At 55.4% G+C, this 115,343-nt stretch carries 97 protein-coding genes, 1 pseudogene and 1 riboswitch (1 of these 99 running past the window's edge); of the genes and pseudogenes, 41 read left to right on the top strand and 57 right to left on the bottom strand.

The window, feature by feature from the left end:
• Together ACJTMZ_RS12755 and ACJTMZ_RS12750 are read left to right on the top strand one after the other, a co-directional pair.
• A protein-coding gene (locus tag ACJTMZ_RS12755) for a DUF3300 domain-containing protein (RefSeq protein WP_252010807.1) crosses the window boundary here: on the top strand, positions 1-43 show its 3' end. It extends 1,412 nt beyond the left edge of the window; only the last 43 of its 1,455 coding nucleotides appear in the window; its start codon lies off the left edge, out of view; it ends in the stop codon at positions 41-43.
• Positions 44-53: 10 nt separating this feature from the next.
• Entirely contained in the window at positions 54-845 is a 792-nt protein-coding gene (locus tag ACJTMZ_RS12750; RefSeq protein ID WP_015572690.1) for a DUF2950 family protein, read from the top strand.
• Between the two features lie 207 nt (positions 846-1,052).
• On the opposite strand, the gene ACJTMZ_RS12745 is transcribed toward ACJTMZ_RS12750, so the two are convergent.
• From ACJTMZ_RS12745 to pdhR, 5 genes are all read right to left on the bottom strand, one after another.
• Positions 1,053-2,444, bottom strand: coding sequence for a hypothetical protein (locus ACJTMZ_RS12745; protein ID WP_108720795.1), 1,392 nt, complete (start codon positions 2,442-2,444; stop codon positions 1,053-1,055).
• 278 nt (positions 2,445-2,722) lie between these two features.
• The gene (gene lpdA, locus ACJTMZ_RS12740) at positions 2,723-4,147 is read right to left on the bottom strand and encodes a dihydrolipoyl dehydrogenase (RefSeq protein WP_003856313.1); all 1,425 of its coding nucleotides are present in this window, start codon (positions 4,145-4,147) and stop codon (positions 2,723-2,725) included.
• A gap of 175 nt (positions 4,148-4,322) precedes the next feature.
• Positions 4,323-6,221, bottom strand: coding sequence for a pyruvate dehydrogenase complex dihydrolipoyllysine-residue acetyltransferase (gene aceF / locus ACJTMZ_RS12735; protein ID WP_015572687.1), 1,899 nt, complete (start codon positions 6,219-6,221; stop codon positions 4,323-4,325).
• A gap of 14 nt (positions 6,222-6,235) precedes the next feature.
• Positions 6,236-8,899 carry a pyruvate dehydrogenase (acetyl-transferring), homodimeric type gene (gene aceE / locus ACJTMZ_RS12730; RefSeq protein WP_003856315.1) on the bottom strand — a complete coding sequence of 888 codons (2,664 nt, stop codon included), beginning with the start codon at positions 8,897-8,899 and terminating at the stop codon, positions 6,236-6,238.
• Between the two features lie 123 nt (positions 8,900-9,022).
• Positions 9,023-9,787 (bottom strand): pyruvate dehydrogenase complex transcriptional repressor PdhR, encoded by a 765-nt coding sequence (gene pdhR / locus ACJTMZ_RS12725; protein WP_015572686.1) that lies wholly within the window; start codon positions 9,785-9,787, stop codon positions 9,023-9,025.
• Positions 9,788-10,324: 537 nt separating this feature from the next.
• On the opposite strand from pdhR, the gene aroP reads away from it, so the two are divergent.
• The 3 genes from aroP (at position 10,325) to ACJTMZ_RS12710 (ending at position 14,218) form a co-directional block, all read left to right on the top strand.
• Positions 10,325-11,695, top strand: a complete 1,371-nt coding sequence (gene aroP / locus ACJTMZ_RS12720) for an aromatic amino acid transporter AroP (RefSeq protein WP_015572685.1) — start codon at positions 10,325-10,327, stop codon at positions 11,693-11,695.
• Positions 11,696-11,859: 164 nt separating this feature from the next.
• On the top strand, positions 11,860-13,257 hold the full coding sequence (locus ACJTMZ_RS12715) for a glycoside-pentoside-hexuronide (GPH):cation symporter (protein WP_045616138.1): 1,398 nt from the start codon (positions 11,860-11,862) through the stop codon (positions 13,255-13,257).
• A gap of 10 nt (positions 13,258-13,267) precedes the next feature.
• Positions 13,268-14,218, top strand: a complete 951-nt coding sequence (locus ACJTMZ_RS12710) for a family 43 glycosylhydrolase (protein ID WP_045330130.1) — start codon at positions 13,268-13,270, stop codon at positions 14,216-14,218.
• A gap of 18 nt (positions 14,219-14,236) precedes the next feature.
• On the opposite strand, the gene ampE is transcribed toward ACJTMZ_RS12710, so the two are convergent.
• Together ampE and ampD are read right to left on the bottom strand one after the other, a co-directional pair.
• Positions 14,237-15,091: a beta-lactamase regulator AmpE gene (gene ampE / locus ACJTMZ_RS12705; protein WP_003856320.1), complete on the bottom strand. Its 855-nt coding sequence runs from the start codon at positions 15,089-15,091 to the stop codon at positions 14,237-14,239.
• Positions 15,088-15,651, bottom strand: coding sequence for a 1,6-anhydro-N-acetylmuramyl-L-alanine amidase AmpD (gene ampD / locus ACJTMZ_RS12700; protein WP_252010806.1), 564 nt, complete (start codon positions 15,649-15,651; stop codon positions 15,088-15,090). The genes ampE and ampD overlap by 4 nt, the downstream gene beginning before the upstream one ends.
• Positions 15,652-15,738: 87 nt before the next feature.
• On the opposite strand from ampD, the gene nadC reads away from it, so the two are divergent.
• From nadC to hofC, 4 genes are all read left to right on the top strand, one after another.
• A complete protein-coding gene (gene nadC, locus ACJTMZ_RS12695; protein ID WP_015572681.1) occupies positions 15,739-16,632 on the top strand; it encodes a carboxylating nicotinate-nucleotide diphosphorylase in 894 nt (297 codons plus the stop codon).
• A 174-nt stretch (positions 16,633-16,806) separates the two neighbouring features.
• Positions 16,807-17,244: a prepilin peptidase-dependent pilin gene (ppdD, locus tag ACJTMZ_RS12690; protein ID WP_252010805.1), complete on the top strand. Its 438-nt coding sequence runs from the start codon at positions 16,807-16,809 to the stop codon at positions 17,242-17,244.
• A gap of 12 nt (positions 17,245-17,256) precedes the next feature.
• Positions 17,257-18,636, top strand: a complete 1,380-nt coding sequence (gene gspE / locus ACJTMZ_RS12685; protein ID WP_149604232.1) for a type II secretion system protein GspE — start codon at positions 17,257-17,259, stop codon at positions 18,634-18,636.
• Positions 18,626-19,810: a protein transport protein HofC gene (hofC, locus tag ACJTMZ_RS12680; protein ID WP_252010804.1), complete on the top strand. Its 1,185-nt coding sequence runs from the start codon at positions 18,626-18,628 to the stop codon at positions 19,808-19,810. The genes gspE and hofC overlap by 11 nt, the downstream gene beginning before the upstream one ends.
• A gap of 33 nt (positions 19,811-19,843) precedes the next feature.
• On the opposite strand, the gene ACJTMZ_RS12675 is transcribed toward hofC, so the two are convergent.
• Positions 19,844-20,887 (bottom strand): GMP reductase, encoded by a 1,044-nt coding sequence (locus ACJTMZ_RS12675; RefSeq protein ID WP_017383777.1) that lies wholly within the window; start codon positions 20,885-20,887, stop codon positions 19,844-19,846.
• A gap of 228 nt (positions 20,888-21,115) precedes the next feature.
• Here ACJTMZ_RS12675 and coaE point away from each other — a divergent pair, with 228 nt between their 5' ends.
• From coaE to yacG, 3 genes are read left to right on the top strand one after another with little or no spacing between them, the layout of a single operon-like run.
• Positions 21,116-21,736, top strand: a complete 621-nt coding sequence (gene coaE, locus ACJTMZ_RS12670) for a dephospho-CoA kinase (protein ID WP_017383778.1) — start codon at positions 21,116-21,118, stop codon at positions 21,734-21,736.
• Entirely contained in the window at positions 21,736-22,479 is a 744-nt protein-coding gene (zapD, locus tag ACJTMZ_RS12665; protein WP_017383779.1) for a cell division protein ZapD, read from the top strand. The genes coaE and zapD overlap by 1 nt, the downstream gene beginning before the upstream one ends.
• 9 nt (positions 22,480-22,488) lie before the next feature.
• The gene (gene yacG, locus ACJTMZ_RS12660; RefSeq protein ID WP_015572675.1) at positions 22,489-22,683 is read left to right on the top strand and encodes a DNA gyrase inhibitor YacG; all 195 of its coding nucleotides are present in this window, start codon (positions 22,489-22,491) and stop codon (positions 22,681-22,683) included.
• Between the two features lie 34 nt (positions 22,684-22,717).
• Here the strand turns inward: yacG and mutT are convergent, their stop codons facing one another.
• From mutT to leuO, 23 genes are all read right to left on the bottom strand, one after another.
• Positions 22,718-23,110, bottom strand: coding sequence for an 8-oxo-dGTP diphosphatase MutT (gene mutT, locus ACJTMZ_RS12655; protein ID WP_026080649.1), 393 nt, complete (start codon positions 23,108-23,110; stop codon positions 22,718-22,720).
• 57 nt (positions 23,111-23,167) lie between these two features.
• Positions 23,168-25,873: a preprotein translocase subunit SecA gene (gene secA, locus ACJTMZ_RS12650; RefSeq protein WP_015572673.1), complete on the bottom strand. Its 2,706-nt coding sequence runs from the start codon at positions 25,871-25,873 to the stop codon at positions 23,168-23,170.
• A gap of 58 nt (positions 25,874-25,931) precedes the next feature.
• The gene (gene secM / locus ACJTMZ_RS12645; RefSeq protein ID WP_032103219.1) at positions 25,932-26,435 is read right to left on the bottom strand and encodes a secA translation cis-regulator SecM; all 504 of its coding nucleotides are present in this window, start codon (positions 26,433-26,435) and stop codon (positions 25,932-25,934) included.
• 280 nt (positions 26,436-26,715) lie between these two features.
• Positions 26,716-27,633 carry a UDP-3-O-acyl-N-acetylglucosamine deacetylase gene (gene lpxC / locus ACJTMZ_RS12640; protein ID WP_003856337.1) on the bottom strand — a complete coding sequence of 306 codons (918 nt, stop codon included), beginning with the start codon at positions 27,631-27,633 and terminating at the stop codon, positions 26,716-26,718.
• Between the two features lie 101 nt (positions 27,634-27,734).
• Complete coding sequence (ftsZ, locus tag ACJTMZ_RS12635; RefSeq protein ID WP_003856338.1) at positions 27,735-28,886, bottom strand: cell division protein FtsZ; 1,152 nt, start codon at positions 28,884-28,886, stop codon at positions 27,735-27,737.
• A gap of 63 nt (positions 28,887-28,949) precedes the next feature.
• Positions 28,950-30,206, bottom strand: coding sequence for a cell division protein FtsA (ftsA, locus tag ACJTMZ_RS12630; protein ID WP_003856340.1), 1,257 nt, complete (start codon positions 30,204-30,206; stop codon positions 28,950-28,952).
• Complete coding sequence (gene ftsQ, locus ACJTMZ_RS12625; RefSeq protein ID WP_003856342.1) at positions 30,203-31,045, bottom strand: cell division protein FtsQ; 843 nt, start codon at positions 31,043-31,045, stop codon at positions 30,203-30,205. The genes ftsA and ftsQ overlap by 4 nt, the downstream gene beginning before the upstream one ends.
• 1 nt (position 31,046) lies before the next feature.
• Positions 31,047-31,967 (bottom strand): D-alanine--D-alanine ligase, encoded by a 921-nt coding sequence (locus ACJTMZ_RS12620; RefSeq protein ID WP_017694515.1) that lies wholly within the window; start codon positions 31,965-31,967, stop codon positions 31,047-31,049.
• Positions 31,960-33,435 carry a UDP-N-acetylmuramate--L-alanine ligase gene (gene murC / locus ACJTMZ_RS12615; protein ID WP_003856345.1) on the bottom strand — a complete coding sequence of 492 codons (1,476 nt, stop codon included), beginning with the start codon at positions 33,433-33,435 and terminating at the stop codon, positions 31,960-31,962. The genes ACJTMZ_RS12620 and murC overlap by 8 nt, the downstream gene beginning before the upstream one ends.
• A 59-nt stretch (positions 33,436-33,494) precedes the next feature.
• Positions 33,495-34,559 (bottom strand): undecaprenyldiphospho-muramoylpentapeptide beta-N-acetylglucosaminyltransferase, encoded by a 1,065-nt coding sequence (murG, locus tag ACJTMZ_RS12610; RefSeq protein WP_033486445.1) that lies wholly within the window; start codon positions 34,557-34,559, stop codon positions 33,495-33,497.
• On the bottom strand, positions 34,556-35,800 hold the full coding sequence (gene ftsW / locus ACJTMZ_RS12605; RefSeq protein ID WP_006810115.1) for a cell division protein FtsW: 1,245 nt from the start codon (positions 35,798-35,800) through the stop codon (positions 34,556-34,558). The genes murG and ftsW overlap by 4 nt, the downstream gene beginning before the upstream one ends.
• On the bottom strand, positions 35,800-37,116 hold the full coding sequence (gene murD / locus ACJTMZ_RS12600; protein ID WP_015572669.1) for a UDP-N-acetylmuramoyl-L-alanine--D-glutamate ligase: 1,317 nt from the start codon (positions 37,114-37,116) through the stop codon (positions 35,800-35,802). Before murD ends, ftsW begins: the two co-directional genes overlap by 1 nt.
• 2 nt (positions 37,117-37,118) lie before the next feature.
• Positions 37,119-38,201 carry a phospho-N-acetylmuramoyl-pentapeptide-transferase gene (gene mraY / locus ACJTMZ_RS12595; RefSeq protein WP_003856353.1) on the bottom strand — a complete coding sequence of 361 codons (1,083 nt, stop codon included), beginning with the start codon at positions 38,199-38,201 and terminating at the stop codon, positions 37,119-37,121.
• Complete coding sequence (gene murF / locus ACJTMZ_RS12590; protein WP_015572668.1) at positions 38,195-39,553, bottom strand: UDP-N-acetylmuramoyl-tripeptide--D-alanyl-D-alanine ligase; 1,359 nt, start codon at positions 39,551-39,553, stop codon at positions 38,195-38,197. Before murF ends, mraY begins: the two co-directional genes overlap by 7 nt.
• Positions 39,550-41,037, bottom strand: coding sequence for a UDP-N-acetylmuramoyl-L-alanyl-D-glutamate--2,6-diaminopimelate ligase (gene murE / locus ACJTMZ_RS12585; RefSeq protein WP_040117211.1), 1,488 nt, complete (start codon positions 41,035-41,037; stop codon positions 39,550-39,552). Before murE ends, murF begins: the two co-directional genes overlap by 4 nt.
• Positions 41,024-42,790, bottom strand: coding sequence for a peptidoglycan glycosyltransferase FtsI (ftsI, locus tag ACJTMZ_RS12580; protein ID WP_003856361.1), 1,767 nt, complete (start codon positions 42,788-42,790; stop codon positions 41,024-41,026). Before ftsI ends, murE begins: the two co-directional genes overlap by 14 nt.
• A 15-nt stretch (positions 42,791-42,805) precedes the next feature.
• On the bottom strand, positions 42,806-43,171 hold the full coding sequence (gene ftsL, locus ACJTMZ_RS12575; protein WP_003856363.1) for a cell division protein FtsL: 366 nt from the start codon (positions 43,169-43,171) through the stop codon (positions 42,806-42,808).
• Positions 43,168-44,109: a 16S rRNA (cytosine(1402)-N(4))-methyltransferase RsmH gene (gene rsmH / locus ACJTMZ_RS12570; protein WP_003856366.1), complete on the bottom strand. Its 942-nt coding sequence runs from the start codon at positions 44,107-44,109 to the stop codon at positions 43,168-43,170. The genes ftsL and rsmH overlap by 4 nt, the downstream gene beginning before the upstream one ends.
• Before the next feature lie 2 nt (positions 44,110-44,111).
• Entirely contained in the window at positions 44,112-44,570 is a 459-nt protein-coding gene (gene mraZ / locus ACJTMZ_RS12565; RefSeq protein WP_006810119.1) for a division/cell wall cluster transcriptional repressor MraZ, read from the bottom strand.
• Between the two features lie 591 nt (positions 44,571-45,161).
• Positions 45,162-46,166, bottom strand: a complete 1,005-nt coding sequence (gene cra, locus ACJTMZ_RS12560; protein WP_003856369.1) for a catabolite repressor/activator — start codon at positions 46,164-46,166, stop codon at positions 45,162-45,164.
• 179 nt (positions 46,167-46,345) lie between these two features.
• Entirely contained in the window at positions 46,346-46,837 is a 492-nt protein-coding gene (gene ilvN / locus ACJTMZ_RS12555; RefSeq protein ID WP_003856371.1) for an acetolactate synthase small subunit, read from the bottom strand.
• 1 nt (position 46,838) lies between these two features.
• Positions 46,839-48,563, bottom strand: coding sequence for an acetolactate synthase 3 large subunit (gene ilvI, locus ACJTMZ_RS12550; RefSeq protein ID WP_015572665.1), 1,725 nt, complete (start codon positions 48,561-48,563; stop codon positions 46,839-46,841).
• Between the two features lie 376 nt (positions 48,564-48,939).
• Positions 48,940-49,884: a transcriptional regulator LeuO gene (leuO, locus tag ACJTMZ_RS12545; RefSeq protein ID WP_017383788.1), complete on the bottom strand. Its 945-nt coding sequence runs from the start codon at positions 49,882-49,884 to the stop codon at positions 48,940-48,942.
• Between the two features lie 628 nt (positions 49,885-50,512).
• Between leuO and leuL the strand changes: the two genes are divergently transcribed.
• The 5 genes from leuL to leuD all read left to right on the top strand — a co-directional run bounded on the left by leuL (position 50,513) and on the right by leuD (position 55,372).
• Entirely contained in the window at positions 50,513-50,599 is an 87-nt protein-coding gene (gene leuL / locus ACJTMZ_RS12540; RefSeq protein WP_057979999.1) for a leu operon leader peptide, read from the top strand.
• A 91-nt stretch (positions 50,600-50,690) separates the two neighbouring features.
• A complete protein-coding gene (leuA, locus tag ACJTMZ_RS12535) occupies positions 50,691-52,262 on the top strand; it encodes a 2-isopropylmalate synthase (RefSeq protein ID WP_017383789.1) in 1,572 nt (523 codons plus the stop codon).
• Positions 52,262-53,353 carry a 3-isopropylmalate dehydrogenase gene (gene leuB / locus ACJTMZ_RS12530; RefSeq protein ID WP_047055979.1) on the top strand — a complete coding sequence of 364 codons (1,092 nt, stop codon included), beginning with the start codon at positions 52,262-52,264 and terminating at the stop codon, positions 53,351-53,353. Before leuA ends, leuB begins: the two co-directional genes overlap by 1 nt.
• Positions 53,354-53,355: 2 nt before the next feature.
• Positions 53,356-54,756, top strand: a complete 1,401-nt coding sequence (gene leuC, locus ACJTMZ_RS12525; protein ID WP_015572663.1) for a 3-isopropylmalate dehydratase large subunit — start codon at positions 53,356-53,358, stop codon at positions 54,754-54,756.
• A gap of 10 nt (positions 54,757-54,766) precedes the next feature.
• A complete protein-coding gene (leuD, locus tag ACJTMZ_RS12520; RefSeq protein WP_015572662.1) occupies positions 54,767-55,372 on the top strand; it encodes a 3-isopropylmalate dehydratase small subunit in 606 nt (201 codons plus the stop codon).
• Positions 55,373-55,463: 91 nt separating this feature from the next.
• Here the strand turns inward: leuD and ACJTMZ_RS12515 are convergent, their stop codons facing one another.
• The 3 genes from ACJTMZ_RS12515 to sgrT all read right to left on the bottom strand — a co-directional run bounded on the left by ACJTMZ_RS12515 (position 55,464) and on the right by sgrT (position 57,285).
• On the bottom strand, positions 55,464-55,616 hold the full coding sequence (locus ACJTMZ_RS12515; RefSeq protein ID WP_010427008.1) for a Hok/Gef family protein: 153 nt from the start codon (positions 55,614-55,616) through the stop codon (positions 55,464-55,466).
• 216 nt (positions 55,617-55,832) lie between these two features.
• Entirely contained in the window at positions 55,833-57,011 is a 1,179-nt protein-coding gene (locus tag ACJTMZ_RS12510; RefSeq protein ID WP_015572661.1) for a sugar efflux transporter, read from the bottom strand.
• Positions 57,012-57,132: 121 nt separating this feature from the next.
• On the bottom strand, positions 57,133-57,285 hold the full coding sequence (gene sgrT, locus ACJTMZ_RS12505; protein WP_047055975.1) for a glucose uptake inhibitor SgrT: 153 nt from the start codon (positions 57,283-57,285) through the stop codon (positions 57,133-57,135).
• A gap of 88 nt (positions 57,286-57,373) precedes the next feature.
• Here sgrT and sgrR point away from each other — a divergent pair, with 88 nt between their 5' ends.
• From sgrR to thiQ, 4 genes are all read left to right on the top strand, one after another.
• Positions 57,374-59,029 carry an HTH-type transcriptional regulator SgrR gene (sgrR, locus tag ACJTMZ_RS12500; RefSeq protein WP_023303075.1) on the top strand — a complete coding sequence of 552 codons (1,656 nt, stop codon included), beginning with the start codon at positions 57,374-57,376 and terminating at the stop codon, positions 59,027-59,029.
• 36 nt (positions 59,030-59,065) lie between these two features.
• Positions 59,066-59,166: riboswitch (TPP riboswitch) on the top strand.
• 31 nt (positions 59,167-59,197) lie between these two features.
• Positions 59,198-60,181, top strand: coding sequence for a thiamine ABC transporter substrate binding subunit (thiB, locus tag ACJTMZ_RS12495; protein WP_032620909.1), 984 nt, complete (start codon positions 59,198-59,200; stop codon positions 60,179-60,181).
• The gene (gene thiP, locus ACJTMZ_RS12490) at positions 60,157-61,767 is read left to right on the top strand and encodes a thiamine/thiamine pyrophosphate ABC transporter permease ThiP (RefSeq protein WP_017694524.1); all 1,611 of its coding nucleotides are present in this window, start codon (positions 60,157-60,159) and stop codon (positions 61,765-61,767) included. The genes thiB and thiP overlap by 25 nt, the downstream gene beginning before the upstream one ends.
• Positions 61,751-62,452, top strand: a complete 702-nt coding sequence (thiQ, locus tag ACJTMZ_RS12485; RefSeq protein ID WP_252010803.1) for a thiamine ABC transporter ATP-binding protein ThiQ — start codon at positions 61,751-61,753, stop codon at positions 62,450-62,452. The genes thiP and thiQ overlap by 17 nt, the downstream gene beginning before the upstream one ends.
• Before the next feature lie 477 nt (positions 62,453-62,929).
• Here thiQ and ACJTMZ_RS12480 read toward each other — a convergent pair whose 3' ends face one another.
• Together ACJTMZ_RS12480 and araC are read right to left on the bottom strand one after the other, a co-directional pair.
• Positions 62,930-63,697, bottom strand: a complete 768-nt coding sequence (locus ACJTMZ_RS12480) for a DedA family protein (RefSeq protein ID WP_015572658.1) — start codon at positions 63,695-63,697, stop codon at positions 62,930-62,932.
• Positions 63,698-63,815: 118 nt separating this feature from the next.
• The gene (gene araC / locus ACJTMZ_RS12475) at positions 63,816-64,661 is read right to left on the bottom strand and encodes an arabinose operon transcriptional regulator AraC (RefSeq protein ID WP_003856402.1); all 846 of its coding nucleotides are present in this window, start codon (positions 64,659-64,661) and stop codon (positions 63,816-63,818) included.
• Positions 64,662-64,998: 337 nt separating this feature from the next.
• On the opposite strand from araC, the gene araB reads away from it, so the two are divergent.
• The 6 genes from araB to rluA all read left to right on the top strand — a co-directional run bounded on the left by araB (position 64,999) and on the right by rluA (position 75,223).
• Positions 64,999-66,708, top strand: a complete 1,710-nt coding sequence (araB, locus tag ACJTMZ_RS12470) for a ribulokinase (protein WP_252010802.1) — start codon at positions 64,999-65,001, stop codon at positions 66,706-66,708.
• Between the two features lie 10 nt (positions 66,709-66,718).
• Entirely contained in the window at positions 66,719-68,221 is a 1,503-nt protein-coding gene (gene araA, locus ACJTMZ_RS12465; protein ID WP_015572656.1) for an L-arabinose isomerase, read from the top strand.
• 86 nt (positions 68,222-68,307) lie between these two features.
• Positions 68,308-69,003 (top strand): L-ribulose-5-phosphate 4-epimerase, encoded by a 696-nt coding sequence (gene araD / locus ACJTMZ_RS12460; RefSeq protein WP_015572655.1) that lies wholly within the window; start codon positions 68,308-68,310, stop codon positions 69,001-69,003.
• Between the two features lie 156 nt (positions 69,004-69,159).
• Positions 69,160-71,517, top strand: a complete 2,358-nt coding sequence (gene polB / locus ACJTMZ_RS12455; RefSeq protein ID WP_023303069.1) for a DNA polymerase II — start codon at positions 69,160-69,162, stop codon at positions 71,515-71,517.
• 127 nt (positions 71,518-71,644) lie between these two features.
• Positions 71,645-74,551, top strand: a complete 2,907-nt coding sequence (rapA, locus tag ACJTMZ_RS12450) for an RNA polymerase-associated protein RapA (protein ID WP_015572654.1) — start codon at positions 71,645-71,647, stop codon at positions 74,549-74,551.
• Between the two features lie 12 nt (positions 74,552-74,563).
• Positions 74,564-75,223, top strand: coding sequence for a bifunctional tRNA pseudouridine(32) synthase/23S rRNA pseudouridine(746) synthase RluA (gene rluA / locus ACJTMZ_RS12445; RefSeq protein ID WP_003856412.1), 660 nt, complete (start codon positions 74,564-74,566; stop codon positions 75,221-75,223).
• Positions 75,224-75,254: 31 nt separating this feature from the next.
• Here the strand turns inward: rluA and djlA are convergent, their stop codons facing one another.
• A complete protein-coding gene (djlA, locus tag ACJTMZ_RS12440) occupies positions 75,255-76,070 on the bottom strand; it encodes a co-chaperone DjlA (protein WP_015572652.1) in 816 nt (271 codons plus the stop codon).
• A gap of 239 nt (positions 76,071-76,309) precedes the next feature.
• Here djlA and lptD point away from each other — a divergent pair, with 239 nt between their 5' ends.
• The 6 genes from lptD to apaH are packed head-to-tail and all read left to right on the top strand — an operon-like array spanning position 76,310 to position 83,039.
• Positions 76,310-78,661 carry an LPS assembly protein LptD gene (gene lptD / locus ACJTMZ_RS12435; RefSeq protein WP_017383802.1) on the top strand — a complete coding sequence of 784 codons (2,352 nt, stop codon included), beginning with the start codon at positions 76,310-76,312 and terminating at the stop codon, positions 78,659-78,661.
• A gap of 53 nt (positions 78,662-78,714) precedes the next feature.
• Positions 78,715-80,001: a peptidylprolyl isomerase SurA gene (gene surA, locus ACJTMZ_RS12430; protein ID WP_017383803.1), complete on the top strand. Its 1,287-nt coding sequence runs from the start codon at positions 78,715-78,717 to the stop codon at positions 79,999-80,001.
• Entirely contained in the window at positions 80,001-80,987 is a 987-nt protein-coding gene (gene pdxA, locus ACJTMZ_RS12425; RefSeq protein ID WP_032620901.1) for a 4-hydroxythreonine-4-phosphate dehydrogenase PdxA, read from the top strand. Before surA ends, pdxA begins: the two co-directional genes overlap by 1 nt.
• Positions 80,984-81,805, top strand: a complete 822-nt coding sequence (gene rsmA / locus ACJTMZ_RS12420) for a 16S rRNA (adenine(1518)-N(6)/adenine(1519)-N(6))-dimethyltransferase RsmA (RefSeq protein WP_003856423.1) — start codon at positions 80,984-80,986, stop codon at positions 81,803-81,805. The genes pdxA and rsmA overlap by 4 nt, the downstream gene beginning before the upstream one ends.
• A 3-nt stretch (positions 81,806-81,808) precedes the next feature.
• Positions 81,809-82,186 carry a Co2+/Mg2+ efflux protein ApaG gene (apaG, locus tag ACJTMZ_RS12415; RefSeq protein WP_003856425.1) on the top strand — a complete coding sequence of 126 codons (378 nt, stop codon included), beginning with the start codon at positions 81,809-81,811 and terminating at the stop codon, positions 82,184-82,186.
• A 4-nt stretch (positions 82,187-82,190) separates the two neighbouring features.
• Entirely contained in the window at positions 82,191-83,039 is an 849-nt protein-coding gene (gene apaH, locus ACJTMZ_RS12410; protein WP_015572649.1) for a bis(5'-nucleosyl)-tetraphosphatase (symmetrical) ApaH, read from the top strand.
• 39 nt (positions 83,040-83,078) lie between these two features.
• Here the strand turns inward: apaH and folA are convergent, their stop codons facing one another.
• The 3 genes from folA to kefF form a co-directional block, all read right to left on the bottom strand.
• Positions 83,079-83,558: a type 3 dihydrofolate reductase gene (gene folA / locus ACJTMZ_RS12405; RefSeq protein ID WP_003856431.1), complete on the bottom strand. Its 480-nt coding sequence runs from the start codon at positions 83,556-83,558 to the stop codon at positions 83,079-83,081.
• 114 nt (positions 83,559-83,672) lie between these two features.
• Positions 83,673-85,538 carry a glutathione-regulated potassium-efflux system protein KefC gene (gene kefC, locus ACJTMZ_RS12400; RefSeq protein ID WP_015572648.1) on the bottom strand — a complete coding sequence of 622 codons (1,866 nt, stop codon included), beginning with the start codon at positions 85,536-85,538 and terminating at the stop codon, positions 83,673-83,675.
• On the bottom strand, positions 85,531-86,061 hold the full coding sequence (gene kefF / locus ACJTMZ_RS12395; protein WP_015572647.1) for a glutathione-regulated potassium-efflux system oxidoreductase KefF: 531 nt from the start codon (positions 86,059-86,061) through the stop codon (positions 85,531-85,533). Before kefF ends, kefC begins: the two co-directional genes overlap by 8 nt.
• Positions 86,062-86,431: 370 nt before the next feature.
• On the opposite strand from kefF, the gene ACJTMZ_RS12390 reads away from it, so the two are divergent.
• A complete protein-coding gene (locus ACJTMZ_RS12390) occupies positions 86,432-89,335 on the top strand; it encodes an autotransporter outer membrane beta-barrel domain-containing protein (protein WP_252010801.1) in 2,904 nt (967 codons plus the stop codon).
• Positions 89,336-89,383: 48 nt separating this feature from the next.
• On the opposite strand, the gene ACJTMZ_RS12385 is transcribed toward ACJTMZ_RS12390, so the two are convergent.
• The 5 genes from ACJTMZ_RS12385 to ACJTMZ_RS12365 form a co-directional block, all read right to left on the bottom strand.
• Positions 89,384-89,617, bottom strand: coding sequence for a YgdI/YgdR family lipoprotein (locus ACJTMZ_RS12385; protein ID WP_015572646.1), 234 nt, complete (start codon positions 89,615-89,617; stop codon positions 89,384-89,386).
• A gap of 140 nt (positions 89,618-89,757) precedes the next feature.
• The gene (carB, locus tag ACJTMZ_RS12380) at positions 89,758-92,982 is read right to left on the bottom strand and encodes a carbamoyl-phosphate synthase large subunit (RefSeq protein ID WP_045333725.1); all 3,225 of its coding nucleotides are present in this window, start codon (positions 92,980-92,982) and stop codon (positions 89,758-89,760) included.
• Between the two features lie 18 nt (positions 92,983-93,000).
• Entirely contained in the window at positions 93,001-94,149 is a 1,149-nt protein-coding gene (gene carA, locus ACJTMZ_RS12375) for a glutamine-hydrolyzing carbamoyl-phosphate synthase small subunit (protein WP_023295905.1), read from the bottom strand.
• 454 nt (positions 94,150-94,603) lie between these two features.
• Positions 94,604-95,425 (bottom strand): 4-hydroxy-tetrahydrodipicolinate reductase, encoded by an 822-nt coding sequence (gene dapB, locus ACJTMZ_RS12370; protein WP_058688971.1) that lies wholly within the window; start codon positions 95,423-95,425, stop codon positions 94,604-94,606.
• A gap of 132 nt (positions 95,426-95,557) precedes the next feature.
• Positions 95,558-96,565 (bottom strand): LacI family DNA-binding transcriptional regulator, encoded by a 1,008-nt coding sequence (locus ACJTMZ_RS12365; protein ID WP_015572642.1) that lies wholly within the window; start codon positions 96,563-96,565, stop codon positions 95,558-95,560.
• 187 nt (positions 96,566-96,752) lie between these two features.
• Here ACJTMZ_RS12365 and ACJTMZ_RS12360 point away from each other — a divergent pair, with 187 nt between their 5' ends.
• Genes ACJTMZ_RS12360 through ACJTMZ_RS12340 form a run of 5 tightly spaced genes read left to right on the top strand, consistent with a single transcriptional unit; the run spans position 96,753 to position 101,057 of the window.
• Complete coding sequence (locus ACJTMZ_RS12360; RefSeq protein ID WP_150325921.1) at positions 96,753-98,495, top strand: class I mannose-6-phosphate isomerase; 1,743 nt, start codon at positions 96,753-96,755, stop codon at positions 98,493-98,495.
• Between the two features lie 2 nt (positions 98,496-98,497).
• The gene (locus ACJTMZ_RS12355) at positions 98,498-98,926 is read left to right on the top strand and encodes a PTS sugar transporter subunit IIA (RefSeq protein WP_048973370.1); all 429 of its coding nucleotides are present in this window, start codon (positions 98,498-98,500) and stop codon (positions 98,924-98,926) included.
• Positions 98,927-98,936: 10 nt separating this feature from the next.
• Positions 98,937-99,431 carry a PTS sugar transporter subunit IIB gene (locus tag ACJTMZ_RS12350; protein WP_015572639.1) on the top strand — a complete coding sequence of 165 codons (495 nt, stop codon included), beginning with the start codon at positions 98,937-98,939 and terminating at the stop codon, positions 99,429-99,431.
• A 10-nt stretch (positions 99,432-99,441) separates the two neighbouring features.
• Positions 99,442-100,239 (top strand): PTS sugar transporter subunit IIC, encoded by a 798-nt coding sequence (locus tag ACJTMZ_RS12345; protein ID WP_015572638.1) that lies wholly within the window; start codon positions 99,442-99,444, stop codon positions 100,237-100,239.
• A complete protein-coding gene (locus ACJTMZ_RS12340; RefSeq protein WP_015572637.1) occupies positions 100,239-101,057 on the top strand; it encodes a PTS system mannose/fructose/sorbose family transporter subunit IID in 819 nt (272 codons plus the stop codon). The genes ACJTMZ_RS12345 and ACJTMZ_RS12340 overlap by 1 nt, the downstream gene beginning before the upstream one ends.
• A 27-nt stretch (positions 101,058-101,084) precedes the next feature.
• On the opposite strand, the gene ACJTMZ_RS12335 is transcribed toward ACJTMZ_RS12340, so the two are convergent.
• The 8 genes and pseudogenes from ACJTMZ_RS12335 to ACJTMZ_RS12300 all read right to left on the bottom strand — a co-directional run.
• Complete coding sequence (locus ACJTMZ_RS12335; protein ID WP_015572636.1) at positions 101,085-101,855, bottom strand: glucose-6-phosphate isomerase family protein; 771 nt, start codon at positions 101,853-101,855, stop codon at positions 101,085-101,087.
• Positions 101,848-102,402 (bottom strand): glucose-6-phosphate isomerase family protein, encoded by a 555-nt coding sequence (locus ACJTMZ_RS12330; RefSeq protein WP_252010800.1) that lies wholly within the window; start codon positions 102,400-102,402, stop codon positions 101,848-101,850. Before ACJTMZ_RS12330 ends, ACJTMZ_RS12335 begins: the two co-directional genes overlap by 8 nt.
• Positions 102,403-102,558: 156 nt before the next feature.
• Complete coding sequence (gene ispH, locus ACJTMZ_RS12325) at positions 102,559-103,509, bottom strand: 4-hydroxy-3-methylbut-2-enyl diphosphate reductase (RefSeq protein WP_017383814.1); 951 nt, start codon at positions 103,507-103,509, stop codon at positions 102,559-102,561.
• 1 nt (position 103,510) lies between these two features.
• Positions 103,511-103,960 (bottom strand): FKBP-type peptidyl-prolyl cis-trans isomerase, encoded by a 450-nt coding sequence (gene fkpB / locus ACJTMZ_RS12320; protein WP_015572634.1) that lies wholly within the window; start codon positions 103,958-103,960, stop codon positions 103,511-103,513.
• 116 nt (positions 103,961-104,076) lie between these two features.
• The gene (gene lspA, locus ACJTMZ_RS12315) at positions 104,077-104,577 is read right to left on the bottom strand and encodes a signal peptidase II (protein WP_003856452.1); all 501 of its coding nucleotides are present in this window, start codon (positions 104,575-104,577) and stop codon (positions 104,077-104,079) included.
• A complete protein-coding gene (gene ileS, locus ACJTMZ_RS12310; RefSeq protein WP_039271751.1) occupies positions 104,577-107,393 on the bottom strand; it encodes an isoleucine--tRNA ligase in 2,817 nt (938 codons plus the stop codon). Before ileS ends, lspA begins: the two co-directional genes overlap by 1 nt.
• A gap of 45 nt (positions 107,394-107,438) precedes the next feature.
• On the bottom strand, positions 107,439-108,365 hold the full coding sequence (gene ribF / locus ACJTMZ_RS12305) for a bifunctional riboflavin kinase/FAD synthetase (RefSeq protein WP_003856456.1): 927 nt from the start codon (positions 108,363-108,365) through the stop codon (positions 107,439-107,441).
• A 7-nt stretch (positions 108,366-108,372) separates the two neighbouring features.
• A pseudogene (locus ACJTMZ_RS12300) lies at positions 108,373-108,578 on the bottom strand (DUF2575 domain-containing protein); the annotation flags it as partial.
• A 115-nt stretch (positions 108,579-108,693) separates the two neighbouring features.
• On the opposite strand from ACJTMZ_RS12300, the gene rpsT reads away from it, so the two are divergent.
• The gene (rpsT, locus tag ACJTMZ_RS12295; RefSeq protein WP_003856458.1) at positions 108,694-108,957 is read left to right on the top strand and encodes a 30S ribosomal protein S20; all 264 of its coding nucleotides are present in this window, start codon (positions 108,694-108,696) and stop codon (positions 108,955-108,957) included.
• 58 nt (positions 108,958-109,015) lie between these two features.
• Here rpsT and nhaR read toward each other — a convergent pair whose 3' ends face one another.
• The 4 genes from nhaR to dnaK form a co-directional block, all read right to left on the bottom strand.
• Positions 109,016-109,915 (bottom strand): transcriptional activator NhaR, encoded by a 900-nt coding sequence (nhaR, locus tag ACJTMZ_RS12290; protein ID WP_003856462.1) that lies wholly within the window; start codon positions 109,913-109,915, stop codon positions 109,016-109,018.
• Between the two features lie 59 nt (positions 109,916-109,974).
• Positions 109,975-111,150 carry a Na+/H+ antiporter NhaA gene (gene nhaA / locus ACJTMZ_RS12285; RefSeq protein WP_017383817.1) on the bottom strand — a complete coding sequence of 392 codons (1,176 nt, stop codon included), beginning with the start codon at positions 111,148-111,150 and terminating at the stop codon, positions 109,975-109,977.
• Positions 111,151-111,322: 172 nt separating this feature from the next.
• A complete protein-coding gene (gene dnaJ, locus ACJTMZ_RS12280) occupies positions 111,323-112,468 on the bottom strand; it encodes a molecular chaperone DnaJ (RefSeq protein WP_014830600.1) in 1,146 nt (381 codons plus the stop codon).
• Positions 112,469-112,555: 87 nt separating this feature from the next.
• Positions 112,556-114,469 carry a molecular chaperone DnaK gene (dnaK, locus tag ACJTMZ_RS12275; RefSeq protein WP_006810169.1) on the bottom strand — a complete coding sequence of 638 codons (1,914 nt, stop codon included), beginning with the start codon at positions 114,467-114,469 and terminating at the stop codon, positions 112,556-112,558.
• Positions 114,470-114,765: 296 nt separating this feature from the next.
• Between dnaK and satP the strand changes: the two genes are divergently transcribed.
• Complete coding sequence (gene satP / locus ACJTMZ_RS12270) at positions 114,766-115,332, top strand: acetate uptake transporter (RefSeq protein ID WP_003856474.1); 567 nt, start codon at positions 114,766-114,768, stop codon at positions 115,330-115,332.
• Positions 115,333-115,343: the final 11 nt, after the last annotated feature.

The raw sequence follows: 115,343 nt of genomic DNA, 5'->3' as shown, positions 1-115,343 counted from the left end.
GTCCGAACATCATACCGAACACCGTGAATTCCATCGTCGTTAAGGAAGCCGCTATGAACATGAAACCGATCGGTGGAATGCTGTTGTTGATGGTATCCACCTTCGCCTGCGCCCAGCAATCTTTCTCCACGCCTGAGCAGGCGGCCAATGCCCTGACGAAGGCCATCAGCGAGCAGAATGAGAGCGCGATGGCCGACCTGCTGGGGGATAACTGGCGCGACTATCTGCCACCTGAAGGGGTTGATCCGGAGGCGGTGGCTCGATTCCTGCGTGACTGGAAGATAAACCATCGTACCGAAATCAGCGGCGATATTGCCCATCTGTCAGTTGGCGATAACGGCTGGCAACTCCCCATACCGGTAGTGAAGAAAAAAGAGGGCTGGCAATTTGATATGCAGAAAGCGGCGGATGAGATCCTGACCCGCGAAATCGGCCGCAACGAACTCGCGGCTATTGAAGCGCTGCACGCCTACGTCGACGCACAGCAGAGCTACTACGCCATGAACCACCACTATGCGCAGAAGATTGTCAGCACGCCAGGGCTAAAAGACGGCCTGTACTGGCCCATCTCGCCGGGCGAAGCGCCAAGCCCGCTGGGTCCCGCCTTCAGCCCGCCGGAGCCTGGTATGGGCTATCACGGTTATCGGTTCCGCATTCTGCCGGATAAAAATGGCTTTGCGATGGTTGCCTGGCCCGTGAGCTATGGTCAGACGGGGGTAATGAGCTTTGTCGTTAACCAGGATGACAAGGTTTATCAGGCAGACCTCGGCAGTGAAACCGCCAGAAAAGTCCAGGCATTGACCGTGTATAAACCTGATACATCCTGGCAGCCCGTGGCACCGTAAACGTCCGGTAGCACCTCGCCTGCCCGGTCTACGATTTTTGTAGGCCGGGTAAGCGCAGTGGCACTCGGCTATGTTTTTACAAAATATTCACCAACTGAGCTTCCAGTATAGGTTTCGCTTCATCTAATTCAGATCACCATTGTTCGCAATGGAGACCACTCAAGAGAGAAACTTATTTCTGTTTCGCTTTCGGGGTTGGCAGCACGATCATTTAACAAAGCTATAGGTAACATTTCCCTGCAAATCTGCTGGCATCTTTGTTATATCCGTTCTGGACTCTTCGCCCCATTCTAAGAGACGATCATCGTTGCGCAAGGCGCAAAAACGATATCCACAAGAATAGATTGCGCGAATATCATAAAGTTCGTTTGTGACGGGGGTTGTGTCTCCGCCCTCATCTTCATATCCCCAGGCAACAACGCTACCGTCACGACGAAGCGCCGCAAAAGCATTCCAGGCAGATGTCAGGGAGACGACATCTGACAAATCCTCGGGCATTTTTTGAGCAACATGCCCCCAACAGTACACCTTACCCTCTGAAGTTAAAAAAGCATAACTGCCATTAACAGCTGCTTGCACATCAATGATATTTCTTAGACTTGCAATTTCTGCTGGCAGTTCGGTCAAATTTCTGTTTTTCCCCCAAAAAACCACACTGCCATTTTGTCTTAAGGCAATAAAAGTTGAACTTGTACGGTATACGGAAACAATATCCGTCAGGCTAGCAATGTTATCCGGAATGTCAGCACCATATTCCATACTGCCCCAAGCAAAAATACTGCCTGACGACCTGAGCGCTACAAATGCACCCACGTTACTGTAAAGAGTGCTTACATCATGCATTTCTTTCAAATGTACAGGAATCTCTCCCCCATATGATGTGTCCCCCCAAGTGATAACATGGCCATTTTTGGTAATTCCCGCGAAGGCATATTCTGTGGTCTGGATAGCGATGAAATCCTTCCTCTCAGCAATATCTTCTGGAAAATCGTTATGTGATATTCCATCCGTCCACTGCATGACCTGGTTATTAGCTCGCAACGCCAGATAGGTATAATTTCCGTTGTCATCCCAGTATTGGGCCACGTTAATATCCACTATATCATTCAGGGCCGCAACGTCAGCTGGCAGAGGATTAATATCATCAACAGACCAGGTAAACACCTGACCATTGGCGTTTACGGCAGCGGAAGAATCCATACCACCAAAAATTGACCTGACATCATGATTACGATCACTGACGGGTGATGTACCACCATTTTCTAGCATCCCCCACGCTACAACAGTACCGTCATTTTTGATGGCAGCTAACGCAGAACCTGAACCACCAAAATTGCTGATATTAATAACATCACCCAGCCGATAAACATCAGAATTTGCCAGCAAGCGTACATTTGGGCGGGTATCGGTGAAAACAGGTCCAGTAAAGCGCGGTGCGGATTCATCTTCATACCACCAGTCAACGCTGACTGGCTGTAGGGTCTCTTTATCAAGGGCTACAAGCTTATGGGTCGCACTCGCCCAACCACTCCCTAATTGTGTTCTGGCCCCCATGACTTTTAAATCACGAATACCAGAGGTCGATTCATAACTATTCATAATAACTGGTTCCTTTTAATAGAGTAATCCCAGCGATAGTTATATTACCTTTCTATTTTAAGTCAAATTAACCAAGCCACTCCTAAAAAAAACATAAACACAGCGACTTATACAAACCCATTAAAAATTAAATGAATCATTTGATTCGCGAATACATTTAATTAACCATGTACAAATATTTTATCTATTCTGCATTTAAATTGATAATTAACACTAAGATATGGACTTTAAACCAAAAAAAACGCCTCCGAAGAGGCGCTTATCAGGCACAAAGCAACTTATTTCTTCTTCGCTTTCGCGTTTGGCAGGTCCGTAATGCTACCTTCAAACACTTCTGCCGCCAGGCCCACGGACTCGTGCAGAGTCGGGTGAGCGTGGATGGTCAGCGCGATGTCTTCCGCGTCACAGCCCATTTCGATAGCCAGACCGATTTCACCCAGCAGCTCGCCGCCGTTGGTACCGACAATCGCACCACCGATCACGCGGTGAGTCTCTTTGTCGAAGATCAGTTTGGTCATACCGTCTGCGCAGTCGGATGCGATAGCACGGCCAGAAGCAGCCCACGGGAAGGTGGCGGTTTCGTAGCTGATGCCTTTCTCTTTCGCTTCTTTCTCAGTCAGACCGACCCATGCCACTTCTGGCTCGGTGTACGCGATAGATGGGATCACTTTCGGATCGAAGTAGTGCTTCATGCCGGCGATAACTTCAGCGGCAACGTGACCTTCGTGAACACCTTTGTGCGCCAGCATTGGCTGACCGACGATATCGCCGATAGCAAAGATGTGCGGCACGTTGGTGCGCAGCTGTTTGTCAACGCGGATGAAGCCACGGTCGTCCACTTCCACGCCAGCTTTGCCCGCGTCGAGGTTTTTACCGTTCGGCACACGACCGATAGCCACCAGCACGGCGTCGTAACGCTGTGGTTCGGATGGGGCTTTTTTGCCTTCCATGGAAACGTAAATACCGTCTTCTTTCGCTTCAACGGCAGTCACTTTGGTTTCCAGCATCAGGTTGAATTTCTTGCTGATGCGTTTGGTGAAGACTTTAACGATGTCTTTGTCGGCAGCCGGGATAACCTGGTCGAACATTTCAACCACGTCGATCTCTGAACCCAGCGCATGGTACACGGTACCCATTTCCAGACCGATGATACCGCCGCCCATAACCAGCAGGCGCTTAGGAACGGTTTTCAGCTCCAGCGCATCGGTGGAATCCCACACGCGTGGATCTTCATGTGGAATGAATGGCAGTTCGATTGGGCGAGAGCCTGCCGCGATGATCGCGTTGTCGAAGTTAATCACGGTTTTGCCGTTTTCGCCTTCCACTTCCAGGGTGTTCGCACCGGTGAATTTACCCAGACCGTTTACCACTTTCACTTTACGGCCTTTGGCCATACCCGCCAGACCGCCGGTCAGCTGAGTGATAACTTTCTCTTTCCAGGTACGAATTTTGTCGATGTCGGTTTTCGGCTCGCCGAAGACGATACCGTGTTCAGCCAGCGCTTTGGCTTCTTCGATAACTTTCGCTACGTGCAGCAGCGCTTTAGAAGGGATACAGCCGACGTTCAGACAAACACCGCCGAGGGTGCTGTAACGTTCTACGATGACGGTTTCCAGACCTAAATCCGCGGCGCGGAATGCTGCGGAGTAACCTGCCGGGCCTGCCCCAAGTACTACGACCTGAGTTTTGATTTCTGTGCTCATCATGACCTCTTAATGTATACCCGTCGTCCACCGGGTCGTTCTATCCGCCCGTATTTTACAAAATTGTTAACAATTTTGAAACAACAAACGGCTCACGAATTATCGCTTTCACCAATAACCTCAAAAACCCCATGAGATTATCAGAAAAAAGCCGGCCGACTGGCCGGCTTTTCGATTACATCACCAGGCGGCGAATGTCGCTCAGCATGTTGTTGATGATGGTGATGAAACGCGCACCATCAGCCCCGTCGATCACGCGGTGGTCGAAGGACAGAGAGATTGGCATCATCAGACGCGGCACGAACTCTTTGCCATTCCACACCGGCTCCATCGCGGACTTGGACACACCGAGGATAGCCACTTCCGGCGCGTTCACAATCGGTGCGAAGTGGGTGGTACCCAGGCCGCCGATGCTGGAGATAGTGAAGCAGCCGCCCTGCATTTCGCCGGCAGTCAGCTTACCATCACGCGCTTTTTTGGAGATGGTGGTCAGTTCACGGGACAGCTCAGTGACGCTCTTCTTGTTCACGTCTTTGAAGACCGGAACAACCAGACCATTTGGCGTATCAACCGCAACACCGATGTTGATGTACTTCTTCAGCGTCAGCTTCTGACCGTCTTCGGACAGGGAGCTGTTGAAGCGAGGCATCTGCTCAAGGGCAGCGGCAACCGCTTTCATGATGAAGACCACTGGAGTGAACTTCACGTCCAGCTTACGCTTCTCAGCTTCGGCGTTCTGCTGTTTACGGAACGCTTCCAGATCGGTGATATCGGTCTTATCGAAGTGGGTAACGTGCGGGATCATTACCCAGTTACGGCTCAGGTTAGCACCCGAGATTTTCTGGATACGGCCCAGTTCCACTTCTTCGATTTCACCGAACTTGCTGAAGTCCACTTTCGGCCATGGCAGCATGCCCGGGATACCGCCACCGGCAGCAGCAGCAGGTGCAGCTTCGGCGCGTTTCACCGCATCTTTCACGTAAGCCTGAACGTCTTCGCGCAGGATACGGCCTTTACGGCCAGTGCCCTTCACTTTCGCCAGGTTCACACCGAATTCGCGCGCCAGGCGACGAATCAGCGGAGTCGCGTGGACGTAAGCGTCGTTTTCAGCGAACTCAGATTTTTCTGCTTTAGCAGCAGGGGCAGCAGCCGGTTTAGCAGCCTGAGCCGGTGCAGCAGCCGGTGCCGGAGCAGCCGCGGCAGCTGGAGCGGCGGCAGGTGCTGCGCCTTCCACTTCGAAGACCATGATCAGAGAGCCGGTAGATACTTTGTCGCCGGTGTTGATTTTGATCTCTTTAACGGTACCGGCGAACGGCGCAGGCACTTCCATAGAAGCTTTGTCGCCTTCAACGGTGATCAGTGACTGTTCAGCGGCAACTTTGTCGCCCACTTTTACCATCACTTCGGTCACTTCAACTTCGTCACCGCCGATGTCCGGTACGTTAACGTCTTTCACGCCGCCAGCAGCCGCTGGTGCAGCAGCCGGAGCCGGAGCAGCTTCCGCTTTCGCTGGAGCCGCAGCGCCTTCAGCGCCCGCCACTTCGAAAATCATGATCAGGGAACCCGTAGACACTTTGTCGCCGGTGTTGATCTTGATCTCTTTAACGGTACCCGCGAACGGTGCCGGCACTTCCATAGAGGCTTTGTCGCCTTCTACGGTGATCAGTGACTGCTCGGCCGCAACGGTATCGCCCACTTTCACCAGGATTTCAGTGACTTCAACTTCGTCACCGCCGATGTCAGGCACGTTCACTTCTTTCGCTGCCGCGGCCGCTGCTGGAGCAGCAGCAGGAGCGGCTTCTTTCTTCTCTTCCTGCGCAGGTGCAGCAGCTGCTGCACCGTCGGCGGAATCGAAAATCATGATCAGTTTACCGGTCTCGGTTTTATCGCCAACAGAGACTTTGATCTCTTTAACGATGCCAGCCTGAGGAGACGGGACTTCCATAGAAGCTTTGTCGCCTTCTACGGTGATCAGCGACTGTTCAGCTTCAACTTTGTCGCCCACTTTGACCAGGATCTCGGTGATTTCAACTTCATCAGCCCCGATGTCCGGTACATTGATTTCGATAGCCATTATTCTTTTACCTCTTACGCCAGACGCGGGTTAACTTTATCTGCATCGATGTTGAATTTGGTAATTGCGTCTGCAACCACTTTCTTATCGATTTCGCCACGTTTAGCCAGTTCGCCCAGTGCTGCTACTACCACGTAGGAAGCATCAACTTCGAAGTGGTGACGCAGGTTTTCGCGGCTGTCAGAACGACCGAAGCCGTCAGTACCCAGTACGCGATAATCATCAGCTGGAACGTAAGTACGAACCTGCTCAGCGAACAGTTTCATATAGTCAGTAGACGCCACCGCTGGCGCGTCGTTCATCACCTGAGCGATGTACGGAACGCGTGGGGTTTCCATTGGGTGCAGCATGTTCCAGCGCTCACAATCCTGGCCATCACGCGCCAGTTCAGTGAAGGAGGTAACAGAGTACACATCGGAACCCACACCGTAGTCTTTCGCCAGGATCTGCGCTGCTTCACGAACGTGACGCAGGATAGAACCGGAGCCCAGCAGCTGAACTTTACCTTTGCTACCTTCGATGGTTTCGAGTTTGTAGATACCTTTACGGATACCTTCCTCGGCACCTGCTGGCATTGCCGGCATGTGGTAGTTTTCGTTCAGGGTGGTGATGTAGTAGTAAATATTCTCTTGCGCTTCACCGTACATGCGCTGCAAGCCGTCATGCATGATGACTGCCACTTCGTACGCGTAAGACGGGTCGTAAGAGATACAGTTAGGGATAGTCAGAGACTGAATGTGGCTGTGACCATCTTCGTGCTGTAGACCTTCACCGTTCAGGGTCGTACGACCAGAAGTACCACCGATCAGGAAGCCGCGAGCCTGCTGGTCGCCTGCCTGCCAGCACAGGTCACCGATACGCTGGAACCCGAACATGGAGTAGTAGATGTAGAACGGGATCATCGGCAGGTTGTTGGTGCTGTAAGAAGTCGCAGCAGCCAGCCAGGATGCGCCTGCACCCAGTTCGTTGATACCTTCCTGAAGGATCTGACCTTTCTCGTCTTCTTTGTAGTATGCAACCTGCTCACGGTCCTGCGGGGTGTACTGCTGACCGTTCGGGCTGTAGATACCGATCTGACGGAACAGACCTTCCATACCGAAAGTACGCGCTTCGTCGGCGATGATTGGAACCAGACGATCTTTGATCGACTTGTTCTTCAGCATCACGTTCAGGGCACGAACGAAAGCGATAGTGGTAGAGATCTCTTTGTTCTGCTCTTCCAGCAGCTGAGAGAAATCTTCCAGCGCTGGCAGTTCCAGCTTCTCGGTGAAGTTAGGCTGACGAGCAGGCAGGTAGCCTTTCAGCGCCTGACGACGTTCGTGCAGGTACTTGTGCTCTTCAGAACCTTCCGGGAAGGTGATGTAAGACAGTTTTTCTACCTGCTCATCGGTCACTGGAACGTTGAAACGGTCGCGGATATAACGCACGCCGTCCATGTTCATTTTCTTAACCTGGTGAGCGATGTTTTTACCTTCTGCGGTATCACCCATGCCGTAACCTTTGATGGTGTGGGCCAGGATCACAGTCGCTTTACCTTTGGTTTCACGCGCTTTTTTCAGTGCAGCGTAAACTTTCTTCGGATCGTGACCACCGCGGTTCAGCGCCCAGATCTGCTCGTCAGTCCAGTCTGCAACCAGGGCTGCGGTTTCAGGATATTTGCCGAAGAAGTGCTCACGAACGTAGGCACCGTCTTTGGATTTGAAGGTCTGGTAGTCGCCGTCAACGGTTTCGTTCATCAGCTGGATCAGTTTACCGCTGGTGTCTTTACGCAGCAGCTCATCCCAACGACCGCCCCACATCACTTTGATCACGTTCCAGCCAGCACCTGCGAAGATGCCTTCCAGTTCGTTGATGATCTTGCCGTTACCGGTTACCGGACCATCCAGACGTTGCAGGTTACAGTTGATGATGAAGCACAGGTTGTCCAGCTTCTCACGGGTCGCGATGGTGATCGCGCCTTTAGATTCTGGCTCATCCATTTCACCGTCGCCCAGGAAGGCGTAAACGGTCTGCTCAGAGGTGTCTTTCAGACCACGGTGTTCCAGGTACTTCAGGAATTTAGCCTGATAGATCGCACCGATTGGACCCAGACCCATAGATACGGTCGGGAACTGCCAGAACTCAGGCATCAGTTTAGGGTGCGGGTAAGAAGACAGACCCTTACCGTGAACTTCCTGACGGAAGTTGTTCATCTGCTCTTCAGTCAGACGACCTTCCAGGAAGGCACGTGCATAGATGCCCGGAGAGATGTGGCCCTGGAAGTACACCAGATCGCCGCCATCTTTCTCGTTAGCTGCACGGAAGAAGTGGTTGAAGCACACTTCGTAAATGGTCGCAGAAGACTGGAAGGACGCCATGTGGCCACCCAGTTCCAGGTCTTTCTTGGATGCGCGCAGAACGGTCATGATGGCGTTCCAGCGGATAGCAGAACGGATACGGCGTTCCAGATCCAGATTGCCCGGGTATTCCGGTTCGTCTTCGACGGCAATCGTGTTTACGTAGTTGCTAGCCCCTGCACCTGAAGCCACTTTCACGCCGCCTTTGCGTGCTTCTGAAAGCAGCTGATCAATCAGATACTGAGCGCGCTCAACACCTTCTTCACGGATGACCGATTCGATCGCCTGTAGCCAGTCGCGAGTTTCGATCGGATCCACGTCATTTTGGAGACGTTCTGACATGGGGGTATTCCTTATCTATCTAATACGTTGATTTGTCTGGAACCTGTCCCATTGTATTTTCGCCAGAAAACACAATAAGACAGGTTCTGCGTTTAGTTGCCGCGCTCTAAAAGTACCTGGCGCTTAATCCTTTCGTTGCTGTATGCGGCGTAATGAACGTTCGCGACGCGATTGTTCACGGCTGCGGTCCAGCAAGATTTCCTCAATGAAAGCCAGATGGCGGTGCGACGCTTCGCGCGCCTGCTCCGGTTCCCCGGCCATTATCGCCTCGAATACTCGGGTGCGATGGTTGCTTACCAGCGGGAGCATCTCCCGACGGGCATACAACAATTCAAAATTCTGACGAACGTTCTGGGCCAGCATCGGCTCCATGCAGCGTAGCAGATGGAGGAGCACCACGTTGTGCGCCGCTTCGGTGACGGCAATTTGATACTGGACGACGGCATTGGACTCGGCGTCTAAATCGCCGGACTGCTGTGCCCGTTCAATGGCCTGATGCAGCTCGCGAATACGTACGCGGTCTTCATCAGTGCTGCGAAGGGCGGCGTAATAGGCCGCGATACCTTCCAGCGCGTGACGGGTCTCAAGCAGATCAAACTGGGATTCTGGGTGGTCAGAGAGAAGTTCTACCAGCGGGTCGCTGAAGCTCTGCCACAGGCTGTTTTGCACAAAGGTTCCGCCACCCTGGCGACGGAGCAACAGGCCCTTTGCTTCGAGACGTTGAATCGCCTCACGCAGAGAGGGGCGTGAAACGTCGAACTGTTTTGCCAGCTCGCGTTCTGGCGGGAGCTTCTCGCCCGGGCGCAGTGTCCCTTCGAGAATTAAAAACTCCAGCTGCTGCTCAATCACATCAGAAAGTTTTGGTTGGCGAATTTTGCTGTAGGCCATATTCCCTGTCTTACGCCTTTTTGCCCGGAGTCAATTGGTCTTACCAATTTCATGTTCGTATCGCTAAAGTAACAAAGTATTCACCTTCTGTCCATATTGGTTTTGATTGAAATCAGTAAACCCTGCACATTTTAACAACCTTACAGAACTAACGTTTCAGGAATGTAACTTTGCACAAATGAAATGGTTACTACCAAAGAGGCAGTTTTAACCATAATGAAACGAGGGTTTTTGCAATCTGAAGCGATTCAACAAGGCAAAAAATGAAAATTCGCCCTCTTCTGACGCATTTCTATTCTATAGGTTGGGGTATGAGGGGTTAACGTACCGATTTACAATTGGTTTCTTTTTATTCAAGTCGTCATCATCCCTTCATAAAGCAGGTGCATTCGCTGGCGCTTACCACTATTCTTGCGCTAACGGAAGCCATCTCCGCTTTTTTCGGTATTGTTAACCGTAAAGAAATAAATACATAATATGGACTTTCATAATTACACACGCACAGCGTGAACATAACAACCACACACGAGGTTTCAAATGGAAGCTCAACAGCATGGCGATCAGCTAAAGCGCGGCCTTAAAAACCGCCATATACAGCTCATCGCCCTGGGCGGTGCTATTGGTACTGGCCTGTTTCTGGGCAGTGCATCGGTTATCCAGTCGGCCGGTCCGGGCATTATTCTGGGGTACGCGATTGCGGGTTTTATTGCATTTCTGATTATGCGCCAGTTAGGTGAAATGGTTGTTGAGGAGCCGGTCGCAGGCTCATTCAGCCACTTCGCCTATAAATACTGGGGCAGCTTCGCAGGTTTCGCCTCGGGGTGGAACTACTGGGTTCTGTACGTTCTGGTTGCCATGGCCGAGCTGACCGCCGTTGGGAAATACATTCAGTTCTGGTACCCGGAGATCCCCACCTGGGCGTCTGCGGCGGCCTTCTTCGTCATTATCAATGCCATTAACCTGACCAACGTAAAAGTGTTTGGTGAGATGGAGTTCTGGTTTGCCATCATCAAAGTGATTGCCGTTGTAGCGATGATCATCTTCGGCGGCTGGCTGCTGTTCAGCGGCAACGGCGGTCCGCAGGCCACCGTGCGCAACCTTTGGGAGCAAGGCGGGTTCCTGCCGCACGGCATGACCGGTCTTGTGATGATGATGGCGATCATTATGTTCTCCTTCGGCGGGCTGGAGCTGGTGGGCATCACCGCCGCGGAAGCCGACAACCCGGAGCAGAGCATCCCGAAAGCCACTAACCAGGTTATCTACCGTATTCTGATCTTCTATGTGGGCTCCCTGGCGGTCCTGCTCTCCCTGCTGCCATGGACGCGCGTGACGGCGGATACCAGCCCGTTTGTGCTCATCTTCCACGAGCTGGGCGACACCTTCGTGGCGAACGCGCTCAACGTCGTGGTGCTGACCGCCGCGCTCTCCGTTTATAACAGCTGCGTTTACTGCAACAGCCGTATGCTGTTCGGCCTGGCGCAACAGGGCAACGCACCGAAAGCGCTGCTTACCGTTGATAAGCGTGGCGTACCGGTTAATACCATCATCGTGTCGGCGGTCGTGACGGCGCTGTGCGTCCTGATTAACTACCTGGCACCGGAATCTGCCTTCGGTCTGCTGATGGCGCTGGTGGTTTCCGCGCTGGTGATTAACTGGGCGATGATTAGCCTCGCGCACATCAAGTTCCGCCGCGCCAAGCACCAGCAGGGCGTAACCACGCGCTTCCCTGCCCTGCTCTATCCGCTGGGGAACTGGGTTTGCCTGCTGTTCATGGCAGCTGTGCTGGTCATCATGCTCATCACCCCAGGCATGGCGATTTCCGTCTACCTGATCCCGGTCTGGATTGCGATCCTCGGCGTGGGTTATATGGTGAAACAGAAAAATGCCAAAACGGTGAAAGCGCACTAAGTGTTTTCTCGCTGTACTCGCGGTTGCGGGTACAGCGTCTTGTTACCTTCCTCACAAATTCGCGCCCACAGCAAAATCCTCCATATCACCGCCTTTATATTGCAACGCATATATTCGTTTGCCAGCGAATAATTCTCTCCATACCGAAACCCGGAGAGCTGTCGATGAATAACAACAAACTGTCAGTAAAAGAAAAGATCGGCTATGGCATGGGTGACGCCGGATGCAACATTATCTTTGGCGCCATCATGTTATTTGTTAACTACTTTTATACGGATATTTTTGGTCTGGCTCCTGCACTGGTTGGCGTTTTACTCCTGTCCGTACGCGTCATTGATGCCGTCACGGACCCAATTATGGGCGCGATTGCCGACCGTACCCGCAGCAAATATGGCCGGTTTCGTCCATGGCTGCTGTGGATTGCCTTCCCCTACGCGCTGTTCAGCATCCTGATGTTTACCACGCCTGACTGGAGCTATAACAGCAAAGTTATCTATGCGTTTGTCACCTATTTCCTGCTGTCGCTGACCTACACGGCTATCAACATTCCCTACTGCTCGCTGGGCGGAGTGATCACCAACGACCCGAAAGAGCGCGTTGCCTGCCAGTCCTACCGTTTTGTTATGGTTGGTATCGCCACGCTGCTGCTGTCGCTAACGCTCCTGCCGATGGCCGACTGGTTCGGGGGAGATGACAAAGCCAAAGGCTACCAGATGGCAATGACCGTGCTGGCGCTGATTGGAACCTGTATGTTCCTGTTCTGCTTCGCCACCGTGCGGGAGCGCGTGCGTCCGGCAGTGCAAACCCATGACGAACTGAAAAACGACCTGAAAGACGTGTGGAAGAATGACCAGTGGGTGCGGATCCTGCTGTTAACCCTGTGCAACGTCTGCCCTGGCTTTATCCGCATGGCGGCCACCATGTATTACGTCACCTGGGTCATGGGGCAAAGCACCCATTTCGCCACGCTGTTTATCAGCCTGGGCGTGGTCGGCATGATGTTCGGCAGTATGCTGGCGAAAGTGCTGACCGACCGCTGGTGTAAGCTGAAGGTCTTCTTCTGGACCAACATCGTGCTGGCGATTTTCTCCTGCGCCTTTTACTTCTTCGACCCGAAAGCGACGACAACCATTGTCGTGCTCTACGTCCTGCTGAACATCCTGCACCAGATCCCGTCACCGCTGCACTGGTCGCTGATGGCCGACGTGGACGACTACGGTGAATGGAAAACCGGGAAACGCATCACCGGGATCAGCTTCTCCGGCAACATCTTCTTCCTGAAGCTGGGTCTGGCGATTGCCGGGGCAATGGTCGGCTTCCTGCTCTCCTGGTACGGCTACGACGCGGGCGCAAAAGCGCAGAGCGCGGATGCCATCAACGGGATCGTGCTGCTGTTTACCATCATTCCCGGCATTGGATACTTAATTACCGCGGGCGTAGTACGTCTGCTGAAAGTGGACCGTGAGACCATGAAGCAGATCCAGTCCGATCTGGAAAAGCGTCGCACCAACTATCGCGAGCTGAACGATTATCAGGAACTCAAAGCCGCTGAGACTAAATAAGGAAAGCCGAATGCAAACCTGGCCAAACCCGTTTATTGAACAACGCGCCGACCCGTATATCCTGCGTCACGATGGGCAATATTACTTTATCGCCTCCGTACCAGAGTACGATCGGCTGGCGATCCGCCGCGCGGACTCGCTGGAAGGTTTACGCGATGCCGAAGAGGTGGTTGTCTGGCGCAAGCCCGACACCGGCCCGATGAGCCAGCTGATCTGGGCGCCGGAGCTGCATCATATCGACGGCAGGTGGTACATCTATTTTGCCGCCACGCATACCCAGGCGCTCGATCAGCTCGGGATGTTCCAGCATCGCATGTTCGCCATTGAATGTGCAGATCGCGATCCGCTCACCGGTACGTGGGTGGAAAAAGGGCAAATCAAAACCCCGTTTGACACCTTCGCGCTGGATGCCACCACCTTTGTTCATCAGGGTAAACGCTGGTATCTGTGGGCGCAAAAAGCCCCGGACATTTCCGGTAACTCCAATCTTTACCTGTGTGAAATGGAAAATCCGTGGACGCTGAAAGGCGAGCCGGTGATGCTCAGTAAACCGGAATATGACTGGGAGTGCCGTGGGTTCTGGGTCAACGAAGGCCCGGCGGTGCTGTTCCATGGCGATAAGCTGTTTATCAGCTATTCCGCCAGCGCCACCGACGAGAACTACTGCATGGGATTACTGTGGGCAGACCTGAATGCCGATCCGCAAAACCCGGCTAACTGGCATAAATCCCCGCGCCCGGTGTTCGTCACCAGCTACGAAAACCGTCAGTATGGGCCAGGCCATAACAGCTTTACGCAGACGCCGGAAGGCGAAGATGTGCTGGTCTACCACGCGCGAAACTACACTGAAATTGAAGGCGATCCGCTTTACGATCCCAATCGCCATACTCGCCTGAAACTCGTCCGCTGGAACGAAAACGGGATGCCTGACTTCGGCATCCCGCCCGCGGATACGCCGTAACGGCTTCGGCGCGCTGGCTCAGACCAGCGTGCCGTAAATCGTTAGCAGCGCCACAATCACCACCACCACAAAGGATGTTTTCTTCGCCATCGAGACGGCAGCTTTTGGCGTTGCGACTTTATCCGTGTGCGGCTCACGCGCCAGCGAGAACTGTGCCAGTCGGGTTAAAACCTGATACTGCGAGGTATGGCGGTCTGCAAGGGAGACAAACCACGCGGGCAGCGCCTTTTCACCGTGACCGATGAGGGCATAGACCACGCCTACCAGACGCACCGGAAGCCAGTCGAGCACGTGCAGGATGGCATCAATGCCGGACTGTAGACGTTCATGCGGCGTAAGATAGCGGGCAAGCCAGGTCTGCCAGGCGCGCAGGAACGCATAACCCATCAGCAGTACCGGCCCCCAGGGTCCGCCCACCACGAACCAGAACAGCGGCGCCAGGTAGTAACGGAAGTTGATCCACAGCAGCGCGTTTTGCAGCTCCCGCAGAAACTCGCGTTCATCGCAATCCGGCGGTACGCCGTGGATCATCGTCAACTCGCTCGCCATCGCGCCGCGCGCGTGGGCATCATCCCGGGAAGCGGCTTTCAGATACGCGTGATAGTGCAAACGCACCTTGCCCGCGCCAATACACAGCACGCCGAGCAGGATCCACACCACCAGCAGCGGCACGTTGAAAAAGAGGCCGTAAAGCGAGCGCAGCAACAGGAACGTAATCGCCATCACGCCTGCCGCCATTAGCAGCGTGCGCAGCATGGAAAAATGCCTGATGCGGCGGAATAACACCTCCAGCCGATGATCCAGATGCCAGTGCTCGCCGAGCTTAAACAGGCGTTCAGCGATCATAACCAGCAGCATGGTAAACAACGTCATGTTATCTCCTTATCTGACGACGTGGTAAGCATGGCGTGAAACCGGGACCAGTCAAACGCCGGGCCGGGGTCGGTTTTTCTTTCGGGGGCGATGTCGCTGTGCCCTGTAATATTGTCTGCAATGGCGGGATAGCACCCGATTAACGTTTGCGTTACAGCAACCAGTTTCTCATATTGCGCATCGGTGTAAGGCGTGGTGTCCGTTCCTTCCAGTTCAATTCCAATGGAGAAATCATTGCACCGCTCGCGCCCCTGATACATCGACACGCCAGCATGCCAGGCTCGCTTATCAAAAGGAACATACTGAACCACTTCGCCATCACGACGGATCAGACAGTGCGCCGATACGCGCAGATGCGCAATCTCAGCAAAGAAGGGGTGGGCATCGGGATCTATCGTTCCAGTGAATAACGCATCGATCCACGGACCGCCAAACTCACCCGGCGGGAGACTAATATTGTGAACCACCAGCAGTGTGGGCTTTTCATCCTCCGGGCGGCAGTCGTGGTGCGGCGACGGTACATGCCGCGCGTCCACCAGCCATCCGTTTTCTAACAACATGCTGGAACTCCTTATCTATGGTGCTGTTACTCGGTTCAGAGTAGCATGTTTCAATATTATGATTCGTTACCAATTTGGAGTTTTATCATGCCGCCTCGCCGCTATAACCCCGACCACCGACGTGACGCGCTTCTGGAACGTATTAATAGTGATATCCCGGCAAGCGTTGCCCATGCCCTGAAAGAAGATCTCGGCGGCGACGTCAGCGCCGATAACGATATTACCGCCCAATTGTTGCCAAAAGAGACGCGCTCGCATGCGGTGATCATCACCCGCGAAGCGGGAGTCTTCTGCGGAAAACGCTGGGTTGAGGAGGTCTTTACCCAGCTGGCAGGCGACGAGGTGCAGGTAACATGGCACGTTGAAGACGGTGATGCGGTCACGGCGAATCAGCCACTGTTCGAGCTGGACGGCCCGTCCCGCGTCTTGCTGACCGGCGAACGCACCGCGCTCAATTTTGTGCAAACGCTCTCTGGCGTTGCCAGTGAAGTACGCCGCTACGTTGACCTGCTGGCAGGCACCCGCACGCAGCTGCTGGATACCCGTAAAACCCTGCCGGGCCTGCGGACCGCGCTGAAATACGCGGTACTCTGCGGTGGCGGCGCCAACCATCGTCTGGGGCTATCCGATGCCTTCCTGATCAAAGAGAACCACATTATTGCCTCTGGCTCGGTGCGTCAGGCCGTGGAAAAAGCCTTCTGGCTGCATCCGGATGTGCCGGTCGAAGTGGAAGTGGAAACGCTGGAGGAGCTGGACGAGGCCATTAAAGCGGGGGCTGACATCATCATGCTCGATAACTTCGACACGGAGCAGATGCGTGAAGCGGTCAAACGCACAAACGGCCAGGCGCAGCTTGAAGTGTCCGGCAACGTGACGTTCGACACCATCCGCGAATTTGCTGAAACCGGCGTCGATTACATCTCCGTTGGCGCCCTGACCAAGCACGTCCGTGCCCTCGACCTCTCGATGCGCTTCAAATAAATTAGCCTCCCCTCTCCGCCCGGAGAGGGGAAATACGAAACCGCTCGCAATTACGCTGTCCTTCTCTGCAACACTGAATCATTTCCCTGAAAGCCCCTTCACGTTCACGCTTTTGTCCCTCGTTTCTGCATGCTGGCACTGCCACAGTAGCGCCACTTAACGTAAGGAGCAGACATGAACAGACAACAAGGATTTACCCTGATTGAGCTAATGGTGGTCATTGGCATTATTGCCATCCTGAGCGCGATTGGCGTTCCGGCTTATCAGAACTACCTGCGAAAAGCCGCGCTCACCGATATGCTGCAAACGTTCCTCCCCTACCGCACCGCCATTGAGCTTTGCGCCCTGGATCGTGGTGGTGTGGATAGCTGCGACGCAGGCACCAATGGCATCCCCTCCCCGACAACCACACGTTACGTTTCAGCGATGAGCGTGGCAAAGGGGGCCGTATCGTTAACAGGGCAGGAAAGCCTTAACGGACTTGAAGTGCTCATGACACCGATCTGGAGCGACGGTAACGGTATGACGGGCTGGACGCGTGACTGCAAAATTGCGTCCGACACGGCGCTCAGACAAGCCTGTGAAGATGTTTTCCGCTTCGACAACAACTGACAGGAGTGGACAATGAATACCGAACAGCTAATGACGCTCTGTCAGCGCCATCACGCACTACTACTCGCAAGCGACACCGATATGATCAGCATTGCGGTGGTGGGTAATCCTGCCTCTGAGCTGATGGAAGCGTTACGCTTCGCCACGCAGAAGCGTATTGATATTGAGTGCTGGACGGCAGAACGGATGGAAAAACGGCTTCAGTCCGTCTCATCATCACACCTGCCGGGCATAGCGCCAAACTCAGCCGCTGACGTGCTCAGTACAACCTTGCTGCAGGCAGTAAACCAGCGGGCTTCTGACATCCATATTGAACCGACGGAGCACGGCTACCAGATCCGTTTGCGAATCGACGGTGTTCTCTACCCGCAACTGCCGATCTCTGCCGCCCTCGGGACGACGCTTGCCGCACGCCTGAAGGTGCTGGGTCAACTGGATATTGCGGAGCGCCGCCTACCGCAGGACGGCCAGTTTACGGTGGAGCTGGCAAGCGTCCCCGTCTCTTTTCGTATCGCAACCCTTCCCTGTAGTGGTGGAGAAAAAATCGTGCTTCGTCTGCTTCACCAGGTACAGCAGGCACTGGAGCTTGAACAGCTGGGGATGAGCGCAGACCAGCAGGCCCGTTTTGCCGGGGCGCTTAACAGCCCTCAGGGGTTGATTCTGGTCACCGGCCCGACCGGTAGCGGGAAAACGGTGACGCTGTACAGCGCGTTACAGGCGCGAAATACCCCTGACGTCAATATTTGCAGCGTGGAAGATCCCGTTGAAATCCCGCTTGCAGGCTTAAACCAGACGCAGATTAATCCGCGCGCGGGGCTGACCTTTCAGAGCGTGCTGCGTGCCCTGCTCAGGCAGGATCCTGACATCATTATGGTGGGTGAAATTCGTGACGGCGAAACTGCAGAAATTGCCATTAAGGCGGCGCAAACCGGGCATCTGGTGCTGTCCACCCTCCATACTAATTCGACGACTGAAACGCTGGTACGGCTGCAACAGATGGGCGTCGCGCGCTGGATGATCTCTTCGGCGCTCTCGATGGTGATTGCCCAGCGACTGGTGCGCCGTTTATGTCCGTACTGCCGACAGGAAGCCAGCCGCCACACCGAATTACCCCGCACGCTGTGGCCCCGGCCGCTTCCTCGCTGGCAACCCACCGGCTGCGATCGCTGCTACCACGGTTTTTATGGTCGCGTAGCCATTTTTGAAGTGCTCGTCATCGACGACACGCTGCGGCAGGCCATCGCCAGCGGAGCAAGCACGGAGGTGATTGGGTCCAGCGCTCGTCAGGCGGGAATGACCTCTTTGTTTGAGCATGGCTGCATGGCCGTAGAGCAAGGGCTGACCACGCTCGAAGAGCTGTTGCGCGTCCTGGGAATGCCCGATGGCTGCTAATTCGCTCTGGCGCTGGCGTGCCCTGAACACCGAGGGGGAGGTGCAAACCGGCACCCTCTGGGCCATCGACCGTGACGCAGCTTACACGGCTCTGGTGCTTAAACAACTGCACCCGCTGGCGCTAAAACGCTGTCAGCAGCGCCAGCGATGGCAAGTGCAGCACTGCTACGATATTTTTCGCCAGCTCGCCACGCTGCTACAGGCCGGGCTCACGCTGTCCCAAAGCCTGCACATGCTGGCGGAACAGCACCCTTTGCAGCACTGGCAGGCCTTGCTGCACAGTCTTGCTGATGACCTGAGCGAAGGTTGCGCCCTGTCAGAGGCCATGAAGAAATGGCCAGAGGTCTTTAGCCCTCTTTATGTCTCAATGGTGAAGACGGGTGAGCTGACGGGTAAGCTCGAAGCCTGCTGCCGTCAGCTTGCGCAGCAACAAAAATCCCAGCAGCAGCTCAGTGCGAAGGTGAAGAAAGCGCTGCGCTATCCGCTGATCATCCTGACGCTGGCCGTTTTCGTGGTGCTGGCGATGGTCACGCTGGTTTTGCCTGAGTTTGCTGCAATCTACAAAACGTTCAACACCCCGCTCCCTTTGCTCACGCAGGCAGTCATGGGGCTGGCGGCCTTGGTTCAGGCGCATATCCTCACCCTTTTGACCCTGCTCGTGGCAATGGTTGTCATCGCCTGTAAGCTGCGGCGGCATCCACGCTGGCAGTATGTCTTGTTACACGTACCGGTGATGGGCACGCTGACGCGCGGGCAAAAACTGGGGCAGATTTTTACCGTGCTGTCATTAACCCAGCAGGCCGGAATTGCCTTTTTACAAGGACTGGAGAGTGTGGAGGAGACCGTTGAGAGGGGCTACTGGCAGGAGAAACTCCGTGAGATACGCAGCGATATCGAACAGGGGATGCCCGTGTGGTCCTCCTTCCAGAAGGCCTCTGTTTTTACGCCACTGTGTATTCAGCTCATTCGCACCGGAGAAGTGTCGGGTTCACTGGATGTGATGCTGATGAGTCTGGCCCGCCACCATACGGAACAGACATTTCAGCAGGCAGACAATCTGGCGGCGCTTCTTGAGCCTTTGCTACTGGTCGTGACGGGTCTGATTATTGGCACGCTGGTGGTGGCAATGTATTTGCCGATTTTCCATCTGGGGGATGCAATGAGCGCGGGGTAACGCTGGCGCACGGACGCGCGCCAGCCGTAGCCGTCAGAGGCTATTGAATACGCGGTTTTCCTGCTCCTGAACGCGGATAAACGTCGTGCGTTTCGTCAGCTCTTTCAGGCGGGAAGCACCAACGTAGGTGCAGGCAGAACGCAGACCGCCGAGGATATCGCGCGCCGTGTTTTCGACCGGACCACGCAGTGGCAGCTTAACGGTTTTGCCTTCCGCCGCACGGTATTTCGCGACACCGCCCACGTGACGGGTCATCGCGGATTCAGAGCTCATTCCGTAGAACAGCATGAATTTCTCGCCGTTCTCTTCTACCACGGTACCGCCGCTCTCTTCGTGGCCAGCCAGCATGCCGCCGAGCATCACGAAATCCGCGCCGCCGCCGAAGGCTTTCGCGACATCGCCTGGCATGGTGCAGCCACCGTCGCTGATGATCTGGCCGCCCAGACCGTGCGCAGCGTCAGCGCATTCAATTACCGCAGACAGCTGCGGATAACCCACACCGGTTTTCACGCGCGTGGTGCAAACGGACCCCGGGCCAATGCCAACTTTTACAATGTCGGCCCCGGAGAGGATCAGCTCTTCACACATTTCACCGGTCACCACGTTGCCCGCGATGATGGTTTTGGTTGGCCAGGCCTCACGTGCCTTGCTGACGAACTGAACGAAATGCTCGGAATAACCATTTGCCACGTCAATGCAGACAAAATTCAGCGCTGGATTGGCGTTCAGGATCTGTTTGGTTTTCTCGAAATCTGCATCAGAGGTACCGGTCGAGACCATCACATGCTTCACCACGTCAGCCGAGGCGGAGGCGACAAACGCATCCCACTCTTCAGCGCTGTAGTGTTTGTGTACCGCAGTAAGGATGTCGAATTGCGCCAGTGCGGTCGCCATCTCGAAGGTTCCGACGGTGTCCATGTTGGCCGCGATAATCGGCACGCCAGACCACGTCTGACCGGAATGCTTAAAGGTGAATTGACGTTCGAGTTCAACGTCTGAGCGACTTTTCAGTGTAGAGCGTTTAGGGCGGATAAGAACGTCTTTGAAACCTAACTTCAGATCTTCTTCGATACGCATGTGCGGATTCCTGGGGTTAGAGGCAAATATATTAAAAGCACAACTCCAGTGACGCTATCATACGCACTAATACCTGCTCCGCAAGACTGCGAAATTCTCTTTTTTTACGCTACAATCCTATAAATTTACCTGGTAAAAAGCGGGTAAAGAGAGCTAAACATTGGCTGTTGTAAGTTTGAATTTTAAGCAACTGATTTTAAAACTGAATAATTCCCAGGATCTGATTTAATGGGGTATATCGTCGCATTAACCGGCGGCATCGGTAGTGGTAAAAGCACCGTTGCGCACGCGTTTGCTCGTCTCGGCATCACGATTATCGACGCCGATATCATTGCCCGTCAGGTGGTAGAACCCAATACACCCGCCTTAAACGCCATCGAAGCGCATTTTGGTCGCCGTGTGATACAGGCTGACGGCACCCTGAATCGTCGGCAGCTGCGTGAGTGCATATTTTCCGATCCAGCGGAAAAAGCCTGGCTTAATGCCCTGCTCCACCCCATTATCCACCAGGAAACTCAGCGTCAGATTGCCGCAGCCCTTTCGCCCTATGTGTTGTGGGTGGTCCCGTTACTGGTGGAAAATCAGCTTCAAAATAAAGCAGACAGAACGCTGGTGATTGACGTTTCCCGCGAAACGCAAATCCAGAGAACCATGGCGCGTGACAATGTTTCTCGCGAGCATGCTGAACAAATTCTTGCCGCACAGGCCACGCGCGAAGCGCGCCTCGCCATTGCGGATGATGTTATTGATAATAACGGCGCACCAGATGCCATTGCATCGGATGTTGCTCGTCTGCACGCGCAGTATCTGACCTTCGCCGCGCAGGCCGTTGCACAGGAAAAACCATAATGTCGACTCATATCCTTTTTGAGCACCCGCTTAACGAAAAAATGCGTACCTGGCTACGCATAGAATTTCTTATTCAACAGCTTTCACAACATCTGCCTGTCAACGATCACGCCACGGCGCTGCATTTTTTCCGCAACGTGGGCGATCTGCTGGATGTGATTGAACGCGGCGACGTCCGCACTGAGCTGTTGAAAGAGCTGGAGCGCCAGCAGCGTAAATTACAGGCCTGGGCCGAAGTACCGGGCGTGGATCAAAGTCGAATTGACGCTTTACGCAAGCAGCTGAAAAACAGCAGCACGACCCTGATGGCCGCGCCGCGCGTTGGCCAGTTTTTACGAGAGGATCGTCTGATTGCGCTGGTGCGCCAGCGCCTGAGCATACCGGGCGGATGCTGTAGCTTTGACCTGCCAACGCTGCATATGTGGCTGCACATGCCGCAGGAACAGCGCGATCGCCAGGTGAACAGCTGGCTGGGCAGCCTGGAGCCGATGAATCAGACGTTATCCCTGATCCTCGATCTTGTGCGTAACTCTGCCCCGTTCCGCAAACAAACCAGTCTCAACGGTTTCTATCAGGATAACGGCGACGACGCCGATCTTCTGCGCCTGAACCTGTCTCTTGGCGAGCAGCTTTACCCGCAAATTTCCGGACATAAAAGCCGTTTCGCGATCCGCTTTATGCCGCTGGACAGTGAACATGGCACCGTGCCGGAACGCCTCGATTTTGAACTGGCCTGTTGTTAAGGAGTGCCAATGTCTGACGTAACCACCGTAAACTGCCCAACCTGTGGGAAAACTGTCGTCTGGGGAGACGTAAGTCCATTTCGCCCATTCTGCTGTAAGCGCTGTCAGCTTATAGACCTGGGCGAATGGGCGGCGGAAGAGAAACGCATTCCGAGCGAAGGCGATCTCTCGGATAGCGATGACTGGAGCGAAAACCAGCAGTAACGTTCAAAGCCTGCTGGCGCGTCGCTTAGCAGGCCTACGGTTGTGCGGCCAGCCGGAGGATCACAGGCTCATTGGCAGGCGGGAATTTTTCCGCATCGCTGGCCTGAAGCTCAATCCAGTTACCCGGCTGCCCCTCTTTTCCCCACGGCTCACCTTCCCAGTTTTCAACCAGCCAGAACCACAGCGTGATGTGACGATCCGGAAACTGGTACTCCAGCTTATCGAACAGCGTTGCGCCAAGCGGGGTGATCCCCACCTCTTCCTGAAGCTCACGCACCAGCGCCTGCTCCGGCGTTTCACCTGATTCGATTTTTCCGCCGGGGAATTCCCATTTGTTGGCCATGTGCGCATCGGCGGCACGTTGGGTAATGAAGATCTGATTTTGCGGGTTGCGAATGATCCCGACAGCAATTTGCAGTGTTTTCATCATGTCACTTCCATAAAAAAGGCGCAGATATCTGCGCCTTTTCAGTTTGTTATGTTCTTAACTCAGACGGCCGTGGCACGCCTTGTATTTTTTGCCGGAACCGCATGGGCACGGATCGTTACGACCGACTTTACGATCGCCCGTCTGCGCTGCGATTGCCGCTGCGGCTTCGCTCTCATCGGTCTGATGGCTCAGCTGCTGCATCTGTGCCAGACGCTCAGCTTCTTCACGACGCTGCTGCTCCATCGCTTCCACTTCTTCCGGCATACGCACCTGAACTTTGCTCAGGGTGCTGATGACTTCATACTTCAGCGACTCCAGCATGGCAGCAAACATGGAGAAGGATTCACGCTTGTACTCCTGCTTCGGATCTTTCTGCGCATAACCACGCAGGTGGATACCCTGACGCAGGTAGTCCATTGCCGCCAGATGCTCTTTCCACAGGGAGTCCAGGGTCTGCAACATTACGCCTTTCTCGAAGTGACGCATCATCTCTGCGCCAACCACTTCTTCCTTACGCTTGTAGACGTCCAGCGCGGTTTCGTAGATACGCTCGCGCAGGGTCTCTTCGTGCAGCTCAGGCTCTTTGTCCAGCCACTCTTTGATTGGCAGTTCGAGATCGAAGTCGTTTTTCAGACGTTCCTGCAAACCTTCGATATCCCACATCTCTTCCAGAGACTGCGGCGGAATGTGCGCGTCGATAGTGGCTTTGAACACATCTTCGCGAATGCTGTTGATGGTTTCGCTCACGTCGGACACGTCCAGCAGTTCGTTACGCTGGGTGTAGATCGCACGACGCTGGTCGTTGGCAACGTCATCATATTCCAGCAGCTGCTTACGAATATCGAAGTTGCGGCTTTCTACTTTACGCTGGGCGTTGGCAATCGCTTTGGTAACCCACGGGTGCTCGATCGCTTCGCCAGGTTTCATGCCCAGTTTACGCATCATGCCGGACACACGGTCAGAGGCGAAAATACGCATCAGCGCATCTTCCATAGACAGATAGAAGCGGGAAGAACCGGCATCACCCTGACGACCTGCACGACCGCGCAGCTGGTTATCGATACGACGAGATTCATGACGCTCGGTACCAATGATGTGCAGACCACCGGATGCCAGCACCGCGTCATGACGCACCTGCCAGTCGGCTTTGATCTGCGCGATTTGCTCTGGGGTTGGGTTTTCCAGCTCCGCCACTTCGGCCTGCCAGCTACCGCCGAGCATAATATCGGTACCACGACCCGCCATGTTGGTGGCGATGGTTACGGCAGCCGGGTAACCCGCCTGCGCAACGATATCTGCTTCTTTAGCGTGGAACTTGGCGTTCAGAACGTTGTGTTTGATGCCCGCTTTAGTCAGCTCGTTAGATACCACTTCGGATTTCTCGATGGAGATGGTCCCCACCAGTACCGGCTGGCCCTTCGCGGTACGTTCGCGAATATCTTCGATGATCGCCTGAATTTTTTCCGCTTCAGTCATGTATACCAGGTCCGGCATATCCTTACGGATCATCGGACGGTTGGTAGGTACTACCACGGTATCCAGCTTATAGATGGAGCTGAACTCAAACGCTTCGGTATCTGCGGTACCGGTCATCCCCGCCAGCTTCTCGTACAGACGGAAGTAGTTCTGAAAGGTGATGGATGCCAGCGTCTGGTTTTCGTTTTGAATATCCACGCCTTCTTTCGCTTCCACGGCCTGGTGCAGGCCATCGGACCAGCGACGTCCCTGCATGGTACGGCCGGTGTGTTCATCGACGATGATGACTTCGCCGTCTTTAACGATGTAGTCAACGTCGCGGGTGAACAGGGCGTGCGCGCGCAGTGCGGCCGTTACGTGGTGCATCAGCATGATGTTGCTCGGGGAGTACAGAGACTCGCCCTCTTCCATAATGCCTTCAGCCACCAGCAGCTCTTCGATTTTCACCAGGCCGCGTTCGGTCAGGTTGACCTGACGCGCTTTTTCATCCACGGAGAAGTGACCTTCACCCTGGAAGGTATCGGAGTCTTCTTTCTCCTGACGCAGCAGGTGAGGAATGATTTTGTCGACTTTACGGTACATCTCGGAGCTGTCTTCGGCCGGGCCGGAGATGATCAGCGGGGTACGCGCTTCATCGATCAGAATGGAGTCAACCTCATCCACCAGCGCATAGTGCAGTTTACGCTGGACGCGCTCTTCCGGGCTGAACGCCATGTTGTCGCGCAGGTAGTCGAAGCCGTATTCGTTGTTGGTGCCGTAGGTGATATCTGCGTTATAGGCTTCACGCTTGGCAGGTGCCGGCAGGCCGGACATGTTAATGCCTACGGTCATGCCGAGGAATTCGAACAGCGGACGGTTGTTTTCGGCGTCGCGCTGCGCCAGATAGTCGTTGACGGTAACAACGTGAACGCCCTTACCCGTCAGCGCATTCAGGTAAGCCGGCAGCGTTGCCGTCAGGGTTTTACCTTCACCGGTACGCATTTCCGCGATGCAGCGCTCGTTGAGCACCATCCCGCCCAGCAGCTGCACGTCGAAGTGACGCATGCCGAACACGCGTTTACTGGCCTCACGTACAACGGCGAAGGCTTCCGGGATCAGGCTTTCTAAGGTTTCACCTTTCTCCAGACGCGCACGGAACTCCGCGGTTTTCGCTTTCAGCTCATCATCAGTGAGCTTCTCCATCGCCGGTTCCATACCGTTGATGACGTTCACAGCTTTGCGCATGCGGCGCAGGGTACGATCGTTACGACTACCAAAAACTTTGGTTAACAATTTGATTAGCATAATAAATTCTCAAACGCCCCAGTCGGGCAGATAAATTAAGGTATTGAAAAAGGTTAATTTAGCTGAGGCGTTGAGGCCCGGCACGGATGCCGTGAACCTGGCTAATCCATGTCGAAACAGAGAAGGATGCAGGGGAAACAAAATCCGTTTGCGCCGTCTGATTTACGGTCACTGGCGGCTGGTTGTCCTGCGTCAGAAGCGCATTAAGCGTATCGAGCAGGGCAAGATGCTGAGCCTGAACCGGCAGCGTTTCTTCCGCAACAGGCATCGTCTGCGGCGCCATCGCGAACGACAGATGGCGGATAACCGTGCGAATCGCGTGCTGCTGCCAGTAATCAACGGAGAAATTGGGACGGCGGCTGGCTTCAAGCCATGCGAGATTAGTGAAGTTAACCCGTGTGGTGAGATCGTGTTTGGTCGTCGTGGAACGTGCTGGCGTGGCCGCGTCTGCGCTGTTGCTGAGCACAGGCAAGCCGAAACTCGCCGCGACCATCCCCAATAAGAGATGCGGCCAGAAGTAACGTCTGCCAAATTGTCGCCAGCGCGTCAGTATTCCGCTCACTTGCTCCACCACGTTCGCCCGCCAGTGCAGGCTGAGTTCAGTTATTCTTTTTTAGCGCCCAGATATTACCACTAAAGCCAATACACGGCAGCAGGAATGACACCTTGCAGCAGGTAAAAACGGTCAATAATGCAGCGAACACACCGTTATTCGGCACCCGACACAGGCCAGGGGTGAGGGGGACAAATTAAAGAAGGGCAGAAATAAAAACGACTGGCTTCCCTGGTCGGAGAGAGTACCAGGTGAACCAGTCGCTTTTCTTACGAAACGGCTTTAACCGTTACGCCAGGACCATAGTCGGGGCTTTGAACGCCAGCGGCAGTTCAGCTTCGTCTTCGAAGGTCACATATTCCCAGGCTTCCTGTTTTGCCAGGACGGCCTGCAACAGTTTGTTGTTCAGTGCATGACCGGATTTAAACGCGGTAAATGCACCAATGATGTTGTGACCACACATGAAGAGGTCGCCGATCGCGTCCAGCATTTTGTGACGAACAAATTCATCTTCAAAACGCAGGCCGTCTTCGTTCAGTACGCGATAATCGTCAACAACGATGGCACAATCGAAGCTGCCGCCCAGGCACAGGCCGCGGGATTGCAGATATTCGATATCACGCATAAAGCCGAAGGTACGTGCTCGGCTGATCTGACGCATGAACGCATCCGCAGAGAAGTTCATCGCATAGCGCTGGGTGCTGGAGTCAATCGCCGGATGGTTAAAATCGATGGTGAAGTCCAACGAGAAACCATTGTACGGTTTGAATTCAGCCCATTTGTCGCCATCTTCGACGCGAACGGTCTCTTTAATGCGAACAAATTTCTTCGCGCAGTTCAGTTCTTCGATGCCGGCATCCAGCAACAAATAAACGAACGGAGCAGCACTCCCGTCCATGATCGGGATTTCTGGCGCATCGACTTCAACCATAATGTTGTCGATACCCAGACCCGCCAGGGCGGCGTTCAGGTGCTCTACGGTAGAAATCCGCACGTCATGCTCGTTCACCAGACAAGTACAGAGCATAGTATCACGCACAGATTTGGCATCGGCCGGAAAATCTACCGGTGGATTCAAGTCGGTGCGACGATAGATGACCCCGGTATTGGCCGGCGCAGGGCGTAACGTCAGTGTGACTTTCTTGCCGGTATGTAAACCGACGCCCGTCGCCTGAACGATACGTTTAAGTGTCCTTTGTTTGATCATCGTATAATCTCGCCAAATTAACTATCCAACCGAGAGTGTATATCACTAACGGTGGGCCAGTTTAGCACAAAGAGCGCAAATCCCCAAATTCCAGCCAATTCTTAGTCAGCTTGCTTACGCAGGAACGCCGGGATATCCAGATAATCTGGCTCTTTTGCCGTTTGTGGAGTCGGGTCGTTCACCACTTTCGCAGCGGGTTTTTGCTCCTGAGTCAGAGGCGCCATACCGTGCTGCTGGTAACGATCCATAACCGGCTGCTGAGTCTGTTTGTTGGTCACCAGGGTGATCTCAGGACGCTTGTCCATCCCGATACCGGTGGCCACAACGGTCACACGCAGTTCGTCGTTCATTTCCGGATCAAGGGACGTACCGATAACGACGGTCGCGTTGTCAGAGGCGAACGCACGGATGGTGTTACCCACAGTTTCGAACTCATCCAGACGCAGGTCAAAGCCAGCGGTAATGTTGACCAGCACGCCGCGCGCACCAGACAGATCGATATCTTCCAGCAGTGGAGAAGAGATCGCCATTTCAGCGGCTTCTTCCGCACGGTCTTCGCCGCTCGCCACGCCAGAGCCCATCATCGCGTAGCCCATCTCGGACATCACGGTGCGAACGTCTGCAAAGTCAACGTTCATCAGACCTGGACGGGTAATCAGTTCAGCAATACCCTGAACCGCGCCTTTCAGCACGTCGTTTGCCGCGCCAAAGGCGTCCAGCAGAGAGATACCGCGACCCAGCACTTTCAGCAGCTTGTCGTTCGGGATGGTAATCAGAGAGTCCACGTGCTTGGACAGCTCGGTGATACCCTGCTCCGCGAAAGCCATACGCTTCTTACCTTCAAAGTTGAAAGGCTTGGTCACGACAGCAACGGTCAGAATACCTAAATCTTTAGCGACTTCCGCCACAACGGGTGCTGCACCGGTACCTGTACCGCCGCCCATACCCGCTGCGATGAAGACCATGTCTGCACCGTCCAGTGCAGCGCGCAGCGCTTCACGATCTTCTTCTGCCGCGTTGCGGCCCACTTCCGGGTTAGCCCCTGCTCCCAGACCTTTGGTGATGCCACCACCGATCTGAATCGTCTGGCCAACAGCCGTTTTACGCAGCGCCTGCGCATCGGTGTTCACCGCGAAGAATTCAACACCTTCGATGCGCTCGCGCACCATGTGCTCTACGGCATTACCGCCGCCGCCACCGACGCCGATGACTTTAATCACCGCGTCGTTGGTTAATTCCATAGGTTCAAACATAATCTCTCTCTCCGTTGTGCCTGTCGCCCGAGACCGCTAATTCTCTCCGGTCTCTTAAAAAAATTAAAACTCTTTTCGCAACCAGGTGTTAAGTCGTTTGACCCAAGACCCCACCGAGACGCGTTTTTCCACTTCTGCTTCACCACTCAAATGGGATTCTTTCCCGTAGTGCAGCAGGCCCACGGCCGTTGAGTAATACGGCTCCTGAGCGTAATCCGTTAAACCGGTAATATTCAGCGGCGCACCAATACGCACCTGCGTATGGAAAACGCGCTGAGCGCAGGCCGCAAGACCTTCAATTTGCGCTGCCCCGCCGGTTAATACAATCCCCGCCGCGAGATGATGTTTCACACCCTGCTGGCGAAGCTGTTCCTGTAACTGCAAAATCTCTTCGTTGACCAGGTTGAGCAGCTCGGTATAACGCGGCTCAATCACCTCTGCCAGCGTCTGGCGTTGCAGGCTGCGCGGCGGTCGCCCGCCTACGCTCGGCACTTCAACGCTCTCGTCTTTGCCGACGATAGAGCCCAGCGCGCAACCATGGCGCACTTTAATCGCCTCTGCATCGCTCGGTGGCGTACCAAAGGCGTAAGCGATATCGCTGGTCACCACATTCCCGGCGTACGGGATCACTTTGGTGTGGCGTAACGCACCGCCGGTATAGACGGCCATGTCCATTGTACCACCACCAATATCGACCACACAGACGCCCAGTTCACGTTCGTCTTCGGTCAGCACGGAATAGCTCGCGGCAAGACCGGCGAAAATGAGTTGGTCAACTTTCAGGCCACAACGTTCAACGGCTTTTACAATGTTCTTCGCCATATCGTTGTGACATGTGATCAGGTGCACTTTTGCCTGCATACGCACGCCCGACAGACCGACCGGATTCTTGATGCCTTCCTGGTAGTCGATCGCGTATTCCTGCGGGATCACATGCAGCACACGGTGCTCGTCGCGAACACGCACGGATTTCGCCGTGTGGACAACGTTCTCAACGTCTTCCTGCGTCACCTCTTCTTCAGAAATCGGCACCATACCGATTTCATTCTGGCAGCTGATGTGCTTACCAGACAGGGCCAGATAGACAGAGGAAATCTGGCAATCTGCCATCAATTCAGCCTGGTCGATGGCGCGCTGAACGCATTTCACCACCGACTCAAGGTCGTTTACCCCACCTTTATCCATACCACGGGAGGGGCAGCTGCCCACGCCAATGATATTGACCATACCGTCGGGCAGAACTTCCCCTACCAAAGCGGCAACCTTCGCGGTGCCAATCTCCAGTCCTACTACCAATTTTCTGTCCGTCGACTTGATCATTGTTGTTCTGCCTGTACCTGTGCCTGATTTTGTTGCTGATTAGGTTCCTCGACCGGAGCCGGCTCCCAACCGACTGCTGCGCCTGAGTCATAGCGCAAATCAACGTAGCTTATCCGTTTGCCATCCGTCTGCGCCTGCTGCTGTAAAACCGGGTAAAGTTCTACAAAACGCGCCAGACGTTTCATTGTGTCGCCGCGGCCAAGATTGAGCTTAATGCCATTCGTTAGGGTCAACTGCCAGGAACGGCGCGCCGTCATCGCAGCATCTTTTAACGTAAAGCGATCCTTAGCCAGCACCTGCCCCATCTCACGAAAACCCTGCAATACTTCGTTTTCGCTGCCTTCCGGGCCATACAACATCGGTAAATTCTGCTTGTTGACACGATCGCTCGGGACGCTGAACGAATTTCCGTCTACGTCAACCATATGCTGATCATTCCAACGCGCAATCGGCACATATTCAACCAGATGAATCTTCAATTCATCAGGCCATTGTTTTCTGACACTCGCCTGTTTTATCCACGGCAGACGTTCAATCTGACTCTGGATAATGTTGACGTCCTGCGTCATAAAGGTGCCAGGCGACCCAAGCGCCAGAATCGACTGGCGAATGTCATCGTTACGCGTGTAGTGTCGCTCCCCGGTCACCACCAGCTTCGACAGCGGCAACCGCTGCGCGTCTTCCATCCAGCCCAGCACCATCCAGCCGCTGATAAACACGGTGCACAGCACCCCGAGCAGGAAGATGATCCCTGCAAGACGCGTTCCATTACTCCGCCGCGAAGAGGAGTATTCTTCTTCGTCATCGCGGTTGCGCGTGTTCAATGCAGCCTGAGACATATCAGCCCGCCTGGTCCAGAATACGTACGACTAACTGCGAGAAGCTCATTCCCGCCTGACGCGCCGCCATCGGCACAAGGCTATGGCTGGTCATACCCGGAGACGTGTTTGCTTCCAGCAGATAAAATTGCCCGTCACCGTCAAGCATCACGTCAATGCGTCCCCAGCCACGACATCCCAGCACATTCCAGGCTTTAAGCACCAGAGACTGTAATTCGGCCTCACGCTCTGCTTCAAGACCCGCTGGGCAGAAATATTGCGTCTCATCAGAGAGATACTTCGCCTCATAATCATAGAAGACTCCGGCGGGTTGGATGCGAATTGACGGTAAAATTTCTTCGCCAAGCATCGCGACGGTAAATTCCGGCCCGCTAAGCCATTTTTCAATCAGAACTTCTTCATCATGTTGAAATGCCAGTGCTAAAGCGTCAGCCAAATCTACAGCTTTATCGACTTTGGACATTCCCACGCTCGACCCTTCACGGCTCGGCTTCACAATAACCGGTAAGCCCAGTGCCGCAATGCGTGTATTAACGCTGTCCGACAGACCCAATTCATATTCACGACGCGTCAGTGCAACCCATGGCGCAACGGGCAGGTCCGCCCCCTGCCACAGCAGTTTGCTGCGCAGTTTATCCATGGAGATGGCGGATGCCATCACGCCGCTGCCGGTGTACGGCATGCCGATCAGCTCCAGCAGCCCCTGCAACGTGCCGTCTTCACCGCCGCGACCGTGCAACGCGATAAAGGCTTTATCGAAGCCCATCGCTTTCAGCTGCGTGACGTCCACCTCTTTCGGATCAACCGGATGCGCGTCCACACCACCTTCACGCAGGCCCGCCAGCACGGCAGCGCCCGAATTCAGAGAAACCTCGCGTTCGGCGGAAGTGCCGCCAAACAGGACAGCAATCTTATCAGCCATGACGCTCGTCCTCCTGAGTTTGCGGCTTCAGTTTGATTTCAGCTAAGGTACGGGCGATTTTGCCGATATTTCCCGCGCCCTGAATCAGGATCAGATCGTTACCCGTCAGGACCGGGGCAAGCATTTCAGCCACCTGCGCCGGGTCGGGAACCAGAATAGGATCCACTTTACCGCGTCCACGGATGGTACGACATAAAGAACGACTGTCCGCACCCGGAATCGGAGTTTCACCCGCTGCATAAACATCCAGCATCAGCAGGGTATCGACCTGCGAAAGGACGTTGGCAAAATCGTCATACAGATCGCGAGTACGCGTGTAACGGTGCGGCTGGAAGATCATGACCAGATTCTTTTCCGGCCAACCCGCGCGTGCCGCTTTGATGGTTGCGTCCACTTCCGTCGGATGGTGACCGTAGTCGTCTACCAGCATCGCAGAACCTGGCTTACCGTTTACCGGCTCCAGCGGGAATTCACCGAGGAAGTCGAAGCGACGGCCCGTCCCCTGGAAGCTCTCCAGTGCGCGCAGGATCGCTTCATCGTCAATGCCTTCTTCTGTCGCAACAGCCACCGCCGCTGCCGCATTCAGGGCGTTGTGACGTCCCGGAGCGTTCAGGGTGACATGCAGCAGGTCTTTATCCTGACGCGCGAGGGTGAAATGCCCCTGCGCACCGATCTGCTTGTAATCTTCTACGCGTACATCCGCGTCTTCGCTGAAGCCGTAGGTCGTAATTTGACGCCCGACGCGCGGCAGCAGCTCGCGAATAACCGGATCGTCCACGCACATCACCGCACGGCCATAGAACGGCAGGTTGTGCAGGAAGTTAATAAAGGTCTGCTTTAAGTTCTCGAAGTCGCCCTGGTAAGTGTCCATATGGTCAGCTTCGATGTTGGTGACGATCGCCACCATCGGCTGTAGATGCAGGAACGACGCATCGCTCTCATCCGCTTCCGCAATCAGATAACGGCTGTGGCCCAGACGCGCATGCACGCCAGCGGCTTTCACCAGACCACCGTTAACGAACGTCGGGTCGAGACCCGCTTCCGCATAAATGCTGGAGACCATCGCTGTTGTGGTGGTTTTACCGTGCGTACCGGCCACCGCAATGCCGTGACGGAAACGCATCAGTTCCGCCAGCATTTCCGCGCGACGGATCACCGGGATGCGCGCCTCATGCGCCGCAACGATTTCCGGGTTATCCGCGGAGATAGCGCTGGACACCACAACCACGCTCGCATCGCTCACGTTTTCCGGGCGATGATTGAAATAGATAGTCGCCCCCAGCGACGCCAGCTGCTGCGTAACAGGGTTTGGCGCCAGGTCAGACCCGCTGATCTGATAGCCTTCGTTAGCTAACACTTCGGCAATACCGCCCATGCCAGCACCACCGATGCCGACAAAGTGAATGTGCCGGACGCGACGCATCTCGGGCACGATAGAACGCAGTTTTGCCAGTTGTTGTGTATTCATTCTCTAAACGCCATCGACTACTTCAAAAAAATCGTGCAGCGCAACACGCACTGCGAGAATTATGCCTGGGCTGCCAGGCTCACTTCTTTTGCCACCCGTTCCGTTGCATCCGGGATAGCGGTCGCGCGTGCGCGTTGCGCCATCTCCAGTAATACATCCCGGTTCCAGCCCGCCAGGGTAGTGGCGACCGCATCAGCGGTAAATTGTGGCTGCTCAAAAATCTTCGCTGCGCCCGCTTTCTCAAGCGGCAGCGCATTCCAGTACTGCTGTCGGTCTTTGTGCTGGAACGGCACAAACAGCGCCGGTAAACCGGCGGCGGCGATTTCGCTCACCGTCAGCGCGCCCGAGCGACAGACCACAACATCGGCCCAGGCATAGGCTGCGGCCATATCATCAATAAATTCAGTCACTTTATGCTGCGGCTGACCTTCCTGCGCGTAGGCCTGCTCAACGGTCTGCTGAGCGCCCTTCCCGCTCTGGTGCCAGATGGTCACCGCATCACCCAGTTTTGCCGCAACCTGCGGCATCGTCTGGTTTAAAATACGTGCGCCCTGGGAACCGCCGACGACCAGCACGCGCACCGGCCCTTCGCGACCCGCCAGACGCGTATCTGGCAGCGGCAGCGCCAGCACGTCCACACGTACCGGATTCCCTACGACATCCGCTTTCGGGAATGCCCCGGGGAAGGCCTGCATAACTTTGGTGGCGATTTTTGCCAGCCATTTGTTGGTCAACCCGGCAATACCGTTCTGCTCATGCAGAACAACGGGGATGCCCAGTGACCACGCCGCCAGTCCGCCCGGACCGGAAACGTAACCGCCCATGCCCAGAACGACGTCAGGCTTAAAACGCTTCATAATGGCGCGCGCCTGACGCCAGGCATTGAAAATGCGCACCGGCGCCAGCAGCTGCGCCTTGATCCCTTTGCCACGAAGGCCAGAAATACGAATAAAGTCGATCTCGATACCGTGTTTAGGTACCAGATCGGCTTCCATGCGGTCTGCGGTTCCCAGCCAGCGTACCTGCCAGCCCTGTTCCATTAAATGGTGCGCAACCGCCAGTCCCGGGAACACGTGTCCACCGGTACCGCCTGCCATCACCATTAACCGCTTCGGTTGATTCATCGTGAACCTCGTGTAAACGCCTGAGCTTTCTCCAGACGCGTTTCATAATCTATGCGTAACAAAAACATGATGGCCGTCGACATGATCAGCAGACTCGAACCACCATAACTGATCAACGGCAACGTCAGACCTTTGGTCGGCAGCATACCCGCTGCCGCCCCAACGTTTACCAGCGCCTGGAAGCTAAACCAGATACCAATTGAGCAGGCCAGGAAACCGGAGAAGCGGTGATCGATCTCCAGCGCTTTCCGGCCAATCGACATGGCGCGGAAAGCGACGAAGAATACCATTAATAGCGCCAATACCACACCGATATAACCCAGTTCTTCCCCAATAATGGAGAAGATGAAGTCGGTGTGCGCCTCCGGTAAATACTCCAGTTTTTGTACCGAGTTGCCCAGGCCTTGACCCCAGACTTCGCCGCGGCCAAACGCCATCAGCGACTGCGTCAGCTGGTAACCGCTGCCGAACGGATCTTCCCATGGGTTCCAGAACGAGGTCACACGGCGGATACGGTAGGGCTCGGCGAGGATCAGCAGCACCACCGCCGAAATCCCCATCCCGATGATGGCAATGAACTGCCACAGTTTTGCGCCCGCCAGGAACAGCATCGCCAGCGTAGTGACAAACAGTACGACTACCGTACCGAGGTCGGGCTGCGCCAGCAGCAGGATCGCGAGGACCAGAATCACGCCCATCGGTTTTAAGAAGCCACGAAGGTTGTTACGAACTTCGTCAACTTTACGCACCAGGTAGTTAGCCAGGTAGCAGAACAACGACAGTTTGGTGAACTCCGCGGGCTGGATACGCAGTGGCCCAAAGGCAATCCAGCGTGATGCCCCGTTAACGGAGCTCCCGACAACCAGAACGATCAACAGCATGATGATTGAGGCGATGAGCATGGCTGTACTGTGCCGCTGCCAGAACGACATCGGCAGGCGTAAGGTGATCATTGCCAGGCAGAACGCGAGAATGATGTACAGCCCGTCACGCTTGGCAAACAGGAACGGGTCGTTTGCCAGACGCTGTCCGACAGGCATTGACGCCGAGGTGACCATAATAAAGCCGATCGCTGCCAGCCCCAGCGTGAGCCAGAACAGCGTGCGGTCGTACATGATCAGGCTATCGGAATCTTTATCCCGGGAAGCCATCACCCAGCCTTTCAGCGCCGTAAACAGCCATACCAGGATACCAAATCCTGGCAGGCGCGGCATTTTCAGGCGAGGGAGAGATAAACGCATCAGCCTAACTCCTTCGCCAGGCGGGTAAAGACATCACCCCGCTGTTCGAAACTCTTGAATTGATCGAGGCTGGCACAGGCTGGCGAGAGCAGTACCATATCGCCGGGCTTCACGCGTGGGGCGATGAGGCGCATCGCCTGCTCCATGGTCTCGGTTTGCTCGGCGACTTCAGGACGCAACGCCGCCAGCTCGCTGCCATCGCGGCCAAAGCAATACAGGCGCACGTTATCACCGTTGAGGTACTGCTTCAGCGAGGAGAAGTCAGCCGATTTACCGTCGCCGCCCAGCAGCAGGTATAGCGTGCCATCAACGTGCAAACCGTTCAGTGCCGCCTCGGTGCTACCCACGTTGGTCGCTTTGGAATCATTAATCCAGCGTACGCCGTTGTGCTCCAGCGCCAGCTGGAAGCGGTGCGCCAGGCCGGTAAAGGTGGTGAGCGCCTTCAGGCTTGAAGATCGCGGCAGGCCAACAGCATCCGCCAGCGCCAGCGCCGCCAGGGCATTAGTGTAGTTATGCTGGCCGGAGAGCATCATTTCTTTCACGTTCAGCACTTTCTCACCTTTCACACGTAGCCAGGTTTCGCCCTGCTGACGATTAAGGTGATAGTCACCCATGTTAATACCGAAGCTAATGCAGCGTTCGTCTGCGCCGCGCACCGGCATGGTGAGTGCATCATCGGCATTCACTACGCAAACTTTGGCATTTTCATAAACGCGCAGTTTGGCCGCACGGTACTGCTGCAAGCCGAACGGGTATCTGTCCATATGATCTTCGGTGACGTTTAGGATCGTCGCCGCCGCCGCATGCAGGCTTGAAGTGGTTTCCAGCTGGAAGCTGGAAAGCTCAAGGACGAACAGCTCACACCCTTTATCAAGCAGCATCAGAGCGGGCAGACCAATGTTACCGCCCACGCCGACATTTTTGCCCGCCGCCTTCGCCATTTCCCCCACCAGCGTGGTGACGGTGCTTTTACCGTTTGAACCGGTAATGGCGACGATCGGGGCCTGCGCCTCCCGGCAGAACAGTTCGATATCGCCGACAATCTCAACGCCCGCATCCGCGGCGGCGTTCAGGGAAGGATGCGCCAGCGCCATACCGGGGCTGGCAACAATCAGATCGGCGGCCAGCAGCCACTCATCATTCAGACCACCCAGGTGGCGTTCAACCTGCTCCGGCAGCTTGTCCAGACCCGATGGAGAGACGCGCGTATCCATCACGCGCGGCGTCACGCCACGCGCAAGGAAAAAGTCCACGCAGGAGAGGCCGGTGAGGCCCAACCCGATGATTACGACTTTTTTGCCCTGGTAATCTGCCATGATTAACGTACCTTCAGCGTTGCCAGGCCAATCAGCACCAGCATCAGCGAAATAATCCAGAAGCGCACAATGACGCGCGGCTCCGGCCAGCCTTTCAGTTCATAGTGGTGGTGAATCGGTGCCATACGGAAAATGCGCTGACCGCGCAGCTTGAAGGAACCGACCTGCAAAATCACCGATAGCGTCTCAACCACAAACACACCGCCCATGATCACCAGCAGGAACTCCTGACGCAGCAGCACGGCGATAATGCCCAGCGCACCGCCCAGCGCCAGTGAACCGACGTCGCCCATAAAGACCTGCGCCGGATAGGTGTTAAACCACAGGAAGCCCAGCCCCGCCCCGACAATCGCCGTACAGACGATCACCAGCTCACCCGCATGTCGCAGGTACGGGATGTGCAGGTAGTTTGCAAAGTTCATGTTACCGGTCGCCCACGCCACCAGCGCGAAACCGCCCGCGACAAACACGGTTGGCATGATGGCCAGGCCGTCCAGACCATCGGTCAGGTTGACGGCATTGCCGGTGCCGACGATCACAAAGTAAGCCAGCAGAATGTAGAACAGCCCCAGCTGCGGCATCACGTCTTTGAAGAACGGCACCACCAGCTCGGTGGCCGGGGTGTCTTTTCCTGCCAGATAAAGCGCGAAGGCCACGCCCAGCGCAATCACCGACATCCAGAAATACTTCCAGCGGGCGATCAAACCTTTGGTGTCTTTGCGCACGACTTTACGATAGTCGTCAACAAAACCGATGATCCCGTAGCCAACCAGGACGGTCAGCACGCACCAGACGTAGGGGTTAGACGGATAGGCCCACAGCAGAACGGACACCACAATCGCGGTCAGGATCATGATCCCGCCCATGGTCGGCGTACCGCGCTTGCTGAAGTGCGATTCCGGACCATCGTTGCGTACAACCTGGCCGAAAGAGAGTTTTTGCAGACGGGCAATCATGCGCGGGCCCATCCACAGCGAGATGAACAGCGCAGTCAGCAGGCTGACGATGGCGCGAAACGTCAGATAGGAAAAGACGTTAAAGCCTGAGTAATATTTGACCAAATGTTCGGCCAGCCAAACTAACATGTCCCGTTCTCCTGTAATGCGTGCACAACCTCTTCCATGGCGGCACTACGTGAACCTTTAACTAAAACAGTCACAATCTGTTTTTCTGTAATCAATGCCTTCAGGCGTTCGATCAGTGCAGATTTATCGGCAAAATGTTCGCCAACTTCACTGGCATCGGAAATGGCCTTGCTCAGCGTGCCTGCGCTCAATACGCGGTCAAGCCCGGCGGCTTTCGCCGCTTCACCCACCTGAACATGGCAGGCTTCGCTTTCATCACCCAGCTCGGCCATATCGCCCACAACCATCACGCGATAGCCCGGCATCTCAGACAAGACCTGCACGGCCGCCGTCATGGAGCCGACGTTAGCGTTGTAGGAGTCATCCAGCAGAAGTTTGTTTTCAGCCAGCTGGATCGGGAAAAGACGCCCCGGCACGGCTTTTAAATTTGCCAGACCTGCTTTGATCGCCGCGTGTGAGGCACCTACCGCCATTGAGAGCGCTGCCGCAGCAAGCGCATTGGCGATGTTATGACGACCGGGCAGGGGCAGCAGCACCTCGATGTCGCCCGTTGGGGTCGTGAGGGTGAACTCGGTGCCGTGTGACGTCACATGAATGTTGGTCGCCGAAAAATCACTGTTTGCCGCATTCGGTGAGAAGCGCCAGGTTTTGCGTGAACCAATGATGCTCTGCCAGTTCAGCCAGTCGTTGTTATCGGCGTTCATAATGGCGATGCCGTCATCCGGCAGGCCGGTATAAATTTCACCTTTCGCTTTCGCCACACCGGCCAGCGAACCAAAACCTTCAAGATGTGCCGCCGCCAGGTTATTCACCAGCGCCGCTTCCGGACGCGTCAGGCTCACGGTCCAGGCGATTTCGCCCTGATGGTTAGCCCCTAACTCAATCACCGCATATTCATGCTCGTGGGTCAGGCGCAGCAGCGTCATCGGTACACCGATGTCATTATTAAGGTTGCCCGCCGTATAAAGCGTGTTACCGCACTGGCTAAGGATCGCCGCCGTCATCTCTTTAACGGAGGTTTTACCCGACGAGCCCGTCAGCGCCACGACGCGTGTTCGCACCTGCTGGCGAACCCATGCCGCCAGCTCGCCAAACGCCAGGCGCGTATCTTTCACCACAATCTGCGGCAAATCGATATCGAGCTTACGGCTGACCAGCAGCGCGCCCGCGCCGTTATCTTTAGCCTGTTGCGCAAAATCGTGGGCGTCAAAACGCTCGCCCTTCAGCGCCACAAACAGGCAGCCCGCCGTCACCTTACGGGTGTCGGTGGTCACAGCCTCAATGGTTAGATCCTGACCATGCAGCATCCCCTGCAATACCGCAGCGGCCTGGCTTAACGTAATGCTAATCATGCCACCACTCCCAGCAGACGCGCTGCCGTCACGCGGTCGGAGTAATCCAGACGACGATTGCCGACGATCTGATAATCTTCATGACCTTTACCGGCCAGCAGAACCACATCGTTCTCCTGCGCCTGCATAATGGCGTTGGTCACGGCCTCCGCACGGCCTTCCACCACGCGCGCACGACCCGCATCCAGCATGCCCGCCAGAATGTCATTGATAATGACCCGCGGCTCTTCGGTACGCGGGTTGTCATCGGTTACCACGGGAATATCCGCGAACTGCTCAGCTATGGCGCCCATCAGCGGACGTTTGCCCTTGTCGCGATCGCCACCGCAGCCAAACACGCACCAGAGCTTGCCTGCGCAGTGCAGACGCGCCGCTTCCAGCGCTTTTTCCAGCGCATCCGGCGTGTGTGCGTAATCCACGACCACCGTCGGCTTGCCCGGCGCGCTGAACACTTCCATGCGGCCACAGACCGGTTGCAAACGCTCAGACGTTTTCAGCAGATCCGCCATCGGGTAGCCCAGCGCCAGCAACGTCGCCAGCGCCAGCAGCAGGTTACTGACGTTAAAGGCCCCCATCAGGCGGCTTTCAATTTCACCTTCGCCCCAGGTGGAAGCGAAGCGGATCGTCGCCCCACTATCGTGGTAGTTCACCTCGACCGCCTTCAGCCAGCGGCCGCGGCAGTTCGGATTAATGCGATCTTCCATCGACACCGCCACCGCATCCGGCAGTTTTTCCAGCCAGCGGCGACCGACTTCGTCGTCGGCGTTAATGATCGCCTGCCCGTGGTGGTGAGTGGAATAAAGCAGCCATTTCGCCGCTTCGTAGTGCTCCATATCACCATGATAATCAAGGTGATCGCGGCTCAGGTTAGTAAAGACAGAGGCAGCAAATTTCAGGGCCGCCACGCGATGTTGTACCAGACCATGGGAAGAGACTTCCATCGCAGCGAAGGTCGCCCCCTGCTCAGCGAGGCCCGCCAGCACACGCTGCACGTCAACCGCCGAGCCTGTAGTGTTTTCCGTCGGGCTTACTTTGCCCAGAAGACCGTTCCCCACCGTGCCCATGACGGCACCGGTTTCGCCCAGCAGCTGCGCCCACTGCGCCATCAGCTGAGTGGTGGTGGTTTTTCCGTTGGTTCCTGTCACGCCAACCAGCTTTAACTGGTCGGAAGGTTCGTTGTAAAAACGTCCTGCCAGCGCGGAGAGACGCTCATTCAGCTGGCTGAGATAGATGACCGGCACGCCGTGCATTTCACGGATCTCACCGTCTGTTGCCTCATCTTTGGCCTCAGCAATAATGGCAGCAACACCTTGCGCAATCGCCTGCGGGATATAACGACGCCCGTCCGCCTGATGACCCACTACTGCCACAAAAAGATCGCCAGAAGCCGCTACGCGGCTGTCCAGTACCATCTCTCGCAGTGCTCGCGCAGGTAGCATAGGCACCCACGGAGCAAGAAGGTCGCGCAAATTACGATCTGCCACCTGTTCCCTCGCCTTGATTAATTACAAATTCACTTTTTTCGCCCGTCGCCAGCGCATCCGGTTCAATGTTCATGGTGCGCAACACGCCGCCCATAATAGCCCCGAACACAGGCGCGGAGACGGCGCCGCCGTAGTATTTACCCGCCTGCGGATCGTTGATGACGACCACCAGCGCAAAACGCGGATTGCTTGCAGGCGCTACGCCTGCGGTATAGGCAATGTATTTGTTGATATAGCGGCCGTCCGGCCCCACTTTTTTCGCTGTACCGGTTTTAATGGCGATACGATAGCCCTTAATTGCGGCCTTCACGCCGCCACCGCCAGGTAACGCGACGCTTTCCATCATATGCACGACGGTACGAACGATAGATTCCGGGAAAACACGTTCCCCCGGAACCGGTGGATCAACTTTGGTGATCGACAGCGGACGATAAATGCCATAGCTGCCAATCGTTGCGTAGACTCGCGCTAACTGTAAGGGAGTTACCATTAGCCCGTAGCCGAAAGAGAAGGTGGCCCTCTCTATGTCAGACCACCGTTGTTTTTGAGGATATAAGCCACTGCGTTCTCCGACCAACCCCAAATTGGTCGCCTTTCCCAGCCCAAAACGTGAGTAAGTATCTACTAACGCTGAGGACGGCATCGCTAACGCCAGTTTTGACACACCGACGTTACTCGACTTCTGTAAGACCCCGGTCAGGGTCAGTTCGCTGTAACGTGCCACGTCTTTGATTTCGTGACCGTTAATTCGATAAGGAATCGTATTCAGAACGGTATTTTCGTTGACGATGCCTCGCTGTAGAGCCGTCATCACCACCATAGGTTTTACGGTTGAGCCGGGTTCAAACACATCGGTGATGGAGCGGTTACGCATTGCATCTTTTGCTGTACCGGCAAAATTATTCGGGTTGTATGAGGGGCTACTGGCCATCGCCAGCACTTCACCTGTCGCCACATCCACCAGCACGGCGCTGCCCGATTCCGCCTTGTTAAACGCGACGGCGTTGTTCAGCTCACGATAGACCAGCGCCTGCAAGCGTTCATCAATACTCAGGGCCAGGTTGTGCGCGGCCTGGCTGTCTGTCGAGGAAATGTCTTCAATGACGCGACCATAGCGGTCTTTACGCACGATTCGCTCGCCAGGCTGGCCGGTAAGCCACTTGTCGAAGCTTTTTTCAACGCCCTCAATCCCCTGGCTATCCACGTTGGTAAAGCCAATCAGGTGCGCGGTGACTTCGCCCGAAGGATAGTAACGGCGGGATTCTTCCCGCAGATGAATGCCGGGCAGCTTCAGTTTCTTAATGTAGTCAGCCATGTCAGGGTTCACCTGACGGGCAAGATAGATAAAGCGCCCTTTCGGGTTGGCGTTAACGCGCGACGCCAGCTGATCCAGCGGCATTTTCAACGCGTCTGACAGCGCCTTCCAGCGGTTATCAAGGGTGATCCCGCCTGCATCGTGTAACTCTTTCGGATCGGCCCAGATCGCCTTCACCGGCACGCTCACCGCCAGCGGACGGCCGGAACGATCGGTGATCATCCCACGAGAGGTAGAAACTTCCTGCACGCGCAGAGAACGCATATCACCCTGACGTACCAGCATGTCAGGCGCGATGATTTGTAGCCACGCCACGCGTCCCAGCAGGAAACCCAGCGCCAGTAAAATGCAGCCGCAAAGCAACGCAAAACGCCAACTGACAAAGTTGGCCTGTTCTTCCTGGCGTTTTGGTTTTAGCGTTTTTGCCGCTGCTTTCATGCGTCGCGTTTTCCCTTATTTTTGTACTACGATATTTTCCTGCGAAGGATCAACATGCTGTAATTGCAGTTTTTCCGTTGCGATCCGTTCAACCCGGCTGTGATCGCCGAGCGCGTTTTCTTCAAGGATCAGATTTCGCCATTCAATATCCAGCGCATCGCGTTCCAGTACCATCTGTTCGCGCTGCGCAGTTAATAAACGGGTATGGTGAGCGGTGGTAACCACCATGACTGCCGTCACAATGATGCAAATGAACAAGCAGAGTGGCAGCTTCCCAAACCGCAAAAGATCGTCGCCGATCACGCCAGGCAAGGCATGGCGCTCGTTGCTTCCTAACGATCCCTTAACTTTGCTTAGGGTCTCTGTCACTCTGCTGATCATGCGTTCGTCCTCTCTGCAATACGCAGCACTGAACTACGGGCACGTGGATTCTCTGCCACCTCTTCTTCGCCCGGCATCAACTTGCCTAATGCTCGCAACTGACGGCCTCCCAGCTTTCTGAGTTGTTCTTCCGTCATCGGCAACCCAGCTGGAACCTGCGGACCGCGGCTCTGTTCACGCATAAAGCGTTTTACGATGCGATCTTCCAGCGAATGGAAGCTGATGATGGATAACCGCCCACCCGGGGCCAGCACGTCGAGCGAGCTTTTTAGCGCCAGCTCTATTTCCTCCAGTTCACTGTTTACCCAGATACGAACCGCCTGGAAGGTACGGGTCGCAGGATGTTTGTGCTTGTCCTTCACCGGCGTTGCCGCCGCGATGACTTCTGCCAGCTCTTTGGTACGGGTCATTGGCTCAACGCGGTTGCGCTCCACGATGGCGCGCGCAATACGTTTGCCAAAGCGTTCTTCACCGAAGGTTTTGATTACCCAGGCAATATCCGCTTCGTCAGCAGTTTGTAACCATTCAGCGGCAGACTGGCCGCGAGTGGGGTCCATACGCATATCTAGCGGCCCATCACGCATAAAGGAGAAGCCGCGTTCTGCATCATCAAGCTGTGGTGAAGAGACGCCAAGATCGAGGAGAATCCCGTCGATCTTGCCGGTCAGGCCGCGCTCAGCGACATAATCCGCAAGCGCAGAGAAAGGTCCATGCACGATGGAAAAGCGAGGATCATCGATGGTTTGCGCAACGGCAATCGCCTGCGGATCGCGGTCAATTGCCAGCAGGCGTCCTTCCGCTCCAAGCTGGGAGAGGATCAAACGCGAGTGACCACCGCGACCAAAAGTGCCATCAATATAGATGCCGTCTGGACGAATATTCAGGCCGTTAACGGCCTCATCCAGCAGCACCGTTGTATGTTTATAATTTTCCATCATATTTATAGAGACAAGTCCCGCAGCCGTTCCGATAATGTTGCGGAATCAGACTGCTCAGCGTCGATATCTTCCTTGACCTGTTGATACCAGGTCGTTTCGTCCCACAGTTCAAACTTGTTGAACTGCCCGACCAGCATCACTTCTTTAGTCAGACCGGCATGTTGCCGCAACACAGGCGCAATCAATAATCGCCCGGCGCTATCCATCTGACATTCACTGGCATGTCCCAATAACAACCGCTGCACGCGGCGTTCTTGCGGGTTCATGCTCGACAGTCGCGACAGCTTTTGCTCAATGATTTCCCATTCAGGCAAAGGGTAAAGCAGCAGGCAGGGGGAGTTGATGTCAATGGTGCAAACCAGTTGACCCGAAGCGTTCTCAATCAGCTGGTCGCGGTATCGGGTTGGTACCGATAAACGCCCTTTGCTGTCGAGATTGACTAACGTTGCTCCACGGAACATGCCAGCCTCACCCCTCCTCACCACTTTAACCCACAAATTCCCACCTGAAGGAGTTTACGGAGCGAGGGAAAAGCTTGTCAAGCCAGGACTCTCTCTATACCGGCGCGAAAGCACCGTATTTACAGAGCAAGAGTGACCTGGCTAATAACTACACAACTGGCGAGGCAAAATTAACGTTATGAATATTTGTAAGAAAAAAACCGAATATGCACACGAGCGTTAAGACTCACTCAATATCATCGCAGGGAAATATAAAGTGTCAGTTTGCGACGCGGGCAGCATTTTAAGGCATATCGCCGGGGGATAACAGCACCAGATTAAGCGCAAGGCAATATGGATTCGTTCGTGTACATTGAGGGCTGAAGGGGAGAGTAAAAAATGGCTGAATATTCATCGGCTGGCGGCTGTTTGTAACAAAACAATACAAAAGAATGCCCGTTAAAAATTATAATTGCGCTTTTTAACGCCAAAACGGATTCAGAAAAATAGCCGGCTACGAATCTTAGAGATAAATCCTAATTTTTATCCGGGAATTATTTCCCGCAATAAATGCGCCGCAAAAGGGGCAGTTTTACCGCCCCTGTGGAAATATTAATGGCGGCTCAAAATCCCGCGCCGATAGAGATTACGTTTGATACGCGTAAGCCCGGGTTTCGGTTTGCGAGGTTCATCCAGGCTTGCCAGAACAATCTCAAGCACGCGCTCGGCGACGTCGCGGTGACGCTGAGCCACGGCCAGCACCGGACATTGCAGGAAGTCGAGCAGTTCGTTATCGCCGAAGGTCGCAATCGCCAGATCGGATGGCAGCTTGCCATCGCGACGTAACGTCACGTCCATCACCCCCTGCAACAGGGCAAACGAGGTGGTAAACAACGCCTGCGGCATCGGGTGCGTTTCCAGCCATTTCTCGAACAGCTGAGCAGCCGCTTCGCGCTCATAGCTGTTGGCATACAGATAATGAACGTCACGCGGATCGTCTTTCCACGCCGTACGGAACCCTTGTTCACGCAGGAAGCTCACGGATAGTTCAGGCAAAGCGCCAAGATAGAGCACCGTTTCCGCCGGGAAGGTACGCAGCTCGGCAGCCAGCATTTCTGCATCGTCCTGATCGGCACCTACGACGCTGGTGAAATGTTCACGATCCAAAGCACGATCCAGCGCCACAATCGGGAATGGATCGTTCGCCCAGCGCTGATAGAAAGGATGCTCGGGTGGTAAAGAGGTCGACACGATGATGGCGTCAACCTGACGTTGCAGCAGATGCTCAATGCAGCGCATCTCGTTGTCGGGCTGATCCTCGGAGCAGGCAATCAACAGCTGATAGCCCCGCTGACGAGCCTGACGTTCAAGATAGTTGGCGATGCGGGTATAGCTGGTGTTTTCCAGATCCGGGATCACCAGGCCAATCGAGCGGGTGCGTCCGGCACGTAAACCTGCGGCGACAGCATTCGGATGGTAATTATGCTCACGAACGACTGCCATCACTTTCTCAACGGTCTTATCGCTGACACGATACTGCTTTGCTTTACCGTTAATCACATAGCTGGCCGTGGTTCTCGACACGCCGGCGAGCCGGGCGATTTCATCCAGTTTCACAATTGCCCCTCAAAAAAAGAAAAAAGTCCATGGCCCTGTCAAGGTTATGGTTAAATATTTTAACATCTAAACGCAGAATAGCTTTCACGGCAACCGCTTTTGTCCGCGTTGTCGGCGGATTACGCAAAAAAAAGCCCGGCTTTGGCTACCGGGCTGAAAGAGGCGAACCTTTTGCGCAACTAACGCATGATTTTATCGCCGCGCGAGAGGCCAACAACGCCAGAGCGCGCAACTTCAACAATTTTTGCCACATCCCTGACGGAGGCCAGGAACGCATCCAGCTTATCGCTCGTTCCGGCAAGCTGCACAGTATATATAGAAGGCGTGACGTCAATGATCTGCCCACGGAAAATATCCGTGTTACGCTTGACCTCTTCACGGCCATAACCGCTGGCCTGAATTTTCACCAGCATCACTTCACGTTCGACGTAAGCCCCCTGCCCCAGCTCGCTGACGCGCAACACGTCCACCAGCTTGTGCAATTGCTTTTCGATCTGCTCAAGCACTTTCGCATCGCCGACAGTCTGGATCGTCATGCGGGAGAGCGTTGGATCATCGGTCGGCGCAACGGTCAGGCTTTCAATGTTGTATCCGCGCTGCGCAAAAAGCCCAATGACGCGTGACAGTGCGCCCGACTCATTTTCCAGTAATACAGATAATATCCGGCGCATATCAGGTTCTCTCCGTTTTGCTTAACCACATTTCATCCATACCACCGCCACGGATATGCATCGGATAAACGTGCTCTGTGCCGTCTACGATGACGTCCATGAAGACGAGGCGATTGTTTTTAACGTGCTCAAGCGCTTCGCCGAGCTTCGCTTCCAGCTCTGACGGATCGGTTACCCGCATGCCAATATGACCATAGGCTTCAGCCAGACGGACAAAGTCCGGAAGTGACTTCATATAAGACTGAGAGTGACGGCCGGAATAAATCATATCCTGCCACTGCTTCACCATACCGAGGTAACCGTTATTCAGGTTAAGCACCAGCACTGGCAACTCATATTGCAGCGCAGTAGAAAGCTCCTGAATATTCATCTGTATACTGCCATCACCCGTTACGCAGATAACCGTTTCGTTCGGCAACGCCAGCTTCACCCCCAGCGCGGCGGGCAGACCAAAGCCCATCGTGCCAAGCCCGCCTGAGTTGATCCAGCGACGCGGTTTATCAAACGGGTAATACAACGCAGCGAACATCTGATGCTGGCCTACGTCAGAAGTGACATACGCCTCGCCTTTGGTCAGATGCCAGATCGTCTCGATCACCGCCTGCGGCTTGATGTTTTCACTCTGCGTGTCGTATTTAAGGCACTGACGGCCGCGCCATTGTTCGATTTGCTGCCACCAGTCACGGATCTCATCCAGCGGTTGAGAGGCGGTCTCCTGCGCCAGCAGTTCCAACATTTGATCCAGCACCTGTCGTGCGTCCCCCACGATGGGCACATCCGCCGGCACCGTTTTAGAGATAGAAGTAGGATCGATATCAATGTGTAGCACCGTCGCATTCGGACAGTATTTCGCCAGGTTATTGGTGGTGCGATCGTCAAAACGTACGCCGACGGCAAAAATCACATCAGAATGGTGCATCGTCATATTGGCTTCATAGGTGCCATGCATACCCAGCATGCCCAGCGCCTGACGGTGGGTAGCCGGGAATGCCCCCAGCCCCATCAGCGATGACGCGACAGGAAGATTCAGCTTCTCAATCAGTTCGCGTAGTTGCGTTTCACAGGCTGCATTGACGGCGCCGCCCCCCACATAGACTACGGGCTTTTTCGCAGCCAGCAGCGTTTGCAGCGCACGCTTAATCTGGCCTTTGTGCCCTTGCGTCGTCGGATTATACGAACGCATGCTCACCGACTCAGGCCACAGGTAAGGCAGTTTATTCGCGGGATTGAGAATATCTTTTGGCAGATCGACAACCACTGGCCCAGGACGACCGCTGGCGGCCAGCCAGAAGGCTTTTTTCAGCACGCCCGGGATATCTTCCGTTTGCTTAACCAGAAAGCTGTGCTTCACCACGGGGCGTGAGATCCCCACCATGTCGCATTCCTGAAACGCATCATAGCCAATCAGTGACGTCGCCACCTGTCCGGAGAGAATGACCAGTGGAATAGAGTCCATATACGCAGTCGCAATGCCGGTGATGGCATTGGTCGCTCCCGGCCCCGAAGTGACCAGCACTACACCCACTTCGCCCGTGGCGCGGGCCAGGCCGTCAGCCATATGCACAGCAGCCTGTTCATGACGAACCAGAACATGATCAATACCGCCTACCGTGTGCAGCGCGTCATAAATATCGAGAACCGCGCCTCCGGGATAGCCGAACACTTGTTTCACGCCCTGATCGATAAGCGATCGGACGACCATTTCCGCGCCAGACAACATCTCCATGCTTTGCCTCCAGGCTTTTGTTATAGACGGTCAACAGAATTCATTTCCGCGCCGTCTTCTGACAGGGTGAACCCATCTTATAATGTGCAGAGTGATGGATACCTTAACCGCTCGTTATGAGGCAGGCAATTAGCAAACGGAATGCGGGAATGGGCAATAAAAGCAGAAAAAATAGCTGTCAGACACGAATATGGTGAATTCGTCTGGTATGAGGGGAGACGCTAATAATTCATCTCTTAAAAAGTGGATGGATCAGGAAATCATCTATTTTTAAGCCGCCCTGAGCGTCTGAAAAAATGCGCACAGAACAAAATATTGCCTGAATAAAAAATCACAGAATAAACCGCATGGCACCATGCGGTTTATTCACCCTGACTTATCGACGACAAATATTGATCAGCAACTCTTCCATCCACTGATGCCCTTTATCCCGCCCCGCCGCTTCATGCCAGGAAAGATAACAGGTACGGCTATTCAGCTTGAGCGGCAGAGGTAAAATTTGCAGGCTCAGCGAATCGGAGAACTCTTCAGCAAGCCAGCGCGGTGCAATAGCGACTAGCTGCGTCTGAGAAACGACATTTAAAACGCTGACCATCGCCATCCCCTGATAGGCCACGCTGGCTTGTTTATCGGCAGTGTCATACCACGGCTGACTGAACGAAGCATATCTGTCCAGAGCAACAACGGCATGCTGCTCGCTGTAAACATCGCTTTCACGCAGCGGCGAATTCATGCGTGGATGTTTTTTGCTGGCGACTAACACCATTTCATCTTTAAACAACGGAACACAGGCAAACTCTGGACGGCGAAACTCTTCGTAGCCCAGAACGAACTCCGTTTCCTGATAACGAAGCTGGTGCTCAGTGTTTTGATTTAAAGATGATTTAAAAACGAGATGAATATTAGGAGCAATCTGTTCAACTTTATTATATATAACAGACGTCAAATAATTGTCTAACGGACTGCAAACACAGAGATGGAAAACCCGCTCACTGCTTAAAGGTTCAAACCCTGAGCCGGGAAGCTCATTTTGAACCAGCTGTAGCGCCTGACGAATCGAACCGAATAGCTGGAATGCACGCGCCGTGGGCTGGATACCTCTTCCATACCGGACGAATAACTCGTCGTTAAACATCACCTTAAGTCTGGCTACGGCATTACTCACGGCAGGTTGAGACATTCCCAGAGATTGCGCTGCTCGCGTAATATTCTGCTCCTGCATAACTGCATCAAATACAGTTAACAGGTTGAGATCCACTGTGCGTAACTGAGGCTTAACCCCATCATAAGGCTGTGGTTGGTTAATATTATTTTCTGGCATTTCTGACTCCACTGTCACGCTAAATTCCCTTTGCCAAAGTACAGTAATAACTTCGAAAAATATGATTTACCATGCATATACAACAAGCGAAAGGAAATTATTTAAAATTCAGAATATATAAAGAACCCTCATTCAAGAGATGCCATTAAGCATCCCCTGAATGAAGAGCTAAAAATCGTTCAAATGATATCTAAAACTTTAATGCAGGCATGAAACCATAAAGCTGGCAAATACACAATCACCGCCTTAGTTAATAATAACTTAAGTATTATTAAACTATGAAGGGCATACACCACGATTTCATTAACAAAATGATATCAATATTGATAACTTTCCCGCCCATGATTCATTCATAGAACTTATAACTCAATGAAATAAAACACATTCCATTTCACAGCACATCGGTAAAAATACTGTGTTCAATTGCTACCAATTATATTCAAATTATTCCAGAGATGAATCTCAAGTCCAATAATAGACAATTAAATCGGTTAACAGCGTAAAAACCAGCACAATTAGCTAATGTGTTTATCCTGCGCTGAGTGGCCATTTTGCCTGAGAGGGGTTGACATGAGTCAGCGTATCCAGTACCACTAAAAGCATATCGCATTCATCTGGAGCACGATTCATGATTCGCACCCTTCGTTTCACCGGTCTACTACTACTAAACGCATCCACTGTGCGCGGTAGACTGGCGGGCGAAATTCAGCGTTGAATCGTCTTCAGTAAAACTAAAAACCCGCGCCACTGCGCGGGTTTTTTTATGCTCGTAGCAAGGCGCCCTAAGACTGACAAGGACCTAACCCATGAGCCAGCAAGTCGTTATTTTCGATACTACTTTACGTGACGGTGAACAGGCATTACAGGCGAGCCTGAGTGTTAAAGAAAAACTGCAAATTGCGCTGGCCCTCGAACGCATGGGTGTAGACGTAATGGAAGTCGGCTTTCCCGTCTCCTCGCCGGGTGATTTCGAGTCAGTACAGACCATCGCCCGCACCATCAAAAACAGCCGCGTATGCGGTCTGGCTCGCTGCGTTGAGAAAGATATTGATGTGGCCGCGGAATCCCTGAAAGTTGCAGAAGCCTTCCGTATCCATACATTCATTGCCACCTCCCCCATGCACATTGCAACCAAGCTGCGCAGCACGCTGGATGAAGTGATCGAACGTGCGGTGTATATGGTTAAACGCGCGCGTAACTATACTGATGACGTCGAATTCTCCTGTGAAGATGCAGGCCGCACGCCGATTGACGATTTGGCCCGTGTAGTGGAAGCCGCGATTAATGCCGGAGCCAGAACCATCAACATCCCGGATACCGTCGGCTACACCATGCCGTTTGAGTTCTCTAACATCATCACCGGCCTGTACGATCGCGTGCCAAATATTGATAAAGCCATCATCTCTGTTCACACCCACGATGATTTGGGTCTGGCTGTGGGCAATGCCATCGCCGCCGTCCACGCCGGCGCGCGTCAGGTAGAAGGGGCAATGAACGGCATTGGTGAACGCGCCGGCAACTGCTCGCTGGAAGAAGTGATCATGGCGATCAAGGTGCGCAAAGACATTATGAACGTACACACTCGCATCAATCACAACGAAATCTGGCGCACCAGCCAGACCGTGAGCCAGATTTGCAATATGCCGATCCCGGCGAACAAGGCGATTGTTGGTACTGGCGCGTTCGCTCACTCCTCCGGTATTCACCAGGATGGCGTGCTGAAGAACCGTGAAAACTACGAAATCATGACTCCGGAATCCATCGGTCTGAACCAGGTTCAGCTGAACCTGACCTCACGCTCTGGCCGCGCGGCGGTGAAACACCGTATGGAAGAGATGGGGTATCAGGACAGCGATTACAACATGGATCAGCTGTACGACGCATTCCTGAAGCTGGCTGACAAGAAAGGCCAGGTCTTCGATTACGACCTGGAAGCGCTGGCATTTATCAACAAACAGCAGGAAGAGCCAGAACACTTCCGTCTGGACTACTTCACCGTTCAGTCAGGCTCAAGTGATATCGCTACCGCCTCCGTCAAGCTGGCCTGCGGCGATGAAATTAAAGCGGAAGCCGCCAACGGTAACGGCCCTGTGGATGCCATTTACCAGGCGATTAACCGCGTCACTGAGTACGACGTAGAGCTGGTGAAATACGACCTGACGGCAAAAGGGCACGGTAAAGACGCCCTGGGCCAGGTTGATATCGTCGTCAACTATAACGGTCGCCGCTTCCACGGTGTGGGTCTGGCGACAGATATCGTCGAATCCTCCGCGAAAGCGATGGTGCATGTCCTGAACAACATCTGGCGCGCAGCCGAAGTCGAAAAAGAGTTGCAACGCAAAGCTCAGAATAAAGAGAACAACAAGGAAACCGTGTGATGTCGAAGAATTACCATATTGCTGTGTTGCCGGGTGACGGTATTGGCCCGGAAGTGATGACACAGGCGCTGAAAGTACTGGAAGCCGTTCGTTCGCGTTTTGCGATGAAAATTGCCACCAGCCACTACGACGTGGGCGGTATTGCCATTGATAACCACGGTACTCCCCTGCCGAAAGGGACTGTAGAAGGCTGCGAGAATGCCGATGCCGTTCTGTTTGGCTCAGTGGGTGGCCCTAAGTGGGAACACCTGCCTCCAGCAGAGCAGCCAGAGCGCGGCGCGCTGCTGCCGCTGCGTAAACACTTCAAACTGTTCAGCAACCTGCGTCCCGCGAAGCTGTACCCGGGGCTGGAAGAGTTCTGCCCGCTGCGCGCCGATATCGCCGCCAACGGTTTCGACATTCTCTGCGTGCGTGAGCTGACCGGCGGGATCTACTTCGGGCAGCCAAAAGGCCGCGAAGGCAGCGGTCAGCATGAGAAAGCGTTTGATACCGAGGTGTATCACCGTTTTGAAATTGAACGTATCGCTCATATCGCGTTTGAGTCAGCGCGCAAACGCCGCCGTAAAGTGACCTCTATTGATAAAGCGAACGTGCTCCAGTCGTCTATTTTGTGGCGCGAAATCGTCAGTGAAGTTGCCAGGCAGTACCCGGACGTTGAGCTGTCACATATGTATATCGACAACGCAACGATGCAGCTGATTAAAGATCCGTCCCAGTTTGACGTGCTGCTGTGCTCCAACCTGTTCGGCGATATTCTCTCGGATGAATGCGCGATGATCACCGGCTCCATGGGCATGCTGCCCTCGGCCAGCCTGAACGAAGAAGGCTTTGGCCTGTACGAACCGGCGGGCGGCTCCGCGCCGGATATCGCAGGTAAAAACATCGCCAACCCGATTGCGCAGATCCTCTCCCTGGCTCTGCTGCTGCGCTACAGCCTGGATGCAGGCGATGCAGCAACCGCAATTGAAAACGCCATTAACCGGGCATTAGAAGAAGGCGTCCGTACCGGTGATTTAGCACGCGGCACGGCGGCAGTCAGTACCGATGAAATGGGCGACATCATTGCCCGCTATGTCGCTGAAGGGGTGTAATCATGGCTAAGACGTTATATGAGAAGTTGTTTGATGCGCACGTTGTTTACGAAGCACCAAACGAAACCCCACTGTTGTACATCGACCGTCATCTGGTACACGAAGTGACCTCTCCTCAGGCATTTGACGGCCTGCGCGCGCATAAGCGCCCGGTGCGTCAGCCGGGTAAAACCTTTGCCACGATGGATCACAACGTTTCCACCCAGACCAAAGACATCAATGCATCTGGCGAGATGGCGCGTATCCAGATGCAGGAGCTGATTAAGAACTGTAACGAGTTTGGCGTGGAGCTGTACGATCTGAACCACCCCTATCAGGGCATCGTCCACGTAATGGGGCCTGAGCAGGGGATTACTCTGCCGGGCATGACCATCGTCTGCGGTGACTCCCACACCGCGACGCACGGCGCATTTGGCGCCCTGGCGTTCGGGATTGGGACCTCTGAAGTTGAACACGTTCTGGCGACGCAGACCCTGAAGCAGGGCCGCGCCAAAACCATGAAGATTGAAGTGAAGGGTAAAGCTGCGCCGGGTATCACCGCGAAAGATATCGTGCTGGCGATTATCGGCAAAACCGGCAGCGCAGGCGGCACCGGTCACGTCGTGGAATTCTGCGGCGACGCTATCCAGGCGCTGAGCATTGAAGGTCGTATGACCCTGTGCAACATGGCCATTGAGATGGGCGCCAAAGCAGGCCTGGTGGCCCCAGACGAAACCACCTTCAACTATGTGAAGGGGCGTCTGCATGCGCCGAAAGGTCAGAATTTTGACGACGCGGTAGCGTACTGGAAAACCCTGAAAACGGACGAGGGGGCAATTTTTGATACCGTTGTGACGTTACAGGCGGAAGAAATCGCCCCGCAGGTCACCTGGGGCACCAACCCGGGCCAGGTGATTTCCGTCAACGACAGTATTCCTGACCCGGCCTCCTTTGCCGATCCGGTCGAACGTGCCAGTGCGGAAAAAGCGCTGGCTTACATGGGGCTGAAACCCGGCGTACCGCTGACCGACGTGAGCATTGATAAAGTATTCATTGGCTCCTGTACCAACTCCCGTATTGAAGATTTACGCGCTGCGGCAGAAATCGCTAAAGGCCGCAAAGTGGCGCCGGGCGTGCAGGCGCTGGTTGTGCCAGGCTCCGGTCCGGTGAAAGCCCAGGCGGAAGCGGAGGGTCTGGATAAGATCTTTATCGAAGCAGGCTTCGAGTGGCGCCTGCCGGGTTGCTCCATGTGTCTGGCGATGAACAACGACCGCCTGAATCCGGGCGAGCGCTGTGCTTCCACCAGCAACCGTAACTTTGAAGGCCGTCAGGGCCGCGGTGGGCGCACCCACCTGGTCAGCCCGGCAATGGCCGCCGCTGCGGCAGTCACCGGTCATTTCGCCGATATTCGCAGCCTGAAATAAGGAGACAATCATGGCAGAGAAATTTACCCAACATACGGGCCGGGTTGTCCCTCTGGACGCCGCTAACGTCGATACTGACGCGATCATTCCTAAGCAGTTTTTGCAGAAAGTGACGCGCACGGGTTTTGGTGCGCATCTGTTCAACGACTGGCGTTTCCTCGACGATAAAGGCGAAGTGCCGAACCCGGAATTCGTCCTGAACTTTCCGGAATACAAAGGGGCTTCCATTCTGCTGGCGCGGGAAAACTTTGGCTGCGGATCGTCGCGTGAACATGCGCCCTGGGCATTAACCGACTACGGCTTTAAGGTGGTTATCGCCCCGAGCTTCGCGGATATCTTCTACGGCAACAGCTTCAACAACCAGCTGCTGCCGGTGACGCTGAGTGACGAACAGGTCGATGAACTGTTTGCGCTGGTGCAGGCGAATCCGGGGATTTCGTTTGAGGTGGATCTGGAAGCGGAAGTGGTGAAAGCCGGGGATAAGATCTACAGCTTCAGCATTGATGCGTTCCGCCGCCACTGCATGCTGAACGGTCTGGATAGCATTGGCCTGACGCTGCAACACGAAGAGGCTATCTCCGCTTACGAGAAAAAACAGCCTGCGTTTATGGGTTAAAGGCAATGGCCCGCAGGGCGCGGGCCATTGATAAGGGTGCGTTGAGGCTCAACCACTCTGGAGTGGCGGGGAAAACTCCCCGCCAATACTGCTAACGTTTTGCTTCGTAAGCCAACACTGCCGCCAGCTCTGTTTTCTCCTGTCTGAAGTGCAGCTCACACAGCGAGTCGCGCACCATCCAGGTGAAGATCAACAGCGTCGTACAGATCAGAAACAAACCTAACAGCAGAGTACGTTTTGGCATTCCAGCCTCCTTATTGCTTTTCGGCAATGAAGAGACTAACCTCGCAATGTTGGTTGTGAAGTTGGTCTCCCCATCAGTTTTTTGATGTGGGACTCTCCACTGTTTGCCTCTTGCGAAAGCCTGAGGCAAACAGCCTCAAGCACCCGTCACGCACTCTATGCGCCTTCTCTGCGCCTGTCAGAAAATCGTTTCATTTCGTGAAGCCGCCTTCCAGAATCAAACGTCTTTTACCCGGCACGTCAGCATCAGCGTGACGAGCGAAATCGCTGCGATCACCCAGTACACGGATGCATGCCCATAGCTTTGCGACAGCGCCCCCTGAATCACCCCTGCCAGAATCACGCCGGTAGAGATACTGTTGGTAAACAGCGTGGTCGCGGAGCCTGCGCGCCCCGGCATTAAATCCTGGAACCAGAGCATGCCTATCCCGGCAACGATTCCGATAAACACCGCGTTAAACAGCTGTAACGCCAGCAAGGCTTCACGCGAATGGAACAGGATCAGCCCCGCGTAGAACAGTACCCCGGCCGCCACGGCGACGACCATCATCCGACGCTTTCCGAAACGTTTGACGTAGTAACCCGCCAGAATCATCGCCGGGATCTCCAGCCCGGCAGCGGTGCCCATCAGAATACCCGCGAGCTTGTCGGGCAGTCCCAGATCGCTGCTGATCCACAGCGGCATATCAATAATGTACATGGTGTTGCAGGTCCACATCAGCGTGGAGGCGATAAACAACATGCGGACGTTTTTATCCTGCCAGCCGCTCACCTGCGTGATGGGCTTGTCCGTCACCTGCTCTACGCGCGCCACCGATGGCAGCGCAAAGGCTATCAGCGCCAGGCTGATGACAAAAATCCCCGCCGCGATGGAAAACATGGTGGTGAAGCCGTAGTTCAGCGCCAGCATAAACGCCAGCGGCGGACCGATGACCCACGCGAGAGAGAGCTGCGCACGCATCACCGAGCTGAACATCACCACTTCCCTCGCCGAGCTGTCGGCGTACTCCCGGGCCAGGGCGAACAGTTGCGGCATGGCGGTGTTCGCCAGAGAGGCCAGCAGCACGCCGCAGGTAATGAGCGTCAGGTAATGGCGGTTGAAGGCAAACAGCAGCGCGTTGCCCACGGCCATGGCGCAACAAAAGAGGATCAGCTTGCGGCGATCGCCCTGGCTGTCGGATCGTTTCGCCAGCCACAGGCTGACGAGGATCCCGGCAATGGCGTTGACGGTGTAGAACAGGCCCACCCAAAACGGCTGCGCCCCCACCTCGCGGCTGAGAAACAGGCTCAGCGTCGGCGCCTGAAGCGCGCCGGCCACGCCCATCATGAAGGCCACCAGCATAAAAGCGGCGTACACGCCATTCAGGCGTCGCCCCATCGTCATCAACCAGAGCATGCGCAAGTCCTTATGAAAGCGAATCGAAATTGGGTGGAATAGTAAACGAAAAAAGCCAGCAAAAAACATTTTGCTGGCGGGTGATTAGCACCAATACTCAGTCACACATGATCGAGGCGAGTTAGCGAGAAGAGGTCGATTTCGTAACGTCCCACTGCATCAGATCTTCCACTATTCTCAGCCGCTGCTCTGCGCACTGGCGGGCCAGCCAGGACACTCCCTTTGTCGCTGAAAAATAGTGCTGATAAAACTGACGTGCGGTAGACCTCTTCATAATTTACCTCCTCGCTTCATCGATAAGGATTATTGGCTTAATATAGGGATTAATAAATTGCTGATTTTTTGTCAGGAGTTCCCCTTTTATGCCTTCCGGTCGTCTGCAACAACAATTTATCCGCCTCTGGCAGTGCTGCGAGGGGCAATCGCAGGAGACCACGCTGAACGAGCTGGCCGAGCTCCTCAACTGCTCCCGGCGTCATATGCGCACGCTCCTTAATACCATGCAGCAGCAGGGCTGGCTAAACTGGGAGGCCGAAGCCGGACGCGGCAAGCGTTCGCGCCTGACTTTCCTTTATACCGGCCTGGCGTTACAGCAACAGCGAGCGGAGGATCTGCTGGAGCAGGACCGCATCGATCAGCTGGTCCAGCTGGTGGGCGACAAAGCCGCCGTGCGCCAGATGCTGGTCTCGCATCTGGGACGCAGCTTTCGTCAGGGACGCCACATTCTGCGGGTACTTTACTACCGCCCAATGAAAAATCTGTTGCCCGGTACGGCGTTACGTCGCTCTGAAACCCACATGGCCCGGCAGATATTCAGCGGTCTGACGCGGATAAATGAGGAAAACGGGGAACTGGAAGCGGATATTGCCCATCACTGGCAACAGGTGTCTCCGCTGCACTGGCGCTTCTTTCTACGCCCCGGCATTCATTTCCACCATGGACGCGAGCTGGAGATGCGCGACGTTATCGCCTCTTTAGAGCGCGCCCGCACGCTGCCGCTCTATTCGCATATCGCACGGATCCACTCTCCAACGGCCTGGACGCTGGATATTGAGCTTTCGCAGCCGGACAAATGGCTTCCGTGGCTTCTGGGCTACGTGCCATCAATGATCCTGCCTGCCGAGTGGCGATCCCTGAACAATTTTTCCAGCCAGCCGATTGGTACGGGCCCCTACTCCGTTTCACGGAACAACAGTAATCAACTGAAGATCCGCGCCTTTGATGATTACTTTGGCTATAGGGCGTTGATCGACGAAGTGAACGTCTGGGTGTTACCGGATCTCAACGAAGAGCTGAGCGCAGGCCTGACCCTGGAAGGGCCAACAGCCGGTGAAAAGGCGTTCGAAAGCCGCCTGGAGGAGGGCTGCTACTACCTGCTCTTTGATAGCCGCAGCCATCGCGGGGCAAACCACGACGTCCGCAGGTGGATAAGCCATATTCTGGCGCCCGCTAACCTGATTTATCACGCAGAGGAGCAATACCAGACCTGGTGGTTCCCGGCCTATGGCCTGCTCCCACGCTGGCACCATGCGCAGCCCGTCCGCAGCGAAAAGCCTGCCGGACTGGAGACCATCACCCTCAGCTACTATCGCGACCACATTGAGCACCGTTTTCTGGCGAGGATCATGAGCACGCTGCTGGCAGCCGAAGGCGTGACGCTGGCGATACAGGAAGTCGATTATGATGAATGGCATCGCGGAGACGTCATCAGCGATATCTGGCTCAACAGCGCGAATTTTACGCTGCCGCTGGATTTCTCGCTCTTTTCTCACCTGTACGAGGTGCCCCTGATTCAGCACTGTATCAACCGGGACTGGCAGCAGGACGCCGCGCGGTGGCGGGCGGGAGAAATGGATCTGGCCGCCTGGTGTCAGGAATTACTGACCGGGCAGACGATCGTACCGCTGATTCACCACTGGCTGCTGATCCAGGGGCAGCGCAGCATGCGCGGTCTGCGGATGAATACCCTCGGCTGGTTTGATTTTAAATCCGCCTGGTTTGCGCCGCCGGAGCCATAACGCTTTCGTAATATTCACCAAATCATTACAATAGCGCCGTTCTCAACGGGGTGCTGCATCACTGATGTGCGCTGAGATAATACCCGTCGAACCTGATCCGGATAACGCCGGCGAAGGGATTTGAGGCTGTCTCTCAAAATCCTTTGCCACTCAACCCTGAGGTGCAAAGTGTTAAAAAACGTTCTTCCTCTGCTGGCGCTGGTTGCGCTGCCTGTTTTTGCTAAGCCTGTTCTGACGGTCTACACCTACGACTCCTTCTCCGCCGACTGGGGCCCCGGCCCGGTGGTAAAAAAAGCCTTTGAAGCCGACTGCAACTGCGAGCTGAAATTCGTGGCGCTGGAAGATGGCGTCTCGCTGCTCAACCGTCTGCGCATGGAAGGCAAAAACAGCAAAGCCGACGTGGTGCTCGGGCTGGATAACAACCTGCTGGAAGCCGCCACCCAAACCAGACTGTTCGCCAAAAGCGGCGTGGCGGCAGATGCCGTCAACGTACCGGGCGGCTGGAAAAACGACACCTTCGTTCCCTTTGATTACGGCTACTTTGCGTTTGTCTACGATAAAAACAAGCTGAAGAATCCGCCCAAAAGCCTGAAAGAGCTGGTCGAAAGTGACCAGAAATGGCGCGTAATTTATGAAGATCCGCGTACCAGCACGCCGGGTCTGGGGCTGCTATTGTGGATGCAGAAAGTCTACGGGGATAAAACGCCGGAAGCGTGGCAGAAGCTGGCCGCGAAAACCGTTACCGTCACCAAAGGCTGGAGCGAAGCCTACGGCCTGTTCCTGAAAGGCGAAAGCGATCTGGTGCTGAGCTACACTACCTCTCCGGCCTACCACATTATCGCCGAGAAGAAGGATAACTACGCCGCCGCGAACTTTGCTGAAGGGCATTATTTGCAGGTGGAAGTAGCCGCCCGCACCGCCGCGAGCAAACAGCCGGAGCTTGCCGAAAAATTCCTGAAATTTATGGTCTCCCCGGCATTCCAGAATGCTATTCCGACAGGAAACTGGATGTACCCGGTCACTGACGTTGCGCTGCCGGCAGGCTTTGAGCAGCTAAACAAGCCGCAAACCTCACTGGAATTTACGCCGCAGCAGGTTGCCGCCCAGCGCGCCGCATGGATTAGTGAATGGCAACGCGCCGTCAGCCGCTGATCCCCGGCTGGTTAGTTCCCGGGCTGCTCGCCGCCATACTGATGGTGGTCGTCAGCCTGGGTGCATTCCTTGCGCTGTGGTTTAACGCGCCAGAGAGCGATCTGCTCGCCCTCTGGCACGACAGCTATCTCTGGCACGTCATCCGTTTCTCCTTCTGGCAGGCGTTTCTCTCCGCGCTGCTGTCGACGATCCCGGCCATTTTCCTTGCACGCGCCCTCTATCGCAGACGTTTCCCCGGCAGGCTTGCCCTGCTGCGGCTGTGCGCGATGACGCTGATCCTGCCCGTGCTGGTGGCGGTGTTCGGTATTCTGAGCGTCTACGGTCGGCAGGGCTGGCTGGCATCCCTCTTCAACCTGCTTGGTCTGGAATGGACCTTCTCCCCTTACGGCCTGAAAGGCATTCTGCTGGCGCATATTTTTTTCAATATGCCGATGGCGACGCGCCTCTTTTTACAGGCGCTGGAAAACATTCCCGGTGAGCAGCGTCAGATTGCCGCCCAGCTTGGCATGCGCGGCTGGTCGTTCTTCCGCTTTGTCGAATGGCCGTGGCTGCGACGCCAGATTGCACCGGTGGCCGCGCTAATCTTTATGCTCTGCTTCGCCAGCTTCGCGACCGTGCTTTCTCTCGGCGGCGGGCCGCAGGCCACCACCATTGAGCTGGCGATCTATCAGGCCTTAAGTTACGACTACGATCCGGGCCGCGCCGCGCTGCTGGCGATGGTGCAGATGGTCTGCTGCCTGGCGCTGGTGTTACTCAGCCAGCGGCTGAGTAAAGCGATCCCCACAGGCAGCAATCACTTGACAGGCTGGCGCGATCCGCAGGACAGCCTGCACAGCCGCGTCGCGGATTTTATGCTGATCGCGCTGGCCCTCCTGCTTCTGCTGCCCCCGCTGCTGGCCGTTATCGTTGATGGCCTGAATCGCAATGTGTTGTCGGTACTGCAACAGCCTGTCCTGTGGCAGGCGACGTGGACCTCATTGCGCATCGCGCTGGCAGCCGGGCTGCTGTGCGTGATCCTGACCATGATGCTGCTCTGGAGCAGCCGCGAGCTGTACGCGCGTCATGCCCGTAAAGCCGGACACGCGCTGGAACTGACGGGTATGCTGATCCTGGCGATGCCGGGTATTGTGCTGGCGACCGGATTCTTTTTACTGTTCAACAGCACCATCGGCCTGCCGGAAAGCGCCGACGGCATCGTCATTTTTACCAACGCACTGATGGCTATCCCTTACGCGCTCAAGGTGCTGGAAAACCCGATGCGCGACGTCAACAGCCGCTACAGTTTGCTGTGTCAGTCGCTGGGCATGCAGGGCTGGAAGCGTCTGAAGGTGGTCGAACTGCGCGCGCTAAAGCGTCCGCTGGCTCAGGCGCTGGCGTTTGCCTGCGTGCTGTCGATTGGCGATTTTGGCGTTGTGGCCCTCTTTGGCAACGAGGATTTCCGCACGCTGCCGTTCTGGCTTTATCAGCAAATTGGCTCCTATCGTAGCCAGGACGGCGCCGTCACGGCACTTTTACTGCTGGTGCTGTGCTTTGCGTTATTTACCGTTATCGAAAAACTTCCGGGGCGTGATGTTAAAACTGACTGATGTAACCTGGCTTTATGAGCACCTGCCAATGCGTTTTACCCTCTCCGTTCGTCAGGGAGAGCGAATCGCAGTGTTTGGCCCTAGCGGGGCCGGAAAAAGTACTCTGCTCAATCTGATTGCCGGTTTTTTGCAGCCTGCCAGCGGGTCGATCGTCATTGATAATGGCGAGTATACCTACGCTCCGCCGGCTAAGCGCCCGGTGTCGATGCTGTTCCAGGAAAACAATCTGTTCAATCATCTTACGGTGTGGCAGAACATCGCGCTGGGTATGGATCCGGGGTTAAAACTCAGTGTTGCGCAGCGTCAGACGCTGGAGGCGATCGCCGAACAAATGGGCCTGGCTGCGTTTATCAACAGACTACCGGGTGAGCTTTCCGGCGGCCAGCGCCAGCGCGTGGCGCTGGCACGCTGTCTGGTGCGCAAGCAGCCGCTGCTGCTGCTCGACGAACCGTTTTCGGCGCTCGACCCGGCCCTGCGTCAGGAGATGCTCTCGCTGGTTGAGGAGGTTTGCGAGCGCGAGCAACTGACGATGCTGATGGTTTCGCATAGCATCGAAGATGCCGCACGCATCGCGCCGCGATCGGTGGTGATCGCGGAGGGACGTATTTTGTGGGATGGGGAAACAGAAGAACTTCTGAGTGGTAAGGCGGGGGCATCTTCACTTTTAGGTATTCGTGCGGTCTGATGCCCTCACCCTGGTCCTCTCCCACAGGGAGAGGGATCCCCAGTAATTTGAAAGCAAAAGCGATAACGTTGCCTTCAGAATAACTGAGGGCTTTCAGCGATGCCCTGGTCCGGCTGTAAATCGCTGAGGCGTTTCCTGTAGGCCGGGGCGAGGCGCAGGGATGCGCCGAGAGGGCGGGCTTTACAGGGATGTTACCTCCGCCCGTCCCCGATAAGCCGGAAGGAATAAGCCGAAGGTACCGCGAAGCGGCGATTTTCCGCCGGAAGCCCGGGTCGCCAGGGTGGTGGCGACTGAGCCACCCTGGCACGTTCACCGCTCATGTCGTGACAGAGTAGCAAGGAACATAAAGTGAACGGAATGACCACCAGAGCCGTATGTTCCCCCTCACCCCAGCCCTCTCCCTCAAGGGAGAGGTGGCCGTCTGTGCAGGCATTATTTTGTGGGGAACCCTTAGCCCACAGGGAGAGGGAAAACACCTTAACGGCTCACCACCTTCAACAGGATCTCACCGTACACCGGCATCAGCGGGTGGCGAATCAGCGCCACCAGCGCCACGACAGCCACCCCCAGCGTCAGCGGGGCCAGCCAGAGCAGGCGAGAGCGCGGAAGATAGCGCGTCAGGCGATCAACACTGGCTTTCGCGCTGCGCCACAGGCGCCAGCAGAGCCAAACCGCCAGCCACAGCAGGACCGCCGTTCCCAGCAGCAGCCACTTGAACTCACCGCTTTGCATACCGTCAGGAATATCGATGGCCGCGCCCGCCAGGATCCCCGGCAGGAAGTAGAACGGCGGCCAGAAGACGCAGCCGATGATGTTCGGCACCACAAACTTCGCGACGGGCAGATCCAGCATCCCGGCCACCATCGGCACCAGCGGGCGCGTTGGGCCAACGAAGCGCCCCACGAGGATGGTGAACATGCTGTGCTGGTGCAGCGCGTGCTCGGTTTTATCCAGCAGCGCTTTATTTTTTTTCATGAACGACCAGCGGTGCAGCGGCTTCTTAAAGCGCCAGCCCAGCCAGAAGGAGATCCAGTCCCCCAGCAAACAGCCAATAATACCGGCCATCCACGCCTGCCAGAAATTGACCTCGCCGCTGCCGATAAGCGCCCCAAGCCCCGCCATCATCACGGTGCCGGGCAGGATCAGCCCGACCAGCGCCAGCGACTCCAGAAACGCCACCAGCGCCACGGCGATGAGCGAATACATAACGGACTGGGTAATAAAATGTTCCAGCAATGCCTGCATAACTATTCCGGTCAGAAAACGAATCAGCGATTCTGCTTAGCGCCCTGCACCGCGTCAAGGCATCAATTGTCTGAATAGTTTACAAGATGCGCCTGAAGTTCACCTGAATGTTTACCGATTATTCACATCCCGCACGGAATTCGCTCGGGCTGGCACCGGTGCACTTCTTAAACACGCGAGAGAAATAGAGCTGATCTTCAAAGCCGACGTTACGCCCGACGGTGGCGATAGGCATTCGGGTGGTGCTGAGCAGCAGTTTCGCCTGGCTGATGCGCTGATCCTCACGCCAGCTGAGTACACTCACGCCAAGCTGCTGGCGGAACAGATGAGAGAGCCGTGACGGCGACAGACACACATGCTGGGCGACGCTGGCAATATCAAACTGGCTGTCGGCAAGGTGGTCGCTGATGTACTGGCAGGCGTCGCGGACGCGGTTGTCCAGCGGCGGATTAAGCGACTCGTTGATGGCCTCCATGCGGCGCAGCAGCACCTGTTCAAGCAGGTTGATGGCCAGCAGTTCGGCGTAGCGCCCGCCCGCCTGCCCTGCCTCAATAATCTGTGCGAACAGCTCACGGAACTGCGCCAGATGCGCCTCATCCGGGCGATATAAACCGGTATGGGCGAAAATGGCCGGCCACGAGAGCCACTCCTGCCAGTAGGCGCGCGGACGGAAATAGACCCACTGGTGATACCACTCTTTGGCATCCGGATGGCGCCCGTAGTGGTGGATCTCCCCCGGCGGGAACAGCAGCATATCACCGGGGCGGCAGATAAACTGCTGATCCCCGTTTTTGACGACCCCTTCTCCGCGTACGGTCAGGTTCAGGATATATCCCTTCATGCCAAGAGGGCGATCGACGTAAAAATCGAGATATCCCTCGGCCTCAATTGGCGTCAGCCCCGCCACCAGATGGGCGTTAAATGAGTAGCCCGGCAGTAAGGGATCGTTTTGCGGTTCGGCCATAGATTCAGTTCTCCCAAGGGTCCTGAAGGAAACCAATTGTCCATATCGATAAAAGCAGTATAAAAATGGCCCGCGAAAAGATCCAAAAAGCATCACGCCTCTTTTACGTCCGCCATGTTTCAGCCTTTCCCCCTGATTTGTCCGCCAGTACGGGCAGATAAGCAGTAACAAAAGTGTCTATAAGTGCGGCAGAAATGTCCACATAGAATATTTGCACGGCGTCACACTTTGCGTGGCTACAGCAATTTAGTCCATAAGATTAGCGGATCCTGCCTGACGATTTTTGTCCCCAGTCTCTAATGTTCTTCCATACCTGTTTTTTGGATGGAGCAACACCATGGCAATTGCAATTGGCCTCGATTTTGGCAGCGACTCAGTTCGCGCGCTGGCAGTGGACTGTACGACTGGCCAGGAGATAGCAACCAGCGTTGAGTGGTATCCGCGCTGGCAAGAGGGGCGCTACTGCGATGCGCCGAACAACCAGTTCCGCCACCACCCGCGTGATTACATTGAATCAATGGAAGCGGCGATCAAAACCGTGCTGGCGGAGTTGACGGACGCCCAGCGGGCCGATGTCGTGGGGATTGGCGTCGACAGCACCGGCTCAACGCCTGCCCCTGTCGATGCCGAAGGCCGCGTACTGGCGCTGCGACCGGAGTTTGCCGACAACCCGAACGCCATGTTTGTGCTGTGGAAAGACCATACCGCCGTGGAAGAGGCGGAAGCCATCACCCGCTTATGCCATCAGCCGGGCAAAACTGACTACTCACGGTATATCGGCGGAATTTACTCCAGCGAGTGGTTCTGGGCCAAGATCCTGCACGTTACCCGCGCGGACGCGTCGGTCGCACAGGCAGCCGCGTCATGGATTGAGCTATGCGACTGGGTTCCCGCCCTGCTCTCCGGCACCACTCGCCCGCAGGATATCCGCCGCGGCCGTTGCAGCGCCGGGCATAAATCGCTGTGGCATGAAAGCTGGGGGGGGCTGCCTCCGGCAACGTTCTTCGATGAACTCGACCCGATCATCAACAAAAACCTGACATACCCGCTGTTTACCGACACCTTCACCGCCGATATTCCGGTCGGCACGCTCTGCGAAGAGTGGGCGAAACGCCTCGGTCTGCCGCAAAACGTGACCATTTCCGGCGGCGCGTTCGACTGCCATATGGGTGCGGTGGGCGCGGGTGCGCAGCCCAACACGCTGGTGAAAGTTATCGGCACCTCCACCTGTGACATTCTGACGGCAGATAAAGCCAGCGTCGGCGACCGCGCGGTGAAAGGCATTTGCGGTCAGGTTGACGGCAGCGTGGTACCCGATTTTATCGGCCTCGAAGCGGGTCAGTCCGCCTTCGGCGATATCTACGCCTGGTTTGGCCGCGTGCTCGGCTGGCCGCTGGATCAGCTGGCTGCCGCGCATCCTGAACTGAAAACGCAGATTGCCGACAGCAAAAAACAGCTCCTGCCGCAGCTCACCGAAGCCTGGGCAAAAAATCCGTCTCTCGACCACCTGCCGGTGGTGCTGGACTGGTTCAATGGGCGTCGTACGCCGTTTGCCAACCAGCGTCTGAAAGGGGTGATTACCGATCTCAACCTCGCGACCGACGCGCCCGCGCTGTTTGGCGGCCTGATCGCCGCCACCGCATTCGGCGCGCGCGCCATTATGGAGTGCTTCACCGGGCAGGGCATTGACGTGAACAACGTGATGGCGCTGGGCGGCATCGCCCGTAAAAACCCGGTGATTATGCAGGCCTGCTGCGACGTGCTGAACCGGCCGCTGCAAATTGTGGCCTCCGATCAGTGCTGTGCGCTGGGCGCCGCGATTTTCGCTGCCGTGGCCGCAGGCGTACATGCGGATATCCCGACCGCGCAACAGCACATGGCGAGCGCCGTCGAAAGTACGCTCCAGCCTCAGACTCAGCAGGCACAACGCTTTGAACAGCTTTATCAGCGCTACCAGCAATGGGCAAAAAGCGCCGAACTTCACTATCTCCCTGTCGCCGCCCCGGCCAAAAGCACCGCGGACACTACGGCAACCCTGACACATTAAGGACACGATAATGACCATTTTTAATAATTATGAAGTGTGGTTTGTGATTGGCAGCCAGCATTTGTACGGACCGGAAGCGTTGCAGCAGGTGACGAAACACGCGGAGCACGTTGTGAATGCGCTGAACGCGGAAGCCAAACTGCCGTGCAAACTGGTGCTGAAGCCGCTGGGTACCACCCCGGACGAAATCACCAACATTTGCCGCGATGCCAATTACGATGACAAATGCGCTGGCCTGGTGGTGTGGCTGCACACCTTCTCGCCAGCCAAAATGTGGATCAACGGCCTGGCTATCCTCAACAAACCGCTGCTGCAATTCCACACGCAGTTCAACGCCTCCCTGCCGTGGGACAGCATCGACATGGACTTCATGAACCTGAACCAGACCGCGCATGGCGGCCGCGAGTTCGGCTTCATCGGCGCGCGCATGCGTCAACAGCATGCCGTGGTGACCGGGCACTGGCAGGACGGTCAGGCACAAAAACGTATTGGCTCCTGGATGCGTCAGGCGGTATCTAAGCAGGATACCCGCCACCTGAAAGTGGTGCGTTTCGGCGACAACATGCGCGAAGTGGCGGTCACCGACGGTGATAAAGTGGCCGCGCAGATTAAATTTGGCTTCTCCGTCAACACCTGGGCGGTGGGCGACCTGGTGCAGGTGGTGAATGACATCAGCGATGGCGACGTTAACGCGCTGGTGGACGAGTACGAAAGCAGCTATCGCCTGACGCCTGCGGCACAGGTCAACGGTGACAAGCGCCAGAACGTGCTGGATGCCGCACGTATTGAGCTGGGCATGAAGCGTTTTCTGGAACAGGGCGGCTTCCATGCCTTCACCACCACCTTTGAAGATCTCCACGGCCTGAAACAGCTCCCGGGTCTGGCGGTACAACGTCTGATGCAGCAGGGCTACGGCTTTGCGGGCGAAGGCGACTGGAAAACTGCCGCTCTGCTTCGCATCATGAAGGTGATGTCGACCGGTCTACAGGGCGGCACCTCTTTTATGGAGGACTACACCTACCACTTCGAGAACGGCAACGATCTGGTGCTCGGCTCGCACATGCTGGAAGTGTGTCCATCCATCGCGGTTGAAGAGAAACCGATCCTCGACGTGCAGTACCTCGGCATTGGCGGCAAAGCGGATCCGGCCCGTCTGATCTTCAACACCCGTACCGGCCCGGCCATTAACGCCAGCCTGATTGACCTCGGCGATCGTTTCCGCCTGCTGGTGAACTGCGTCGATGCGGTTGAAACCCCGCATTCTCTGCCGAAGCTGCCGGTCGCCAACGCTTTGTGGAAAGCGCAGCCTGACCTGCCAACCGCCTCGGAAGCCTGGATCCTGGCCGGCGGCGCGCACCACACCGTATTCAGCCACGCGCTTGACCTGAACGATATGCGTCAGTTTGCCGAGCTGCACGACATCGAACTGACCGTGATTGATAACGACACCCGTCTGCCAGCCTTTAAAGACGCGCTGCGCTGGAACGAAGTCTATTACGGTTCAAAACGCTAAGTACGGAGTGCCCGGTGGCACTTCGTTTACCGGGCCTACGGTTCTGTAGGCCGGATAAGCGCAGCGCCATCCGGCAGGAGACGACAATGTTAGAAGATCTCAAACGTCAGGTACTCGAAGCCAACCTGGCGCTGCCAAAACATAACCTCGTAACCCTGACATGGGGCAACGTCAGCGCCGTTGACCGGGAAAAAGGGGTGTTCGTGATCAAGCCTTCCGGCGTGGATTACACGGTAATGACCGCAGAAGACATGGTGGTGGTCAGCATCGAAACGGGTGAAGTGGTTGAAGGCAATAAAAAGCCCTCCTCCGATACGCCCACTCATCGCCTGCTGTATCAGGCCTTCCCGACCATCGGCGGGATTGTGCATACCCATTCGCGTCACGCGACCATCTGGGCGCAGGCGGGCCAGCCTATTCCGGCCACCGGCACCACCCACGCGGACTACTTCTACGGCACCATTCCCTGCACGCGTCTGATGACCGATGCGGAGATCAACGGTGAGTACGAATGGGAAACGGGGAACGTGATTGTCGAAACCTTCGAAAAACAGGGAATCGACGCGGCGCAAATGCCCGGCGTGCTGGTGCACTCCCACGGCCCGTTTGCCTGGGGTAAAAACGCGGAGGACGCGGTGCACAACGCGATCGTGCTGGAGGAAGTCGCCTATATGGGGATCTTCTGCCGCCAGTTGGCACCGCAGCTGCCGGATATGCAGCAAACCCTGCTGGATAAGCATTACCTGCGTAAGCACGGTGCGAAAGCCTACTACGGGCAGTAAACCCTTGCCCGGTGACGCTGCGCTTACCGGGCCTGCGGAACCTGTAGGCCGGATAAGCGCAGCGCCATCCGGCGGAACGGGCACTGTATAAAACCCCAGCAAACACCCCTCAACCAGGCTATAATCAGGCCTGGTTTTGTTTTATGGGATATCGGCGTGACGCAGGCGCAAGAAGGCTTTTTACTGACCAGACACTGGCGGGATACCCCTCAGGGTACTGAGGTTGAATTCTGGCTGGCAACGGACAACGGCCCACTAAACGTTACGCTCCCGCCGCAGGAGTCCGTGGCCTTTATTCCTGAAGCTCACGTCGAGAAAGTGAAACAACTGCTACGCGGCGAAAACAACTGGCGCCTTACGCCGCTCCAACTGAAAGATTTCCACCGCCAGCCGGTTTACGGCCTCTACTGCCGCGCCCATCGCCAGTTGATGCGCTATGAAAAGCTGCTTCGTGAAGCAGGCGTGACGCTTTACGAGGCCGACATTCGCCCGCCTGAACGCTTTCTGATGGAGCGGTTTATCACCGCCCCCGTCTGGGTAGATGGCACCGCGCAAAACGGCAGGATCGTTAACGCGCGCCTGAAGCCTAATCCGCACTATCGCCCGCCGCTAAAGTGGGTGTCGCTGGATATTGAAACCACCCGCCACGGCGAACTGTACTGCATTGGTCTGGAAGGCTGTGGGCAGCGGGTTGTCTATATGCTCGGGCCGCCGAACGGCGATGCGTCCGCGCTGGATTTTAATCTGGAGTACGTCAACAGCCGCCCGCAACTGCTGGAGAAGCTTAACCAGTGGTTTGCCGAGCACGACCCGGACGTGCTGATCGGCTGGAACGTGGTGCAGTTTGACCTGCGCGTGCTGCAAAAACATGCCGAGCGTTACCGTATCCCGCTGATTCTGGGGCGCGGCAACAGCGAGCTGGAGTGGCGTGAGCACGGTTTTAAGAACGGCGTATTCTTTGCACAGGCCAATGGTCGCCTGATTATCGACGGCATCGAGGCACTGAAATCCGCCTTCTGGAACTTCTCTTCCTTCTCGCTGGAAGCGGTCGCCCAGGAACTGCTCGGCGAAGGTAAATCCATCGACAATCCCTGGGACCGAATGGACGAGATCGACCGGCGCTTTAACGAGGATAAACCGGCGCTCGCTACCTATAACCTGAAAGATTGCGAGCTGGTGACGCAGATCTTCCACAAAACCGAGATCATGCCGTTCCTGCTGGAACGCGCAACGGTGAACGGTCTCGCGGTCGACAGGCACGGCGGCTCGGTAGCGGCCTTCAGCCACCTCTATTTCCCGCGGATGCACCGGGCGGGCTATGTCGCCCCTAATCTCGGCGACGTGCCGCCGCAGGCCAGCCCCGGCGGTTACGTGATGGATTCACGGCCCGGACTGTATGACTCGGTACTGGTGCTGGATTATAAAAGCCTGTACCCGTCAATTATCCGCACGTTTCTGATTGATCCGGTGGGGCTGGTGGAGGGGATGGCCCAGCCAGACGATGCGCACAGCACCGAAGGGTTTCTTGGAGCTCGCTTCTCGCGGAAAAAACACTGCCTGCCCGAAATTGTGGGAAACATCTGGCACGGCCGCGACGAGGCGAAACGCCACGGCAACAAGCCGCTCTCACAGGCGCTGAAAATCATTATGAACGCCTTTTACGGCGTGCTGGGTACCAGCGCCTGCCGCTTCTTTGATCCCCGGCTGGCGTCTTCCATCACCATGCGCGGGCACGACATTATGCGCCAGACCAAAGCGCTGATTGAATCCCGGGGCTATGACGTTATTTATGGCGATACCGACTCCACCTTTGTCTGGCTGAAAGCGGCCCATTCAGAAGACGACGCCGCGCGCATCGGCAAAGAACTGGTCGCCTACGTGAACGACTGGTGGCGCGAAAATTTGCAAAAAGAGCGGTTAACCAGCGCGTTAGAGCTGGAGTTTGAAACCCATTTTGCCCGCTTTTTAATGCCGACCATTCGCGGAACCGACCAGGGCAGCAAGAAGCGCTACGCCGGGCTGATTCAGGAAGGTGACACGCAGCGGATGGTGTTTAAAGGGCTGGAGACGGTGCGCACCGACTGGACGCCACTGGCGCAGCAGTTCCAGCAGACGCTCTACCTGCGGGTGTTTCGCAACGAGCCGTATCAGGACTACGTGCGCGACACCATCGCCAGCCTGATGGCGGGTGAACTGGATGACCAGCTGGTGTATCGCAAGCGCCTGCGCCGCCCGCTGGCCGAATATCAACGTAACGTTCCTCCCCACGTACGCGCCGCGCGGCTGGCGGATGAAGAGAATGTTCGCCGGGGCCGTGCGCCGCAGTATCAGAACCGGGGTACGATCAAATACGTCTGGACAACTAACGGCCCGGAACCCGTTGATTACCAGCAGTCTCCGCTCGATTACGATCACTACCTGACCCGCCAGCTTCAGCCGGTTGCGGAGGGAATTTTACCGTTCATCAATGACGACTTTGCTACACTAGTGACAGGACAACTTGGGCTATTTTGACGCGTGACGAAACCGTTGCCATCCAGTACCATAGCGCCCTTTCCATTCCCGGACCCATTTTTCGATGACCGTCTTTTTTGACGGGGTCGAACTATTGCCTGCAATTAAAGATTAGAGCCAAACAACTATGCCTTTTACACTTGGTCAACGCTGGATCAGCGATACAGAAAGCGAACTTGGATTAGGAACCGTCGTTGCCGTCGATGCGCGCATGGTTACCCTCCTTTTCCCTGCTACCGGTGAAAACCGCCTGTACGCTCGCAATGACTCCCCTGTTACCCGCGTAATGTTCAATCCGGGCGACACCGTGACCAGCCACGAAGGCTGGCAGCTGAAGGTTGAAGACGTAAAAGAAGAGAATGGACTGCTCGCCTACATTGGAACGCGTCTTGATACCGACGAGACGAATGTTATCCTGCGTGAAGTGCTGCTCGACAGCAAACTGGTTTTCAGCAAGCCGCAGGACCGTCTGTTTGCCGGGCAAATCGACCGAATGGATCGCTTCTCCCTGCGCTACCGCGCGCGTAAGTTCCAGAGTGAACAGTACCGCATGCCGTGGAGCGGCCTGCGCGGCCAGCGTACCAGCCTTATTCCCCATCAGCTGAATATCGCCCATGACGTGGGCCGTCGCCATGCGCCTCGCGTGCTGCTGGCTGACGAAGTGGGCCTGGGTAAAACCATCGAAGCAGGCATGATCCTGCACCAGCAGCTGCTCTCTGGCGCTGCCGAGCGCGTGCTGATTGTGGTGCCGGAAACGCTGCAACACCAGTGGCTGGTCGAGATGCTGCGCCGCTTTAACCTGCGCTTCTCCCTGTTCGACGACGAGCGCTATGCCGAAGCCCAGCACGACGCGGACAACCCGTTTGAAACCGAACAGCTGGTGATCTGCTCCCTGGACTTCGTACGCCGCAGCAAGCAGCGCCTGGAGCACCTGTGCGACGCAGAATGGGATCTGATGGTCGTCGACGAAGCGCACCACCTCGTCTGGAGCGAAGATGCGCCAAGCCGTGAATACATGGCGATTGAGCAGCTTGCCGAGCGCGTACCGGGCGTTCTGCTTCTGACCGCCACCCCGGAGCAGCTGGGTCTTGAGAGCCACTTCGCCCGTCTGCGCCTGCTCGATCCGAACCGATTCCACGATTTTGAGCAGTTTGTTGAAGAGCAGAAAAACTACCGTCCGGTGGCGGACGCCGTTGCGCTGCTGCTGGCCGGTAATCGTCTCTCTAATGATGAACTTAACACCCTCAGCGATCTGATCGGCGAGCAGGATATTGAGCCGCTGCTTCAGGCCGCGAACAGCGACAGCGATAATGCGGGATCTGCGCGTAAAGAGCTGATCGACATGCTGATGGACCGTCACGGCACCAGCCGCGTGCTGTTCCGCAACACTCGTAACGGCGTGAAAGGCTTCCCGAAACGCGAGCTGCACACCATCAAACTGCCGCTGCCGACCCAGTACCAGACGGCGATTAAAGTCTCCGGCATTATGGGCACCCGTAAATCAGCGGAAGATCGCGCGCGCGATATGCTCTACCCGGAGCAAATTTATCAGGAATTTGAAGGCGACACTGGCACCTGGTGGAACTTCGATCCGCGCGTGGAGTGGTTAATGGGTTATCTGACCGCGCACCGTTCCCGGAAGGTGCTGGTGATCTGCGCCAAGGCAGCCACCGCCCTGCAACTTGAACAAGTGCTGCGCGAGCGCGAAGGTATTCGCGCCGCCGTGTTCCATGAAGGCATGTCTATTATCGAGCGCGACCGCGCTGCGGCGTGGTTTAGTGAAGAGGACAGCGGCGCGCAGGTTCTGCTGTGCTCCGAAATCGGTTCTGAAGGCCGTAACTTCCAGTTCGCCAGCAATCTGGTGATGTTCGATCTGCCGTTTAACCCGGATCTGCTGGAGCAGCGAATCGGCCGTCTGGATCGTATCGGTCAGGCGCACGATATTCAGATCCACGTTCCGTATCTGGAGAAAACCGCCCAGTCCGTTCTGGTTCGCTGGTACCACGAAGGCCTGGATGCGTTTGAACATACCTGCCCGACGGGCCGCACCATTTATGACCAGGTGCATAGCGATCTGATCGGTTACCTCGCGGCGCCGGAAAACACCGAGGGCTTTGATGAGCTGATCAAATCCTGTCGAGAGAAGCACGACGCGTTGAAAGCTCAGCTGGAGCAGGGTCGCGATCGCCTGCTGGAGATCCACTCCAACGGCGGTGAAAAAGCGCAGCAGCTGGCCGAAAGTATCGAAGAACAGGACGATGACACCAGCCTGATCAGCTTCTCCATGAACCTGTTCGACATCGTCGGCATTAACCAGGACGATCGCGGCGAGAACATGATCGTGCTGACCCCGTCCGATCATATGCTGGTGCCGGATTTCCCGGGCCTGCCGGAAGACGGCTGCACCATCACCTTTGAGCGTGATGTGGCGCTTTCCCGCGAAGATGCACAGTTCATCACCTGGGAGCACCCGCTGATCCGCAACGGTCTGGATCTGATCCTCTCCGGCGATACCGGCAGCAGCACCATCTCCCTGTTGAAGAACAAAGCCTTGCCTGTGGGCACGCTGCTGGTGGAGCTGATCTACGTTGTGGAAGCGCAGGCGCCGAAACAGCTTCAGCTTAACCGCTTCCTGCCGCCAACTCCGGTGCGTCTGCTGCTGGATAAAAACGGTACGAACCTGGCCGGCCAGGTGGAGTTTGAAAGCTTCAACCGTCAGCTGAGCGCGGTGAACCGCCATACCGGCAGTAAGCTGGTGAATGCGGTGCAGCAGGACGTGCATGCCATTCTGCAACTGGGTGAAGCCCAGGCCGAAAAAGCGGCCAGAGTGCTGATCGATGCGGCGCGTAGCGAAGCCGATGAGAAGCTTTCTGCCGAGCTGTCGCGTCTGGAAGCGTTGAAAGCAGTGAACCCTAACATTCGTGACGATGAGCTGGCCGCCATTGAGAGCAACCGCCAGCAGGTGCTGGAAAGCCTGAATCAGGCGGGATGGCGTCTCGACGCCCTGCGTCTTATCGTTGTGACGCATCAGTAAGCGGAGCGCAAGATGGTAATGGAGCCCTACAATCCCCCGATGGATCCGTGGCTGGTCATTCTGTATCAGGACGAGCACATTATGGTGGTTAACAAGCCGAGCGGCTTGTTATCCGTGCCGGGGCGTCTGGAAGAGCATAAAGACAGCGTGATGACGCGTATCCAGCGTGATTATCCCCAGGCCGAGTCGGTCCATCGTCTGGATATGGCGACCAGCGGCGTGATTGTGGTGGCTCTGAATAAAGCGGCAGAACGCGAGCTGAAGCGTCAGTTCCGCGAGCGCGAGCCGAAGAAACAGTATGTCGCGCGCGTCTGGGGCCATCCGGCGCAGGCGGAAGGGCTGGTGGATTTACCGCTGATTTGCGACTGGCCGAACCGGCCAAAGCAGAAGGTGTGTTACGAAACCGGCAAGGCCGCGCAAACCGAGTATGAAGTGCTGGAGTACGCGCCGGATAACACCGCGCGCGTCCTGCTGAAGCCGATTACCGGGCGCTCCCACCAGCTGCGTGTGCATATGCTTGCGATGGGTCACCCCATTCTGGGGGACAGATTCTATGCGCCGCCGGAAGCGCTGGCGTTAGCGCCGCGCCTGCAACTGCATGCGCAGACGCTCACCATCACCCACCCTGCTTTCGGCAACGCCATGACGTTCAAAGCCCCGGTGGACTTCTGAAAAAATGGCCCGACACTGTCGGGCCATTTTTTTATTTAAAACCTTTCTGCTCTTTAATTAGCTCGTAGGCTTTCTGGATTTCCTGCGCTTTCTGTTTCGCCATCTCCATCATCTCTGGCGGCAGGCCTTTCGCCACCAGCTTATCCGGATGGTGCTCGCTCATCAGCTTACGATAGGCGCGTTTGATGGTCGTAACATCGTCAGACGGCTTCACGCCGAGGACGTTACAGGCATCTTCAAGCGTAGGGCCACGCTGCGCCTGCTGCCAGCCGCCGCCGGACGATTGCTGCTGATAACCGCCGCCAAAGTGCGCGCCGCCCTGCATCATGCGCAGGAACTGATCGAACTGCATGCGGGAAATGCCCAACTCTTCAGCAATCACATACAGGACGTCCCGTTCATTCGGATGCAGAGAGCCATCCGCGAAGGCGGCCTGGATTTGAATTTCCAGAAACATCCGAATTAAATCAAAACGCCCGAAACAGATGCTACGGAACTGCCGCATTTTTTCACGCAGCGGGTAGTGATCTGATTTACCAATCCGGAACGCATTCTGCGCCGCGATGCGGGATTCGCCGTGCAGATTCATGCGATCCATAAAGACGCTGGCCACCTGAATATCGGCTTCCGTTACGCGTCCTTTTGATTTGGTTAAGTGCCCCATCACCTCGAAGGTGGTGGAGAAAAAGAGTGACTGGCGCTCGCGCTGGTTGGCAAACCAGGCCATTTTACGGCTGCGTGCTTTATCAAACATATGGCCGATAATGAGGCCAAGAACGACACCCCAGAATCCGGCACCCATAATAATTGCGAACGCAACGCCGATTATTTTACCCCAATACTGCATATACTCCCCGAATGGTCATGTTCCTGGCCGACGCAACGCCATCATTACAGTGGTCGCGCCACGGTCAATTGAGGGACATCGCCTATAATTTGCATTATCATACTCGTCATTCGATAGCGAGCCTAACACTCTGGCGCGCAAACGGGCAGGATTAACGCTGGTACTGCGCTGATGAGTAAGATAGTCTCTGAGCGTTTGTAAGCCGTAGCCACTGATGACGGAACAATAAAATACAACGTATGAAAAAACGTATCCCCACCCTTCTGGCCACAATGATTGGCACCGCCCTGTATAGCCAACAGGGGCTCGCAGCCGATCTCGCCTCGCAGTGTATGCTTGGCGTCCCAAGTTACAATCGCCCACTGGTGAAAGGCGATACGAATGACTTACCCGTCACCATTAATGCCGACAGCGCAAAAGGTAATTATCCTGACAATGCGACCTTTACGGGCAATGTCGATATTAACCAGGGAAACAGTCGCCTGCTTGCTGACGAAGTGCAATTGCACCAGAAGCAACCGGAAGGTGCTCAGGCGCCTGTCCGTACGGTGGATGCGCTGGGTAATGTGCACTATGACGACAATCAGGTCATCCTGAAAGGTCCGAAAGCCTGGTCGAATCTGAATACCAAAGACACCAACGTCTGGGAAGGTGATTACCAGATGGTCGGTCGTCAGGGGCGCGGTACCGCGGACCTGATGAAGCAGCGCGGCGAAAACCGCTACACCATTCTCGAAAACGGCACGTTTACCTCCTGTTTGCCAGGGTCAAATACCTGGAGCGTTGTGGGCAGTGAAGTGATCCACGACCGTGAAGAACAGGTTGCAGAGATCTGGAACGCCCGTTTTAAACTCGGCCCGGTGCCCATTTTCTATAGCCCTTACCTGCAACTGCCTGTGGGTGACAAACGTCGTTCAGGTTTCCTGATCCCGAACGCCAAGTACAGCACGTCGAACTACTTTGAGTTCTACCTGCCGTACTACTGGAACATTGCGCCCAACATGGACGCCACGATCACGCCGCACTATATCCATAAGCGCGGTAACATCATGTGGGAGAACGAATTCCGCTATCTGACCAAGGCGGGCGCGGGTCTGATGGAATTTGATTATCTGCCATCAGATAAGGTGTTCCAGGACGAGCATCCGAGCGAAGGTGATAAGCACCGCTGGATGTACTACTGGAAGCACGCCGGGGTATTGGATCAGGTGTGGCGTTTCAACATCGACTACACCAAAGTCAGCGATCCGTATTACTTCAACGACTTTGATTCTAAATACGGCTCCAGTACCGACGGTTACGCCACGCAGAAATTCAGCGTGGGCTACGCCATTGAGAACTTTGACGCGACGGTGTCGACCAAACAGTTCCAGGTATTTGATACACAATCGCGTAGTACCTATGGTGCCGAGCCGCAGCTGGACGTGAACTGGTACCAGAACGATGTGGGTCCTTTCGACACGCGCGTTTATGCTCAGGCGGTCCATTTCGTCAACACCAACTCGGATATGCCGGAATCAACGCGTCTGCATATCGAGCCGACGATCAATCTGCCGTGGTCAAACGACTGGGCGAGCCTGAATACCGAAGCTAAGCTGATGGCCACCCACTACCAGCAGAAAAATCTGGACTGGTATAACAAACGCTATGGCACCGATCTTGAAGAGTCGGTAAACCGTACGCTTCCGCAATTCAAAATGGACGGGAAGCTGATCTTCGAACGTGATATGGGCCTTCTCGCCGATGGATACACCCAGACGCTTGAGCCGCGTATGCAGTATCTGTATGTGCCTTATCGCGATCAGAGCAAAATTCAAAACTACGACTCTTCCTTCCTGCAATCAGACTACAGCGGCCTGTTCCGTGACCGTACCTACGGCGGGCTTGACCGTATTGCGTCTGCTAACCAGTTAACGACTGGCGTCACAACGCGCGTATATGATGATGCTGCCGTTGAACGTTTTAACGTTTCTGTTGGTCAAATCTACTATTTCACCGAGTCTCGTACCGGTGATGACGACATTAACTGGGAGAAAGACAACAAAACGGGCTCACTGGTATGGGCGGGCGACACCTACTGGCGCATGACGGATCGTTGGGGTCTGCGCGGTGGTGTTCAGTACGATACACGACTGGACAATATCGCGACGGGCAGCGCAGCCATCGAATACCGTCGTGATGAAGACCGCATGTTGCAGTTGACGTACCGTTACGCCAGCCCGGAGTATATCCAGGCGACGCTGCCAAACTATGCGAATACAGACCAATACAAAGACGGTATTTCACAGGTGGGTACCGCCGCGAGCTGGCCGATCGCCGATCGTTGGTCAGTCGTCGGGGCCTACTACTATGACACGAATGCCCAAAAACCTGCTGACCAGATGCTGGGTCTGCAATACAACTCCTGCTGTTACGCAATACGTGTCGGTTACGAACGCAAACTTAACGGCTGGGATACGCAAAACAGTCAGGGCAAATATGATAACGTGATCGGCTTTAATATCGAGTTGCGCGGCCTGAGTTCTAACTACGGTCTGGGCACGCAGCAGATGCTGCGCTCGAACATTCTGCCGTATCGTAGTTCATTGTAATGTGCTTGATTTACAACGTAATCCGCTTTGCGGTTAATTGAAATGGAAAAAGTATGAAGAACTGGAAAACGCTGCTACTCGGTGTCGCTATGGTTGCGAATACCAGCTTCGCGGCCCCACAGGTTGTCGATAAAGTCGCGGCTGTGGTTAACAACGGCGTCGTGCTTGAAAGTGACGTTGACGGTTTGATGAAATCTGTAAAGCTCAACTCGGGCGAAGCAGGTCAACAGCTTCCGGATGACGCTACGCTGCGCCACCAGATCCTGGAGCGTCTGATCATGGATCAGATTGTTCTTCAGATGGGCCAGAAAATGGGCGTGACGATCTCTGACGAGCAGCTCGATCAGGCGATCGCCAACATTGCAAAGCAGAACAACATTACCCCGGATCAGATGCGTAGCCGCCTGGCCTATGACGGCATCAGCTATGCCACCTACCGTAATCAGATCCGTAAAGAGATGCTGATTTCAGAAGTGCGTAACAATGAAGTCCGTCGCCGCGTCACCATCCTGCCTCAGGAAGTGGATGCCCTGGCAAAACAGGTAGGGAATCAGAATGATGCCAGCACCGAGCTTAACCTGAGCCACATCCTGATCCCACTGCCGGAAAACCCAACCTCCGATCAGGCGGCTGAGGCGGAAAGCCAGGCGCGCGCTATCGTTGAGCAGGCGCGTAATGGCGATGACTTCGGCAAGCTGGCGATCACCTATTCCGCTGACCAGCAGGCGCTGAAAGGCGGCCAGATGGGCTGGGGCCGTATTCAGGAGCTGCCATCCCTGTTTGCCCAGGCGCTGAGCACGGCGAAGAAAGGCGACATCGTCGGTCCAATCCGTTCCGGTGTGGGCTTCCACATTCTGAAAGTGAACGACCTGCGCGGCCAGAGCCAGAACATTTCGGTTACCGAAGTGCATGCCCGTCATATCCTGCTTAAGCCGTCTCCGATCATGACTGACGATCAGGCCCGTGCGAAGCTGGAACAGATCGCCGCAGACATCAAGAGCGGTAAAACCACCTTCGATAAAGCGGCAAAAGAGTTCTCTCAGGATCCTGGCTCTGCAAACCAGGGCGGTGACCTGGGTTGGGCGGCAGCGGATATTTACGATCCGGCTTTCCGCGATGCGTTAATGAAGCTGAATAAAGGCCAGATGAGCGCGCCGGTGCACTCCTCCTTCGGCTGGCATCTGATCCAGCTGATGGACACGCGCAACGTGGATAAAACCGACGCGGCGCAGAAAGACCGTGCGTATCGCATGCTGTTTAACCGTAAGTTCTCTGAAGAAGCCGCAACCTGGATGCAGGAACAACGCGCCAGCGCTTACGTGAAAGTGTTGAGCAACTGATGAAACCGCATCGTGTTGTGATCACCCCCGGCGAACCCGCCGGGATTGGGCCTGACCTTGTGGTTCAGCTCGCCCAGCGCAGCTGGCCGGTAGAGTTGGTTGTCTGCGCAGATGCAACACTGTTACAAGACCGGGCAGCTTTGCTCGGTCTGCCTTTAACGCTCCTCCCTTACGTTGAAGGCCAACAGCCCGCACCGCAGCAGGCGGGTACTCTCACCCTGCTTTCTGTTCCGCTCCGTGCGCCTGTTGTCCCCGGTGAGTTACACACCGAAAACGGCCACTACGTTGTCGAGACGCTGGCGCGCGCCTGTGACGGTTGCCTTCAGGGCGAATTTGCCGCCCTGATCACCGGTCCGGTGCATAAAGGCGTGATCAATGACGCGGGCATTCCGTTTACCGGGCATACCGAATTTTTCGAAGAGCGTTCGCACAGCCCGAAAGTGGTGATGATGCTGGCAACCGAAGCAATGCGCGTTGCGCTGGTAACAACGCACCTGCCGATCAAAGCCATTCCGGATGCCATTACGCCTGAACTCCTGCGTGAGATCATTGGCATTTTGCATCACGATCTGCAAACCAAATTCGGCATTCCGCAGCCGCATGTGCTGGTTTGCGGCCTGAATCCGCACGCGGGTGAGGGCGGACATATGGGCACCGAAGAGATCGACATCATCATTCCGGTGCTTGAGGAGATGCGGGCGAAGGGGATGAACCTCAGCGGGCCTCTGCCTGCCGACACCCTTTTCCAGCCCAAATACCTGGATAATGCCGACGCCGTACTCGCGATGTACCACGATCAGGGTCTGCCCGTGCTAAAATACCAGGGCTTTGGCCGCGGGGTGAATATCACCCTCGGTTTACCCTTTATTCGAACGTCCGTTGACCACGGTACTGCGCTGGATCTGGCAGGCCAGGGAAAAGCGGATGTCGGCAGTTTTATTACGGCGCTTAATCTCGCCATCAAAATGATTGTTAATACTCAATGACTAATCGAGTCCATCAGGGCCACTTAGCCCGTAAACGCTTCGGGCAAAACTTCCTCAACGATCAGTTTGTGATCGACAGTATCGTTTCTGCCATTAATCCGCAGAAAGGTCAGGCCATGGTCGAAATCGGCCCGGGTCTTGCCGCGCTGACCGAGCCGGTAGGCGAACGCCTCGACGAACTGACCGTTATCGAACTCGACCGCGATCTGGCCGCGCGTCTGCAAACGCACCCGTTCCTCGGGCCGAAGCTGACGATTTATCAGCAGGATGCGATGACCATGAACTTTGGCGAACTGTCAGAAAAAATGGGACAGCCGCTGCGCGTGTTCGGTAACCTGCCGTACAACATCTCCACCCCGCTGATGTTCCATCTGTTTAGCTATACTGATGCCATTGCCGACATGCACTTCATGTTGCAAAAAGAGGTCGTTAACCGTCTGGTTGCAGGGCCGAACAGTAAAGCGTATGGTCGTTTAAGCGTGATGGCGCAATATTACTGCAACGTGATCCCGGTATTAGAAGTACCGCCTTCCGCATTCACGCCACCGCCAAAGGTAGATTCTGCGGTTGTGCGCCTGGTGCCACATAAAACGATGCCGTACCCGGTCAAAGACCTGCGCGTGCTGAGCCGTATCACGACAGAAGCCTTTAACCAGCGCCGTAAAACGATTCGTAACAGCCTTGGCAATCTGTTTACCGTTGACGTATTAGCTGAGTTGGGCATCGACCCGGCAATGCGTGCGGAAAATATTTCCGTAGAGCAGTACTGCAAGCTGGCTAATTACATCAGCGACAATGCGCCGCCGAAGGAGAGCTAAGCCATGATTGATTCGCCCCGCGTCTGTGTTCAGGTTCAAAGCGTCTACATTGAGTCCCAATCCACACCGGATGAAGAACGTTTTGTCTTTGCTTATACCGTAACCATTCGCAATCTGGGGCGGATGCCTGTGCAACTGCTCGGGCGCTACTGGCTTATCACCAACGGCAATGGCCGTGAAATTGAAGTCCAGGGCGAAGGCGTGGTCGGTGAACAACCCCATATCGCCCCTGGCGAAGAGTATCAGTACACCAGCGGCGCGGTAATTGAAACGCCGCTGGGTACCATGCAAGGCCATTATGAAATGGTCGATGCCGACGGCAATGCTTTCCGCATTGCTATTCCCGTATTCCGTCTCGCCGTACCTACACTTATTCATTAATCTAATGTCTACATATCTGATTGGCGACGTTCACGGTTGCTACGATGAACTGATCGCATTATTAAAACAGGTCGACTTCACCCCCGGGCAGGACACGCTCTGGCTGACGGGCGACTTAGTGGCGCGCGGTCCCGGTTCCCTGGACGTCCTCCGCTATGTCAAATCGCTGGGTGACAGCGTGCGCATGGTGCTGGGCAACCACGATCTGCATCTGCTGGCCGTATACGCCGGGATCAGCCGTAATAAGCCGAAAGATCGCATTACCCCCCTGCTGGAAGCACCGGATGCCGATGAGTTGCTCAACTGGCTGCGTCGCCAGCCGCTGCTACAGATTGACGAAGAGAAAAAACTGGTGATGGCGCATGCCGGCATCACGCCTCAGTGGGATCTTGAGACGGCAAAAACCTGCGCGCGCGACGCCGAAGCGGTGCTGGCGAGCGACTCCTACCCGTTCTTCCTTGATGCGATGTACGGCGACATGCCAAATAACTGGAGTGATGACCTCAGCGGCCTGGCACGACTGCGTTTTATCACCAATGCTTTTACGCGGATGCGCTACTGCTTCCCGAACGGGCAACTGGATATGTATTGCAAAGATACGCCTGAAAATGCCCCTGCGCCGCTTAAGCCATGGTTTGCGATTCCGGGCCCCGTGACAAACGAATACAGTGTGGTATTTGGCCACTGGGCATCGCTGGAAGGAAAAGGCACCCCGGAAAATATCTATGCGCTGGATACCGGATGCTGCTGGGGCGGGGATTTAACCTGCTTACGCTGGGAAGATAAAACTTACTTTGTGCAGCCATCCAATCGACAGCTGGACTTAGGCGAGGGTGAGGCAGTCGCCTCCTGAAGATGTTTATCCTCTCCCTTCGGGGAGAGGATAAAACCGTTAACGACGTTCCAGAATTTCGAAGCAGTAGCTGTGTGAGTTCTGCGCATCCGCATCGTGAAACTCACTGAATACGGACTCCCACTCGTCCGGATCGTAATCCGGGAAATGGGTATCCCCTTCCACTTCCGCATCAATGTGCGTCAGATACAGTTTCTGCGCTTTAGGCAGGAACTGCTCATACACACGCCCCCCGCCGATCACCATGATCTCTTCGGCATCGCCGCAGGCGGCAATTGCTTCATCAACGGACTTAACCCACTGAACGCGATCGTCAGTGCCCGGCTGGCTACTGATCACAATATTCTTACGACCCGGCAGTGGACGACCAATCGACTCCCAGGTCAGGCGGCCCATCACTACCGGCTTGTTTAACGTAGTACGTTTAAACCATGCGAGATCGGCAGGCAGGTTCCACGGCATGGCGTTTTCCATGCCGATAACGCGGTCTACCGCCAGCGCTGCAATCAGACTGATCATTGAAAATTTCCCGGATGCAAAAAATTGCCGCCACTATACGGAAAGCTTAATCTTTCGTCGACTGGCGGCAGGGTAAAGAATTAGAAATTTTTTAATATTGCTGGCAACTCCACTTCACGCAGAGGGTTTACTCTCCGGTTCATCCGCAGGATCACCAGTATGCTTGCCCTCTTCCGTTCCTTGCCAGCCGTGGCGCTGAACCAGCGACAGATGATTACGATCCTCGTTGATGATCTCCGTCAGCATGGTGCTGGTGCGTTTAAACACCGCAGCGCGTTCGGTTGCCGTACTGCTCGCCATCGCCACCATCTCTTCCACCATCTCATGATTAAAACGGCGGAACAGATCGGCACGCTCACGTGCCTCATACGCGCCAAGCCCCAGGCTTTCCAGCGCCATGCGGCCAGATTTGAGCGCCCCTTCGAAGGTTTCACGTTCAGGGGCTGCCACACCCGCCTGACGCAGCTGGATGTAGTGATCCACATCGCGCGCACGGGAGATAATGGTCAGATGTGGAAAATGCTCTTTAACCAGCTCAACCATCTGCATACTGGTCTCTGGATCGTCAATGGCATTAATCAACACCTCGGCTTTCGCCGCCCCGGCGGATTCCAGCAGATCAACTCGGGTCGCATCACCGTAAAACACTTTCATATCGAATTTACGCAGCGTATCGACATGGTCAGGATCGTGATCGAGGATAACCATTTTGACTCCGCTGGAGAGCAGTAAACGGCCAGTAATCTGCCCGAATCGGCCAAATCCGGCGATGATCACCCGCGGCTGCTCTTCGTCGATCTCATCGGCTTCTCGCTCCTGTTCGCTTCCCGTTTTCTCCAGACGCGTCAGCAGCACCAGCAGGATCGGCGTTGCGGCCATCGACAGCGCAACCGCCAGCGTCAGCGCTTTTGCCCATTCCGGATCAAGTACATTTGCCATCTGCGCTGCGCCAAAGACAACGAAAGCAAACTCACTCCCCTGCCCCAGCAGCACGGCAAACCAGCGGCGTTGCGGTTTTGGCACATTTAACGGGCGGGCAATCAGCCACAGCATCGCCATTTTAATGACCAGGAAACCCACCAGCAGAATGATGATGCGCAGCGGATGGGTTACCAGCGTCCCGAAGTCGATAGACATCCCGACGCCGATGAAAAACAGCCCCAGCAGCAATCCTTTAAACGGCTCGATATCGCTTTCCAGCGCGTGACGGTATTCGGAGCTTGCCAGTAAGACCCCCGCGAGGAAGGCGCCCATTGCCATCGACAGCCCGGCCTCTTCCAGCAGCAATCCAAAACCAAACACCAGGAATAACGCAACGGCGCTGAATACTTCGCGCAGGCCAGAGCGAGCAACAAAGCGCAGCAGCGGACGCGTTACGTAGCGACCAAGCAGAACAACCAGCGCCAGCGCACCGGCAACCTTCAGCGCTGATAAGGCAAATGCCCCCAGCGTCGTTGATGCGCCGCTGGTTGCCAGCAGCGGGATCATCGCCACCAGCGGGATAGCGGCAATATCCTGGAACAACAGTACGGAGAAGGTGCTGCGCCCCATTTGCGACACCGTCAGATTACGCTCGTTCATTGCCTGCATGGCAATCGCCGTCGAGGAGAGCGCCAGCGTCATGCCGATCAGCTCTGCGACTTTCCACTCCATCCCCAGCAGAATGCAGAACCCGCCCAACAGCAGACCGCAGGCCAGCATTTGCAGGGCGCCTCCGCCAAACACCGAGGCGCGCAGTTTCCACAGCCGCTGCGGATCCAGCTCCAGACCAATCACAAACAGCATCAGCACCACGCCGATCTCCGCAAAATGCAGGATCGACTCGGCATCCGTCACCAGCCGAAAGCCCCAGGGGCCAATCACACACCCGGCAATCAGATAGCCGAGCACCGAGCCCAGCCCCAGACGAACCGCCACGGGCACAATTAATGCCGCCGCGCCGAGGTAAATCAGCGCCTGTATCAGCGTATGGCTATCCATTGTGCGTCTCCTGCCACTCAAGTAAACGTTGTTTGTAGTGACGAGCCTGCGCCTGCAAGGTTTCATCGTCGCAGACAAAGGTACAGTGCATCGCAAAAGGCGGAAGCCAGTTCAGACCGCAGTAAAGGGCAGTAGCCTGGAGCGGCTGCGCCAGCACGTCAAATCCGGGGAAGGCGCCAATCTCAAAGTGGCTTTCCCCCCCGCCGGTGGTAACAGCCCACATCAGGCTTTTGCCCTGAAGCGCGTTGCCGTTGTGTCCATATGCCCAACCGTGGGAGAAAACTTTGTCGATCCACAATTTCAGCAGCGGAGGCGTGCTGTACCACTGCATCGGATGCTGCAAGACGATCAGATCGGCACGGGAGAGCGCCTCCTGTTCGGCGGCGACATCGATATTGAAATCAGGATAGAGTTGATAGAGGGAACGTATCTCTACGTTTTCAAGCGTCCTTGCCTGCTCAAGCATCCGCTTATTCGCATGCGAGTGCTGCGGATAGGGGTGCGCATAAATTATCAGAATCATGTATATGCCCGTCTTTTACTTTTCTTGTAGCAATGAGTGTAGACAGTTACCACCCCGACTTAAAGAGGCCATCTTACGCTTCAAAGTAAAACGCAAGTATTGGCAATCATCACCACCTTAACAGCGATTACGGCGCTAAAGAAAGAAAACGACGCGTACGACAAATTCATGCCGCAAAATAATAGTAACAACTCATATTGCCAACAGATATTTTTAGAGGACCTTAAGTCATTCTTTAATAAAACAGTCTGTACATAACCCATTGAAAAATAATAATTTTACGCTCTTTGTTTTGAGCTCATTATTTAGGCGGTCGATATACGTTTCACACACGTGTCGAATATTCCTTCTCACTCAAATGGATGTGTACATGAGCAACAAACCCTCCCAATTAAATAATACAACCAAAACTCTGGGAAAGATATTTCCTGCCTTGTTGATATGCACCCCTGCGGTTGCGTTTTCTGCAACGATTGACCAATCAACTTCTGTTCCTCAAGATTTCTCAGCCGATGCTGAATATGTTATAAATAAAGACGTGACGATATCTTCCGCAGATAGTGAAGCGGCGGTATCTGTCACTGGGTTTACTACCACTAACGCCACTAATAATGGGAATATTTCTGGCACGGGAAATGGCCTGAATATAAATACTGGTGTACAGCGCATTGTAATTAATAACGACATCGGCGCAACCATTTCCTCCACCACCGCGAATGCGGTGAATATTCAGTCAGTACTCGGTGATTTTAATAATAGTGGAAACATTACTGGCTCGGAAAATGGCATTTTTGTCAGTGAAAACTCCTCCGCAGTAAATATTACCAATACCAGCACCGGAACGATAAAAGGAAAAACAGGTCTTAGTACTCAGGTTGGTATTGGCATTAATAACAGTGGCGAAATTATCGGTACAAACGGTGATGCTATTACGGCAAATGATGGTAACACTAAGATTTTTAACAGTGCCACTGTGCAGGGAACTCAGTACGGAATCAATGTAAAAGATACAGCAAAATTAGATATCAAAAATAGCGGAACGATTAGTGGTGAAACAAACGCTATTATGTTTGCCAGCGATAAAAATAACACGCTACTGCTCGACACTGGCTCCAACCTCATCGGTGACGTAATATCCACAAATTCCAGAGGAAATACCCTGACGTTGATCGGCACGGGTTCGGAAGACAGTAACTTTGTTGGTCTGAATGAAGACGACGGCTTTGCCAGCGTCACAATGAACGGCGAAAATTGGGCGCTGTCGGGCGATCTCGATATTATTGGCTCTGGCGATTCCTTGCTGATAGACACGGGCACGTTAACCCTGTCAGGCGCGGTATCGAATACCGGTAATACTCGGGTGGCCAAAGATGCTTCGTTGCAACTGGGCGATGGCGAAAAAACCGCGACCCTCAGCGGTGGGCTCACCAACAACGGTACCGTCATTTTTAACCAGGGAAGCGATTTCACTTTCGCCACCGACATGACCGGTAGCGGTAACGTCGAAAAAGTTGATTCCAACACCCTGACCCTGACGGGCAAAAATAGCTATACAGGGGATACGGTTCTGCACGGCGGCACCACGCTGGTCTCCACCGGCGCAACGCTCGGCGTCAAGGGCAGTAACGCCACCGTTACCGTTGAAAATGGCGCGACCTTTGCCACCGCAGGCGAAGTGAACAACAACATCGCGGTTCTTAGCGGCGGTACGCTGGCGGCATGGAATGCAGTCCAGGGTAACTCCACGCTCAGCGCTTCCGGCGTCGATACCATCAACGGCAACGTGACTAATGGCGGCACGCTGTTACTCAGTGCGGCTAATAATAGCGTTGGCAATAATTTTACGATTAATGGCGACTACACCGGCTCTGACGGTAGCCAGATCGTGATGAACAGCACCCTGGGTGAAGATAATTCACCAACTGATCACCTCACTATTACGGGCAGCAGCTTCGGTCAGTCCGGCATCAGCATCACCAACATTGGCGGCGCAGGCGCGCAAACTATTAACGGTATGGAAATTGTCAGCATCGGCGGCAGTTCCGAAGCCCAACTGACGCTGGCAAAACCGGTCGTCGCAGGCGCCTGGGAATATAACCTCTACCAGCACAGTGACGGCAACTGGTATCTGGAATCAAAGGCGACGCCTTCTGATGAGCCTTCCGACGACACCGATGACGGTGGCAATACTGATGATGGCGATAACACCGACAACGGCGGCAACACCGACAATGGCGGCAACACCGATGATGGTGGCAACACCGACAACGGCGGCAACACTGACAACGGCGGTAACACCGATAACGGCGGCAACACTGACAACGGCGGTAATAATACGCCGGAAGTCATGGCACCTGAAGTGGGTGCTTACTTAGGTAACTACCTTGCCGCACAGGGCATGTTCCTGCATAAGCGTGACGATCGCGACCAGATCACCTTCCGCAATGAAGACGACCTGAACACCTGGATGTACGTTAAGGGTCGCTATCACGAGAACGATGCGGGTGGCGATAAAGTCAGCTACGACACCACCACCACCGTACTCCAAGTCGGCAGCGATTTCATGAGCAAGCCAATGGATAACGGTATCCTGCGTGCTGGCGGGATGTTCGGTGCAGGCCAGGCGAAGACCCACTCTGATGCGAAGCACAACGTACGTGACGCACAGGGTAAGGTTGATGGCTTCAATGTTGGGCTGTACGCGACCTGGCAGGAAGATCAGAAATTACGTCTGGGCAGCTACGTTGATACCTGGGCCGCTTACAGCTGGTACAACAACAACGTCACCAGCAATCGCAACGATGAAGACTACGATAGTGAAGGTTTCGCCGCGTCTGTTGAAGTCGGCCACGCGTGGATCATCCAGTCTGAAAATGAACGCACCTGGAAGATCGAGCCGCAGGCGCAGGTGATCTACAGCTATCTCGATCAGGAAAATCATACCGATCGCGACGGCGTACGCGTCACTACCCTGGACAATGACAGCGTCTTTGGTCGTCTCGGCGTTAAAGCAAGCTACTTCCAGCAGAAGGACGTCAAGGCCTGGCAGCCGTACGTTGCGGTTAACTGGTTGAAAGGTGCTGGTCAAAACGATCTGGCATTCAACGACGAGACCGTCAGCAACGATACGCCGGAAGATCGTGGTCAGTTAGAGTTGGGCTTAACCGGCAACCTGAACGAAACCACGACGATCTCCCTGCGTGCCAGCGGCGAGTGGGGTGAAAACAGCTATGCCGCCTACGGCGGTCATATTTTGTTAAACCATCGCTGGTAATCGAGCATCCTGAAGCAAAAAAGCAGTGGCATGTGCCACTGCTTTTTTTTAGTTATCCAGCTCGCCCATTGATTTAACCTGGTCACGGTTAATCTGTTCAGTTTGACCGGTTTCGGCGTTTTTGTACGATACCAGACCGGTATCGTCATCCACCTGCGGTTTCCCGTCAGTAACAATCGTTTTGCCATCGGTGGTTTTTACGGCCTGATTGGACGAACAGCCCACCACGGTGAACATTGCGGTGGCAGCCAGAACGGAAGCGATCAGTAGTTTATTTTGCATGGTGTTTTCCCTTGCTCTCAGTTGAATTTTCGTTATCGACCTAACTATTTTAGGCTAACTGACTGAAAGCGGATGAAAAACCAGAAGGTTCTTAAGATGGGAAAATTGCCCGGTAACCGGATGGCACCGGGCAATGTGTGTTACTTGCTAATCTGAGCGTGCATTTCCTGCACCGAAATCACCTTCTCGGTGGCATCCGCATTCAGCGCCATGGCCGTCGCGAAACCGCCGTTCAGGGTGGTGTCGTAATGCACTTTGTACTGGAGCGCGCTGCGGCGAATCAGTTTGGAGTCTTCAATCGCCTGGCGACCTGCGGTGGTGTTAATGATGTAGGTGTACTCGCCATTCTTAATGCGGTCCTGAATGTGCGGACGACCTTCATGCACTTTGTTCACCAGACGCGGGTTGATACCCGCTTCACCCAACACAATCGCCGTACCGTGAGTGGCGTCCAGCTCGAAGCCCTGTTTCAGCAGCTTGGCAGCCAGGTCAACCACGCGCTCTTTATCGCCTTCGCGAACGGAGAGCAGCGCACGGCCAGATTTTCTCATGGTGGAGCTACTGCCCAGCTGCGCTTTCGCAAACGCTTCTGCGAAGGTACGGCCAACGCCCATCACTTCCCCGGTAGAGCGCATCTCTGGCCCTAACAGCGGGTCAACGCCCGGGAATTTGTTGAACGGCAGTACCACCTCTTTCACCGAGTAGTAAGGCGGGATAATTTCTTTCGTGACGCCCTGCTGAGCCAGCGTCTGGCCAGCCATCACGCGCGCCGCCACTTTCGCCAGCGGAATACCGGTCGCTTTGGAGACGAACGGTACGGTACGCGCCGCACGCGGGTTGACTTCAATCAGATAGACTTCGTTGTCTTTTACCGCGAACTGAACGTTCATCAGGCCGCGGACCTGGAGTTCGAAGGCCAGCTTCTGCACCTGCTGGCGCATCACGTCCTGAATCTCCTGGCTCAGGGTGTACGCTGGCAGAGAACAGGCGGAGTCACCGGAGTGCACGCCCGCCTGCTCGATGTGCTCCATGATGCCGCCAATCAGCACCCTTTCGCCGTCGCAGACGGCATCCACGTCGACTTCAACCGCGTCGTCGAGGAAGCGGTCGAGCAGCACAGGCGCATCGTTGGAAACGCTCACCGCCGTCTGGAAGTAGCGACGCAGGTCCGCTTCGTCGTAGACGATTTCCATCGCGCGGCCGCCCAGTACGTAGGATGGACGCACCACCAGCGGGTAGCCGATCTCTTTCGCTTTCTCAACGGCCATTTCAATTGCGGTCACGGTGGCGTTCGCCGGCTGTTTCAGTTTGAGACGGTCAACCGCCTGCTGGAAACGCTCGCGGTCTTCCGCACGGTCAATCGCATCCGGGCTGGTGCCGATAACCGGCACACCTGCTGCTTCCAGCGCGCGCGCCAGCTTCAGCGGAGTCTGGCCGCCGTACTGCACGATCACGCCTTTTGGCTTCTCGATGCGCACGATTTCCAGCACGTCTTCCAGGGTGACCGGCTCGAAGTAGAGGCGGTCGGAAGTGTCGTAGTCGGTCGAGACGGTTTCCGGGTTACAGTTGACCATAATGGTCTCGTAACCGTCTTCGCGCAGCGCCAGTGAGGCGTGTACGCAGCAGTAGTCAAACTCGATGCCCTGGCCGATACGGTTTGGACCGCCGCCCAGCACCATAATCTTGTCGCGGTCGACGGACGGGTTCGCTTCGCACTCCTCTTCATAGGTGGAGTACATGTATGCGGTATCGGTCGAGAATTCAGCCGCACAGGTGTCCACGCGCTTGTAGACCGGGTGCAGGTCGTACTGGTCGCGCAGCTTGCGGATTTCCGCTTCACGCACGCCCGCCAGCTTAGCCAGACGCGCATCGGCGAAGCCTTTACGCTTCAGCATGCGCAGGAAGTCTGCGTCCAGGCCGTTGATGCCCAGCTCCGCCACTTTCTCTTCCAGGCGCACCAGCTCTTCAATCTGCACCAGGAACCAGCGGTCAATGTTAGTCAGGTTAAATACGCCGTCGACGGACAGGCCCGCGCGGAAGGCATCGGCGATGTACCAGATACGCTCTGCGCCCGCGTCTTTCAGCTCGCGGCGGATTTTGGTCAGCGCTTCCGGGTCGTCCAGGCTGACTTTCGGGTCAAAGCCGGTCGCGCCCACTTCCAGGCCGCGCAGTGCTTTTTGCAGGGATTCCTGCTGCGTGCGGCCAATCGCCATGACTTCACCAACGGATTTCATCTGGGTAGTCAGACGGTCGTTGGCACCGACGAATTTCTCGAAGTTAAAGCGTGGAATTTTGGTCACAACGTAGTCGATGGACGGTTCGAAGGACGCTGGCGTGCGGCCGCCAGTGATATCGTTCATCAGCTCGTCAAGGGTGTAACCCACCGCCAGTTTCGCCGCCACTTTCGCAATCGGGAAGCCGGTGGCTTTGGAGGCCAGTGCGGAGGAACGGGACACGCGCGGGTTCATTTCGATAACAATCAGACGGCCGGTTTTCGGGTTCACCGAGAACTGCACGTTAGAGCCGCCGGTTTCCACGCCGATTTCACGCAGTACCGCCATCGAGGCGTTACGCATGATTTGGTACTCTTTGTCGGTCAGCGTCTGAGCTGGCGCAACGGTGATGGAGTCGCCGGTGTGGATCCCCATCGCGTCGAAGTTTTCGATGGAGCAGACGATGATGCAGTTGTCGTTTTTATCACGCACCACTTCCATCTCGTACTCTTTCCAGCCAATCAGCGATTCATCAATCAGCAGCTCTTTGGTTGGGGAGAGATCCAGGCCGCGCTCGCAAATTTCTTCAAACTCTTCGCGGTTGTAGGCAATACCGCCGCCGGTGCCGCCCATGGTGAAGGAAGGACGGATGATGCACGGATAACCCACTTCAGCCGCAACGGCCAGCGCTTCTTCCATATTGTGCGCGATACCGGAACGTGCGGTATCAAGGCCAATTTTTTTCATTGCCACGTCGAAGCGGCGACGGTCTTCTGCTTTATCAATCGCGTCGGCGGTCGCACCGATCATGGTCACGCCGAACTCTTCCAGCACGCCCTGACGCTCCAGCTCCAGCGCACAGTTCAGCGCCGTCTGGCCGCCCATGGTCGGCAGCACCGCGTCCGGACGCTCTTTCTCGATAATTTTGCGTACCACTTCCCAGTGAATCGGCTCGATGTAGGTCGCATCCGCCATTTCCGGGTCGGTCATGATGGTGGCCGGGTTAGAGTTTACCAGGATGACACGGTAACCCTCTTCACGCAGGGCTTTACACGCCTGCGCGCCGGAGTAGTCGAATTCGCAGGCCTGGCCGATGACAATCGGGCCAGCGCCAAGGATCAGGATGCTTTTTATGTCTGTACGTTTTGGCATGGTCTTCTCAGCTCCTGATTATTTAGCGGTCTTACGGTATTGCTCGATAAGTTCGATGAAGTGATCGAACAGCGGCGCGGCATCGTGTGGGCCCGGGCTGGCTTCAGGGTGGCCCTGGAAGCTGAACGCAGGCTTATCGGTGCGATGGATACCCTGCAAGGTACCATCGAACAGTGACTTATGCGTCACGCGCAGGTTAGCTGGCATCGTCGCTTCATCCACAGCGAAGCCGTGGTTCTGCGCGGTGATCATCACCGTGTTGTTGTCGATATCTTTCACCGGGTGGTTACCACCGTGGTGGCCAAACTTCATCTTGACGGTGTTCGCTCCGCTCGCCAGCGCCAGCAGCTGATGGCCGAGACAGATGCCGAATACTGGGATGTCGGTTTCAAGGAAGGACTTGATGGCGTCGATAGCGTAGTCGCACGGCGCCGGGTCGCCAGGACCGTTAGAGAGGAAGATGCCGTCCGGGTTCATCTTCAGAACATCTTCAGCAGAGGTTTTCGCCGGAACCACCGTCAGGCGGCAGCCACGGTCAACCAGCATACGCAGGATGTTGCGCTTGGCGCCAAAATCGTAGGCCACCACGTGGAACGGCAGCTCGCTTTCCGGTTTCGCTTCCGGCAGGTCGCCTTCCAGCGTCCAGCTTCCCTGCGTCCAGCTGTAGGCTTCAGCGGTGGTCACTTCTTTCGCCAGGTCCATACCGTTCAGTCCCGGGAAGGCTTTCGCTTTTTCCAGCGCCAGCGTCGCATCGAGGTTATCCCCTGCGATGATACAACCGTTTTGTGCACCCTTCTCGCGCAGCAGACGCGTCAGCTTACGGGTATCGATATCGGCAATCGCCACAATGTTGTGGCGCTTCAGGTAAGAAGAGAGGTCTTCGGTGTTGCGGAAGTTGCTGGCAATCAGCGGCAGGTCGCGAATGACCAGGCCTTGCGCATGTACCTGAGAGGATTCTTCGTCAGCCGCATTGGTGCCGACATTGCCGATATGAGGATAAGTAAGAGTAACGATTTGGCGAGAATAGGAAGGATCAGTGAGGATTTCTTGATAACCGGTCATTGAAGTATTGAAAACGACTTCCCCAACCGCCGAACCCGTTGCCCCTATGGCCCGACCGATAAACTGGGTTCCGTCTTCCAGAACCAATAGCGCTGACTTAATCAAAACACCCTCCAGAGAATATTCACTCACTTTATTTGCATATTAATTCATAACCATGTCATGGATCAATGCAAATGTGTTGCCAGCGGATTTTTGGCAAACGGCGGCATTCTGGGGATTTGCCATGTAAAAGTCAACTTAAAACGGGAGTTTTGTATATTCTTTTGCAAGCCTGGCGGTCTGAAATCAGATTAAGCGGCAAAAAGATCAACTAAATCACTGTGGAAACCGCTTGCGCATGCAGTTTAATAGAAAGGAACGTCTTGCAGGAATAAAAAGTGGACCAAATGGTCAAAATTTACAGTTCAGCAACAGAAATTATCGATAAAACACTTACTTTAAATCAGTTAGACACAATAAATACCCCAAATAGACAAAATAAAAGGGCAATAAAATATTGCCCTATGCAATCAAGTAATTACGACTGCAATAACCACATCACGAAGGGTAATAATGCTTACAAATTGTTGAGTTCGAGGACATCTCGCATATCAAAAAGACCATTACGCTTACCTTTCAGCCACAATCCCGAACGTACCGCCCCGTTTGCAAATGTCATGCGGCTGGATGCTTTATGAGTGATTTCGATCCTTTCGCCAATATCGGCGAACATAGCGGTATGTTCACCGACGATATCACCCGCGCGAACGGTGGCAAACCCAATGGTGCCAGGCACGCGCTCGCCAGTGTGGCCTTCGCGAGAATAGACCGCGATGTCTTTCAAATCTTTATCAATTGCACACGCAATCGCTTCGCCCATCGCCAGCGCCGTGCCTGACGGAGCATCGACTTTGTGGCGATGGTGCGCTTCGACGATTTCAATGTCGGTATAGTCGCCCATCACCTTCGCCGCCTTCTCCAGCAGTTTCAGCATGACGTTTACCCCCACGCTAAAGTTTGCCGCAAAGACAATCGCAATCTCGGTGGACGCATCCTGAATGGCTTGCTTACCGGCCTCGTCAAAACCGGTGGTGCCAATCACCATCCCTTTACCGTGCTGACGGCAAAACGCCAGGTGAGCCAACGTGCCTTCAGGGCGGGTAAAATCGATAAACACGTCAAAGTCTTCTTTCACCGCCTCAAGGCTGCTCTGCACGGTAACGCCCGTCTGACCTGCGCCTGCCAGCTCGCCTGCATCGGCTCCCAAAAGCGATGAACCTTCACGCTCCAGCGCCGCGCCAAGCGCCACGCCATCCATCTGTAGTGCCGCCTGAATCAGCTGACGGCCCATACGTCCACCCGCGCCCGCAATGGCGACGCGGATCTGTGCATCATGCATAGTTATTCTCTTACGTTAAAATGATGTAAATCGTTTTCAGATTAACCAGCCTTTGCACAGGCTGCCACAGAAAACGCCGATAATTAGAATTTAATGATAAACAGGGTGAGATATCAGTGAAAGACATGATCGTCAGCGAAAACCACATGATTCCCGCACCACCAGCGCAGGCGGCAGAATGATTCGTTTGGCGGGTTCGTCGTTGCCCTGTATGCGGCTGTAAAGTAACTCCCCTGCCTTACGACCAATCTCTTTCGCCGCCACCGATACGGTGGTCAATGCGGGCTGCACCAGAGCCGCTTCGGTAATATCATCGAAACCGACCAGCGCAAAATCACGTCCCGGCTCACGGCCCATCTTGCGTAAGCTTTGCATCACCCCCAGCGCCACAACATCCTGATAGCAAATTGCCGCACTGATGTGTGGATGCTCGAGAAGTAACGCCTCTGCCACGCGCGCGCCGTCGCTTTGGCTGGCGTGAGAGGTTCTGATCCAGGCAGGATTCGGCGTCACGCCGTATTCCAGCAGCTTGCTGGTAAAGCCCCCGATACGCTGCGCCCGAGAGCCCGAATTCTGGCTCCCTCCAATGAACGCAATATGCCGATGGCCCATTCTGAGCAGATGCTCCGTCGCCATCTGCGTGCCTAAGAAGTTATCCGTTCCGACAAAATCAAAATCCGGATCGTTCAGCGGGCGCACAACCATGATAGCCGGAATATTGCGCCGCTTCAGACCCTCAAAAAAGGCCTGGGGCGTTTCCCGAGCCGCACACAGCACCATACCGCCGACGTTATTACGCATCAGTGAATCAACAAATTTTTGCTGTCGCTCTGCCGATTCCTCGCTATTCGCCAGAAAAAGCATCAGCTCGTGGCGCTCCATTTCATGACTTAGCCCTGCCGTCATCTCGCTATAAAAAGGGTTGGTGATATCGTGCAAGAGCAGCCCGACCTGGTTACTGCTGCGGTTACGTAAATTGGCTGCCGTCTGGTTATAGACATAGCCGGATTCATCCAGCGCCTTAAGCACACGTTCGCGCGTGCTTTGCGAAATGCGGCCTTTGTTGCAGAGCACCATCGAGACCGTCGCCGTTGACACGCCGGCGCGTTTCGCGACATCGGCCAGTGTAATTCCCGTCATGTTGTCTCCTTCATCATCACTACAGGTTAATCGAATAACCTGTTTTTTGCATTTTTCCCTGTGAGACTCTTCACATTACCGCTGTTGTTCTGGATTCGATTCGCATTTATGGCGGGTTAATCGCGTTAACCACTCTTCTCAAATACGGTTAATCGAATAACCTTAAATAACGATTACGGAGGATACAATGACAACCTACGACAAATTCCCCACGGTGGCGATACAGGGTTTTGATGACAGCGCCTGGCAAGGCTGGGAAGCAATAACCCGCGTTCTTGAGTCAAAAACCCAACAGCGCAGCCGCACGGTGCTGGTGATTGACTGCTATCCGGGCGTGCGCATGACCGAGCTTGAAGAGAACGTGCTGCCGCGTCTACGCCCGACGCTGGCGATCAATGCTGAACAGGCGCGACGGGATGAGTGTGCCATTCATGAGATGCTGGCGCGCAACCTCACAGACGATCGCGTCTTTGGCGTTCTCTCCTGCCACCAGCTTGGAGAGTTTTTCGATCCCGCGCGTCTGGAGGCGTTGCAGGTTCAGGTGAACCAGTGTTCCGGGGGGCTGATTGTGATCTACGGACCCGGTGCGACGCTTGTCCATCCGGGTGATGTGCTGGTATATGCCGATCTGCCGCGCTGGGAGATCCAGCAGCGTATGCGGCGGGGTGAGACTGGGAACTGGGGCGCAGATAATCAGCAGGAAGATATGCTTCGTCGCTACAAGCGCGCCTTTTTTGTCGAATGGCGCGTCTTCGATCGCCACAAAACACCGCTGCTCAGGCGCACCGATTTTTTACTGGATACAACCCAGACGAACCAGCCCGCGATGGTCAGCGGCGAGGCCCTGCGAGCCGGGCTGAAGCAAACTACCACCCAGCCTTTCCGCGTGGCGCCCTTTTTCGATCCTGGCGTCTGGGGCGGCCAGTGGATGAAACAGCAATTCGATCTCGATCCCTCTGCACCCAATTACGCGTGGTGTTTTGACTGCGTGCCCGAGGAGAACAGCCTGTTACTGCGTTTTGGCGCAGTGCGGATCGAGATCCCCTCTCAGGATCTGGTTTTGCTTGAGCCCCGTGCTCTGCTGGGCGAGAAAGTTCACGCACGTTTCGGCGCGGAATTCCCGATCCGTTTTGACTTCCTCGACACCATGGGTGGCCAGAATCTGAGCTTCCAGGTCCACCCCATTACCGAGTACATCCAGCAGCAGTTTGGGATGCACTATACCCAGGATGAGAGTTATTACATTCTGGAAGCGGAGCCGGGTGCCGTCGTCTATCTGGGGACCAAAACCGGCACAGACCCTGAGGCCATGATGGACGATCTCAGGCGCGCGGGTCGCGGTGAAAAACCGTTTGATGACGACCGCTTCGTTAATCAGATCCCGGCAAAAAAGCACGACCATTTCCTGATCCCGGCTGGGACGGTGCACTGCTCCGGCGCGGGAACCATGGTGCTGGAGATCAGCGCTACGCCGTATATTTTCACCTTCAAACTGTGGGACTGGGGCCGCCTGGGCCTGGACGGGCTGCCGCGCCCGGTACACCTGGAGCACGGTGAAAAGGTGATCGACTGGCAGCGCGACACGCGGTGGGTACATCAGCATCTGGTGAATCAGTTCGAACCTGTCGCGGAAGGAAACGGCTGGCGTGAAGAGCGTACTGGCCTGCACGAGCGTGAATTTATCGAAACCCGCCGCCACTGGTTTAGCGAACCCGTTTTGCACCACACCGGCGGCGGCGTGAACGTGCTGAATCTGGTAGAGGGCGACGAAGCAATTGTCGACAGCCCAACCGGTGCATTTGAGCCGTTTACCGTCCATTACGCCGAAACCTTCATCATTCCGGCAAGCGTAGGTGACTATCGCATTTCACCTTCAGCCCGTGCTTCCGGACACCCCCTCGCGACTATCAAAGCCTGGGTAAGGAGCTAACGATGATTCATTTTATTGTCGCCACTCATGGGCCGTTAGCCGCCGCGCTGCTGGAGAGCGGCCGGATGGTATACGGCGAGCTCCCCGGCGTACACACCGTTTGTCTGACCGAACAGGCGGGAATAGAGGGCTTCCGGCAGGATTTCATCTCCACACTGGAAGCGGCAAGCGTCAACGCTGACGGCGTGCTGGTGCTGTGCGACATGCAAAGCGGCACGCCGTGGAACGTGGCCTGTGAGGCCGCGTTTAACCCACATACGCAGCCGCCGGTCGCCGTGGTGGCTGGAGTCAACTTCCCGATGCTGCTGCAAACCGATGAGGTGATGATGGCTCGCGATGTTCATCAGGCTGCCGGGCAGCTTATCGAACTTACTCTGCCGACGCTGGTACAGGCGAAACCGGCAGATACTGCACAGACAGACGATTTTTAAGGAGCCGCATATGAGTATTTCTTTTGTACGCATTGACGATCGCGTGATCCACGGGCAGCTCATTACACGCTGGGCCAGGGAGCTGCCCTGCGACGGCATCGTTGCCATTGACGATGCCGTTGCGGCCGATCCGCTGTTATCGTCGGTCATGAAAGGAGCCGTATCAGACACTAAAGTGTGGCTGTTCGATACGGCAACCGCGATCGAAAAACTGCCAAAAGTGATTGCCAGCGAAAAGCGCTATTTCGTGATTGGCAAATCTCCACTCACGCTACAGCGCATTGAGCAGGCGGGCATTAGCCTGAAAAACAGCAACGGAAAAATTAACGTGGGCCCGATGAGCGCCCGGGCTAACACGATCACCATCGGCCCGAATCAATCGGTAACCCAGGATGAAGCGGCAGCGTTCGAGTGGCTGACCGGGCAGGGACACGCGATTGAATTCCGCCTGGTTCCCGATGCCAGTTTTTATACCTGGCAGGATGCCAGACAAAAGCTGAAATAAGGAGCAGATCATGATTATCGAAGCGGCTTTAATTGGCCTGCTGTGTTATCTGGGCGCACTCAGTAGTCCGTGGCTTTTAGGGCTGACGGGCGGCTGGTATCTCATCTCCCGACCGCTCATTTCCGGGATGCTGGTTGGCCTGATCCTGGGCGATATCAAAACCGGGATTATGATTGGCGTAGCGGTGCAGGCGGTGTATATCGCAATGGTGACACCCGGCGGCTCGATGCCAGCAGATTTAAACTTTGTGGCTTATCCGGCCATTGCGCTGGGAATACTTTCCGGCAAAGGACCTGAGGTTGCCGTCGCGCTGGCGGCGACTATTGGGATCGCCGGAACCATTCTCTTCAATGCGATGATGGTGCTGAACTCCTTCTGGAACCATCGTGCGGATGTGGCGCTGGAGAACGGCGACGAGCGCGGGATCTACCTTAACAGCGCCATCTGGCCGCAGGCGATGAATTTTGTGCTGCGCTTTGTGCCTACCTTTATCGCCGTCTTTTTTGGCGCACAGTACATTAGCGGGTTTATGGACAGCCTGCCGCACATCGTCCTCTCCACCATGAATGTGCTGGGCGGCATCTTGCCCGCCGTCGGTATTGCCATCCTGCTTAAGCAGATCATCAAAAGCTATACCATGCTCATCTACTTTCTGGTGGGCTTCGTTTGCATCGTTTTCCTGAAACTCAATATGGTCGCGCTGGTGATCGTGGGCGCCCTGCTGGCACTGATTCATTACAACTATAAACCCGAGGCACCGCAGGCCGTGGCTTCAGCACCTGTCCCTGACGACGAGGATGAATTCTGATGGAAGAACGTAAACTCACCCGCAAGGATCTGCGCCGCTGCTGGCGAGCGTGGATGATGCACAACCTCTCCTCAATGAGCTTTGAACGCCTTGAATCCTTCGGCTTTTGCCTGAGCATGCTGCCGGTCGCAAAAAAGCTCTATCCCGACCCGGTACAACGTACCGAGATGCTGCGCCGTCACGCGTCGTTCTACAACACGGAGCCACAGATTGGCGCGATCGTTAACGGTATGGCGCTGGGGCTGGAGGAGAAAAAAGCCAACGGCGAGCCGATTGACGGTGAAACCATAAATACCCTGAAGGTAGGCCTGATGGGGCCAATTGCCGGGATCGGCGATTCGATGATCCCCGGCATGCTGATCCCGATCCTGCTTAGCATTGGGATGGCGCTGGCGGCAGGCGGAAATATCCTCGGTCCACTGTTTTATACCGTTGCCTGGCTGGCCATCATTATCCCTGGCTCCTGGTTCCTGTTTCTCAAAGGCTACCAGATGGGATCAGGCTCCGTGGAGATGCTGGTCAGCAGCAAATCTACCCGGCTACGGGAAGCGCTCTCGCTACTGGGCGTATTTGTCATGGGCGGCGTGGCGGCCAGCTACGTGAAGCTCGGCACCGGGCTGGAGTTCATCACCCGGGACGGGGTTAACATTCACGTTCAGCAGATGCTGGACGGTATTTTCCCGCAGCTGCTTCCGCTGGCGGTGGTGCTGGGGACCTGGTATCTGATGGCAAAACGCGGCGTGTCGCCGGTAAAAGCCATGATATTGCTGCTTATACTGGCAGCGCTTGGCGTGGCGTCCGGTTTGTTTGCAGGATAAGAAAACCGGGGCAATGCCCCGGCTTCTTTATGGATGGAAGTTATTCCACAGTTCTGCGACTTTATCCGGACGCGAAATAAACTGGAACCGTGCGGGGTCATCAATAAACTGCTGATAAACAGGCGCATCAGTAATGCCAAATTCCGGATAACTTCTCGGCGTAATCATCTGCAAGCGCCCTGGTCTGTAGTGACTGTTATGCTGCCAGACAATATGATTACCCTGAACTAAGGGATACCAGGCCAGACCTTTTCGCGCACGAACGGCCTCATACTCAAAGCCATATTCCCGATCGCACCACGCACCAAACGTCAGCGGCTCATTGGGCGAGGCCGAAATCGTCGCATGGCCCCATCCGGGAGGGACCAGTACCTTTTCACCCGGCCCCGCGAGTACCGCAAAACAACGTCCCGGATCGTCGTCCACATACTCCTGCATGTAGATAATCGCTTTACCCTGCCAGATTTCGTACAGCTCAGGGGGCGACCATCCGCTGTGCTGGCTAATACGGTGAACATGTCCCTGGCTGCGGACCGGCTCATCGCCAAGCGTGCCTGCCGCGTAGGTGACCACACCAAAAAGCAGCATGCGTTTTTCGAGCTCCGGCCTGTCCGCCAGACGCGCCACGTCCATCGCGATGGCATATACCTGTTCAGGCCCTTCGCAGTCCGGATTGCGCAGCGACGGGCGGATCTGATCCAGCGTTCTGATCTCCGGCATCGGCCCGGTAACATCCTCTCCGTAGCAAAAACCGAGCGGCTGACGGGTGATGGTCATATCAAGGCCATAGTTAGCCATGGCGCACCTCGTAACCTTCCCCGGAGGCAAAGATCCGCAGGGTGAAGCCCTCTGCCAGCGCCGCATAGTCGTGTCCCGCAATGCTCGGCCAGACGGCAAGGGAGGATAGCGTCTCGTTGCCAGTGTTAATCAAACGATGCGCTGTAAAAGGAGGAATAATATGCACGGAGCCAGCCGTCACCTGCTCAAGCCGCGCGTCGCCCGCCTCCGTTTGCAGCAGCAACAAGCCACATCCGCGCAGGCCAAAATAGACCTCCCCCTGTTCGCGGCGCTGATGAAAATGACCGCGAGTCATAAAGAACTCATCGCCCACGTTACCCGCACGCAGGTGAGTTACCCCAACGAAGAGTGCCCCTTCCCCTACGGGCGAGCCCAGTACGTCTACGTCATACACACTTTTTTGAGGATTGCCGCACTTCCACGCCTCGCCGTCTGCGAAGATCCCAGGAAGATCCGCAAGACGAGTCGTTTTGCGGATAAGCGGCCCGCCGGCTAGCGCGCCGGTAGCCCACGTCAACTGAGATGGCATAAAGATGTCTGAATTCATATCGCTCTCCGGCCCGAGGAGAACAGCAATATCATGATGGCAGATTAAACGATTAACCTAGTGATAAAAGCGTCAATATTGATGGTGAATCACAGTTAACCAGAAACAAAAATGCCGGAGGCTTTCGCCACCGGCATTTTGAAGATTGAGAGGACATTATTCCACTTCGCGGGCGTCGATTCGCAGCTCTTTCGGCACTTCGAAGACAATGTTCTCTTCACGGCCTTCCAGCGGCACCGCTTCGCCACCGCCCAGCTCTTGCAGGCGGGCAATGACGTTTTGCACCAGGATATCCGGCGCTGAAGCGCCTGCGGTAACACCGACGCAGGCCGCGTTTTTCACCCACGCTTCCTGAATGTCCGTTGCGTCGTCGATCAGAAAAGCTGCTTTCCCCATACGCTGCGCCAGTTCGGCCAGTCGGTTGGAGTTAGAGGAGTTTTTCGAGCCGACCACCAGCACCACATCCGCCTGTTCAGCCAGGGCGCGTACGGCTTCCTGACGGTTGGTGGTTGCATAGCAGATATCATCTTTGCGCGGCCCGACGATTTTCGGGAAGCGCTGGCGCAGGGCGTCAATCACGTCTGAGGTGTCGTCTACGGAAAGCGTCGTCTGGGTCATAAATGACAGACGGGCTTCGTTTTTCACGTCCAGCGTAAAGACATCTTCCGGTGACTCAACCAGATACATGCCCCCTTCCGGGTTGCTGTACTGGCCCATGGTGCCTTCAACTTCCGGGTGACCAGCGTGACCAATCAGAATTGACTCTTCACCACGACGGCTGGCGCGCGCCACTTCCATATGCACTTTTGTCACTAACGGACAGGTGGCATCGAATACGGTCAGATCGCGGCTTTTCGCCTCGTTGCGTACCGCCTGAGAGACGCCGTGCGCGGAGAAGATGAGGATTGCGCCGTCCGGCACTTCGCTGATCTGCTCGATAAAAATCGCACCGCGCTCGCGCAGGCTGTCGACCACGTAACGGTTGTGCACCACTTCGTGACGCACGTAAATCGGCGCGCCGTAAATCTCCAGCGCGTTTTCAACAATGCTGATAGCGCGGTCTACACCGGCGCAAAAGCCGCGCGGGTTAGCCAACAGGATCTGCATTTTACTCCTCCAGTGCCGGATCGATCTCCAGCACTTCGACATCAAAATGAACGGTACGCCCGGCAAGCGGATGGTTGAAATCGACGGTGATAGAATCGCCGTTGATTTCTCGGATCACGCCAGGCATTTCGCTGCCGTCCATAGCGGTAAAGAGCATAATCGCCCCGATTTCTGGTTCACCCGCATCCATAAACTCACGACGCGAGAAATACTGGATCAGGTCCGGGCTTGGCACGCCAAATGCCGCATCCGGCTCCAGCGAAAACGCTTTTTTCTCGCCCTCTTTCAGACCCAGAAGCTGCTGCTCAAGGCCTTCAGACAGGGAGGTGTCACCCAGACGAAACAGCGCCGGTTTGCCATTGTTGCGGGTGGATTCGGCCGTGGAGCCGTCATCCAGCTTCAGCGTGAAATGAACGAGAACCGCGCTGTTGCTCTGTACGGATTTAGACATGCAAATTGCTCGCTTGTTTTGGGTCACCTGTTGCCCGGTGGCGCTACGCTTACCGGGCCTACGGGGGCCACAAATTCTGTAGGCCGGGATCGCTACGCGTCACCCGGCTGGTTTTGTTACGCCTGCTCTTTCGCGGCCGGTTTAGGCAAGAAGCCTTCCAGCACGATTAACGCCGCACCAACGCATATTGCGCTATCGGCGAGGTTAAAGGTCGCGAAGTGCCAGTCGCCGACGTAGAAATCGATCATATCGACCACAAAGCCGTGCCACAGGCGGTCAAACAGGTTACCCAGCGCGCCGCCAATGATCAGCGCGTAGGCGATGTTATTCAGCTTTTGCGTGGCCTTTGAGCGGTACATCAGCACCGCCAGCACGACGCAGATACCGATAGCGATACCCGCGAAGAACCAGCGCTGCCAGCCACCGCTGTCGGCAAGGAAACTAAACGCCGCACCATAGTTGCGGGCATAGTGCAGGTTAAGCGACGGAAACAGCGGGACCGTATCCCCCAGAGCGAAATTCTGGAGGATCAGGAACTTGCTGCCCAAATCAATAATCAGCACCACCACCACCAGCCACAGCCAGCGCAGTCCTGTTGAACAGAGAGTTTTACTCATCAGGCAAACTTACGTTTTTCGCCGTCACCGGCGACGTTGCTTACACAGCGTCCGCAGATGTCTGCGTGTTCCGCCACCTGGCCAACATCGGTGGTGTAATGCCAGCAACGCGGGCATTTCTCACCGTCGGCTTTGCTCAGTGCGACCTTCAGGCCTTTGAGCAGCTCGCTCTGCTGAGCATCAGCAGTAGCTTCGGCATAATCCGCAACTTTCGCACCGGAGGTCAACAGGACAAATCGTAATTCATCGCCCAGCGCGGTCAGTTTGGCCGCCAGCTCCGGTTCGGCGTACAGGGTCACCGTCGCTTCCAGAGAGCCACCGACTTTCTTGTCCGCACGCGCCTGCTCGATAACCTTGTTCACTTCGCCGCGCACTTTCAGCAGCTCGTCCCAGAAGGCATCGTTCATTGCTTCAGTGCTGGAGAGGTCGAACAGACCTTCGTACCACTCGCCGGTGAAGACATACTTCTCACGGTCGCCCGGCAGGTAGCCCCAGATTTCATCCGCGGTGAAGGACATGATCGGTGCCATCCAGCGCACCAGCGCTTCTGCGATGTGGAACAGCGCGGTCTGGCAGCTACGACGCGCCACGCTGTCCGCTTTCGCGGTGTACTGGCGGTCTTTGATGATGTCGAGGTAGAACGAGCCCATCTCGATGGAGCAGAAGCGCATCAGGCGCTGCACCACTTCGTGGAAGTCGTAAGACTCATAGGCTTTAAGAATATCTTCCTGCGCCGCTTTCGCGCAGCCTACCGCCCAGCGATCGAGCACAACCATCTCTTCCGGCTTCACCATGTCTTTTACCGGATCGAACCCGTTCAGGTTCGCCAGCAGGAAGCGCGCGGTGTTACGAATACGACGATAGCTGTCAGCAGCACGTTTCAGGATCTCATCAGAGACCGCCATTTCGCCGGTGTAGTCGGTAGAGGCCACCCACAGACGCAGAATGTCCGCGCCCAGTTTGTTCATCACGTCCTGCGGAGAAACGGTGTTACCGATAGATTTGGACATCTTACGGCCCTGACCATCCACGGTGAAGCCGTGGGTCAATACCTGGCGGTAAGGTGCTTTACCCTTCATGGCGGTGGAGATCATCAGCGATGACATGAACCAGCCGCGGTGTTGGTCAGACCCTTCCAGATACATATCGGCAGCGTGACCAGCAAACTCCGGACGCACATCAACCACGGAGGAGTGGGTAGACCCGGAATCGAACCACACGTCCAGGGTATCCGGCACTTTCTCGTAGCTGTCTGCGTCAGCGCCCAGGATGTCGCGGGCGTCGAGATCCCACCACGCCTGAATGCCGTCAACTTCGACGCGCTTCGCCACTTCTTCCATCAGTTCCAGAGTGTTCGGGTGCAGCTCCTGCGTCTCTTTATGTACGAACAGAGACATCGGCACGCCCCAGGTGCGCTGACGGGAGATACACCAGTCAGGACGGTTAGCCACCATGGATTCGATTCGCGCCTGGCCCCAGTCAGGGATCCACTGCACGCCTTTGATCTCTTTCAGAGACTGCGCGCGCAGGCCTTTCTGGTCCATGCTGATAAACCACTGCGGGGTTGCACGGAAGATGATCGGGGTCTTGTGACGCCAGCAGCACGGATAGCTGTGCTGCATTTTCTCAACGTGCAGCAGCGCGCCGCTGGTGCGCAGCATATCAACGATGATGTCGTTAGCTTTAAAGACGTTGATACCGTCCAGCGCCGGGTAGGTGCCAGGCAGGTAAGAGCCGTCCGGGCCAACCGGATTAGCGATTTCCAGGCCGTACTTCAGGCTGATGTTGTAGTCGTCAGGACCGTGGCCACCGGCGGTATGTACCGCACCGGTACCCGCGTCCAGCGTGACGTGGTCGCCCAGAATCGCCGGAACGTCGAAGTCCAGGAACGGGTGTTTGAAGCGCATCAGTTCCAGCGCGTCGCCTTTTACGGTGCCCAGCACGGTGTAATCGGTGATGTTCGCGCGTTTCAGCACGCTTTCGACCAGGTCTTTCGCCAGGATAACCGCACGGCCATCAATCTGCACCAGCGCATACTCAAACTCGCCAGAGAGGGAGATCGCGCGGTTAGCAGGCAGCGTCCACGGGGTGGTGGTCCAGATCACCAGAGAGATCGGGCCGCTTACGCCAGGCAGACCAAATTTAGCTTTGATCGCATCTTGATCGACCGCTTCGAAGGCCACGTCGATAGAAGGCGAAGTTTTGTCGTAATACTCCACTTCCGCTTCTGCCAGCGCAGAGCGGCAGTCGACGCACCAGTGCACCGGCTTCGCGCCTTTGTGCAGGTGACCGTTGCCGATGATTTTACCCAGCGCACGGATGATGTTGGCTTCGGTTTTGAAGTCCATGGTCAGGTACGGGTGCGACCAGTCGCCCAATACGCCCAGACGGATGAAGTCAGCGCGCTGACCGTCAACCTGGGTGGCAGCGTATTCGCGGCATTTCGCGCGGAATTCTGCGGCGGTGAACTTCTCACCCGGCTTACCGTACTCTTGCTCAACTTTCAGCTCGATTGGCAGACCATGGCAGTCCCAGCCCGGAACGTAAGGCGAGTCATATCCCGCGAGTCCTTTGGACTTCACGATAATGTCTTTCAGAATCTTGTTTACAGAGTGACCAATATGAATGCTGCCATTCGCATATGGAGGGCCATCATGCAGAATGAAGGTTTTTTTGCCTTTTTTGGCTGCACGAATGATGCCGTACAGGTCATCATCGGTCCAACGCGCCAGCATTCCCGGTTCACGCTTGGCGAGATCGCCGCGCATCGGGAACCCTGTTTCCGGCAAATTCAGGGTTGATTTATAGTCACTCATCAGATTCTCGGTTCCGTATTTATCACGTAGGCAGTTAAGCCGGTTCTAAAGCCCAAAAAACTCGCGGGCCGTTAATTCATCTCGCGCGATTTGCGCCTTAAGTTCATCCAGCGAAGCGAATCGCTGTTCATTGCGTATTTTTTTACGCAGTATCACATCTATATGGCGACCGTAGAGGTCCATTACAACGTCCAGCAGGTGTACTTCTAACTGTTGACGCACACCGGCAACCGTTGGACGTGTGCCAATGTTGGCGACGCCGTAGAAAGGCTTCTCGCCCAGTCCTGCCACTTCCACCGCATAGACCCCTTTAACCGGGGAGACCTGACGACGCAGCGGTATATTCGCCGTCGGGAAACCTATCGTGCGGCCCAGCGCATCGCCATGGACCACGCGACCTGAAATTGTGAACGGGTGACCCAGCAGCGTTTCTGCCGTGTCCAGTTCATCATTCGCCAGCGCCTGACGTACCGCCGTGCTGCTTACGCGCACGCCGCCCTCACAGAAGGTCATCGTGCTGGTGACGTCAAACCCGTACTCCAGGCCAGCCTTCTGTAATAACAAGAAATCGCCCTGACGACCAGCGCCAAAGCGGAAATCATCGCCCACGGCGAGAAACTGCACGCCAAGCTGCCTGACCAACAGGTCGCTGACAAAATTTTGTGCGGTCAGCGCGGCAAAACGACGGTCGAACCTTACGCACAGGACGTAGTCCACCCCTGACTCCGCCAGGTAGCGTAACTTCTCACGCAGACGCGTCAGCCGCGCGGGGGATTTCTCGCCTGCAAACAGCTCCAGCGGCTGAGGCTCGAAAATCATCACCACGACGGGCAAGCCTCGCGCCTCGCCTTCTTTACGCAATCCCTGCAACAGCGCCTGATGCCCACGATGCACGCCGTCAAAATTACCAATGGTCAGCACGCACCCGTGCGGGGCTTGACTGAGATTATGTATGCCGCGTATCAGCTTCATGACTGGCTCAAAACAGTGAAAATCGCCAAAGTATACCTTGTACAGCGGTTAAGGTTAACCGGCGATTGTTCACGCTAAACAGAAAGCCGTATGATTTCATCACGCTGACCTTTCACAGCAAAAAAATCTGTCCGCGAACTGCGATTTTTACGCCGAAAAGCTGTATTCACGAACGACAAGCTGGTAGAATCCTGCGCCATCACTACGTAACGTAGCGTCGCCACATTAACGGCGCTTATTTGCACAAATCCATTGACAAAAGAAGGTATAGAGGGCATATTCCTCGGCCTTTGAATTGTCCACATAGATCATATTTGGGAGTTGGACCTTGGCTAATATCAAATCAGCTAAGAAACGTGCCGTTCAGTCTGAAAAGGCTCGTAAGCACAATGCAAGCCGTCGCTCTATGATGCGTACTTTCATCAAGAAAGTATACGCAGCTATCGAAGCTGGCGACAAAGCTGCAGCGCAGAACGCATTTAACGAAATGCAACCAATCGTGGATCGTCAGGCTGCTAAAGGTCTGATCCACAAAAACAAAGCAGCGCGTCATAAAGCAAACCTGACCGCGCAGATCAACAAACTGGCTTAATCGCCACTTGTTGTTGCTTGTTTGAAAGAACCCGCTTAACGCGGGTTTTTTTATGTCTTCAGATTGCCGGCGGCGTAAAAAGCGCCGAATAGTCGCGATTGCAGATTCGCTGCACAGCCGGATGCTGAATCATCCTTTCGGCGAATATGGCGTGATACTCTTCCATCACGTTATCCACCCTGCCGATCTCGGTTATTTTGTCGTCTGAATAGAGATCGTGCGCGTACAGCGTTGGAGCAACGAAGATAGCGTTATGCGCTTCGCCAAAGGCTTTCATCAGCGCCGCATCGTCGAACTCACCGAGAATTTCTACGTTCAGCCCCTGCGAGTTAAACCAGTTCAGCAGCTTCCGTCCGAGCATGGACCTCCGACCCGGCACCAGCAAGCGGCGCTCTTCCAGGCAGGCAGGAAACGGTTTTTCCGGTGGCGGATTGATGCACCAGAAACTGACGCCGCATTCGCCAATTTTCACCGAGAACAAGCCTTCCTGCTGCGTGGAATCGATAGGGCAATCCGAAATAATCATATCCAGCTTATGCTGGCTCAGCTGTTCCAGCAGCATCTCGTGAGTGGACTCAAAGCAGCGTAAATGGATCTGTTCATCTTCCACCACCGCCGCATCCAGCACGCCACTCACCAGCCGTTTGGACAGCGCATCCGCCACCCCCACGTCAAAAAGCAGGTTCGACTCTTTGCGGTAGTTGACGATGTCCAGCATCTCCTGACTCAGGGTGAACATTTTATCCGCATAGCGGAACACCAGCTCGCCCAACTCACTGGGCTCAATCCCACGGCCCTTGCGCTTGAACAACTTGCCCTGTAACCGCTCTTCCAGGGCTTTGATTTGCCCGGTAATGGTTTGTGGCGTCAGGTAAAGCGCTTCTGCCGCCCCCACGACCGAGCCCTGTTTATAAACGTGCCAGAAGTAATAAAGATGGTTGTAATTCAAATGAGACATCGCGTGTTCTCTCCCTGAGTGTGTATCGGGAGAAGGAGCCCCCTCCTCCCGGTTTTCCGTTATGCCTGGACAGCCTGTCCGGACAATTTCACCTTCAACAAGGTATAACCAATGACTGCGGCCAGTAATGACCCGATGAGAATGCCGAGTTTTGCCCAGACGATAAGCTCAGGCGCGTTTGCGCCAAACGCCAGCGTCGAGATAAAGATCGACATGGTGAATCCAATACCGCACAGCACGCCGACGGCCATAATCTGGCTAAAGGTGGTCCCGTTTGGCAATGACGCCAGCTTCAGCTTCAGCGCCAGCCAGCAGAACAGGCTGATACCCAGCGGCTTACCGATAAACAGACCGGCGATGATACCCAGCGGCAGCACGGAGGTGAGTCCGTCCAGAGTAACCCCGGCCAGGGAAACTCCCGCGTTGGCAAACGCAAACAGCGGCAGGATCATAAAGCCCACCCACGGATGAAGCACATGCTCCAGCTGTCTGGCTGGCGATTTGCCGTCCTGCTCCTTCAGCGGAATAAAGAAGCCAACGATGACGCCCGCCAGCGTGGCATGCACGCCAGACTTCAGCACCGCCGTCCACAGCACCATGCCCACCAGAATATAAATACCCGTACGTCGGACGTTGAAGACGTTCAGCAAGGCCAGCACCACAATAGCCACGGCCGCCACGCTCAGCGACAGAACCGACAGATCGCTGGTGTAGAACAGCGCGATAATCACGATAGCGCCCAGATCATCGATAATCGCCAGCGCCATCAGGAAAATTTTCAGTGCTACCGGGACGCGGCTACCGAGCAAGGCTAAGACCCCGAGCGCAAACGCGATATCCGTTGCGGCCGGGATCGCCCAGCCGTCACGCGCAACCGGATCCTGCCACGCAAACGCGAGAAAGAGCAACGCCGGAACGATCATCCCGCCAATCGCCGCGATCACCGGAAACGCCGCGCGCTGACGGCTGGCAAGCGAACCGATCACCAGCTCACGTTTAACCTCCAGACCCACCAGCAGGAAGAACACCGCCATCAGCGCATCGTTGATCCACAGCAGCATGTTCTTGTTAATTTCCAGCGCCCCGACTTTCAGCTCGACGGGCGTTTCCAGAAATGCGTGATAGAGATCGCGCGTCATGCCCATATTGGCGAGCAGCATAGCGGCCGCAGCAGCAATAATCAGGATGACGCCGCCGGATGCCTCACTGCTAAAGAAACGGTGTAGTAATTTCACGTTTAAACTCTCTTTTACAACAATACCTCGGTAAAACCATAATATCAGCGCAAACAGATCGGTAAAAACAGATTAATATTGGGTATATATTCAGTTTAACCGAGGAATAACGCTATAAACAAAAAGCCCGGAATTGCTTCCGGGCTTTAAAGGATAGTAACCAGCTGGCGGGTTAGCGGGTTAAATCGTCGAAGAATTTTTTGACGCCATCGAAGAAGCTTTTGGAGCGCGGGCTGTTTTTCTCACCCGTCGGGCCGCCAAAACTCTCCTGAAGCTCTTTCAGCAGCTGTTTCTGCTTATCGTTCAGGCCGACCGGCGTTTCCACGACCACGCGGCATAACAGGTCACCCTGCGCGCCACCGCGAACGGATTTAACGCCTTTGCCGCGCATGCGGAACAGCTTCCCGGTCTGGGTTTCGCCGGGGATTTTCAGGTTAACGCGACCGTCCAGCGTCGGCACTTCGATTTCGCCACCCAGCGCCGCCATCGCAAAGTTGATCGGCACTTCACAGTACAGGTTGTTACCTTCACGCTCGAAGATGGCGTGCTGCTTCACCTGAACCTGAACGTACAGATCGCCTGCCGGTGCGCCGTGCTCGCCGGCTTCACCCTCACCTGCCAGACGGATGCGGTCGCCCGTATCCACGCCTGCCGGGATCTTAACGGACAGCGTTTTGGTTTTCTCCACGCGACCGTGACCGTGGCATTTGGTGCACGGATCTTTAATCAGCGTACCGCGACCATGACAGTGCGGACAGGCCTGCTGCACCGCGAAGAAGCCCTGGCGCATCTGCACCTGACCGGAACCGTGACAGGTTGGGCAGGTCTGTGGCTGAGTCCCCGCTTTCGCGCCGCTGCCGTGGCAAACGTCACACTCTTCCAGCGTCGGAATACGGATCTCTTTGGTGACGCCGCGAACCGCTTCTTCAAGCGTCAGCTCCATGTTGTAGCGCAGGTCTGCGCCGCGCGCCGCGCGCTGACGACCACGTCCGCCGCCGAAGATATCGCCAAATACATCACCAAAGATATCGCTGAAATCAGCGCCGCCGCCGAAGCCGCCGCCACCAAATCCACCGCCGCCCATGCCGCCCTGTTCAAAGGCCGCGTGACCGTACTGATCATAGGCCGCACGTTTTTGTGCATCGGTCAGGACTTCGTAGGCTTCTTTAATCTCTTTAAATTTGGCTTCAGCCTCTTTGTCACCCTGATTACGGTCAGGGTGGAATTTCATGGCCAGGCGCTTATACGCCTTTTTGATTTCACGCTCTTCCGCAGTTTTCGGAACGCCTAAAATCTCGTAATAGTCTTGCTTTGCCATTGGTTTTTTTAAGCCCCTTAACATGCGAGCACGGGCGTGGAGAATTCTCCTACGCCCGTGCCGATTACTTACCCTGCATCAGGGCGATTATTTTTTGTCTTTCACTTCTTCGAACTCAGCGTCGACAACATCGTCGTCTTTCGCGTTGTTCTGGGAAGCATCAGCGCCCGCCTGCTGCTGTGCGTGCTGCTGCTGAGCGATTTCCATCAGCTTCTGAGAAACCTGTGCCAGCTCCTGCATCTTCGCTTCGATGTCCGCTTTGTCTTCGCCTTTCAGAGACGTTTCCAGCGCGCTCAGTGCAGTTTCGATCGCAGTTTTGTCTTCCGCTGGCAGTTTATCGCCCGCTTCTTCAACCTGCTTACGGGTGCTGTGCAGCAGATGGTCACCCTGGTTACGGGTCTGAACCAGCTCTTCGAACTTACGGTCGGATTCCGCGTTAGCTTCGGCATCACGAACCATTTTTTCGATTTCCGCTTCGTTCAGGCCAGAAGATGCCTTGATGGTAATCTTCTGCTCTTTACCGCTATTTTTGTCTTTCGCAGACACATGCAGGATACCGTCAGCATCGATGTCGAAGGTGACTTCGATCTGTGGCATGCCGCGTGGTGCCGGGTTAATACCGTCCAGGTTGAACTGACCCAGAGATTTGTTATCCGCCGCGCGCTTACGCTCACCCTGAATCACATGGATGGTTACCGCAGACTGGTTGTCTTCAGCGGTAGAGAACACCTGGCTGTGTTTCGTCGGGATAGTGGTGTTTTTGTTGATGAGCGGAGTCATCACGCCACCCATGGTTTCGATACCCAGAGACAGCGGGGTAACGTCCAGCAGCAGTACGTCTTTTACTTCACCCGTCAGAACACCACCCTGAACCGCAGCACCGATAGCAACCGCTTCGTCCGGGTTCACGTCTTTACGTGGCTCTTTACCAAAGAACTCAGCCACTTTCTTCTGAACCATTGGCATACGAGTCTGACCACCTACCAGGATAACGTCCTGAATGTCAGACACGGACAGGCCAGCGTCCTGCAATGCAACTTTCAGTGGCTCGATAGAACGGTTCACCAGGTCTTCTACCAGGCTTTCCAGTTTCGCACGGGTCACTTTGATGTTCATGTGTTTTGGACCGGTCGCGTCTGCGGTGATGTACGGCAGGTTCACGTCGGTCTGCTGAGCGGAAGACAGCTCGATCTTCGCTTTCTCAGCGGCTTCTTTCAGTCGCTGCATGGCCAGCGGGTCGTTACGCAGGTCAATGCCCTGATCTTTCTTGAACTCGTCAACGAGGTAGTTGATCAGACGGGTATCGAAGTCTTCACCACCCAGGTGGGTATCACCATTGGTTGCCAGAACTTCGAAGGTTTTTTCGCCGTCAACGTCGTCGATTTCGATAATAGAGATATCGAAGGTACCACCACCCAGGTCGTAAACCGCGATAGTACGGTTGCCAACTTCTTTATCCAGACCGTAAGCCAGTGCTGCTGCGGTTGGTTCGTTGATGATACGTTTTACTTCCAGACCTGCGATACGGCCAGCATCTTTGGTTGCCTGACGCTGAGCATCGTTGAAGTAAGCAGGTACGGTGATAACAGCTTCAGTTACCGGCTCACCCAGGTAATCTTCCGCGGTTTTCTTCATTTTCTTCAGCACTTCAGCAGAGATCTGCGGAGGTGCCGTTTTGGTGCCTTTCACATCAAGCCATGCATCGCCGTTATCGGCTGCGATGATTTTGTAAGGCATGATGGAAACGTCACGCTGAACTTCTTCGTCCTGGAAGCGGCGGCCAATCAGGCGTTTGATCGCAAACAGGGTGTTTTGCGGGTTTGTCACGGCCTGACGTTTAGCCGGCTGACCAACCAGAGTTTCACCATCCTGGGTATAAGCAATGATAGAAGGCGTGGTGCGATCGCCCTCGGCGTTCTCCAGCACACGTGCAGTAGTGCCATCCATAATCGCTACACAAGAGTTGGTAGTACCCAGGTCGATACCAATAATTTTACCCATCTAAACGTCTCCACTAAAAATTCAGTCAACATGTGGTTGTGTACCTGTAATAAGGGCAGAACGTGCTTTTTCAACTGCCCAGATTTGATTTTTTTCAGGTCCACACACTGCGGTTGCTTACAAGATGGGGTCACAACAGCATCCATCAAGGGGGAAGGATAAAAAATTTTTTAATTTCACCCCGGTGAGATCATAGACGGCGTCGATGCCGCCCATTATGATGCCGCGCCCCGTCAGGTAGAACTGGCGCGGGTTTAACCATTTCACCATATTAATGATGATTTTTTTGAGGACTTATGGGCAACACTAAGTTGGCTAATCCGGCTCCGCTGGGCCTGATGGGTTTTGGCATGACCACCATTCTGCTGAACCTGCACAATATCGGGATGTTCCCGATGGACGGCATTATCCTGGCGATGGGCATTTTTTACGGCGGTATCGCACAGATCTTTGCGGGCCTGCTGGAATATAAGAAAGGCAACACCTTCGGCTTAACCGCATTTACCTCTTACGGTTCCTTCTGGCTGACTCTGGTCGCAATTCTGCTGATGCCTAAAATGGGCCTGGCAGAGGCGGCAAACGCCCATTTCCTGGGCGTGTACCTGGGACTGTGGGGCGTGTTCACCCTGTTCATGTTCTTCGGTACCCTTAAGGCGAACCGCGCACTGCAATTCGTCTTCCTGAGCCTGACCGTACTGTTCGCTCTGCTGGCCATCGGTCACCTGGCGGATAACGAAGGCATCGTTCACGTTGCCGGCTGGGTAGGTCTGGTTTGCGGCGCAAGCGCAATCTACCTGGCCATGGGTGAAGTGCTGAATGAGCAGTTCGACCGCACCATTCTACCGATTGGTGAAAAACACTGATCCCTCTGTCG

The organism is Enterobacter sp. DN (assembly GCF_046054285.1).
Lineage (GTDB): Bacteria > Pseudomonadota > Gammaproteobacteria > Enterobacterales > Enterobacteriaceae > Enterobacter > Enterobacter hormaechei_C.
Note: the sequence above shows the minus strand (reverse complement) of the source record. Positions and strands in the feature narration are given on the sequence as shown.

Coding starts and splice junctions, on each gene's coding strand:
- rsmH (WP_003856366.1), bottom strand. CDS start 44,109: ATGATGGAAAATTATAAACATACAACGGTGCTGCTGGATGAGGCCGTT.
- pdxA (WP_032620901.1), top strand. CDS start 80,001: ATGAAACCGCATCGTGTTGTGATCACCCCCGGCGAACCCGCCGGGATT.
- araD (WP_015572655.1), top strand. CDS start 68,308: ATGTTAGAAGATCTCAAACGTCAGGTACTCGAAGCCAACCTGGCGCTG.
- kefF (WP_015572647.1), bottom strand. CDS start 86,061: ATGATTCTGATAATTTATGCGCACCCCTATCCGCAGCACTCGCATGCG.
- leuB (WP_047055979.1), top strand. CDS start 52,262: ATGTCGAAGAATTACCATATTGCTGTGTTGCCGGGTGACGGTATTGGC.
- murC (WP_003856345.1), bottom strand. CDS start 33,435: ATGAATACACAACAACTGGCAAAACTGCGTTCTATCGTGCCCGAGATG.
- ACJTMZ_RS12350 (WP_015572639.1), top strand. CDS start 98,937: ATGAGTATTTCTTTTGTACGCATTGACGATCGCGTGATCCACGGGCAG.
- mraZ (WP_006810119.1), bottom strand. CDS start 44,570: ATGTTCCGTGGAGCAACGTTAGTCAATCTCGACAGCAAAGGGCGTTTA.
- ppdD (WP_252010805.1), top strand. CDS start 16,807: ATGAACAGACAACAAGGATTTACCCTGATTGAGCTAATGGTGGTCATT.
- nadC (WP_015572681.1), top strand. CDS start 15,739: ATGCCGCCTCGCCGCTATAACCCCGACCACCGACGTGACGCGCTTCTG.
- coaE (WP_017383778.1), top strand. CDS start 21,116: ATGGGGTATATCGTCGCATTAACCGGCGGCATCGGTAGTGGTAAAAGC.
- ACJTMZ_RS12745 (WP_108720795.1), bottom strand. CDS start 2,444: ATGAATAGTTATGAATCGACCTCTGGTATTCGTGATTTAAAAGTCATG.
- aceF (WP_015572687.1), bottom strand. CDS start 6,221: ATGGCTATCGAAATCAATGTACCGGACATCGGGGCTGATGAAGTTGAA.
- leuA (WP_017383789.1), top strand. CDS start 50,691: ATGAGCCAGCAAGTCGTTATTTTCGATACTACTTTACGTGACGGTGAA.
- murG (WP_033486445.1), bottom strand. CDS start 34,559: ATGAATCAACCGAAGCGGTTAATGGTGATGGCAGGCGGTACCGGTGGA.
- carB (WP_045333725.1), bottom strand. CDS start 92,982: ATGCCAAAACGTACAGACATAAAAAGCATCCTGATCCTTGGCGCTGGC.
- ACJTMZ_RS12480 (WP_015572658.1), bottom strand. CDS start 63,697: ATGCAGGCATTGCTGGAACATTTTATTACCCAGTCCGTTATGTATTCG.
- ftsI (WP_003856361.1), bottom strand. CDS start 42,790: ATGAAAGCAGCGGCAAAAACGCTAAAACCAAAACGCCAGGAAGAACAG.
- dnaJ (WP_014830600.1), bottom strand. CDS start 112,468: ATGGCAAAGCAAGACTATTACGAGATTTTAGGCGTTCCGAAAACTGCG.
- ampE (WP_003856320.1), bottom strand. CDS start 15,091: ATGACGTTGTTTACCATGCTGCTGGTTATGATCGCTGAACGCCTGTTT.
- hofC (WP_252010804.1), top strand. CDS start 18,626: ATGGCTGCTAATTCGCTCTGGCGCTGGCGTGCCCTGAACACCGAGGGG.
- ACJTMZ_RS12340 (WP_015572637.1), top strand. CDS start 100,239: ATGGAAGAACGTAAACTCACCCGCAAGGATCTGCGCCGCTGCTGGCGA.
- ACJTMZ_RS12360 (WP_150325921.1), top strand. CDS start 96,753: ATGACAACCTACGACAAATTCCCCACGGTGGCGATACAGGGTTTTGAT.
- ACJTMZ_RS12390 (WP_252010801.1), top strand. CDS start 86,432: ATGAGCAACAAACCCTCCCAATTAAATAATACAACCAAAACTCTGGGA.
- ampD (WP_252010806.1), bottom strand. CDS start 15,651: ATGTTGTTAGAAAACGGATGGCTGGTGGACGCGCGGCATGTACCGTCG.
- ACJTMZ_RS12385 (WP_015572646.1), bottom strand. CDS start 89,617: ATGCAAAATAAACTACTGATCGCTTCCGTTCTGGCTGCCACCGCAATG.
- ACJTMZ_RS12365 (WP_015572642.1), bottom strand. CDS start 96,565: ATGACGGGAATTACACTGGCCGATGTCGCGAAACGCGCCGGCGTGTCA.
- ACJTMZ_RS12330 (WP_252010800.1), bottom strand. CDS start 102,402: ATGAATTCAGACATCTTTATGCCATCTCAGTTGACGTGGGCTACCGGC.
- ACJTMZ_RS12515 (WP_010427008.1), bottom strand. CDS start 55,616: ATGCCAAAACGTACTCTGCTGTTAGGTTTGTTTCTGATCTGTACGACG.
- ribF (WP_003856456.1), bottom strand. CDS start 108,365: ATGAAGCTGATACGCGGCATACATAATCTCAGTCAAGCCCCGCACGGG.
- ACJTMZ_RS12510 (WP_015572661.1), bottom strand. CDS start 57,011: ATGCTCTGGTTGATGACGATGGGGCGACGCCTGAATGGCGTGTACGCC.
- ileS (WP_039271751.1), bottom strand. CDS start 107,393: ATGAGTGACTATAAATCAACCCTGAATTTGCCGGAAACAGGGTTCCCG.
- ACJTMZ_RS12750 (WP_015572690.1), top strand. CDS start 54: ATGAACATGAAACCGATCGGTGGAATGCTGTTGTTGATGGTATCCACC.
- ilvI (WP_015572665.1), bottom strand. CDS start 48,563: ATGGAGATGTTGTCTGGCGCGGAAATGGTCGTCCGATCGCTTATCGAT.
- araB (WP_252010802.1), top strand. CDS start 64,999: ATGGCAATTGCAATTGGCCTCGATTTTGGCAGCGACTCAGTTCGCGCG.
- ftsQ (WP_003856342.1), bottom strand. CDS start 31,045: ATGTCTCAGGCTGCATTGAACACGCGCAACCGCGATGACGAAGAAGAA.
- ftsL (WP_003856363.1), bottom strand. CDS start 43,171: ATGATCAGCAGAGTGACAGAGACCCTAAGCAAAGTTAAGGGATCGTTA.
- ACJTMZ_RS12710 (WP_045330130.1), top strand. CDS start 13,268: ATGCAAACCTGGCCAAACCCGTTTATTGAACAACGCGCCGACCCGTAT.
- sgrT (WP_047055975.1), bottom strand. CDS start 57,285: ATGAAGAGGTCTACCGCACGTCAGTTTTATCAGCACTATTTTTCAGCG.
- mutT (WP_026080649.1), bottom strand. CDS start 23,110: ATGAAAACACTGCAAATTGCTGTCGGGATCATTCGCAACCCGCAAAAT.
- leuD (WP_015572662.1), top strand. CDS start 54,767: ATGGCAGAGAAATTTACCCAACATACGGGCCGGGTTGTCCCTCTGGAC.
- zapD (WP_017383779.1), top strand. CDS start 21,736: ATGTCGACTCATATCCTTTTTGAGCACCCGCTTAACGAAAAAATGCGT.
- ACJTMZ_RS12345 (WP_015572638.1), top strand. CDS start 99,442: ATGATTATCGAAGCGGCTTTAATTGGCCTGCTGTGTTATCTGGGCGCA.
- ACJTMZ_RS12620 (WP_017694515.1), bottom strand. CDS start 31,967: ATGGCTGATAAGATTGCTGTCCTGTTTGGCGGCACTTCCGCCGAACGC.
- rluA (WP_003856412.1), top strand. CDS start 74,564: ATGGTAATGGAGCCCTACAATCCCCCGATGGATCCGTGGCTGGTCATT.
- thiQ (WP_252010803.1), top strand. CDS start 61,751: ATGTTAAAACTGACTGATGTAACCTGGCTTTATGAGCACCTGCCAATG.
- folA (WP_003856431.1), bottom strand. CDS start 83,558: ATGATCAGTCTGATTGCAGCGCTGGCGGTAGACCGCGTTATCGGCATG.
- aroP (WP_015572685.1), top strand. CDS start 10,325: ATGGAAGCTCAACAGCATGGCGATCAGCTAAAGCGCGGCCTTAAAAAC.
- araC (WP_003856402.1), bottom strand. CDS start 64,661: ATGGCCGAACCGCAAAACGATCCCTTACTGCCGGGCTACTCATTTAAC.
- ACJTMZ_RS12335 (WP_015572636.1), bottom strand. CDS start 101,855: ATGGCTAACTATGGCCTTGATATGACCATCACCCGTCAGCCGCTCGGT.
- murF (WP_015572668.1), bottom strand. CDS start 39,553: ATGATTAGCATTACGTTAAGCCAGGCCGCTGCGGTATTGCAGGGGATG.
- ispH (WP_017383814.1), bottom strand. CDS start 103,509: ATGCAGATCCTGTTGGCTAACCCGCGCGGCTTTTGCGCCGGTGTAGAC.
- ACJTMZ_RS12355 (WP_048973370.1), top strand. CDS start 98,498: ATGATTCATTTTATTGTCGCCACTCATGGGCCGTTAGCCGCCGCGCTG.
- apaG (WP_003856425.1), top strand. CDS start 81,809: ATGATTGATTCGCCCCGCGTCTGTGTTCAGGTTCAAAGCGTCTACATT.
- yacG (WP_015572675.1), top strand. CDS start 22,489: ATGTCTGACGTAACCACCGTAAACTGCCCAACCTGTGGGAAAACTGTC.
- leuC (WP_015572663.1), top strand. CDS start 53,356: ATGGCTAAGACGTTATATGAGAAGTTGTTTGATGCGCACGTTGTTTAC.
- ftsZ (WP_003856338.1), bottom strand. CDS start 28,886: ATGTTTGAACCTATGGAATTAACCAACGACGCGGTGATTAAAGTCATC.
- secA (WP_015572673.1), bottom strand. CDS start 25,873: ATGCTAATCAAATTGTTAACCAAAGTTTTTGGTAGTCGTAACGATCGT.
- satP (WP_003856474.1), top strand. CDS start 114,766: ATGGGCAACACTAAGTTGGCTAATCCGGCTCCGCTGGGCCTGATGGGT.
- sgrR (WP_023303075.1), top strand. CDS start 57,374: ATGCCTTCCGGTCGTCTGCAACAACAATTTATCCGCCTCTGGCAGTGC.
- lpdA (WP_003856313.1), bottom strand. CDS start 4,147: ATGAGCACAGAAATCAAAACTCAGGTCGTAGTACTTGGGGCAGGCCCG.
- murD (WP_015572669.1), bottom strand. CDS start 37,116: ATGGCAGATTACCAGGGCAAAAAAGTCGTAATCATCGGGTTGGGCCTC.
- pdhR (WP_015572686.1), bottom strand. CDS start 9,787: ATGGCCTACAGCAAAATTCGCCAACCAAAACTTTCTGATGTGATTGAG.
- gspE (WP_149604232.1), top strand. CDS start 17,257: ATGAATACCGAACAGCTAATGACGCTCTGTCAGCGCCATCACGCACTA.
- thiP (WP_017694524.1), top strand. CDS start 60,157: ATGGCAACGCGCCGTCAGCCGCTGATCCCCGGCTGGTTAGTTCCCGGG.
- ACJTMZ_RS12715 (WP_045616138.1), top strand. CDS start 11,860: ATGAATAACAACAAACTGTCAGTAAAAGAAAAGATCGGCTATGGCATG.
- rapA (WP_015572654.1), top strand. CDS start 71,645: ATGCCTTTTACACTTGGTCAACGCTGGATCAGCGATACAGAAAGCGAA.
- rsmA (WP_003856423.1), top strand. CDS start 80,984: ATGACTAATCGAGTCCATCAGGGCCACTTAGCCCGTAAACGCTTCGGG.
- araA (WP_015572656.1), top strand. CDS start 66,719: ATGACCATTTTTAATAATTATGAAGTGTGGTTTGTGATTGGCAGCCAG.
- djlA (WP_015572652.1), bottom strand. CDS start 76,070: ATGCAGTATTGGGGTAAAATAATCGGCGTTGCGTTCGCAATTATTATG.
- dnaK (WP_006810169.1), bottom strand. CDS start 114,469: ATGGGTAAAATTATTGGTATCGACCTGGGTACTACCAACTCTTGTGTA.
- leuL (WP_057979999.1), top strand. CDS start 50,513: ATGATTCGCACCCTTCGTTTCACCGGTCTACTACTACTAAACGCATCC.
- ftsA (WP_003856340.1), bottom strand. CDS start 30,206: ATGATCAAGTCGACGGACAGAAAATTGGTAGTAGGACTGGAGATTGGC.
- lptD (WP_017383802.1), top strand. CDS start 76,310: ATGAAAAAACGTATCCCCACCCTTCTGGCCACAATGATTGGCACCGCC.
- ilvN (WP_003856371.1), bottom strand. CDS start 46,837: ATGCGCCGGATATTATCTGTATTACTGGAAAATGAGTCGGGCGCACTG.
- dapB (WP_058688971.1), bottom strand. CDS start 95,425: ATGCATGATGCACAGATCCGCGTCGCCATTGCGGGCGCGGGTGGACGT.
- fkpB (WP_015572634.1), bottom strand. CDS start 103,960: ATGTCTAAATCCGTACAGAGCAACAGCGCGGTTCTCGTTCATTTCACG.
- ACJTMZ_RS12675 (WP_017383777.1), bottom strand. CDS start 20,887: ATGCGTATCGAAGAAGATCTGAAGTTAGGTTTCAAAGACGTTCTTATC.
- lspA (WP_003856452.1), bottom strand. CDS start 104,577: ATGAGTAAAACTCTCTGTTCAACAGGACTGCGCTGGCTGTGGCTGGTG.
- kefC (WP_015572648.1), bottom strand. CDS start 85,538: ATGGATAGCCATACGCTGATACAGGCGCTGATTTACCTCGGCGCGGCG.
- ftsW (WP_006810115.1), bottom strand. CDS start 35,800: ATGCGTTTATCTCTCCCTCGCCTGAAAATGCCGCGCCTGCCAGGATTT.
- aceE (WP_003856315.1), bottom strand. CDS start 8,899: ATGTCAGAACGTCTCCAAAATGACGTGGATCCGATCGAAACTCGCGAC.
- nhaR (WP_003856462.1), bottom strand. CDS start 109,915: ATGTCTCATTTGAATTACAACCATCTTTATTACTTCTGGCACGTTTAT.
- mraY (WP_003856353.1), bottom strand. CDS start 38,201: ATGTTAGTTTGGCTGGCCGAACATTTGGTCAAATATTACTCAGGCTTT.
- surA (WP_017383803.1), top strand. CDS start 78,715: ATGAAGAACTGGAAAACGCTGCTACTCGGTGTCGCTATGGTTGCGAAT.
- apaH (WP_015572649.1), top strand. CDS start 82,191: ATGTCTACATATCTGATTGGCGACGTTCACGGTTGCTACGATGAACTG.
- leuO (WP_017383788.1), bottom strand. CDS start 49,884: ATGCCAGAAAATAATATTAACCAACCACAGCCTTATGATGGGGTTAAG.
- lpxC (WP_003856337.1), bottom strand. CDS start 27,633: ATGATCAAACAAAGGACACTTAAACGTATCGTTCAGGCGACGGGCGTC.